The 114,614-nt window shown below is 70.5% G+C and carries 110 protein-coding genes, 1 tRNA gene, 3 rRNA genes, 2 pseudogenes, 1 riboswitch and 1 other annotated feature (2 of these 118 running past the window's edge); of the genes and pseudogenes, 95 read left to right on the plus strand and 21 right to left on the minus strand.

The genetic code is table 11. The features are described 5' to 3' along the window. Nucleotides 1-311, minus strand: partial view of a Re/Si-specific NAD(P)(+) transhydrogenase subunit alpha gene (locus M6B22_RS20670; protein ID WP_269443461.1) — the beginning only. It extends 1,222 nt beyond the left edge of the window; the window shows 311 of its 1,533 coding nt (coding positions 1-311); the start codon lies at nt 309-311; its stop codon lies beyond the left edge, outside the window. Between the two features lie 117 nt (nt 312-428). On the opposite strand from M6B22_RS20670, the gene gmk reads away from it, so the two are divergent. From gmk to gdhA, 6 genes are all read left to right on the plus strand, one after another. Further along, nucleotides 429-998: a guanylate kinase gene (gene gmk / locus M6B22_RS20675; protein WP_269443462.1), complete on the plus strand. Its 570-nt coding sequence runs from the start codon at nt 429-431 to the stop codon at nt 996-998. 45 nt (nt 999-1,043) lie between these two features. Continuing rightward, the gene (rpoZ, locus tag M6B22_RS20680; RefSeq protein ID WP_269443463.1) at nt 1,044-1,307 is read left to right on the plus strand and encodes a DNA-directed RNA polymerase subunit omega; all 264 of its coding nucleotides are present in this window, start codon (nt 1,044-1,046) and stop codon (nt 1,305-1,307) included. A 36-nt stretch (nt 1,308-1,343) separates the two neighbouring features. Beyond that, the gene (gene coaBC / locus M6B22_RS20685) at nt 1,344-2,546 is read left to right on the plus strand and encodes a bifunctional phosphopantothenoylcysteine decarboxylase/phosphopantothenate--cysteine ligase CoaBC (protein ID WP_269443464.1); all 1,203 of its coding nucleotides are present in this window, start codon (nt 1,344-1,346) and stop codon (nt 2,544-2,546) included. A gap of 35 nt (nt 2,547-2,581) precedes the next feature. Then, nucleotides 2,582-3,784: a methionine adenosyltransferase gene (gene metK, locus M6B22_RS20690; RefSeq protein ID WP_269443465.1), complete on the plus strand. Its 1,203-nt coding sequence runs from the start codon at nt 2,582-2,584 to the stop codon at nt 3,782-3,784. Nucleotides 3,785-3,948: 164 nt separating this feature from the next. Further along, complete coding sequence (locus tag M6B22_RS20695) at nt 3,949-5,838, plus strand: primosomal protein N' (protein ID WP_407935756.1); 1,890 nt, start codon at nt 3,949-3,951, stop codon at nt 5,836-5,838. 119 nt (nt 5,839-5,957) lie between these two features. Beyond that, nucleotides 5,958-7,307 carry an NADP-specific glutamate dehydrogenase gene (gdhA, locus tag M6B22_RS20700; protein WP_269443467.1) on the plus strand — a complete coding sequence of 450 codons (1,350 nt, stop codon included), beginning with the start codon at nt 5,958-5,960 and terminating at the stop codon, nt 7,305-7,307. On the opposite strand, the gene M6B22_RS20705 is transcribed toward gdhA, so the two are convergent. Beyond that, entirely contained in the window at nt 7,304-8,113 is an 810-nt protein-coding gene (locus M6B22_RS20705) for an alpha/beta fold hydrolase (RefSeq protein WP_269443468.1), read from the minus strand. The genes gdhA and M6B22_RS20705 overlap by 4 nt on opposite strands. A gap of 157 nt (nt 8,114-8,270) precedes the next feature. Beyond that, nucleotides 8,271-8,888, minus strand: a complete 618-nt coding sequence (locus tag M6B22_RS20710) for an HNH endonuclease signature motif containing protein (protein ID WP_269443469.1) — start codon at nt 8,886-8,888, stop codon at nt 8,271-8,273. Between M6B22_RS20710 and M6B22_RS20715 the strand changes: the two are divergent. Next, nucleotides 8,887-9,839: pseudogene (locus M6B22_RS20715) on the plus strand (IS3 family transposase); the annotation flags it as partial. The gene M6B22_RS20710 and the pseudogene M6B22_RS20715 overlap by 2 nt on opposite strands. Continuing rightward, nucleotides 9,156-9,290: a sequence feature (AL1L pseudoknot), on the plus strand. (Overlaps the previous pseudogene by 135 nt.) 91 nt (nt 9,840-9,930) lie before the next feature. On the opposite strand, the gene M6B22_RS20720 reads toward M6B22_RS20715, so the two are convergent. From M6B22_RS20720 to M6B22_RS20730, 3 genes are read right to left on the minus strand one after another with little or no spacing between them, the layout of a single operon-like run. Continuing rightward, entirely contained in the window at nt 9,931-10,974 is a 1,044-nt protein-coding gene (locus tag M6B22_RS20720) for a tyrosine-type recombinase/integrase (protein ID WP_269442920.1), read from the minus strand. Beyond that, nucleotides 10,961-11,947, minus strand: a complete 987-nt coding sequence (locus M6B22_RS20725; protein ID WP_269442921.1) for a tyrosine-type recombinase/integrase — start codon at nt 11,945-11,947, stop codon at nt 10,961-10,963. Before M6B22_RS20725 ends, M6B22_RS20720 begins: the two co-directional genes overlap by 14 nt. Continuing rightward, a complete protein-coding gene (locus M6B22_RS20730) occupies nt 11,944-13,149 on the minus strand; it encodes a tyrosine-type recombinase/integrase (RefSeq protein ID WP_269442922.1) in 1,206 nt (401 codons plus the stop codon). The genes M6B22_RS20725 and M6B22_RS20730 overlap by 4 nt, the downstream gene beginning before the upstream one ends. A gap of 157 nt (nt 13,150-13,306) precedes the next feature. Between M6B22_RS20730 and M6B22_RS20735 the strand changes: the two are divergent. After that, a pseudogene (locus tag M6B22_RS20735) lies at nt 13,307-13,648 on the plus strand (transposase); the annotation flags it as partial. Here the strand turns inward: M6B22_RS20735 and M6B22_RS20740 are convergent. Then, nucleotides 13,623-14,546, minus strand: a complete 924-nt coding sequence (locus tag M6B22_RS20740) for a DUF222 domain-containing protein (protein WP_269443470.1) — start codon at nt 14,544-14,546, stop codon at nt 13,623-13,625. The pseudogene M6B22_RS20735 and the gene M6B22_RS20740 overlap by 26 nt on opposite strands. A gap of 249 nt (nt 14,547-14,795) precedes the next feature. On the opposite strand from M6B22_RS20740, the gene def reads away from it, so the two are divergent. From def to acs, 21 genes are all read left to right on the plus strand, one after another. After that, nucleotides 14,796-15,347, plus strand: a complete 552-nt coding sequence (def, locus tag M6B22_RS20745; protein ID WP_269443471.1) for a peptide deformylase — start codon at nt 14,796-14,798, stop codon at nt 15,345-15,347. Continuing rightward, nucleotides 15,344-16,270: a methionyl-tRNA formyltransferase gene (locus M6B22_RS20750; RefSeq protein ID WP_269443472.1), complete on the plus strand. Its 927-nt coding sequence runs from the start codon at nt 15,344-15,346 to the stop codon at nt 16,268-16,270. The genes def and M6B22_RS20750 overlap by 4 nt, the downstream gene beginning before the upstream one ends. Continuing rightward, nucleotides 16,263-17,657, plus strand: coding sequence for an RsmB/NOP family class I SAM-dependent RNA methyltransferase (locus tag M6B22_RS20755; protein ID WP_269443473.1), 1,395 nt, complete (start codon nt 16,263-16,265; stop codon nt 17,655-17,657). Before M6B22_RS20750 ends, M6B22_RS20755 begins: the two co-directional genes overlap by 8 nt. A 31-nt stretch (nt 17,658-17,688) precedes the next feature. Then, nucleotides 17,689-18,222, plus strand: a complete 534-nt coding sequence (locus M6B22_RS20760; protein ID WP_269443474.1) for an RNA polymerase sigma factor — start codon at nt 17,689-17,691, stop codon at nt 18,220-18,222. Beyond that, on the plus strand, nt 18,219-18,860 hold the full coding sequence (locus M6B22_RS20765) for a hypothetical protein (RefSeq protein ID WP_269443475.1): 642 nt from the start codon (nt 18,219-18,221) through the stop codon (nt 18,858-18,860). The genes M6B22_RS20760 and M6B22_RS20765 overlap by 4 nt, the downstream gene beginning before the upstream one ends. Before the next feature lie 19 nt (nt 18,861-18,879). Then, nucleotides 18,880-20,088: a calcium/proton exchanger gene (locus M6B22_RS20770; protein WP_269443476.1), complete on the plus strand. Its 1,209-nt coding sequence runs from the start codon at nt 18,880-18,882 to the stop codon at nt 20,086-20,088. Nucleotides 20,089-20,135: 47 nt separating this feature from the next. Next, on the plus strand, nt 20,136-20,792 hold the full coding sequence (gene rpe, locus M6B22_RS20775) for a ribulose-phosphate 3-epimerase (RefSeq protein ID WP_407935757.1): 657 nt from the start codon (nt 20,136-20,138) through the stop codon (nt 20,790-20,792). Between the two features lie 7 nt (nt 20,793-20,799). Next, the gene (gene ribD, locus M6B22_RS20780) at nt 20,800-21,849 is read left to right on the plus strand and encodes a bifunctional diaminohydroxyphosphoribosylaminopyrimidine deaminase/5-amino-6-(5-phosphoribosylamino)uracil reductase RibD (protein ID WP_269443478.1); all 1,050 of its coding nucleotides are present in this window, start codon (nt 20,800-20,802) and stop codon (nt 21,847-21,849) included. Between the two features lie 2 nt (nt 21,850-21,851). After that, nucleotides 21,852-22,457, plus strand: coding sequence for a riboflavin synthase (locus tag M6B22_RS20785; protein ID WP_269443479.1), 606 nt, complete (start codon nt 21,852-21,854; stop codon nt 22,455-22,457). Then, nucleotides 22,454-23,683: a bifunctional 3,4-dihydroxy-2-butanone-4-phosphate synthase/GTP cyclohydrolase II gene (locus tag M6B22_RS20790; RefSeq protein ID WP_269443480.1), complete on the plus strand. Its 1,230-nt coding sequence runs from the start codon at nt 22,454-22,456 to the stop codon at nt 23,681-23,683. The genes M6B22_RS20785 and M6B22_RS20790 overlap by 4 nt, the downstream gene beginning before the upstream one ends. Next, a complete protein-coding gene (gene ribH / locus M6B22_RS20795) occupies nt 23,680-24,156 on the plus strand; it encodes a 6,7-dimethyl-8-ribityllumazine synthase (RefSeq protein ID WP_269443481.1) in 477 nt (158 codons plus the stop codon). Before M6B22_RS20790 ends, ribH begins: the two co-directional genes overlap by 4 nt. After that, nucleotides 24,153-25,241, plus strand: coding sequence for an adenylate/guanylate cyclase domain-containing protein (locus M6B22_RS20800; protein WP_269443482.1), 1,089 nt, complete (start codon nt 24,153-24,155; stop codon nt 25,239-25,241). The genes ribH and M6B22_RS20800 overlap by 4 nt, the downstream gene beginning before the upstream one ends. A 12-nt stretch (nt 25,242-25,253) precedes the next feature. Next, a complete protein-coding gene (locus tag M6B22_RS20805; protein WP_269443483.1) occupies nt 25,254-25,517 on the plus strand; it encodes a phosphoribosyl-ATP diphosphatase in 264 nt (87 codons plus the stop codon). 45 nt (nt 25,518-25,562) lie between these two features. Beyond that, the gene (gene hisG / locus M6B22_RS20810; RefSeq protein ID WP_269443484.1) at nt 25,563-26,408 is read left to right on the plus strand and encodes an ATP phosphoribosyltransferase; all 846 of its coding nucleotides are present in this window, start codon (nt 25,563-25,565) and stop codon (nt 26,406-26,408) included. Then, on the plus strand, nt 26,396-26,845 hold the full coding sequence (locus M6B22_RS20815) for a PH domain-containing protein (RefSeq protein ID WP_269443485.1): 450 nt from the start codon (nt 26,396-26,398) through the stop codon (nt 26,843-26,845). The genes hisG and M6B22_RS20815 overlap by 13 nt, the downstream gene beginning before the upstream one ends. A 3-nt stretch (nt 26,846-26,848) precedes the next feature. Then, nucleotides 26,849-28,054: a histidine kinase gene (locus M6B22_RS20820; protein WP_269443486.1), complete on the plus strand. Its 1,206-nt coding sequence runs from the start codon at nt 26,849-26,851 to the stop codon at nt 28,052-28,054. 21 nt (nt 28,055-28,075) lie between these two features. Continuing rightward, nucleotides 28,076-28,810, plus strand: coding sequence for a LytR/AlgR family response regulator transcription factor (locus M6B22_RS20825; RefSeq protein WP_269443487.1), 735 nt, complete (start codon nt 28,076-28,078; stop codon nt 28,808-28,810). A 29-nt stretch (nt 28,811-28,839) separates the two neighbouring features. Beyond that, nucleotides 28,840-29,214, plus strand: a complete 375-nt coding sequence (locus tag M6B22_RS20830) for a hypothetical protein (RefSeq protein WP_269443488.1) — start codon at nt 28,840-28,842, stop codon at nt 29,212-29,214. 58 nt (nt 29,215-29,272) lie between these two features. After that, complete coding sequence (locus M6B22_RS20835; protein WP_407935758.1) at nt 29,273-31,033, plus strand: sodium/solute symporter; 1,761 nt, start codon at nt 29,273-29,275, stop codon at nt 31,031-31,033. A 93-nt stretch (nt 31,034-31,126) separates the two neighbouring features. Beyond that, nucleotides 31,127-31,801: an acetate uptake transporter gene (locus M6B22_RS20840; RefSeq protein ID WP_269443490.1), complete on the plus strand. Its 675-nt coding sequence runs from the start codon at nt 31,127-31,129 to the stop codon at nt 31,799-31,801. Between the two features lie 114 nt (nt 31,802-31,915). Then, nucleotides 31,916-33,889, plus strand: a complete 1,974-nt coding sequence (gene acs, locus M6B22_RS20845) for an acetate--CoA ligase (RefSeq protein WP_269443491.1) — start codon at nt 31,916-31,918, stop codon at nt 33,887-33,889. Nucleotides 33,890-33,946: 57 nt separating this feature from the next. Here the strand turns inward: acs and M6B22_RS20850 are convergent, their stop codons facing one another. Both M6B22_RS20850 and M6B22_RS20855 read right to left on the minus strand, forming a co-directional pair. Further along, nucleotides 33,947-34,759: a DUF72 domain-containing protein gene (locus M6B22_RS20850; RefSeq protein WP_269443492.1), complete on the minus strand. Its 813-nt coding sequence runs from the start codon at nt 34,757-34,759 to the stop codon at nt 33,947-33,949. 8 nt (nt 34,760-34,767) lie between these two features. Further along, nucleotides 34,768-35,112: a DUF1844 domain-containing protein gene (locus M6B22_RS20855; RefSeq protein WP_407935759.1), complete on the minus strand. Its 345-nt coding sequence runs from the start codon at nt 35,110-35,112 to the stop codon at nt 34,768-34,770. A gap of 301 nt (nt 35,113-35,413) precedes the next feature. Here M6B22_RS20855 and infC point away from each other — a divergent pair, with 301 nt between their 5' ends. The 23 genes from infC to M6B22_RS20970 all read left to right on the plus strand — a co-directional run bounded on the left by infC (nt 35,414) and on the right by M6B22_RS20970 (nt 61,754). Further along, nucleotides 35,414-36,025, plus strand: coding sequence for a translation initiation factor IF-3 (gene infC / locus M6B22_RS20860; protein ID WP_407935760.1), 612 nt, complete (start codon nt 35,414-35,416; stop codon nt 36,023-36,025). Between the two features lie 33 nt (nt 36,026-36,058). Further along, nucleotides 36,059-36,253, plus strand: a complete 195-nt coding sequence (gene rpmI / locus M6B22_RS20865; protein WP_269443495.1) for a 50S ribosomal protein L35 — start codon at nt 36,059-36,061, stop codon at nt 36,251-36,253. 73 nt (nt 36,254-36,326) lie between these two features. Further along, entirely contained in the window at nt 36,327-36,719 is a 393-nt protein-coding gene (gene rplT, locus M6B22_RS20870; RefSeq protein ID WP_269443496.1) for a 50S ribosomal protein L20, read from the plus strand. After that, nucleotides 36,720-37,490 carry a TrmH family RNA methyltransferase gene (locus M6B22_RS20875; protein ID WP_269443497.1) on the plus strand — a complete coding sequence of 257 codons (771 nt, stop codon included), beginning with the start codon at nt 36,720-36,722 and terminating at the stop codon, nt 37,488-37,490. Nucleotides 37,491-37,650: 160 nt separating this feature from the next. Continuing rightward, complete coding sequence (gene pheS / locus M6B22_RS20880; RefSeq protein ID WP_269443498.1) at nt 37,651-38,754, plus strand: phenylalanine--tRNA ligase subunit alpha; 1,104 nt, start codon at nt 37,651-37,653, stop codon at nt 38,752-38,754. Then, entirely contained in the window at nt 38,754-41,213 is a 2,460-nt protein-coding gene (gene pheT, locus M6B22_RS20885; protein WP_269443499.1) for a phenylalanine--tRNA ligase subunit beta, read from the plus strand. Before pheS ends, pheT begins: the two co-directional genes overlap by 1 nt. A 9-nt stretch (nt 41,214-41,222) precedes the next feature. Beyond that, a complete protein-coding gene (locus tag M6B22_RS20890; protein ID WP_269443500.1) occupies nt 41,223-42,533 on the plus strand; it encodes a hemolysin family protein in 1,311 nt (436 codons plus the stop codon). Then, nucleotides 42,530-43,561 (plus strand): hemolysin family protein, encoded by a 1,032-nt coding sequence (locus M6B22_RS20895; protein ID WP_269443501.1) that lies wholly within the window; start codon nt 42,530-42,532, stop codon nt 43,559-43,561. The genes M6B22_RS20890 and M6B22_RS20895 overlap by 4 nt, the downstream gene beginning before the upstream one ends. A gap of 28 nt (nt 43,562-43,589) precedes the next feature. Beyond that, nucleotides 43,590-44,603 carry an N-acetyl-gamma-glutamyl-phosphate reductase gene (gene argC / locus M6B22_RS20900; protein ID WP_269443502.1) on the plus strand — a complete coding sequence of 338 codons (1,014 nt, stop codon included), beginning with the start codon at nt 43,590-43,592 and terminating at the stop codon, nt 44,601-44,603. Continuing rightward, nucleotides 44,600-45,748, plus strand: a complete 1,149-nt coding sequence (gene argJ, locus M6B22_RS20905) for a bifunctional glutamate N-acetyltransferase/amino-acid acetyltransferase ArgJ (RefSeq protein WP_269443503.1) — start codon at nt 44,600-44,602, stop codon at nt 45,746-45,748. The genes argC and argJ overlap by 4 nt, the downstream gene beginning before the upstream one ends. 26 nt (nt 45,749-45,774) lie before the next feature. After that, entirely contained in the window at nt 45,775-46,662 is an 888-nt protein-coding gene (gene argB / locus M6B22_RS20910) for an acetylglutamate kinase (RefSeq protein WP_269443504.1), read from the plus strand. Further along, nucleotides 46,659-47,837, plus strand: coding sequence for an acetylornithine transaminase (locus M6B22_RS20915; protein WP_269443505.1), 1,179 nt, complete (start codon nt 46,659-46,661; stop codon nt 47,835-47,837). Before argB ends, M6B22_RS20915 begins: the two co-directional genes overlap by 4 nt. Next, nucleotides 47,834-48,760 carry an ornithine carbamoyltransferase gene (argF, locus tag M6B22_RS20920; protein ID WP_269443506.1) on the plus strand — a complete coding sequence of 309 codons (927 nt, stop codon included), beginning with the start codon at nt 47,834-47,836 and terminating at the stop codon, nt 48,758-48,760. Before M6B22_RS20915 ends, argF begins: the two co-directional genes overlap by 4 nt. Further along, a complete protein-coding gene (locus tag M6B22_RS20925; protein ID WP_269443507.1) occupies nt 48,760-49,284 on the plus strand; it encodes an arginine repressor in 525 nt (174 codons plus the stop codon). The genes argF and M6B22_RS20925 overlap by 1 nt, the downstream gene beginning before the upstream one ends. A 30-nt stretch (nt 49,285-49,314) precedes the next feature. Beyond that, on the plus strand, nt 49,315-50,757 hold the full coding sequence (argG, locus tag M6B22_RS20930) for an argininosuccinate synthase (RefSeq protein ID WP_269443508.1): 1,443 nt from the start codon (nt 49,315-49,317) through the stop codon (nt 50,755-50,757). After that, entirely contained in the window at nt 50,750-52,210 is a 1,461-nt protein-coding gene (gene argH / locus M6B22_RS20935) for an argininosuccinate lyase (RefSeq protein WP_269443509.1), read from the plus strand. Before argG ends, argH begins: the two co-directional genes overlap by 8 nt. A gap of 2 nt (nt 52,211-52,212) precedes the next feature. After that, on the plus strand, nt 52,213-52,839 hold the full coding sequence (locus tag M6B22_RS20940; protein ID WP_269443510.1) for a DNA-3-methyladenine glycosylase: 627 nt from the start codon (nt 52,213-52,215) through the stop codon (nt 52,837-52,839). Nucleotides 52,840-52,843: 4 nt separating this feature from the next. Continuing rightward, nucleotides 52,844-54,094, plus strand: coding sequence for a tyrosine--tRNA ligase (gene tyrS / locus M6B22_RS20945; RefSeq protein ID WP_269443511.1), 1,251 nt, complete (start codon nt 52,844-52,846; stop codon nt 54,092-54,094). Between the two features lie 608 nt (nt 54,095-54,702). Beyond that, a 16S ribosomal RNA gene (locus tag M6B22_RS20950) occupies nt 54,703-56,221 on the plus strand. A 366-nt stretch (nt 56,222-56,587) separates the two neighbouring features. Next, a 23S ribosomal RNA gene (locus M6B22_RS20955) occupies nt 56,588-59,708 on the plus strand. A gap of 116 nt (nt 59,709-59,824) precedes the next feature. Next, nucleotides 59,825-59,941, plus strand: a 5S ribosomal RNA gene (gene rrf, locus M6B22_RS20960). Together the 16S, 23S and 5S rRNA genes form the textbook arrangement of a ribosomal RNA operon. Nucleotides 59,942-60,688: 747 nt before the next feature. Next, the gene (locus M6B22_RS20965) at nt 60,689-61,276 is read left to right on the plus strand and encodes a tetratricopeptide repeat protein (protein ID WP_269443512.1); all 588 of its coding nucleotides are present in this window, start codon (nt 60,689-60,691) and stop codon (nt 61,274-61,276) included. Nucleotides 61,277-61,382: 106 nt separating this feature from the next. Continuing rightward, nucleotides 61,383-61,754 carry a single-stranded DNA-binding protein gene (locus tag M6B22_RS20970; protein WP_269443513.1) on the plus strand — a complete coding sequence of 124 codons (372 nt, stop codon included), beginning with the start codon at nt 61,383-61,385 and terminating at the stop codon, nt 61,752-61,754. On the opposite strand, the gene M6B22_RS20975 is transcribed toward M6B22_RS20970, so the two are convergent. Continuing rightward, the gene (locus M6B22_RS20975) at nt 61,711-62,991 is read right to left on the minus strand and encodes a DUF1015 domain-containing protein (RefSeq protein ID WP_269443514.1); all 1,281 of its coding nucleotides are present in this window, start codon (nt 62,989-62,991) and stop codon (nt 61,711-61,713) included. The two genes, M6B22_RS20970 and M6B22_RS20975, sit on opposite strands and share 44 nt — an antisense overlap. 46 nt (nt 62,992-63,037) lie before the next feature. On the opposite strand from M6B22_RS20975, the gene M6B22_RS20980 reads away from it, so the two are divergent. Beyond that, nucleotides 63,038-64,153, plus strand: a complete 1,116-nt coding sequence (locus M6B22_RS20980) for an HAD-IIA family hydrolase (RefSeq protein WP_269443515.1) — start codon at nt 63,038-63,040, stop codon at nt 64,151-64,153. Between the two features lie 11 nt (nt 64,154-64,164). On the opposite strand, the gene M6B22_RS20985 is transcribed toward M6B22_RS20980, so the two are convergent. Next, nucleotides 64,165-64,503 (minus strand): alkyl sulfatase C-terminal domain-containing protein, encoded by a 339-nt coding sequence (locus tag M6B22_RS20985; protein WP_269443516.1) that lies wholly within the window; start codon nt 64,501-64,503, stop codon nt 64,165-64,167. A 211-nt stretch (nt 64,504-64,714) separates the two neighbouring features. Between M6B22_RS20985 and M6B22_RS20990 the strand changes: the two genes are divergently transcribed. From M6B22_RS20990 to M6B22_RS21120, 27 genes are all read left to right on the plus strand, one after another. Further along, a complete protein-coding gene (locus M6B22_RS20990) occupies nt 64,715-64,975 on the plus strand; it encodes a hypothetical protein (RefSeq protein ID WP_269443517.1) in 261 nt (86 codons plus the stop codon). 40 nt (nt 64,976-65,015) lie between these two features. Next, on the plus strand, nt 65,016-65,828 hold the full coding sequence (locus M6B22_RS20995; RefSeq protein WP_407935566.1) for a TlyA family RNA methyltransferase: 813 nt from the start codon (nt 65,016-65,018) through the stop codon (nt 65,826-65,828). Continuing rightward, the gene (locus tag M6B22_RS21000; RefSeq protein WP_269443519.1) at nt 65,825-66,727 is read left to right on the plus strand and encodes an NAD kinase; all 903 of its coding nucleotides are present in this window, start codon (nt 65,825-65,827) and stop codon (nt 66,725-66,727) included. The genes M6B22_RS20995 and M6B22_RS21000 overlap by 4 nt, the downstream gene beginning before the upstream one ends. 52 nt (nt 66,728-66,779) lie before the next feature. Beyond that, nucleotides 66,780-68,591: a DNA repair protein RecN gene (gene recN / locus M6B22_RS21005; protein ID WP_269443520.1), complete on the plus strand. Its 1,812-nt coding sequence runs from the start codon at nt 66,780-66,782 to the stop codon at nt 68,589-68,591. Between the two features lie 51 nt (nt 68,592-68,642). Further along, nucleotides 68,643-69,821, plus strand: a complete 1,179-nt coding sequence (gene steA / locus M6B22_RS21010) for a putative cytokinetic ring protein SteA (RefSeq protein ID WP_269443521.1) — start codon at nt 68,643-68,645, stop codon at nt 69,819-69,821. Continuing rightward, the gene (locus M6B22_RS21015) at nt 69,818-70,732 is read left to right on the plus strand and encodes a copper transporter (protein WP_269443522.1); all 915 of its coding nucleotides are present in this window, start codon (nt 69,818-69,820) and stop codon (nt 70,730-70,732) included. Before steA ends, M6B22_RS21015 begins: the two co-directional genes overlap by 4 nt. Nucleotides 70,733-70,836: 104 nt before the next feature. Continuing rightward, on the plus strand, nt 70,837-72,576 hold the full coding sequence (locus M6B22_RS21020; RefSeq protein ID WP_407935761.1) for a CTP synthase: 1,740 nt from the start codon (nt 70,837-70,839) through the stop codon (nt 72,574-72,576). Then, a complete protein-coding gene (locus M6B22_RS21025; RefSeq protein ID WP_269443524.1) occupies nt 72,573-73,181 on the plus strand; it encodes an NUDIX domain-containing protein in 609 nt (202 codons plus the stop codon). The genes M6B22_RS21020 and M6B22_RS21025 overlap by 4 nt, the downstream gene beginning before the upstream one ends. A gap of 2 nt (nt 73,182-73,183) precedes the next feature. After that, on the plus strand, nt 73,184-74,128 hold the full coding sequence (gene xerD, locus M6B22_RS21030; protein WP_269443525.1) for a site-specific tyrosine recombinase XerD: 945 nt from the start codon (nt 73,184-73,186) through the stop codon (nt 74,126-74,128). Between the two features lie 133 nt (nt 74,129-74,261). Then, nucleotides 74,262-75,158, plus strand: coding sequence for a ParA family protein (locus tag M6B22_RS21035; RefSeq protein ID WP_331459756.1), 897 nt, complete (start codon nt 74,262-74,264; stop codon nt 75,156-75,158). Between the two features lie 46 nt (nt 75,159-75,204). Then, entirely contained in the window at nt 75,205-75,729 is a 525-nt protein-coding gene (locus M6B22_RS21040; RefSeq protein WP_269443526.1) for a hypothetical protein, read from the plus strand. Nucleotides 75,730-75,742: 13 nt separating this feature from the next. Next, nucleotides 75,743-76,645 (plus strand): segregation and condensation protein A, encoded by a 903-nt coding sequence (locus M6B22_RS21045; RefSeq protein ID WP_269443527.1) that lies wholly within the window; start codon nt 75,743-75,745, stop codon nt 76,643-76,645. Further along, the gene (scpB, locus tag M6B22_RS21050) at nt 76,642-77,400 is read left to right on the plus strand and encodes an SMC-Scp complex subunit ScpB (protein ID WP_269443528.1); all 759 of its coding nucleotides are present in this window, start codon (nt 76,642-76,644) and stop codon (nt 77,398-77,400) included. The genes M6B22_RS21045 and scpB overlap by 4 nt, the downstream gene beginning before the upstream one ends. Then, a complete protein-coding gene (locus M6B22_RS21055; RefSeq protein ID WP_269443529.1) occupies nt 77,387-78,172 on the plus strand; it encodes a pseudouridine synthase in 786 nt (261 codons plus the stop codon). Before scpB ends, M6B22_RS21055 begins: the two co-directional genes overlap by 14 nt. A 317-nt stretch (nt 78,173-78,489) precedes the next feature. Next, on the plus strand, nt 78,490-78,852 hold the full coding sequence (gene aroH / locus M6B22_RS21060; RefSeq protein WP_269443530.1) for a chorismate mutase: 363 nt from the start codon (nt 78,490-78,492) through the stop codon (nt 78,850-78,852). A gap of 321 nt (nt 78,853-79,173) precedes the next feature. Next, nucleotides 79,174-79,851, plus strand: coding sequence for a (d)CMP kinase (cmk, locus tag M6B22_RS21065; RefSeq protein ID WP_407935762.1), 678 nt, complete (start codon nt 79,174-79,176; stop codon nt 79,849-79,851). Then, complete coding sequence (der, locus tag M6B22_RS21070) at nt 79,848-81,200, plus strand: ribosome biogenesis GTPase Der (RefSeq protein ID WP_269443532.1); 1,353 nt, start codon at nt 79,848-79,850, stop codon at nt 81,198-81,200. Before cmk ends, der begins: the two co-directional genes overlap by 4 nt. Before the next feature lie 42 nt (nt 81,201-81,242). Then, nucleotides 81,243-81,316 (plus strand) — tRNA-Pro (locus M6B22_RS21075). Between the two features lie 73 nt (nt 81,317-81,389). After that, nucleotides 81,390-81,983: a CDP-alcohol phosphatidyltransferase family protein gene (locus M6B22_RS21080; RefSeq protein ID WP_269443533.1), complete on the plus strand. Its 594-nt coding sequence runs from the start codon at nt 81,390-81,392 to the stop codon at nt 81,981-81,983. Further along, nucleotides 81,983-82,852, plus strand: coding sequence for a DUF881 domain-containing protein (locus M6B22_RS21085; protein WP_269443534.1), 870 nt, complete (start codon nt 81,983-81,985; stop codon nt 82,850-82,852). The genes M6B22_RS21080 and M6B22_RS21085 overlap by 1 nt, the downstream gene beginning before the upstream one ends. Further along, nucleotides 82,849-83,181, plus strand: coding sequence for a small basic family protein (locus M6B22_RS21090; RefSeq protein WP_269443535.1), 333 nt, complete (start codon nt 82,849-82,851; stop codon nt 83,179-83,181). The genes M6B22_RS21085 and M6B22_RS21090 overlap by 4 nt, the downstream gene beginning before the upstream one ends. A gap of 2 nt (nt 83,182-83,183) precedes the next feature. Further along, a complete protein-coding gene (locus M6B22_RS21095) occupies nt 83,184-83,927 on the plus strand; it encodes a DUF881 domain-containing protein (protein ID WP_269443536.1) in 744 nt (247 codons plus the stop codon). Nucleotides 83,928-83,988: 61 nt separating this feature from the next. Next, nucleotides 83,989-84,375, plus strand: coding sequence for a glycine cleavage system protein GcvH (gene gcvH / locus M6B22_RS21100; protein ID WP_269443537.1), 387 nt, complete (start codon nt 83,989-83,991; stop codon nt 84,373-84,375). Nucleotides 84,376-84,514: 139 nt separating this feature from the next. Beyond that, nucleotides 84,515-85,027: an oxoglutarate dehydrogenase inhibitor Odhl gene (gene odhI / locus M6B22_RS21105; protein WP_407935567.1), complete on the plus strand. Its 513-nt coding sequence runs from the start codon at nt 84,515-84,517 to the stop codon at nt 85,025-85,027. After that, a complete protein-coding gene (gene ftsR, locus M6B22_RS21110) occupies nt 85,024-85,794 on the plus strand; it encodes a transcriptional regulator FtsR (protein ID WP_269443539.1) in 771 nt (256 codons plus the stop codon). The genes odhI and ftsR overlap by 4 nt, the downstream gene beginning before the upstream one ends. 83 nt (nt 85,795-85,877) lie before the next feature. Then, nucleotides 85,878-86,348, plus strand: coding sequence for a bifunctional nuclease family protein (locus M6B22_RS21115; RefSeq protein ID WP_269443540.1), 471 nt, complete (start codon nt 85,878-85,880; stop codon nt 86,346-86,348). 225 nt (nt 86,349-86,573) lie between these two features. Next, entirely contained in the window at nt 86,574-87,092 is a 519-nt protein-coding gene (locus M6B22_RS21120) for a MerR family transcriptional regulator (protein WP_269445851.1), read from the plus strand. Here the strand turns inward: M6B22_RS21120 and galE are convergent. After that, the gene (gene galE, locus M6B22_RS21125; protein ID WP_407935568.1) at nt 87,089-88,117 is read right to left on the minus strand and encodes a UDP-glucose 4-epimerase GalE; all 1,029 of its coding nucleotides are present in this window, start codon (nt 88,115-88,117) and stop codon (nt 87,089-87,091) included. The two genes, M6B22_RS21120 and galE, sit on opposite strands and share 4 nt — an antisense overlap. A gap of 128 nt (nt 88,118-88,245) precedes the next feature. Then, a riboswitch (glycine riboswitch) is annotated at nt 88,246-88,342 on the plus strand. A 98-nt stretch (nt 88,343-88,440) separates the two neighbouring features. Here galE and gcvP point away from each other — a divergent pair. Then, nucleotides 88,441-91,371, plus strand: a complete 2,931-nt coding sequence (gcvP, locus tag M6B22_RS21130; RefSeq protein WP_269443542.1) for an aminomethyl-transferring glycine dehydrogenase — start codon at nt 88,441-88,443, stop codon at nt 91,369-91,371. A gap of 29 nt (nt 91,372-91,400) precedes the next feature. Next, nucleotides 91,401-91,808 carry a Fur family transcriptional regulator gene (locus M6B22_RS21135; RefSeq protein WP_269443543.1) on the plus strand — a complete coding sequence of 136 codons (408 nt, stop codon included), beginning with the start codon at nt 91,401-91,403 and terminating at the stop codon, nt 91,806-91,808. Between the two features lie 19 nt (nt 91,809-91,827). Here M6B22_RS21135 and M6B22_RS21140 read toward each other — a convergent pair whose 3' ends face one another. Next, entirely contained in the window at nt 91,828-92,265 is a 438-nt protein-coding gene (locus M6B22_RS21140; protein ID WP_269443544.1) for a type II toxin-antitoxin system RatA family toxin, read from the minus strand. Between the two features lie 155 nt (nt 92,266-92,420). On the opposite strand from M6B22_RS21140, the gene M6B22_RS21145 reads away from it, so the two are divergent. Then, entirely contained in the window at nt 92,421-93,665 is a 1,245-nt protein-coding gene (locus M6B22_RS21145) for a cytochrome P450 (RefSeq protein ID WP_269443545.1), read from the plus strand. 141 nt (nt 93,666-93,806) lie between these two features. Here M6B22_RS21145 and M6B22_RS21150 read toward each other — a convergent pair whose 3' ends face one another. Genes M6B22_RS21150 through M6B22_RS21170 form a run of 5 tightly spaced genes read right to left on the minus strand, consistent with a single transcriptional unit; the run spans nt 93,807 to nt 98,305 of the window. Then, nucleotides 93,807-94,250: a nuclear transport factor 2 family protein gene (locus M6B22_RS21150; RefSeq protein ID WP_269443546.1), complete on the minus strand. Its 444-nt coding sequence runs from the start codon at nt 94,248-94,250 to the stop codon at nt 93,807-93,809. Then, nucleotides 94,247-95,128 (minus strand): TIGR03619 family F420-dependent LLM class oxidoreductase, encoded by an 882-nt coding sequence (locus tag M6B22_RS21155; RefSeq protein ID WP_269443547.1) that lies wholly within the window; start codon nt 95,126-95,128, stop codon nt 94,247-94,249. Before M6B22_RS21155 ends, M6B22_RS21150 begins: the two co-directional genes overlap by 4 nt. Beyond that, nucleotides 95,125-96,282 (minus strand): thiolase domain-containing protein, encoded by a 1,158-nt coding sequence (locus M6B22_RS21160; RefSeq protein WP_269443548.1) that lies wholly within the window; start codon nt 96,280-96,282, stop codon nt 95,125-95,127. The genes M6B22_RS21155 and M6B22_RS21160 overlap by 4 nt, the downstream gene beginning before the upstream one ends. Further along, complete coding sequence (locus tag M6B22_RS21165) at nt 96,279-97,349, minus strand: thiolase domain-containing protein (protein WP_269443549.1); 1,071 nt, start codon at nt 97,347-97,349, stop codon at nt 96,279-96,281. The genes M6B22_RS21160 and M6B22_RS21165 overlap by 4 nt, the downstream gene beginning before the upstream one ends. Next, nucleotides 97,346-98,305: a Zn-ribbon domain-containing OB-fold protein gene (locus M6B22_RS21170; RefSeq protein WP_269443550.1), complete on the minus strand. Its 960-nt coding sequence runs from the start codon at nt 98,303-98,305 to the stop codon at nt 97,346-97,348. The genes M6B22_RS21165 and M6B22_RS21170 overlap by 4 nt, the downstream gene beginning before the upstream one ends. Nucleotides 98,306-98,462: 157 nt before the next feature. On the opposite strand from M6B22_RS21170, the gene M6B22_RS21175 reads away from it, so the two are divergent. From M6B22_RS21175 to M6B22_RS21185, 3 genes are read left to right on the plus strand one after another with little or no spacing between them, the layout of a single operon-like run. Further along, nucleotides 98,463-99,998 (plus strand): acyl-CoA synthetase, encoded by a 1,536-nt coding sequence (locus M6B22_RS21175; RefSeq protein WP_269443551.1) that lies wholly within the window; start codon nt 98,463-98,465, stop codon nt 99,996-99,998. Between the two features lie 42 nt (nt 99,999-100,040). After that, nucleotides 100,041-100,922, plus strand: coding sequence for an AAA family ATPase (locus M6B22_RS21180; protein WP_269443552.1), 882 nt, complete (start codon nt 100,041-100,043; stop codon nt 100,920-100,922). Further along, complete coding sequence (locus M6B22_RS21185) at nt 100,922-102,331, plus strand: VWA domain-containing protein (protein ID WP_269443553.1); 1,410 nt, start codon at nt 100,922-100,924, stop codon at nt 102,329-102,331. Before M6B22_RS21180 ends, M6B22_RS21185 begins: the two co-directional genes overlap by 1 nt. Before the next feature lie 86 nt (nt 102,332-102,417). Here M6B22_RS21185 and M6B22_RS21190 read toward each other — a convergent pair whose 3' ends face one another. Beyond that, a complete protein-coding gene (locus M6B22_RS21190; RefSeq protein ID WP_269443554.1) occupies nt 102,418-103,212 on the minus strand; it encodes a crotonase/enoyl-CoA hydratase family protein in 795 nt (264 codons plus the stop codon). Between the two features lie 64 nt (nt 103,213-103,276). Here M6B22_RS21190 and M6B22_RS21195 point away from each other — a divergent pair, with 64 nt between their 5' ends. The 3 genes from M6B22_RS21195 to M6B22_RS21205 are packed head-to-tail and all read left to right on the plus strand — an operon-like array spanning nt 103,277 to nt 106,432. Then, nucleotides 103,277-104,902 carry an acyl-CoA synthetase gene (locus tag M6B22_RS21195; RefSeq protein ID WP_269443555.1) on the plus strand — a complete coding sequence of 542 codons (1,626 nt, stop codon included), beginning with the start codon at nt 103,277-103,279 and terminating at the stop codon, nt 104,900-104,902. Beyond that, nucleotides 104,875-105,981 carry an NAD(P)H-dependent flavin oxidoreductase gene (locus M6B22_RS21200; protein WP_269443556.1) on the plus strand — a complete coding sequence of 369 codons (1,107 nt, stop codon included), beginning with the start codon at nt 104,875-104,877 and terminating at the stop codon, nt 105,979-105,981. Before M6B22_RS21195 ends, M6B22_RS21200 begins: the two co-directional genes overlap by 28 nt. A 28-nt stretch (nt 105,982-106,009) precedes the next feature. After that, nucleotides 106,010-106,432, plus strand: coding sequence for a DUF6314 family protein (locus M6B22_RS21205; RefSeq protein WP_269443557.1), 423 nt, complete (start codon nt 106,010-106,012; stop codon nt 106,430-106,432). Here M6B22_RS21205 and M6B22_RS21210 read toward each other — a convergent pair. Then, entirely contained in the window at nt 106,421-107,527 is a 1,107-nt protein-coding gene (locus M6B22_RS21210) for an acyl-CoA dehydrogenase family protein (RefSeq protein WP_269443558.1), read from the minus strand. The genes M6B22_RS21205 and M6B22_RS21210 overlap by 12 nt on opposite strands. 9 nt (nt 107,528-107,536) lie before the next feature. Beyond that, on the minus strand, nt 107,537-108,709 hold the full coding sequence (locus tag M6B22_RS21215; protein WP_269443559.1) for an acyl-CoA dehydrogenase family protein: 1,173 nt from the start codon (nt 108,707-108,709) through the stop codon (nt 107,537-107,539). A 305-nt stretch (nt 108,710-109,014) separates the two neighbouring features. On the opposite strand from M6B22_RS21215, the gene M6B22_RS21220 reads away from it, so the two are divergent. From M6B22_RS21220 to M6B22_RS21245, 6 genes are all read left to right on the plus strand, one after another. Then, a complete protein-coding gene (locus tag M6B22_RS21220; protein WP_269443560.1) occupies nt 109,015-109,215 on the plus strand; it encodes a ferredoxin in 201 nt (66 codons plus the stop codon). A 111-nt stretch (nt 109,216-109,326) separates the two neighbouring features. Further along, the gene (locus tag M6B22_RS21225; protein WP_269443561.1) at nt 109,327-110,805 is read left to right on the plus strand and encodes an ABC transporter substrate-binding protein; all 1,479 of its coding nucleotides are present in this window, start codon (nt 109,327-109,329) and stop codon (nt 110,803-110,805) included. 6 nt (nt 110,806-110,811) lie between these two features. After that, nucleotides 110,812-112,755, plus strand: a complete 1,944-nt coding sequence (locus M6B22_RS21230; RefSeq protein WP_269443562.1) for a branched-chain amino acid ABC transporter permease — start codon at nt 110,812-110,814, stop codon at nt 112,753-112,755. Next, nucleotides 112,742-113,512 (plus strand): ABC transporter ATP-binding protein, encoded by a 771-nt coding sequence (locus M6B22_RS21235; protein ID WP_269443563.1) that lies wholly within the window; start codon nt 112,742-112,744, stop codon nt 113,510-113,512. Before M6B22_RS21230 ends, M6B22_RS21235 begins: the two co-directional genes overlap by 14 nt. Continuing rightward, the gene (locus tag M6B22_RS21240; protein ID WP_269443564.1) at nt 113,509-114,222 is read left to right on the plus strand and encodes an ABC transporter ATP-binding protein; all 714 of its coding nucleotides are present in this window, start codon (nt 113,509-113,511) and stop codon (nt 114,220-114,222) included. The genes M6B22_RS21235 and M6B22_RS21240 overlap by 4 nt, the downstream gene beginning before the upstream one ends. Then, a protein-coding gene (locus M6B22_RS21245) for a choice-of-anchor P family protein (protein WP_269443565.1) crosses the window boundary here: on the plus strand, nt 114,219-114,614 show its beginning. The gene runs 1,140 nt beyond the window's last position; the window shows 396 of its 1,536 coding nt (coding positions 1-396); the start codon lies at nt 114,219-114,221; its stop codon lies beyond the right edge, outside the window. Before M6B22_RS21240 ends, M6B22_RS21245 begins: the two co-directional genes overlap by 4 nt.

Here is a 114,614-nt window from a genome sequence, read left to right on the forward strand (position 1 = left end):
GCCTCGACCAGGTCCGGGTTCAGTGCCGGGGCGAGCAGCCCGACCACCGTGGCGCCCTCAGCGAGCCGGCCGATGTTCTCGGCCGACGGTGCGTTGACGCCGAACACGATGTCGGCCTGCCAGGCCTCGCTGTCGGTCCCGATCCGGGCCCCGGCCTCGGCGTACGCGTCGTCGGAGAAGTCCGACGCCAGACCGGCACCGGACTCGACGACGACCTCGTAACCCAGGCTGATCAGTTGCTTGACGGTGGCCGGCGTGGCAGCGACACGAGTCTCGCGCGGGGCGGTCTCGCGGGTGACTCCGATGAGCAAGGCACACTCCATTTCCGGCATCCGCTCCGGTCCGCACGAATCTAGACCAGCGCTGTGAACCGCCGCGCGGCGGTGTGCCCTGCCTCACGTCGTGCGCGCCCGATAGGTTCTGCAGTCGTGCCGCCCGACCGTCCCGCCCGACTGACCGTGCTGTCCGGTCCGTCCGGTGTCGGCAAGGGCACCGTCGTGGCCCGGCTGCGTGAGCTGTACCCGCACGTGTGGGTGTCGGTGTCCTGCACGACCCGGCCACCACGACCCGGCGAACGTGACGGAGTGGAGTACCACTTCGTCTCGGTCGAGCAGTTCGCCCAGCTCGTCCGCGACGGCGAACTGCTCGAACACGCCGAGTTCGCCGGCAACTTCTACGGCACGCCGCGCGCGCCGCTCGCCGAACGGCTGGCAGCGGGGCAGCCCACGCTGCTCGAGATCGAACTGCAAGGAGCGCGGCAGGTGCGCCAGAGCCTGCCGGACGCGTTCCTGGTGTTCCTGGCGCCACCGTCGATGGCTGAACTGGAGCGCCGGCTGGCCGGACGCGGCACCGAGCCGGCGGACGTCATCGCGGCCCGGCTGGACCGCGCGCGGATCGAGATGGCCGCAGAGGGGGAGTTCGACGCCGTCGTGGTGAACGACGATATCGGGCGTGCGACCGCGGAATTGGTAGGATTGATCGAGGCCGTCTGCCCGTGACCACCGGCGGCCGGCCCACCCGTTCGCCGAACAGAGAGCGCCACTGTGTCCGCACCGATCACCACGCCCGAGGGCATCACCAACCCGCCGATCGACGAACTGCTCGATCGCACCCAGAGCAAGTACGCGCTCGTCATCATCGCCGCCAAGCGCGCGCGGCAGATCAACGCCTACTACAGCCAGCTCGGTGAGGGCCTGCTCGAGTACGTCGGGCCGCTCGTCGAGACCGCGCCGCAGGAGAAGCCGCTGTCGATCGCGCTGCGCGAGATCAACTCCGACCTGATCGAGTTCAAGCCGTCTGAAGCCTGAGAACTCGCGGCGCAGCCGCGGGAGAGGTGATCACCCGTGAGCCGGATCGTTCTTGGGGTCTCCGGCGGCATCGCGGCGTACAAGGCGGCTGACCTGCTGCGCAAGCTGGTCGAGGCCGGGCACGACGTCACCGTCGCGCCGACCGAGGCGGCGTTGCGGTTCGTGGGTACGCCGACGTGGGCCGCGCTGTCGCACCGTCCGGTCAGCTCGGACGTCTGGACGGACGCCGCCGACGTGCCGCACGTGCGACTGGGTCGCGACGCCGAACTCGTCGTGGTGGCTCCGGCGACCGCGGACCTGTTGGCCAAGGCGGCGCACGGGCTGGCCGACGACCTGCTCACGAACACGCTGCTGACAGCGCGGTGTCCGGTGCTGTTCGCACCCGCGATGCACACCGAGATGTGGGAGCACCCGGCCACCGTCGAGAACGTCAGGACGCTGCGCCGTCGCGGGGCGATCGTGCTCGAGCCGGCAACCGGCCGCCTCACCGGTGCAGACACCGGCAAGGGCCGGTTGCCCGAGCCGGCGGAGATCGCGCAGCTGTGCGAGCTGGTACTGAGCCGGCCCGGCGCGCTGTCGCAGGACCTCGCCGGCCGCCGGATCGTCGTCACGGCGGGCGGCACGCGTGAGCCCCTCGACCCGGTCCGCTTCCTCGGCAACGCCTCGTCCGGCAGGCAGGGCTACGCCGTCGCGACGGTGGCCGCGGCGCGCGGCGCCCGGGTCACGCTGATCGCCGCGAACGTGGAACTACCCGTTCCGTCCGGCGCCGACGTGATCCGGGTGGGCGACGCGCTCAGCCTCCGCGAGGCGGTGCTCAAGGCGGCCGCTGACGCAGACGTCGTCGTGATGGCCGCGGCAGTCGCCGACTTCCGGCCCGTTACCGCGGCCGAGCACAAGATCAAGAAGGCGGCGGGGGCGCCGCAGCCGGTCGCGCTCGAGGCGAACCCGGACATCCTGGCCGAACTCGTAGCCGGCCGTAGCGGCCAACTGCTGGTCGGCTTCGCCGCCGAGACGGGTGACGCCTCCGGCAGCGTGCTCGAGCACGGCCGGGCGAAGCTGGCCGCCAAGGGCTGTGACCTGCTCGTCGTCAACGCGGTCGGCGAGGGGCGCGCGTTCGGTCAGGCCGAGAACGCCGCGGTGATCCTCGATGCCGCGGGCGGCGAGGTCGACGTCCCGTTCGGCCCGAAGGCGGTGCTCGCGGCGGCGATCTGCGATGCAATAGCTGCCCGGCTAGACTGACGCCGATAATCCGCCACATCAACACGGAGCACCCGTTGAGCCGTCGCCTGTTCACGTCCGAGTCGGTCACCGAAGGACACCCTGACAAGATCGCCGACCAGATCAGCGATTCGATCCTGGACGCGCTGCTGGCACAGGACCCGTCGAGCCGGGTCGCTGTCGAGACGCTGATCACAACCGGCCAGGTGCACGTCGCAGGAGAGGTGACGACCGACGCCTACGCGGACATCCCGACCATCGTCCGCGAGCGGATCCTCGAGATCGGCTACGACAGCTCACGCAAGGGCTTCGACGGTGCCTCGTGCGGCGTGAACGTCGCGATCGGCGCGCAGTCGCCCGACATCGCCCAGGGTGTCGACACCGCGTACGAGGCGCGCGTGGGCCGCAGCGTCGAGGACCCGCTGGACCGGCAGGGTGCGGGCGATCAGGGCCTGATGTTCGGCTTCGCGTGCGACGAGACGCCCGAGCTGATGCCGCTGCCGATCGCGTTGGCGCACCGGCTCGCCGAGCGGCTGTCCGCGGTGCGCAAGGACGGCACCGTCCCGTACCTGCGCCCCGACGGCAAGACGCAGGTCACCATCGAGTACGTCGACGACAAGCCGGTCCGGCTGGACACCGTCGTCGTGTCCAGCCAGCACGCCGCCGACATCGACCTGGACACGCTGCTCAAGCCGGACGTCGAGGAGCACGTCATCCGCCCGGTGCTCGCGCAGTACGCCGCCGGGCTGGACGTCGATGACTACCGGGTGCTGGTCAACCCGACCGGGCGCTTCGAGATCGGCGGCCCGATGGGCGATGCCGGGCTCACCGGCCGCAAGATCATCGTCGACACCTACGGCGGCTACGCCAGGCACGGCGGCGGCGCCTTCTCCGGCAAGGATCCGTCCAAGGTCGACCGGTCGGCCGCCTACGCGATGCGCTGGGTCGCCAAGAACGTCGTGGCCGCGAAGCTGGCCACCAAGTGCGAGGTCCAGATCGCGTACGCGATCGGCAAGGCCGAGCCGGTGGGGCTGTTCCTGGAGACGTTCGGCACCGAGACCGTCGATGTGGAGCGAATCAGTGAGGCGGTGCTGCAGACGTTCGACCTGCGCCCGGCCGCACTCATCCGCGACCTGGACCTCAAGCGGCCGATCTACGCGCAGACCGCGGCGTACGGCCACTTCGGCCGCGAGCTGCCCGACTTCACCTGGGAGCGCACCGACCGCGCCGAGCAACTCGCCAAGCTCGCCAATTCCTGACCCGCGCGAAGCGCCGGCCCGGGCTCCTCGGGCCGGGGCACCTCCCGATTGCGGGGAAGCTCTTCGCGGCGGGAACTATCGGCGCCAGCTGGTAGGAACGCTGCGTGACGGCTAAGCGGACGGGGCGATCGCCGGCTGTCGTCGACCCGGTCGCGCGGTTGATGGTGGACGTGCCGCTGGCGCACCTGGACCGGCCGTTCGACTACGTGGTCCCGACCGAGCTGGCCGAGCAGGTCCGGGCCGGTTCGCGGGTGCGCGTCCGGTTCGCCGGCCGGCTGGTGGACGCGTTCGTGCTCGAGCGGACAGCGGCGAGCGAGCACGAGGGGCGGCTGGCCTTCGTGGAGCGGGCCGTCGGCGAGCCGGTGCTCACCCCGCAGACGGCCGCGCTGTTCCGCGCGGTCGCGGACCGGTGGGCCGGCAACTTCGTCGACGTCGTGCGGCTCGGGGTGCCGTCCCGCCACGCCGCCGCCGAGGCACGTGGGTCCGAGCCGGCCGGAGCCGTCGAACCGGGTGAGCGGGCCGGCTTCGCGCGGTACCGCGCCGGCGGGTCGTTCCTCGCCGCGGTCGCTGACGGACGGCCGGCGCGGGCCGTGTGGTCCGCGCTGGCGGGGGAGGACTGGCCGCATCGGCTGGCCGAGGCCGCCCGGGTCGCCCTCTCCGCCGGGCGTGGCGCCCTGATCGTGGTCCCGGACGCCCGTGACCTTGCCCGGCTCGACCTCGCCTTCACGGATGTCCTCGGCGATGGCCGGCACGTGGCGCTCTCGGCCGAGCTGGGGCCGTCCGAGCGGTACCGGCGCTGGCTGGCCGCGCGTCGCGGCGCCGTGCGCGCGGTGATCGGCACGCGCGCAGCGGCGTATGCGCCGGTCGCCGACCTCGGGCTGATCGCCATCTGGGACGACGGCGACGACCTGTATGACGAGCCGCGGGCACCGTACGCCCACACCCGCGACGTCCTCGTGCTGCGCTCTGCCCAGGCCCGTTGCGCCCTGCTGCTAGGCGCGTTCGCGCGCACCGCCGAGGCACAACTGCTGCTGGAGTCCGGGTGGGCGCACGAGATCGTGGCCGACCGGGCCGCCGTGCGCGCCGCGGCGCCGCGCGTGCAGGCGACCGGCGACGACGTCGAGCTGGCCCGGGACCCTGCCGCCGCGGCGGCCCGGTTGCCTTCGCTGGCCTGGCGTGCCGCCCATGACGCGCTCGCCGCCGGCCATCCGGTGCTCGTCCAGGTTCCCCGCGGCGGTTACGTGCCCGCGCTGGCGTGTGTGCGTGACCGCACGCCTGCCCGCTGCGGCACCTGCTCGGGACCGCTCGCGGCGCCGTCTCGCGACGCCCGGGCGCAGTGCCGGTGGTGTGGCCGTCCCGCGCCGGACTGGGCCTGCCCCACCTGCGGCGGCCGCCGGATGCGGGCCATGGTCGTCGGGTCCGGCCGGACCGCCGAGGAGCTGGGCCGCGCCTTCACCGGTGTCCCGGTGCGCACCAGCGGTGGCGACCGGGTGCTCGCCGAGGTGCCGGCGCAGCCGGCTTTGGTCGTCGCGACGCCGGGCGCCGAGCCGTTCGCCGCGGGCGGGTACGGTGCCGCGCTGCTGCTGGACGGCTGGGCGCTGCTCTCGCGTGCCGACCTGCGGGCGGCTGAGGAGACGCTGCGCCGCTGGCTGAACGCGGCGACGCTCGTGCGCAGCGGTGGTCAGGTGGTCGTCGGTGCGGACGCCGCGGTGTCCACCGTCCAGGCGCTCGTGCGCTGGGACCCGGCGGGCGCGGCGTCCCGCGAGCTGGCCGACCGGATCGAGCTGGGGTTCGCACCGGCCACCCGGATGGCTGCGGTCACCGGTCCGGCCGGGGCGGTGCACGAACTGCTGGACGCCGCCGCGCTGCCCACCGGGGCGCAGGTGATCGGGCCGACCCCGGCCCGCGGGGAGGACGAGCGGATGCTGATCCGGGTGCCGCGCCCCGACGGGGCCGCGCTCGCGGTCGCGCTGAAGGCTGCGGCGGCCACCCGGTCGGCGCGCAAGGCCGCTGACCCGGTCAAGATCGTGCTGGACCCGTACCAGCTGTTCTGACAGCCGCACCTGGGAGCATCCAGTGAAGCTGCCGTCGGTAAGCTGTGCGAGCGTCAGCGTTGCCGCACCCAGCCGTCCCGGTTCTCCAGCCGGGCCCGATCGTGCGGAGGACCAGCGTCGTGGCGTCACCTGAGGTTTCCAAGCTCGAGTCGATCTACGCCGACGTGCTGCGGCGCAACCCTGGCGAGGACGAGTTCCATCAGGCCGTTCGCGAGGTGTTCGACAGCATCGTCCCGGTGGTCGCCCGGCGTCCGGAGTTCGTGGAGGCGTGTGTCGTCACGCGGGTGTGCGAGCCGGAACGGCAGATCATCTTCCGTGTCCCGTGGGCGGACGATCGCGGGCGGGTGCACATCAACCGGGGCTTTCGGGTCGAGTTCAACTCCGCGCTCGGGCCGTTCAAGGGTGGCTTGCGCTTCCACCCGTCCGTGTATCTCGGGACGATCAAGTTCCTCGGCTTCGAGCAGATCTTCAAGAACGCGTTGACCGGCATGCCGATCGGCGGCGGCAAGGGCGGCTCGGACTTCGACCCGAAGGGCCGCTCGGACGCCGAGGTGATGCGGTTCTGCCAGTCGTTCATGACCGAGTTGTATCGGCACATCGGCGAGTACACCGACGTGCCGGCCGGCGACATCGGGGTGGGTGGCCGCGAGATCGGTTACCTGTTCGGCCAGTACAAGCGGATCACGAACCGCTACGAGTCCGGTGTGCTGACCGGCAAGGGGCTGACCTGGGGCGGCTCGCAGGTGCGTCCGGAGGCGACCGGGTACGGAGCCACGTTCTTCGCGCAGCGCATGTTGCAGACGCGGGGCGATTCGCTCGAGGGCAAGCGGGTGGTGGTTTCCGGGTCGGGGAACGTGGCCACCTATGCCGTGGAGAAGGTGCACCAGCTCGGCGGCACGGTGGTCGCCTGCTCGGATTCGGCGGGCTACGTCGTGGACGAGGCCGGCATCGACCTCGAACTGCTCAAGCAGATCAAGCAGGTGCAGCGGGGGCGGATGAGCGAGTACGCCGACAAGCGGGGCCGTGCCCGCTTCGTGGCCGGCGGCAGCGTCTGGGACGTGCCGTGCGATGTGGCGATGCCGTCGGCGACGCAGAACGAACTGCACGCGCACGATGCCGCGACGTTGATCGGCAATGGGTGCCTGGCGGTCGTCGAGGGCGCCAACATGCCGACGACGCCCGAGGCGACCAAGGCGTTCCTGGAGTCGGGGGTGTTGTTCGCACCGGGCAAGGCAGCCAATGCCGGCGGGGTGGCGACCAGCGCGCTGGAGATGCAGCAGAACGCCTCGCGCGACTCCTGGACGTTCGAGCACACCGAGCAGCGCCTGGCCGAGATCATGAATGCGATTCACGACCGGTGCGCCGAGACGGCCGAGGAGTACGGCGCTCCCGGCAACTACGTGGTCGGCGCCAACATCGCCGGCTTCGTGAAGGTCGCCGACGCGATGCTCGCACTCGGCCTGATCTAGCGCGAGATCCGGTGGCTCAGTGCTCGGGTGAGCGGCTCGGGATGGGTGAGCGGCATCATGTGGCCGGCGCCCTCGATCACGGTGTGTTCCGCGTCGGGCAGATGACGGCGAAGGACCGCGCAGATGGCGTGGTCGACAGCGGATGTGTGCGAGCCCTCGATGAGGTGGACCGGTGCGGTCACGTCAGCTAGCGATTCGGCTGTAAGCAGGTCGTCGAAGAGCACGTCCCACAGGTCTGCTCGGGACTGTTGCTCCTGGACGAACGCCTCGCGGCGTGCGGACGGCCAGCTGGCGAACGAGCCGGGTCCGTTGTAGAAGTCGACGAACTCCGCGTAGGCCTCGTGCCATCTGCCGGCTCGGATGTGTGCGCGGCATCGGTCGCGCAGTCCGCGGACCTGGGAGTACGCGCCGGGGTTCTCGGTGCGCAGCAACGCGTATGCCTCGGGCTCGACGAGGGTGAGCGAGGCGATCAGTCCGGGAGTCACTGCAGCGGCGCGCAAGGCGGTTGCACCGCCCCAGGAGAATCCGATCAGGTGGACGGGCCCGGCGACCTGGTCGGCGACCGCGTAGACCTGATCGGTGTAGTCGTCGAGGTCCCGGCGCCCGGCGGTGCCCGGACCGGTGCCGTCGCGATAGGCGTCGATGGCGATCAGCCGGTCGCCGTCGGGCCAGAGCGAGAAGACCTGCTTCCACTCGCCGGCGCTCCCGACGCCGCTGTGCAGGAACACCACGGGCGTCCCGGTTCCTTGCTCGATGATCTTGACGCTGCGTCCCAGCGGCGTGCGAAGCGTCGTGGACTTGGCCATTCGGCCCAACCTCCTGCTGGTAGCGCGGCGCCTCGCCGCGATGTGAACAGGCACGGAGGTGGGACGCGCCGGGTTCAGCCGAACATGCGGCTGGAGCGGCGCCGATGGAACCGCGACCAACCGATGCCGGCACCGAGGACCGCCTCCGCGGGCCACGTCAGAACGGTGGTGGTTGGTCGTTGGGGTCGGGTCCGGTCTGCTTCGGTGGTTCGGGTTCGGGGACGGGTAGTTCGGGTGGTCGGTAGTGGTAGTGGTGTCGGGTTGCCGAGGTCCAGTGGTAGGTGCCGTCGGGGGTGCGGGTGAGGGTCCAGCGGGCGTGGTGTTTGAGGTCGTGGTGCCTTTTGCAGAGGGGTTCGAGGTTGGTCACGCTGGTGGGGCCGTCGGGCCAGGGTGTGCGGTGATCCAGTTGGCAGGTGTGGGCTCTGCGTCGGCAGCCGGGCATGACGCAGTGTTGGTCGCGGGTGATGACGTGCCGGGTGATGGTGGTGGTGGGTTGGTAGCGGTGGGTGATCAGGCTGCTGTCGATCCCGGGCCGGTTCGGGGTGCCGGGTGCGTGCTGGCAGGTCTGGTCGAGGAGGTGTCCGGTCTGGTCGACGGGCCAGTAGTGGCGCTGGGCGCCGGGTTGGGTGGCGAGGCGCCGGGCGATGTCGGCGGGGACGGGTTCGCCGTTGAGGTAGCCGGGTTGGTTGTCGGTCCCGGCCAGGGTGCTGGCGGCGAGGGTGAACCGGTACGGGTTTGATGCCGCTTCCTTGTGAGTCAGGAAGGATGGCGACATGCCCAAGAAGATCGATCCCGCTGTGAAGGAGCGGGCTGTGCGTCGGGTGCTGGAGCATCGCGCTGAGTACCCGAACCTGACCGCTGCCTCAGCGGCGGTGGCCAAGCAGGAGCGGCTGGGCACCGAGACGGTGCGCCGGTGGGTGCTGCAGGCCGATGTCGATGCCGGCGCCCGGCCGGGGACCACCTCGGTCGAGCACGCGGAGATCAAGAAGCTCAAGGCCGAGAACGCCCGGCTGCGGGAAGATGTCGCGATCTTGAAAGCGGCGACGACTTTCTTCGTGGGGGAACTCGACCCCCGCAACCGATGATCATGGGGTTCATCGACCAGATGCGCGTCGAGGGCCACGCGGTCGAGTCGACCTGCCGGGTGCTGCGTGAGCAGGGCTGCCAGGTCGCCGCGCGGACCTACCGGTCGTGGCGCACCAGCGCGCCGGCGGCGCGCACGGTCAGCGACGCGCAGCTGATTGATGAGATCACGACGCTGTGCTGGGCGCGTGACGAGCACGGCGTGCTGCGCATGACCCCGGAGGGTCTGTACGGGCGGCGCAAGCTGACCGCGGCGCTGCGTCGGCGCGGTCTCGTCGTCGCCGAGTGTACGGTGGCGCGGGCGATGAAAACCTTGCAGCATCAGGGGATTCGCCGCGCCAAGGGCGTGCGCACCACGATCCGGGCCAAGGACGGCCGGCGTGCCGGTGATTTGCTCGACCGGGACTTCACCGCGACCGCGCCGAACGAGAAGTGGGTCACCGACTTCACTTACGTGCGCACCTGGGCCGGGTTCGTCTACGTGGCCTTCATCGTCGACGTCTTCGCCCAACGCATCGTCGCCTGGCACGCCGCCACGACCAAGGCCGTAGAGCTGGTCATGACGCCGCTGCGCATCGCGCTGTGGCAACGCGACCGCGAAGGTCACCAGCCCGAGCCCGGCCGGCTGATCCATCACAGCGATTATGCCGAGGTCTGCGTTATGCCGAAGGTCGGCGGGATCCCCTTTGCTGGCAGGGCTGCGTGACTGATTCCTCGGCTTAACGATCCGGCGGTTAGCGGAGGCTGTAGAGGGCCTGCAGTCGCTCCTTCGTGAGTCGGCGCGCCTGGGGTGTCGTGACGGCTGGGGTGGCGGCATCGACGGCTTTGCGCATCATGTCGACGGTGGCGAAGGCGTAGAACGCCGAGGTGGTCGACATGTTCTCGTGGCCGAGGAGTCGCATGATGATCGGCAGCGCGATGCCCTGCTGGTAGAGGTCCATCGCTTTGGTCTTGCGCAGCATGTGGCAGTGGATGTCTTCGGGAATCGAGGGACATCTTCGGCGTGCGGTTGTGGCGGCGCGTTTGAGCACTGCGGCGACGGTGTCGGTCGACAGCGCGGTCGGTGCCCCGTTGTGCAAGCTGTAGAACACCGGGCGGGTCGTTTCGGTTCGGGCGATGCCGGGGTGGAACTCGGCGAGGTAGACGTCCAGGTGTTCGATCGTCTTCGCGGTGAGCGGGACGACGCGGGTCTTGTCACCTTTGCCGGTGAGGACCACATGGCCGGGCCGGTGCAGGTGCAGGTCGGCCAGCGTCATGGCGGTGAGCTCACCGACGCGGGCGGCGGTGTCGTAGAGCAGGATCAGCAGCATCCGGTTCCGCCGCGATTTCGGGGTGCGGCCGGTGAATGCGGCGAGCACCGCGCTCGTCTCGGGTTCGGTGAGGTACTCGATCGGTTCCCTCGCCGCGGTGGGTGCGCGCAGCGTCTTGGCTTGCTGGCTGACCGTGACGAGGGTGAGGTCTTCGGCCGCGCAGTAGGCCAGGAACGCTTTGACGGCGGTGAGCCGCAGGCCGATCGTCCGTGGCGCGTAGTGCTGCTGCCCGCCCATCCAGGCGAGCCATCCTTTCAAGTGCTGCCGGTCGAGATGGTCGAAGCTGACGTGTGCGCGGGCGACGTGGTGCTGTTCGGCGAGGTAGCGCAGGAGGCATTCCAGGCTGATCCGGTAGGCCTCGACCGTGTTCGCCGAGCGGTGCGCCATCGTCGGCAGGTAGACGTGCAGGTAGTCGCGGGCGTAGCGGTAGAAGTCCGGTTCGCGGGTCGCTCGGTCATGCTTGGTCATCGAATCCGACCTCCGGCAGCAGCGACTGGCCTGCGGTGGTGAGTCCGTCGTAGGCGTGCAGGAACTCCGGCGAGGTGTGGATGTAGTAGAACGTCGACTCGATGCTGGCGTGGCCCATGTAGCGGGCCAGGTAGGGAAGCATCGCCATGACGTCCTTGCCCTGCGCCATCCAGCGATCGACGTTGGCGTAGGCGAAGTGATGCCGGAAGGCGTAGGGCGTGGGCTGCACCCCGCCGCTCGGCCGTGAAAGAGCGGCCTGGTGCCAGATACGCCGGAAGATCTCATCGATGGTCGCGCCTGTGACCTCGTTGCCGGTCCTCGAGATGAAGAAGGTGGCCCGTGACGGTCCGAAATGCGCACGCGTGATGCGGTCGCACTTGGCCAGAACCCTCGTGACGTCGGCAGTGAGCGGGAGCCTTCGCGACCGGTTGCCCTTGGAGTCGACCACGTCGAGGGTCCTGTCGCGCAGGTGCACGTGCTCGGGGCGTAGCCGCCGGGTCTCCCCGGTCCGCAGCCCGCAACAGTGCATCAACGTGAAGAACGCGACCGACTGCCACCGCCACGGCGACGCCGCCCGCACCGCCGCCGCAGTAGCGAAGAACGCCTCGATCTCCGCCTCGCCGAGCAAGTAGGGGTGCGTGGGCAGGCGTTGAGCCTTCCACCGGTCCGACAAGACGTAGGCGTCACACTGCCCGTGGGCCTGCAGCCAGCGGCCGACATCGCGGATGTAGGACATCCAGGACCGGTAGGGGCCCGTGCGGGCCAGACGCTCGCTGACCCATCCCTCGACCGTGTCGCGGTCGAACACCGTCCGGTCGTGAGAGGTGCAGTAGGCGTCGAACTGCCTCAGGTACCAGACCCTGGAGGCGCCGTAGAACCCCATCTGCTCCTTGAACGCGAGGTAGGCGGCAAGGTGCGGTGCGAACGCGCTGGTGAAGTCATGGCCGTTCGCGGCCAGCGCCTTCGTGCTCATGGCCGCGCGCCGGCGGGGACGTCGAGGACGCAGTCGAGCAGGCGCACGACATCGACGCTCAGATACAGGTCAGTCGATTTCGGCCGCGCGTGGCCGAGCACGGCCGCGATGGTCGGCAACGGCACCGACGCCCTCAGCAGCCGTGTCGCGGCGTTGTGCCGCAACAGACGCGTGCTGCCCAGCACGTCCGCGACGCCGGCCCGACGGAACACCGTGGTGATCACCCGGTGGACCGTGGCGTGGTCGGCCAGCCGCGTGTGCGGGGCCACCGAACGCACGAACAGATGCTCGTCCGGCGAGTCTGGCCGCTGGTCAAGGACGTACTCGGCAAGCCGGTCGACTACCAGATCGGTCAGCGGCACTGTCAGCGGGTTGTGGGTCTTCTGCTGCACGAGGCTCGCGGTCCGTGCCCGCCAGTCGATGTCGTCACGAAGCAGACTGATGATGTCGCATGCGCGCAGCCCCGTCGTGACCGCAAGCAGCGTGATGGCAGCATCCCGTGCCGGTATAGCCGGCGTTGCGCATGCCTGCACGATCAGGCGCTGCGCCTCGTCCGGCAGCGCCGGCACGATCCGGTGAGAGCGCTTGAGGCCAGCCAACCCGAGCGCGTCGACCAGGTCGCTGCGGCCGGTGAACTTCAAGAACGGGCGGAAGTTCGACACGACCCAGAACAGCGACGACGTCTTCCACGTAGCCGTCAACGAGTTCAGGTAGCTCAGCACGCTCGCCCCGTCGGCGTCACGGAGACGGCGGATCCCGCCTGCCTCCAGGAACACCAGGTAATCGCGAGCGACCCGGCCGTAGGCATCCCGGGTCGCGGACGCGAGAGCCCGGTCAGCCATGTCGGCCTCCCACGCGCCAACAAGCCGGACGAACTCCCGCGAGACAGGACGGGGCCCGCCCCCGCCACGGGTGCAGCAAGCCAACTCGACCCGGCCCGTGGTGACGTAGGAGTTGAACACGCGGACCAGCCGTCCGTAGTCGAACCGGCGCTGCACGCTGAACCTGCCCGTCCGCGGGCTGATCGTCATCGCCGCGAACTCCGCACCCAGCGCCGGTGTGTACTTGCCGCCCCGCCCGTCGGCGAGTTGCGTCAACGCCCTGATCGACTTCTCGTAGTTGCCGATCGTTGACTCCATATAGCCGGCCGCGCGCAGCTCCGCGACAACAACCGACCCGATCCCCGTGACCGTCATGTCCATGGCCGTCTCCTCCTCCGCATCGCGAATGGACACGGCGGACGCTGCCACCGAACAGGCCCAAACGTTAGCCCGAGGAATCAGTCACGCAGCCCTGCCAGCAAAGGGGATCCCGCCGATCCTCGGCATAACGCAGACCTCGGCATAATCGGCGCTAAGCCGAATTCGGCTTAGCAGCGATGCCGGCACGCAGTACACCTCCATCACGCTGACCGAGCACCTGGCGCTCGAAGACATCCGGCCCTCGATCGGGTCGGTCGGCGACGCCTACGACAACGCGCTGATGGAGACGATCAACGGCCTGTACAAGACCGAGTGCATCCGCACCACGATCTTCCACGACGGGCCCTACAAGACCGTCTCCGACGTGGAGTTCGCGACCGCCGGCTGGGTCGACTGGTACAACAACCGGCGCCTGCACAGCTCGCTCAACATGATCACGCCGGTCGAGTACGAGCACGCCCACTACGCTGCCCTCAACCCCGTCGGCAGCACAGCATGAAGACGGCAGAGAACCCGTGCCGGTTCAGGGTGACGTTCACGCTCGGGCGTAGTCCGTGTTCGGCGGGTAGGCCGGGCAGGGCCAGGGCGGCGGTGCAGATCTCCACGAGGGCGTCGGCGCGGCGTTGGTCGGCGGCGCGCTGGTCCTCGCGGCTGGTCTTCGTGCCCCAGGCGTTGACGGCGGTCCATACGGTTTCGATGCCGTCGGCCGGGGCGAACAGGGTCAACCAGCCCATCCCGTCCTCGACCTGCTCGCGCCGCACGTGCCGTTGCGCGGCCGCAGCGCGGTGTTTCTCGTTCTGGCTCTTGGCGTGGTGTTTGGCGACCGCGCGGCGCACGGCGGCGCGGAACTCACCGGGTGTCTGACCCGGAGCCCGGCGCAGCACCTGGGCCTGCACTTTCGCGGCCACCGGATCGGGCAGGTCGACGGTGGCGGTGGCCAGGATGCGGGCGTGTACCGCGGACAGGTGCCCCGAGCGGAGCAGGTCGAACGTGTCCCACAGCCGCGAGGTCAGTTCTGCTGCGGTGTCCAATCGGTCCTGGGTGGTGGCCGGTGCTAGGTGCAGCGCGAGCGCCGCCTCCTCACGCAGGAACTGCTCACCGTCGGGGTCGCGGTGGGCGAGTTCGGCGAGCAGTTCGCTCTGTTTGGCATCGACCAGGGCACGGAGCCGGTCACAGGCGGTGAGGGCGTCGATCAGGCCGGTGTCCGAGAGCCGGCCCGGCAGCAGCGACTCGACCGCGGTCAACACCGCACCGGACGGGTACAGCACGCTCGCCGCGCCGGCAGCCTGGTCGGGCCGGTGCAGCACGTCCGAGGCGGTGGGGAGTGGGGTGCATTGGGCGGGGTCGACCAGGTCGACGGTGATCCTGTCGACCACGATCTGATCGGATTCGCCCATGCGTCTGATTCTACAGCATCATCCCGACATGTCAACCCGTTTGGACCGACTTTCGCCTTATTTTATCGGCTGATCCCGACAGAACCACGACGTCCGGACCGGATGCACACCCCCGTCGGAAGGCGACCCAGCAGCGCAACCCGGCCGAGCGCCCAGCTCCTCGTCGCAGCGTCTTTGACGGAGCGCAGCCACGACCGCAAGGCTCGTGCGCAATCCGGGCCGCCGTCGGCCTTCCGTAGACTCGCGGCCGTGACAGTCCAGCCGATACGCCTGTTCGGTGACCCGGTCCTGCGCACCGCAGCCGACGAGGTCACCGACTTCGACAAGGAGCTGCGCACCCTCGTCGCCGACCTTGCCGAGACGATGCTCGCCGCACCTGGCTCCGGCCTTGCCGCGCCGCAGATCGGCGTCGGCCTGCGCGTGTTCACCTATCACATCGACGACGCGCAGTCCGGGCACCTGATCAACCCCGTCCTGCACTTCCCGAGTGACGAGGAGCAGGACGGCCCGGAGGGGTGCCTTTCGATCCCCGGGCTGAGCTGGGACTGCACGCGCAAGGCGAACGTGGTCGCGCACGGACAGAACATGTTCGGCGACCCGCTCACGATCGAGGGCGCCGCGATCCTGGCTCGCTGCATCCAGCACGAGACCGATCATCTGGACGGCGTGCTGTTCGTCGACCGGCTCGACGCGCAGACCCGCAAGGCGGCGATGAAGCAGATCCGCGAGGCGTCGTGGGCCGGGCTCACGCCGCCGACGGTGAAGATCAGCCCACACGCAACGCGCGGCCTGGCCTTGTGAGGCTGGTCTTCGCGGGCACTCCCGCAGCTGCGGTGCCGTCGCTGCGGGCCCTGCTCGACTCGTCCCGGCATGACGTCGTCGCGGTCGTCACCAGGCCCCCCGCGCGCGCCGGGCGGGGCCGCCGCGAGAGCATCCAACCGGTGGCCGAACTCGCCAGGGACGCGGGCCTGCCGGTCCTCACCCCGCAACGCGCCGGCGATCCGGACTTCCTTGCCCAGCTGGCAGAACTCGCGCCGGACTGCTGCCCGGTAGTCGCCTACGGAGCGCTGTTACCCCCGTCCGCCCTCGCCGTTCCGAAGCATGGCTGGGTGAACCTGCACTTCTCGCTACTGCCGGCCTGGCGCGGCGCAGCGCCGGTGCAACACGCGATCCTGCATGGTGACGACGTCACCGGCGCGACCACGTTCCTCATCGAGGCGGGGCTGGACACCGGGCCGGTGTTCGGGGTGGTCACCGAGACGATCCGCGGGGACGATACGGCCGGCGACCTGCTCGAGCGACTGGCACTGTCCGGCGCGGGGCTGCTCGCGGCGACGCTGGACGGGATCGAGGACGGCTCGCTCATCGCAGTACCGCAACTCCCCGACGGCGTCTCGGTAGCCGGCAAGATCACCGTTGCCGACGCGAAGGTCGACTGGACGGCCCCCGCGCAGCACATCGACCGGCTGGTCCGCGCATGCACGCCCGCCCCGGGCGCCTGGACGGCGTTCCGTGGCGAGCGACTCAAGCTCGGGCCGGTGCGCCCGCAGCAGGTGGACACGCTCGCCGCGGGCGCGGTTCGGGTCGAGCGCAACGCCGTGTACGCCGGGACCGCGACCGCCGACGTCGAGCTCGGCACCGTCCAACCGCCGGGCAAGCGTCCGATGGCCGCGGCCGACTGGGCCCGCGGCACGCGCCCGGCCGAGGGGGACCGGCTTGGCTAGCCGACCGCCGCGCCGTCCCGGCAGCCCGCGCCGCGCCCGCCCGGCGCAGCCGCCCCGTCCGGCACCGGTCGATCGGCCGCGGCTGACCGCCTACCAGCTGCTGCGCGCCGTCGCCGCCGAGGACGCGTACGCGAACCTCGCACTACCGACGCTGCTCCGCGAGCACGGGCTCACCGGGCGCGACGCCGCGTTCGCCACCGAGCTCGGCTACGGCACCGTGCGCGCCGCCGGCACGTTGGACGAGGTGCTCGCCGCCTGCATCGACCGCCCGCCCGCCGACGTCCAGCCGGAGGTCCGCGACCTGCTCCGCCTCGGCGCCTACCAGCTGTTGCGCACCCGCATCCCAGCCCACGCCGCGGTCGCCACGACCGTCGAACTGTCCCGCGCAACAGGCAACGGCCGCGCAGCGGGCTTCCTCAACGCGGTATTGCGCAAGGTCTCCGCGTCGGACTGGGACGGCTGGACTGCGCGACTGGCGCAGGGCGGCACCGCGCTGCGCCGGATCGCGCTGCACACGGCGCATCCGTACTGGATCGCGGCCGCGTTCGCCGCAGCCCTCGGCGAGCAGCCGGACGGGGAGTTGGACGAGACCCGGCGCGCACTCGAGGCAGACGACCTGCGCCCCCAGACCCACCTCGTCGCCTGGCCCGGTCGCGCGGACCGGGACGAGCTGGTGACCGAGTCCGGCGGCTCGCCGGGCCGCTACTCGCCTTATGCGGTAAGGATGGACGGCGGTGATCCCGCCGCGCTGTCCGCCGTGCGCGAGCGGCGCGCCGGCGTGCAGGACGAGGGCAGCCAGCTGTGTGCGCTGGCCCTGGCGAACGCGGCACTCGACGGACGCGACGAGCGCTGGCTCGACCTGTGCGCGGGACCCGGCGGCAAGACCGCGCTGCTGGCCGCGCTGGCCGGACCGCGCAACGCGCACCTCACCGCGAACGAACTGCACCCGCACCGCGCCGAGCTGGTGCGCGCCAGCACCGCGCACTGGGACGTCGAGGTGCTGACCGGCGACGCGCGCGAACTGCCCACTCCGGACGGGGGATACGACCGAGTGCTGCTCGACGCGCCGTGCACCGGACTCGGTGCGCTGCGCCGCCGCCCGGAAGCCCGGTGGCGGCGTGGCCCGCAGGACGTGCCCGAGCTCACGGCGCTGCAGCGCGACCTGCTGGCTGCCGCGCTCCGCCTCACCCGGCCCGGCGGGGTCGTTGCGTACGTGACGTGCTCGCCACACCTGGCCGAGACGTCCGAGATCGTCGCCGGCCACGACCTGCTCGACGCCCGGGCGGCCTTCCCCGGCGTCGATCACCTCGGCGACGGCCCGACCGTGCAGCTCTGGCCGCACCGCCACGGCACCGACGCCATGTTCTGCGCGCTGCTCCGCGCGTAACCGATCGTCCAGTGCCGGACAAGAATCAGTTGTGGACGCCGACCGCGAACGCTTCGAAGAGCTCTTCCGGCGTCACTACGCACCGGTCGTGCGGTATGCGGTGCGCCGCGTGGGTGTGGATGCGGCGCAGGAGGTCGTCGCCGACACCTTCCTGACCGCCTGGCGGCGTCTCGACTCGGTTCCCGAACACGCGCTGCCATGGCTGTACGCAACCGCTCGCCGGCTGATCGCGAACGAGGTGCGCCGCCAGGCCCGGGGCGCGCGGCTCGGACAGAAGATCGCAGGCGGCGCCGACGGCGCCGTGCCGGACCACGCCGAGGAGATAGCTGATCGGCTCCGAGTCGGTGCCGCGCTGCAACAACTGACCGAACGTGACCGCGAGGTGCTGCGCCTTGCCGAGTGGGAGCGCCTGGACAGCGCCGACTCCGCACGCGTCCTCGGCTGCTCGGTTGCCGCTTTCAAGGTGCGCCTGCATCGGGCCAGACGCCGGCTCGCTGCTGCGCTCGACAGTGGCGCGTGCGCGCCCACACCCGTCGAGGTTCTCAACCGAGGAGACCGCTCATGAATGACACTGCGCTGCGCAACGCCGACCCGGCTGCCGACCTGCATCCGGACGCCGGCTCCCCGGAGGCCGTCGCGCTGCTCGCCCGGATCGTCGCTGCGCCGCAGCCCCGGACGCGTGGGGCCGGCCGCCGAAGCCCAGCGCCGGCGATCGGTCGAATCGCCATCGGGGGACTGGTTGCCGGCGCTGCAGCCGCCATCGCCATTGTGGCGCCGATGCCCTGGAACCAAGGGCGCTCGGGGCTCGGATCGGCCGCGTACGCGGTGACACGGGACAGCGACGGCGCGGTGCACTTCGCCGTGCACTGGAGTCGGCTGACCGATCCCGCGGGTCTGCAGGCAGCCCTCGACCGGGCCGGTGCGCGTACCAGGATTTTCGTGCGCCCCGCATCAGAGGTCCCTGACTGCCCCTCCCCGTCGAACACGGTCGGCTACAGCGCGAAGGCCGTGCACTGGCAGCATCCTGGCACCGCCGACGGCGGGTTCACGGTGCGCCCGGCCAACTTCCCGGCCGGTGGGACGTTCGTGATCGGCGTCGATCTGGCACCTTCCGGGCAATCGACGTTCGCGCCGGGCGAACCACAGCTCGCGTCGTTCTCCGCGTTCATGGTCGTCGGCGAGGTGCCCAGCTGCGTGCCCTGAGCACGGCAGGATGAGCGCCATGACCCTGAGCTCCAAGGATCTGCGCCTGACCGGTGGCTGCGCTGTGATCGGCGTCGTCGCCGGCGTGCTGCACTTCGCCGGCGTCAATGACGTCGTCACGTTCATCGTCGCGGCACTCGCACTCGCGCTGCTCGCAACACTCGTCGGGCGCAGCGTCGAGGCGCTCGGCGACCAGCTCAGCCCGGGCGCAACCGGCGTCGTGCAGAGCGCGTTCGGCAACCTGCCGGAGCTGTTCGTCACGCTGTTCGCACTGCACGCCGGGCTCTACGAGGTGGTGCGCTCCGCGATCGTCGGCTCGATCCTGGCGAACGTGCTGGCCGTGCTCGGGCTCGCCTTCTTCATCGGCGGGCTCAAGCACGGCACGCAACGGTTCGGCACCGACGCCGCGAAACGGCTCAGCCTGATGCTCGTGCTCGCAGTGGCAGCGCTTCTCGTCCCCTCGCTGACCGCGACCCTGCACACGCCCGCCGCCGGCCACGAGCGGGTGTTGTCGATCATCGTCGCGATCGTGCTGCTGGCCCTGTTCGTCGCCTCGCTGCCGGCGTCGATCCGGCGCGAGTCGACCGCCGCGACCGCCGCGACCGGCGCGACCGGCGCGACCGGCGCGACCGCCGCGACCGCCGCGACCGGCGCGACCGGCGCGACCGGCGCGACCGCCGCGACCGGCGCGACCGCCGCGACCGGCGCGACCGGCGCGACCGCCGCGACCGGGCCGGAGGCGGCAGAGACATCGGCCGCCCACACCCCCAACTGGCCGCTCCCGCTCGCGCTGGGCATGCTCGCCGCGGCCGGTGTCGCCGCGGCGCTGGTGTCCGACTGGTTCGTCGACGCCCTGACGCCGGCGATGGACAGCCTGGGCATCAGCCAGGCTTTCGCCGGCCTGGTGATCGTCGCTATCGCGGGCAACGCGGTGGAGAACGTGGTCGGGGTGCAACTGGCGGCGCGGAACAAGCCGGACGTCGCGCTCGCGGTGATCCTGCAGAGCCCGCTGCAGATCGCGCTGGTGCTCGCGCCCGTGGTGGTGCTCGCCGCCCCGCTCGTCGGCGCCACGTTCACGCTGGTGCTCTCGCCGCTGCTGATCGCGGTGCTCGCCGTCGCGGTGCTGGTCACGGTTCTGGTCGTGCTCGACGGCGAGTCCAACTGGTTCGAGGGGCTGTCCCTGGTCGCGCTGTACGCGCTGATCGCGGCCGCGTTCTGGTGGGGCTGAGCGGTCACTAGACTCGGCGCGTGAACACGCCCGGCCGCCCCGAGCCGATGATCGCGCCCAGCATCCTGGCCGCGGACTTCGCGCGGCTCGGCGAGGAGGCCGACGCGGTCGACAACGCGGACTGGCTGCACGTGGACGTGATGGATGCCCACTTCGTCCCGAACCTGACGCTCGGCCTGCCGGTCGTGCAGAGCCTGCGCAAGGCCACCGCCCTCCCGCTCGACTGCCACCTGATGATCGACGACCCGGACCGGTGGGCCCCGGGCTACGCCGAGGCGGGCGCCGCGAACGTGACCATCCACGTCGAGGCCGCGCGCGACCCGGTCCAGGTGGCGCGTGCGATCCGCGCGGCCGGCGCCTTCGCCGGTCTGTCGGTGAAGCCGGGGACGCCGTTGGAGCCGTACCTGGAGCTCCTGCGCGAGTTCGACACGCTCCTGGTGATGACGGTCGAGCCCGGCTTCGGTGGCCAGGAGTTCATGGCCGAGGTGCTGCCCAAGGTCCGCCTGGCGCGCGAGCAGGTCAACGCCGGTCACCTACGCCTGTTCGTCGAGGTCGACGGTGGCGTCGGTGCCGACACCATCGAAGCCGCCGCCGAGGCCGGCGCCGACGTATTCGTGGCCGGCTCCGCGGTGTACGGCGCCGACGACCCGGCGCGCGCGGTGGACGCGCTGCGGGACAGGGCGCGCGCCGCCATGGCCCGGTAGCACCACCATGCAACTGACCGAGGCCGAACAGGCCGCGATGCACCGGGCACTCGCTCTCGGCGAGACCGCGCGAGGGCGCACCAGCCCGAACCCGCCGGTCGGGGCGGTCGTGCTCGACGAGGACGGGACATTGGCCGGCGAGGGCGTCACCGCGCCGGCGGGCGGCCCGCACGCGGAGGTCGTCGCGCTCGCGGCTGCCGGCGCGGCGGCCCGCGGCGGCACCGCCGTCGTCACGCTCGAACCCTGTGCCCACACCGGGCGGACCGGCCCGTGCACCGAGGCGCTGATCGCGGCGGGAATCGCGAAGGTCATCTACGCGGTCGACGACCCGAACCCGCTGGCCGCGGGAGGCTCGGACGCCCTGCGCGAGGCCGGTGTCACGGTGGTCGCCGGCGTCAATGCGATCGAGGCGGCGAGCGGCGCGCTGCGCGCCTGGCTGCACGCGGTCAGCAGCGCCCGCCCGTTCGTCACCTGGAAGTACGCCGCCACCTTGGACGGACGCGTGGCCGCGGTCGACCTGACCGCGCGCTGGATCTCCTCGGCGGTCTCGCGGGCCGACGCGCACGCGCTGCGCGCCGTCGTCGACGCGATCGTGGTGGGCAGCGGCACCGTCCTGGCCGACGACCCGCAACTGACCGTCCGCGACGGCGACGACAAGCCGGTCGAGCACCAGCCCCTGCGCGTGGTGCTCGACCGCAGGCACCGCGTCCCGCAGTCGGCGCAGGTGTTCGACAACGCCGCCGAGACGCTGGTACTCGACACGGCGGTGCCGCGCTTCGCGCTCAAGGCGCTGTTCGACCGCGGGGTCCGGCACCTGCTGCTCGAGGGCGGCCCGACCCTGGCCGGTGCGTTCATCGAGGCTCGCTGCGTCGACGAGGTCATCGCCTACCTGGCGCCCACGTTGCTGGGCGATGGTCCCAGTGCGCTCGGTCACGCGGGCGTGGGCTCGCTGGACGAAGCGGTCACACTGGATGTCGACTCGGTGAGCAGGCTGGGTGAGGACATCAAGGTCGTCGCCCGGCCGGTGTGGGCCGAGCAGACGGCAGGGGAGCGATAAGCGTGTTCACCGGCATCATCGAGGAACTCGGCGAGGTCGTCGAAGTGGCGCCGAAGGACGACTCGGCAGTGCTGACGATCGCGGCCGGCCGTGTCGCGCAGGACATCAGCGAGGGCGCCTCGATCGCGGTGAACGGCGTCTGCCTGACCGTGACCGGCTGGGTCCATTACCCGCCGCTGCACCACCTGAGCTTCGACGTCATGGCCGAGACGCTCGCGCGTTCGGTGCTCGGCACGTTGCAGCAGGGCGCGAAGGTCAACCTGGAGCGGGCGACGCGCGCCGACTCCCGGCTGGACGGGCACGTCGTGCAGGGGCACGTCGACGGAACCGGCACGGTGCTGCACCGCACCACGGGCAGCGCCTGGGAGACGGTGCGCTTCGACCTGCCGGCCGCGCTCGCCCGGTTCGTCGCGGAGAAGGGTTCGATCGCCGTCGACGGGATCTCGCTGACCGTCACCGCTGTCGGACCGGATTGGTTCGAGGTCGGGCTGATCCCGCAGACGCTGCGCGCGACCACCTTGGGCGACCGGCCGGTCGGCGCGAGCGTGAACCTCGAGGTGGACGTCCTGGCCAAGTACGTCGCACGCCTGCTGGAGACCGCCTCATGAGCGACGTCAGGCTGGACGATGTCGAGCGGGCCGTCGCGGACGTGAAGGCGGGGCGTGCGGTCATCGTGATCGACGACGCGGATCGCGAGAACGAGGGCGACCTGATCTTCGCGGCCGAACTGGCCACGCCCGAACTCCTCGCGTTCATGGTGCGCTACACCTCCGGCTACGTCTGCGTGCCCATCACCGAGCGCGAAGCCGACCGGCTCGACCTGCCCCCGATGTTCCGCGTCAACCAGGACCGCCGGGGCACCGCCTACACGGTCACCGTCGACGCGCGCGAAGGCGTCACGACCGGCATCTCGGCCACCGACCGCGCGCGCACCATCCGGCTGCTCGCCGATCCCGGGGCGACCGCCGCCGACTTCTCCCGGCCCGGGCACGTCGTTCCGTTGCGGGCCAAGGACGGAGGCGTGCTGCGCCGTCCCGGGCACACCGAGGCCGCGGTCGACCTCGCGGTGCTCGCCGGGCTGGCGCCTGCCGGTGTGCTGTGCGAGATCGTCAGCGAGCAGGACCCGGCGGGCATGGCGCGCGTCGGCGAGCTGCGCGCCTTCGCTGACGAGCACGACCTCGCGCTCATCTCGATCGCGGACCTCATCGCCTACCGCCGCAAGTCGGAGAAGCTCGTCGAGCGGGCCGCCGAGGCGCGGGTGCCGTTGCGTTACGGGGAGTTCACCGCGGTCGGCTACTCCTCCAGCTACGACCGGCGCGAGCACGTCGCGTTCGTGTTCGGCGACATCGGCGACGGCGAGGACGTGCTGGTGCGGGTGCACTCCGAGTGCCTGACCGGCGACGTGTTCGGCTCGCTGCGCTGTGACTGCGGCCCGCAACTGGACGCCGCCCTCGCGGCGGTGGCCCGTGAGGGACGCGGTGTCGTGCTCTACGTGCGCGGCCACGAGGGCCGTGGCATCGGCCTGCTGCACAAGCTGCAGGCCTACCAGTTGCAGGACGCCGGCGCGGACACGCTCGATGCCAACCTCGAGCTGGGGCTGCCCGCCGACGCCCGCGACTACGGCACCGGCGCGCAGATCCTCGTCGACCTGGGCATCCACTCGATGCGGTTGCTCAGCAACAACCCGGCCAAGCGGGCCGGGCTGGAGGGTTACGGGCTGCGCATCACCGGGCGCGAGCCGCTGCCGGTGCACGCCAACCCGGAGAACCTGCGCTACCTGCAGACCAAGCGAGACCGGATGGGCCACGACCTGAACCTGACGGAGTCCGGGTGAGGAACGGCGCGCCCGAACTCGGTGCCGTGGACGGCGCCGCCGGACTGCGGGTGGCCGTCGTCGCGAGCAGCTGGCACACCGAGGTGATGGCCGGGCTACGGGCAGGCGCGCGCCGCGCGCTCGCCGACTCGCGCGTCGCCGATGTCACCGAGGTGCAGGTGCCGGGCACGTTCGAGCTTCCGGTGGCCGCCGCCCGGCTCGCCGGCGCCGGCTTCGACGCGATCGTCGCGCTGGGTGTGGTGATCCGCGGCGGGACCCCGCACTTCGACTACGTCTGCACCGCCGCGGCCGTCGGCCTGACCGACGTCACCGTGCGCACCGGGGTGCCGGTCGGCTTCGGCGTGCTGACCTGCGACGACCAGGCCCAAGCCCTCGATCGCGCCGGACTGCCCGACTCGCGCGAGGACAAGGGCTACGAGGCGACGGCCGCCGCGCTGGCGACGGCCGTCACGCTGGCCGCCTACGCGCCATGACCGACGAGCCGGCCGAGGACGGCGAGCTGGAATCCTCCCGCGCGGCGCTCGTTGCCGGGCTGGACGTCCCCGCACTCGTCGAGCGCGCCGAGCAGTTGCTGCTCGGCGGACCGCGCCTGTTCACCCGCGCCCAGGTGGCCGAGCGGGCCGGCATGGACGCCGAACGCGCGACCGCGCTGTGGCGCGCGCTCGGCTTCGCGCAGGTCGGTGACGACGAGGTCGTGTTCACCCAGCGGGACGTCGACACCCTCGAAGCTGTCCGCGCGATCGAGCAGTCCGGCGTCGCCGATGACGAGCTGATCGCCACGATGACCCGGATCCTCGGCCAGACGTTCTCCCGGCTCGCGTCCGGCCAGGGCCAGCTGCTGGTCTCGATGCTGGCGCAGCACCCGGAGCACCTGGAGTCCGAGGAGAGCGTGCTGGCGGTGCTGGGCACCCTGCTGCCGTTGATCGAGCAGGTGCACGAGTTCGTGTGGCGCCGCCAGTTCGTCGCGTTCTTCAACCGGGTCGCCACCTACGCCACGTCCGACGCGCTCGCGTCGACCCTGGTCCCGATGGCGGTCGGCTTCGCGGACATGTCCGGCTTCACCGCGCTCACCCGGCGCGCCACCGAGGCAGAACTCGGCACGCTGCTGGAGGCGTTCGAGGCGACCACGACGGACGTGGTGTCCGCCCACCACGGGCGGATCGTGAAGACGATCGGCGACGAGGTGCTGTTCGTGGCGGACACCCCGAGCCGGGCGGCCGAGATCGCGCTCGACCTGCTCGAGCGGTCCCGGGCCGACGAGCGGCTGCCCGCATTGCGCATCGGGCTCGCCAGCGGGCCGGTGGTGAGCCGGCTGGGCGACGTGTACGGCTCGACGGTGAACATCGCCAGCAGGCTGACCTCGTTGAGCCGGCCCGGCTGGGTGCTCGTCGACCGGGTGGTGGCCGAGTCCCTCGCCGGCGACGGGCGGTACCAGCTCACGGCGCGCCGTCCCGAGTCGGTGCGCGGCTTTCACCACCTGCGGCAGTGGCGGTTGCGCCGCGCGAGTGCGAGCGAGCCGCCGGCACGCAGGCGCGGCCGCCCGCGCGGTCGCCGGTAGGCTTCGGACGCGATGAAGACCTTCGATCAGCTGTTCGCCGAGCTCGCCGAGCGGCAACGCCTCCGTCCGGACGGATCCGGCACCGTGGCCGCGCTGGATGCCGGTGTCCACGCGCAGGGCAAGAAGGTCGTCGAGGAGGCCGCCGAGGTGTGGCTGGCCGCCGAGCACGAGTCCGCCGAGCGCACCGCCGAGGAGATCAGCCAGCTGCTGTACCGCGTCCAGGTGATCATGCTGGGCAAGGGCATCGGGCTCGATGACGTGTACCGACATCTGTAGGACGACCCGCCGCGTCCCGCCCGTCCGCACAGATCGGTAGATCCCATGCTTCGCATCGCACTCCCCAACAAGGGCTCCCTCGCCGAGCCGGCCAGCCAGATGCTGACCGAGGCCGGCTATCGCCAGCGCACCGACAGCCGCGAGCTGGTGATGCTCGATGCCGACAACGACACCGAGTTCTTCTTCCTGCGCCCGCGCGACATCGCCGTGTACGTCGGTTCCGGCCGGCTGGACGTCGGCATCACCGGTGAGGACCTGCTGCTCGACTCCGGCGCGCCGGCCGAGACCGTCCTGCAGCTCGGGTTCGGCGAGTCGACGTTCCGCTTCGCCGGCCTGCCCGACACGGCCGGCTCGGTGCACGACCTGGCCGGCAAGCGGATCGCCACCGCCTACCCGGGCGTGGTCTCCTCGTACCTGGCCGCACAGGGTGTCAGCGCCGAACTGATCCGGCTGGACGGCGCCGTCGAGACCGCCGTGCGCCTGGAGGTGGCCGATGCGATCGCCGACGTCGTGTCGACGGGCACCACGTTGCGCAACGCCGGCCTGGAGATCTTCGGCGAACCGCTGCTGACCAGCCAGGCGGTGCTGGTGCGCCGCGCCGGCGCGGAGCCGACCCCGAAGGTGGAGCAGCTGGTGCGGCGGCTGCAGGGCGTGATCATCGCGCGCCGGTACGTCCTGATGGACTACGACATCCCGGACGAACTGGTGGAGAAGGCCGTCGCGATCACACCGGGCATCGAGTCGCCCACCGTGGCGCCGCTGCACGAGCGCGGCTGGTCGGCGGTGCGTTCGATGGTGCTGCGCAAGCAGACGAACCGCATCATGGACGAGTTGTGGGACGTCGGTGCCCGCGCCATCTTCGTGACCGACATCCACGCGTGCCGGCTGTGATGAGCGTGCGCGCCAAGCCGGTCGTCATGGCCCGGATCGGGTACGCCGGGGCAGTCGTGGTGCTGGCCGCGTTCGTGATCACCGCGCTGCTGCAGAAGCGTGACAACGCCGGCGCGCACTTCGCCTCGATCGACCAGGTCGGCACGGTGGTGATCGGGATCATCCTGGCCGGGCTGTGCCTGATGCCGACCCGGCCGCGGATGGAGGCCGACGAGACCGCGGTGCGGCTGCGCTCGTTCCTCGGCGGCTGGCGCGTCGTGCCGTGGGACGTGATCGTGCGCGTCGAGTTCCCGCGCAAGGTCCGCTTCGCCCGCCTGGTGCTGCCCGGCGAGGAGACGCTGGCGATCTACGCGGTCCAGCGGCTGGACAGGGAGCGAGCGGTGCAGACGATGGCCCGGCTGCGCGAGCTGTTCGCCGCCGCCCACCCCGAGCGGTAGCCGGTGAGCCCGCTCCCGGTGCTGGCCGCGGCTGCCGTGGTCGCGGGCGTGGCGGGAATCGCCTATCTCGTCTACCGGCGCCGCGACCTGGGCACATCGGCCGACCGGGCCACCTTCGACACGCTGCACACCGCCAGCCTCGCCTCACTCGGGCTGCGCGAGGGACTGACCCGGCCCGGCTCCGAACGCGCGGTGAAGCATCTGCGTGCCTTGCTCGGCACCACCGCGGTCGCGCTGACCGACAGCTCGCGGGTGCTGGCAGTCGACGGCGGCTCGCATCACCACGCCGACGCTGCGGTGACGCACGCGCGGCACGCATTGCGCGACGCGCGCACGGTCATCGTCGCTGCGCGGGAGGTGTCCTGCGGCGCCCCGGACTGCCCGGCACGCGTCGCGGTGGCCGCGCCACTCGTCGACCGGGGCACCGTGGTCGGCGCCCTGGTCGCCTACAGCCGGGACAGCTCCGCGATGCTCGTCCGCGCCGTGGAGGAGGTGGCGCGGTGGGTGTCCGGACAGCTCGAACTGGCCGGCGCCGACCAGCAGCGCACCCAGCTGATGGAGGCCGAGCTGCGTGCCTTGCGTGCCCAGATCAGCCCGCACTTCGTCTACAACTCGCTCAACGCGGTCGCCTCGTTCATGCGCACGGACGCCGAGCGAGCCCGCGAACTGCTGCTCGAGTTCGCCGACTTCACCCGCTACGCGCTGCGGCGCGGCGGCGAGTTCGCCACCCTGGCCGACGAGTTGCGCAACACCGAGCGGTACCTGGTGCTGGAGCAGGCCCGCTTCGGTGAGCGGCTGCGCGTCTCACTGCGGGTCGCGCCGGAGGTGCTGCCGATCGCGGTGCCGTTCCTCGTCGTCCAGCCGCTGGTGGAGAACGCGGTGCGGCACGGGCTGGAGGGCGCGGCCGAGGTGGTGACCGTCTCCATCGCGGCGGTCGACGCCGGCCAGGACGCGCTGATCACCGTCGAGGACGACGGCGCGGGCTCGGATCCTGGAGTGATCCGGGCAGCCCTGGAGGGCATCGACGCCGGGGCGGGTGCGCGGGGCGGCTCGGTCGGGCTGGGCAACGTCGACGCCCGGCTGCGCCAGGTGTACGGCGATCCGTACGGGCTGGTGATCGAGACCGCGCCCACGGCCGGCACCAAGGTCTCCTTCCGGGTCCCGAAGTTCTCGCCGGGCGTGCGCGCCGATCCCGCACCACGCGGCTGAGCAGGCGGTAGCCTGCCGTCCATGGCCGACGGAGCGAGCGCACCCGTGCGGCTGCAGGTGTTGGTCGTCGACGACGAGGTGCCCGCGCGCGAGGAGTTGGCGTTCCTGCTCGGCGAGGATCCCAGGGTCGAGACGGTACGCACCGCGACGAACGCCGCACATGCCCTCAAGCTGCTCAACGACCAGCTGTTCGACGTCGTCTTCTGCGACATCAAGATGCCCGGACTGGACGGCGTCGAACTGGCTCGCGTGGTAAGCCGCTTCACCCATCGGCCGCAGGTCGTGTTCGTCACCGCCTACGACGACCACGCGGTCGATGCCTTCGACCTGCAGGCCACCGACTACCTGATGAAGCCGGTGCATGCCGACCGGCTGGCCGAGGCGGTGCGCCGCGTGGTCACCGCGGGGCAGCCGGACACGTCCACGGCCGAGGACGAGACGATCGCGGTCGAACTGGCCGGCGTCACCAGGTTCGTGCGCCGTTCGCAGGTGCGTTTCGTCGAGGCGCAGGGTGACTACGCGCGGCTGCACACCGCTGAGGACAGCCACCTGCTGCGCACCCCGCTGACCGTGCTGGAGCAGCGGTGGTCGGCTGCGGGCTTCGTGCGCATCCATCGCAGCACGCTGGTCGCCCTTGCCCACATCGACGAGGTCCGGGTCGCCGACGGCCGGACGACCGTGCGCCTCGGCAAGGACGAACTGCCGGTGAGCAGGCGCCACACGCGTTCGCTGCGGGATCGGCTCACGCCGCTGTGAGCGGGCGAGCGATGGGCGGGTGAGCGAGGATGAGTGAGCCGGTCAAGCGGGTACGGATCACCCATCCGCGCACCGAGGCGGCCCGTCGGGGAGCCGCCCGCCCGCCGGTGCGCGAGATCGACGAGCAGACCGCGCTCGGCGAGGTGTACATGCGCTCGCTGATCCGCAGCCAACGCCGGCTGGCGGTCACCGTGTGCGGCGGTGTCGGCGTGCTGCTGGTGGGGATCGCGTTGGCCGGCGCCCTGGCCCCGCGCTTCGCCACGGTCCGGGTGCTGGGCCTCCCGTTGCCGTGGTTGCTGCTCGGCGTGCTGATCTATCCCGCGCTGATCGCGCTTGCCGCGTATGCCGTCCGGCAGGCAGAGCGCAACGAGCAGGCCTTCACCGACCTGGTGCGCAAGCGATGAGCGCGTGAGCGGGCACGGCGCCGCCATCGCGGCGGTCGCGATCGTCGCCGTCGCCACCATGGTGGCCGGCACCTTCGGCCTGCGCCGGGCGCGCACGACCAGCGACTTCTACGTCGCCTCGCGGGCGGTGACGCCGCGGTGGAACGCGGCCGCGATCGGCGGCGAGTACCTGTCCGCGGCGTCCTATCTCGGGATCGCCGGGCTGATCCTCGCCTACGGCTTCGACGTGCTGTGGTATCCGGTCGGGTACACCGCGGGATATCTGGTGCTGCTCGCGCTGGTGGCCGCGCCACTGCGCCGTAGCGGGGCCTACACGCTGCCCGACTTCGCCGAGATCCGGCTCGGCTCGGTCCTGGTGCGCCGGGCCGCGAGCGTGCTCGTGGTGCTGATCGGCTGGCTCTACCTGGTGCCGCAGTTGCAGGGTGCCGGGCTGACGCTGTCCACCCAGACCGGTGCGCCCACCTGGGCAGGCGGCCTGATCGTGTGCGCCGTGGTGCTGGTCGCGGTCGCCGCCGGCGGGATGCGTTCGATCACCTTCGCGCAGGCACTGCAGTTCTGGCTGAAGTTCCTCGCCATGCTGGTGCCCGCGCTCGCCCTGCTGTTCGTCTGGCAGCACCGGGACGACGCGATCGCGCACGGCTATCCCGCCGCGCACCAACGGACCGTCGTCACCCTGGACGCCGCGACCGCCGTCCGAGCGCCGATCGCCGAATCGTTGCTGATCGACGGCACGCTCGACGGCGCGGCGGTGCACGGGCGCACGGCGGTGAGCGTGGGGGAGCACCGGCTGGGTGCGCACACCGTGGTCACGCTGCAGCGCGGCGATGTCGTGCCGGTCGTCACGAGCCTGCCGTCGCAGCGCAACCAGTCCTGGCTGAGCCCGCTGGGCTCGGGCAAGGACCATCCGCTGTACGCGAGCCTGTCGCTGATCCTGGCGATCTGCCTGGGCACCATGGGGTTGCCGCACGTGCTCGTCCGGTTCTACACGAATCCGGACGGACGGGACACCCGGCGCACCACGTTCGTCGTGATCGGGCTGCTGTCGGCCTTCTACCTGCTGCCGACCGTGTTCGGCGCGCTCGGCAGGCGCTACGTGCCGGACCTGCTGCTGACCGGCAAGACCGATGCGACCGTCCTGCTGCTGCCGGAGCGGATGATCGGCGGCGAGCTGGGTGTCCTGCTGAGCGCGCTGATCACCGCCGGCGCCTTCGCCGCCTTCCTGTCCACCGCGTCCGGCCTGACCGTCTCGGTCGCCGGGGTGCTGTCGCAGGACGTACTTCGCGTACCGCGCGAACGGCGCCGCGCCCAGCGGATCCGCTCGTTCCGGCTGGGCGCCATCGCCGCGATCGGCGTGCCCTATCTGCTCAGCCTGCCGAGCCAGCACCTCGGTCTTGCCGCGGTGGTCGGTCTGGCGTTTGCCGTCGCGGCCGCCACCTTCTGCCCGCTGCTGGTTCTCGGCGTGTGGTGGCGCCGGCTCACCGACGTCGGCGCGCTGGCCGGGCTCGTCCTGGGCGGCACGTTGGCGACTGCAGCGGTGGTGTTCACGATCGTCGCCGGCACGGGTAGCGGCTGGCCCGGGGCGCTGCTCGCGCAACCTGCGGCCTGGGCCGTCCCGCTCACCTTCGCGGTGATGATCGCGGTGTCCCGGGTGACGGCGTCGCGGGTGCCGGCCGACGCCGGGCGGGTGATGGTGCGCCTGCACGCGCCGGAGGCGCTCGCCGACGAGCTGCGCGGCCCGATCCGTTCGTCGTCCGGAACCGACCGTTCGCCGCACGAGCCGGACCGCCGGACGACGACACCGGCGCATCCGGCGATCTGACGGTCCGGCGCCGCTGCGCGGTGAGCAGGGTCACTGGCAGCGTCCTGCGGTGAGCCCGGAACTGGCCGGGTGCAAGCCGAAAGGGGACAGCAGATGTCAACCGCTGCCGAAGGGGAACACAACGTGGCGCGTCCCGCCGAGCGCGACCCGATGGTCAGCCCGCCGAAGCTCTCCGGCTGGGGTGCCGGATTCGCCGATCCCGGCCCGCTCGGTCTGGCCGGCTTCGCTGCCACGACGTTCTTCCTGTCCGTGATCAACACCAACATGCTCGGCGCGTCGGTGCAGTCCATCGTCTTCGGCCTCGCGTTCTTCTACGGCGGCCTCGCCCAGCTGCTCGCCGGGATGTGGGAGTTCGCGAAGGGCAACACGTTCGGAGCGCTCGCGTTCAGCTCGTACGGCGCGTTCTGGCTCTCCTTCTGGTGGATCCTCACGCACCTGCCGGCCAACGCCAAGCCCAACGACCTGCTGCACGGCGTCGCGCTCTACCTGCTGTGCTGGACCATCTTCACGGCGTACATGACAGTCGCATCCGCCCGGACGACCGGTGCGATCTTCGCGGTGTTCGTGCTGCTGACCCTGGCGTTCCTGGCGCTGACCATCGGCTTCTTCAGCGAGAGCGTGGCCGACTTCGAGGCGAACAGCAACGCCTGGATCCACATCGGTGGCTGGATCGGCATCCTGACCGCGATCGCCGCCTGGTACGCATCGTTCGCCGGTGTCGTCAACTCGACGTTCAAGCGCGTCGTCCTGCCGACGTTCCCACGCTGAGACGTCGGAGCCTTTGCAGCAGGCAACAACCGAACTATGTTCGATGAGCAGGGGAAGCGTTCGTCGCACGGTGCGATGTGAAGTGCGCCGCTTACCCCAGAAGGTAGGGCACCTATGACACAACCACAGGACAATCAGAACATCGCCTCGCTGCTCCTCGAGCAGCGCAGGTACCCGCCGTCTCCTGACTTCGCCGCGCAGGCGAACGCCAAGGCAGACCTGTACGACGGCGACCCGGACGAGTTCTGGGAGCGCGAGGGCCGCGACCGGCTGTCGTGGTTCACGCCGTTCACCAAGCTCAAGGAGTGGGACCCGCCGTTCGCCAAGTGGTACCTCGGCGGCACGCTCAACGCGTGTTACAACTGCGTCGACCGGCACGTCGAGAACGGGTTGGGCGACAAGGTCGCCTACTACTGGGAGGGCGAGAACCCGGCCGACAAGATCACCATCAGCTACGCCGACCTGCAGCGTCGGGTGGTGAAGGCGGCCAACGCCTTCAAGGAGCTGGGTGTTTCTAAGGGCAGCCACGTCGGCATCTACATGGGCATGGTTCCCGAACTGCCGGTGACGATGCTCGCCCTGGCCCGGCTCGGGGCGCCGTTCACGGTCGTGTTCGGCGGGTTCAGTCCGGACTCGCTGTCCGGTCGCCTGAACGACATGCAGTGCCAGTACGTGGTCACGCAGGACGGGTCGTGGCGCCGGGGCAAGGTGTTCGACCTGAAGGTGAACGCCGACGCCGCCATGGACAGCGCACCCTCGGTCACCACCTGCATCGTGGTCAAGCGGGGCGGCAACGACGTCGTGATGAAGGACGGCCGCGACCACTGGTGGGCCGACGTGGTGGACCGGCAGAGCGACGATCCGGCCACCTGCCCGTGCGAGCCGATGGACAGCGAAGCGATGCTGTTCGTGATGTACTCCAGCGGCACCACGGGCAAGCCCAAGGGCGTGGTGCACACCACCGCCGGTTACCTGGCGGGCACGTCGACGACACACCACTACATCTTCGACATCAAGCCGGAGACGGTGTACTGGTGCGCCGCGGACATCGGCTGGATCACCGGGCACAGCTACATCGTGTTCGGGCCACTGGTCAACGCGACGACCTCCGTGATGTACGAGGGGACCCCGGACTATCCGGACAAGGATCGCTGGTGGGACATCATCGAGCGCTACAAGGCGACCGTCCTGTACTGCGCGCCGACGGCGATTCGCACCCACATGAAGTGGGGTCCCGAGTACGCCCAGAGGCACGACCTCAGTTCGCTCAAGGTGCTCGGCTCCGTCGGCGAGCCGATCAATCCTGAAGCGTGGGTCTGGTACCGCGACAACATCGGTGCGGGCAAGACGCCCGTCGTGGACACCTGGTGGCAGACCGAGAACGGGATGATCCTGATCAGCCCGCTGCCGGGCGTCACGACGCTCAAGCCCGGTTCGGCCACCAAGCCGTTCCCGGGGATCGAGCCGGCCGTCTACGACAACGACGGCAACGAGATCCCGCCCGGGCAAGGTGCGGGCTTCCTGGTCGTGAAGAAGCCGTGGCCGGCCATGTTGCGCGGCCTGTACAACGACAACGACCGGTTCCGCGATGTCTACTGGAGCCGGTTCCCGGGCGTGTACATGGCCGGTGACGGTGCGCGCGTCGACGAGGACGGCGACTTCTGGCTGATGGGCCGCATCGACGACGTCATGAACGTCTCGGGCCACCGCCTGTCGACGATCGAGATCGAAAGCGCGCTGGTCGACCACCCCGAAGTCGCCGAGGCCGCGGTCACCGCGCGCAGCGACGCGATCACCGGCCAGGCCGTGGTCGCGTACGTCATCCTCAAGGGCGGCAAGGACGGTTCGCCGGAGAAGGCGAAGGAACTGCGCGACCACGTGGCGAAGGTGATCGGCCCGATCGCCAAACCGGCGAACATCGTCTTCACGCCGGAGCTGCCCAAGACCCGCTCCGGGAAGATCATGCGCCGGCTGCTCAAGGACGTGGCGGAGAACCGCGCCCTCGGTGACACGACGACGCTTGCCGACGCGAGCATCGTCGACGAGATCGCCGCCCGAGCGAAGGCGGAGGCGGACAAGGAGTCCTGAGCCGCGTCGCGTGAGAACCGGCGCATCCTCGCCAGCGGGCGTGGATGCGCCGGTTCGTCACGTCAGCCGAGCCGCCAGCGCCAGCGCGTCGAACGGGGCGCGCACCTTGACGTCGTTGTCGAAGTAGACGAACACGTCGTGGCCGGTCGCTGTCCAGCCGCGCACCCTCGCCGCCCACAGGTCCAGCGCCTCGTCGGTGTACCCGCTGGTGTACAGCTCGACGTCGCCGTGCAGCCGGACGTACGCGAAGCCCGTGGTGACCTCGGCGATCAGCGGCCACTTGCCCGCGGTGTCGGCGACGACCACGGCGATCTCGTGCTCGCGCAGCAGCGCGGTGAACGCGGGCGTCAGGAAGCTGCGGTGCCGCACCTCGAGCGCGTGCCGGATGGGACGGTCGGCATCGGTGGCGAGCCAGGTCCGCCCGGCCACCCGCTCGTCGTGCCGGTGCGCGAGCGACACCGCCTCGAGCGTCGAACGCGGTAGCAGCGCGAAGAACGAGGCCAGTCGCTCGGCGTCGTAGCCGAGGCTGGGCGGCAGCTGCCACAGGATCGGGCCGAGCTTGTCGCCGAGCGCGAGCGGGCCGGAAGCGAAGAAGTTCGCCACCGGCGCCGCCACGTCCCGCAGCTTCTTCAGGTGCGTCACGAAGCGCGGTCCCTTGACCGAGAACACGAAACCGTCGGGGGTCTGCGCACGCCAGTTCGCGTACGACTCGGGGCGCTGCAGCGAGTAGAACGAGCCGTTGATCTCGATGGTGGCCAACCGGCCGGACGCGTACTCCAGCTCGCGCCGCTGCGGCAGCCCGCGCGGGTAGAACACCCCGCGCCACGGCGGATACCGCCAGCCGGAGATGCCCACCCGCGCCTGGGCCACCCGTGCGCCTAGGGCAGCAGCTTCTCGCCCGGCCCCTGGCCGGGCTCGTCCGGGTACGACGACGCCTCGCGGAACGCGCTCTGCAACGTCTTCACCCCGTCACGCAACGGCTGGCGGTGTGCGCCGAGGTACTCCTGCGACGCAGCGACCAGCCCGGCCAGCGCGGTGATCAGCCGCCGCGCCTCGTCCAGGTCCTGGTGCGGCTCGCCGTCCGGAGCCAGGCCGAGCTTCTCCGCCGACGCGCTCATCAGCATCACCGCGGCCCGGGTGATCACCTCGACGGCGGGGATGGCCGCCAGTTCGCGCACCGGGGTGTCGTCCAGTTCGTCCAGGCCGTGGCCCGGCAGCGGGATGCCGTCGCTGGGGTGCGGCTGGGAGGCGCTGCCCGGAACTCCTACGGCCGGCCGGGCGTTCGGGTCGTCGGTCGCGCGTGTTGGTTCGGTATCGGTCACCCTGATACCCTGTCATTGCGACCAGCCCCCGCAGACGCGGGGGTGTGCAAGCGGAAGCCCACCAGCCTCCCACCCGAGCCACCGACGGTGCGCCGGGTCCGGTCCGGACGATCGGCCCTCGCGGGTCGTCGCGTCGCCACCCGGCGGCGTCCCGGACCGGTCGGCTCCCGGCCCCGCGCGCATACGCGACGGGGCCGTTGTCATTCGGCCCGCAGGCACGAATCGCCAGAACGACCAAGGAGGTCCCATCAGCTCTGAACCGAGGATCAACGACCGGATCCGCGTTCCCGAGGTCAGACTCGTCGGTCCCGAGGGCGAGCAGGTCGGCATCGTGCCGATCGGCAAGGCTCTCGAATTGGCACTCGAGTCGGACCTGGATCTTGTCGAGGTCGCACCGATGGCGCGTCCGCCCGTCTGCAAGCTCATGGACTACGGCAAGTTCAAGTACGAGAGCGCGCAGAAGGCCCGCGAGGCCCGCCGCAACCAGGCCCTGACCGTCATCAAGGAGATGAAGCTCCGCCCGAAGATCGACTCGCACGACTACGAGACCAAGAAGGGTCACGTCGAGCGATTCCTCAAGCAGGGCGACAAGGTGAAGATCACCATCATGTTCCGCGGCCGCGAGCAGTCGCGTCCGGAACTGGGATTCCGCCTTCTGCAACGTCTGGCTGATGACATCTCCGAACTCGGCTTCGTGGAGTCCTCGCCGAAGCAGGACGGCCGCAACATGATCATGGTCGTCGCGCCGCACCGCAGCTCCAAGCCCACCCGGGTGCCTCGCGAGAGCACCACCGAGACCGCCGGCACCGAGTAAGTCGCCGGCGCACCAGCGAACAGGACCACCGCAATGCCCAAGAACAAGACCCACAGCGGGATCAAGAAGCGCGTCAAGGTCACCGGCACCGGAAAGCTGCTGACCCAGCACTCCGGCATGCGCCACAACCTGGAGAAGAAGCCCTCCACGTTGACTCGCCGGCTGACCGGCGTGAAGGAAGTTGCCGCAGTCGACGCGCCGCGTGTGAAGAAGCTGCTCGGCCGCTGAGCGCGGCGCCCCTGCTGTAGCTCGTCAAACCCGCCGCCCACACCGGGCGGCCCGAACACCCAAGGATCTTGTTGTGGCACGCGTCAAGCGGGCAGTGAACGCCCAGAAGAAGCGCCGGAGCACTCTCGAAGCCGCCAGCGGTTACCGCGGCCAGCGTTCGCGGCTCTACCGCAAGGCCAAGGAGCAGCTGCTCCACTCGGCGACCTACTCCTACCGTGACCGCAAGGCGCGCAAGGGTGACTTCCGGCAGCTGTGGATCACCCGCATCAACGCCGCGGCCCGCGCGAACGACATCACCTACAACCGGTTCATCCAGGGACTTCGCCTGGCCGGGGTCAGCGTCGACCGCAAGGTACTGGCCGACCTGGCCGTCACTGACGAGGCCGCGTTCGCCGCGCTCGTCGAGGTGGCGCGCGCAGCGGTCGCTGCCGAAGGCACCGGTGGCGCCCAGTCGCCGGCCGCCTGATTGCTGAGCAGCTCGAACGCCCGGCTCGTTGCGGCCCGCCGTCTCACCCGACGGCAGGGCCGCCGCGACGCCGGGCGTTTCCTTGCCGAGGGCGCGCAGGCAGTTCGCGAGGCGCTCGGTGCCGGGGCGGTGCTGGAGCTGTTCGCGACCGCTGAGGCGATCGAGCGCCACCCCGAGCTGACCGGCGGCGCGTCCGAGATCGGTGCCAAGGATGCGGCCGGACTGTCCGAGACGATCACGCCGCAGGGCCTGGTTGCGGTGTGCCGGACGATCGACGTCCCGCTCGCCACTGCGATGGAGCGCCGGCCGCGACTGGTCGCGGCGCTCGTCGACGCCAGCGATCCGGGCAACGCCGGGACGATCCTGCGCACCGCCGACGCGGCCGGCGCCACGGCCGTGGTGCTGGTCGGGGGGGTGGATCCTTACAACGGCAAGGCAGTCCGGGCGAGTGCCGGCAGCCTGTTCCATCTCGACGTCGTGATCGCTGCCGGAGCCGACGGACTGCTCGAACTCGCCAGGGCGCACGGGCTGAGCGTGCTCGCGACGACCGGCGCCGGCGCGCGCGACCTGGACGCGCTCGCCGACGACGGGACGCTCGCAGCGCCGACCGTCTGGCTGTTCGGCAACGAGGCGCGTGGGCTGCCCGCCGAGCTGGTCGCCGCCGCGGACGCGTCCGTCCGCGTCCCGCTCCACGGCCGCGCCGAGAGCCTGAACCTCGCCGCGGCGGCAGCGGTGTGCCTCTACGCCAGCGCCCGGGCGCAGCGCAGCTGACCGCTATGCTTGCAGGGTGAGTTCGACAGTCCTCGCTTGCGGCAGCCCTTCGCCATTCGGCGCGCGGCTGGCGGCCGCATCGTCGTCGCGTTGACGTCCGGCCGGGCCGCCGGCGTCCGCCCTGTCCGTGTCCGGAACGTGCTCCAGGAAAGAACTCACCATGACCGATAAGGGTTTCGACCCCGTCGAGGTCGCCGCGCTGCAACCGGAGGCGCTCGACGCGAACGTCTCCGCCGCGCTGGCCGCGTTCGCCGCGGCCGCCGACCTCGATCAGCTCAAGACCGCCCGGCTGGCGCACACGGGTGATCATTCACCGCTCGCCCTGGCCAACCGGGAGATCGGCGCGCTGCCGCCGGCAGCCCGCAAGGCGGCCGGGCAGCGCGTCGGCGCCGCGCGCACCGCGGTGAAGGACGCCCTCGAGGCCAGGCAGGTCGTCCTGGCAGCCGAGCGGGACGAGCGCATGCTGGTCGAGGAGGCCGTCGACGTCACACTGCCCACCGACGAGCGCCCGAGCGGTGCTCGCCACCCGTTGACGACGCTGCAGGAGCGGATCGCGGACATCTTCCTCGCGATGGGGTACGAGGTCGCCGAGGGACCTGAGATCGAGGCCGAGTGGTTCAACTTCGACGCACTCAACATCGGCGCCGATCATCCGGCCCGCTCGATGATGGACACGTTCTTCGTCACCTCGCCCGACTCCGGTCTGGTCCTGCGCACGCATACCTCGCCGGTGCAGGCGCGCGCGATGCTGGTTCGCCAGCCGCCGATCTACGTGATCTGTCCCGGCAAGGTGTTCCGTACCGACGAGCTGGACGCGACGCACACCCCGGTGTTCCACCAGGTTGAAGGCCTGGTCGTCGACGAGGGCATCACGATGGCGCACCTGAAGGGCACCCTCGATCACCTCGCCGAGGAGGTGTTCGGCATCGGCATCACCACCCGGCTGCGGCCCTCGTACTTCCCGTTCACCGAACCGAGCGCGGAGGTCGACCTGATCTGCTTCGTCTGCCGCGGTGAGTCGGTGGGCAATCCGGACCGCCCGTGCCGCACCTGTAGCAGCGAGGGCTGGATCGAGTGGGGCGGCTGCGGCATGGTCAATCCTCGCGTGCTCACCGCCTGCGGGATCGACCCCGACCGCTACACCGGATTCGCGTTCGGCATGGGGATCGAGCGCACCCTGATGTTCCGCAACAGCGTCCAGGACATGCGGGACGTCGTCGAGGGCGACGTCCGCTTCACCGCCGCATTCGGAATGGAGGCCTGATGCGCGCCCCGGTGAGCTGGCTGGCCGAGCACGTCGAGCTGCCCGACGGACTGTCGGCGCGGGCGCTCGGGGACGCGCTCGTCCGCGTCGGTCTGGAGGTCGAGCGCGTCGAGTCGGGCGCGGACGGCCTGTCCGGCCCGATCCTCGTCGGACGGGTGCTCTCGTTCGAGGACGAGCCGCAGAGGAACGGCAAGACGATCCGCTGGTGCCAGGTGGACGTCGGCGAGGCTGAGCCACGCGGCATCGTCTGCGGCGCCCACAACTTCGCGCCCGGTGACCTGGTGGTGGTGTCGCTTCCCGGTGCGGTGCTGCCTGGTGGGTTCGCGATCTCGGCCCGCAAGACGTACGGGCACGTGTCCGACGGGATGATCTGCTCGACCCGCGAACTCGGCATCGGCGATGAACACCTCGGGATCCTGGTGCTCGACGTCGACGCGCAGCCCGGTGCCGATGCGTTGGACGTGCTCGGCCTTCGCGACGCGGTGCTGGACATCGCGATCACCCCGGACCGCGGTTACTGCCTGTCCGTCCGGGGCCTGGCGCGCGAGGCATCGCTGGCACTTCGCGTCCCGTTCCACGACATCGATGCCGAGGCACCGGCGATCGCCGGCCTCGCCCATCCGGTCACCGTCGAGGACGCCGACGGCTGCGACCAGTTCTCCGCGCGCGCGATCACCGGGTTGAACCCGGCCGCGCCGACGCCCGACTGGATGGCGCGCCGGCTGCGGCAGAGCGGCATGCGCCCGATCTCGCTCGCTGTCGACGTCACGAACTACGTGATGCTGGAGACCGGGCAGCCGCTGCACGCGTTCGACCGCGCGAAGCTGACCGGCGCGATCACGGTGCGTCGTGCGGTCGCCGGTGAGAAGCTCACGACGCTCGACGACGTGGTGCGCGAGCTCGATCCGGACGACCTGCTCGTCACCGACGAGTCGGGCCCGATCGCCCTTGCCGGCGTGATGGGCGGCGCGTCGACCGAGATCGGCGCGGCCACCACCGACATCGTGCTGGAGGCAGCGCACTGGCACCCCGCCTCGATCTCGCGGGCGGTGCGCCGGCACAAGCTGCCCAGTGAGGCCGCCAAGCGTTTCGAGCGCGGCGTCGACCCGATGGTCGCCGGCGTTGCCCTGCAGCGGTGCGTCGACCTGCTCGCCGAGCACGGCGGCGCCACCGCGGTCGACGGCTACACGGTTGTCGGCGACGGCCCGGCGCGCTCGCTGATCGCGCTCAACGCCGGGCGTCCGGCCGCGATCGCGGGCATGCCGATCGACCGGGCCACCGTCGTCCAGCACCTGTCCGGCGTCGGCTGCGCGGTCGACGGCGGCGATGTCCTGCAGGTGCTGCCGCCGACCTGGCGTCCGGACCTGACCGACCCCGCCGACCTGGTCGAGGAGGTCGTACGGCTGGTCGGCTACGAGCGGCTGCCGGCCCGGCTGCCCACCCAGCGCGCCGGCCGTGGGCTGACCCCGTCGCAGCAGCTGCGCCGCACGCTGTCCCGGGCGCTCGCCGCGGCGGGCTACACCGAGGTGTTGAGCTATCCGTTCGTGCCGCTGGACGCGGCCGATCACCTGGGGCTACCCGCCAGTGATCGACGACGTGCCGCCCTGCGGCTGGCCAACCCGCTCTCGGACACCGAGCCACTGATGCGCACCACGCTGCTGCCCGGGCTGCTGGCGACCGTGCAACGCAACCTCGGCCGCGGCGCGCGCGACCTGGCATTGTTCGAGACGGGCCTGGTCTACTTCGCGCGCGAGGGAGCGCCACCGATGCCCCGGCCGGGCGTCGAGCACCGCCCGAGCGAGACCGAGCTCGCCGACATCTACGCGGCGATCCCGTACCAGCCGCGGCACGTCGCCGCGGTGCTGTGCGGCGAGTTCGTCGCACCGGGCTGGTGGGGCCCCGGACGTGCGGCGGGCTGGGCGGACGCGATCGAGGCGGCGCGCGTCGTCGGCGCGGCGGCCCGCGTCGAGCTCGACGTGCGTTCGGCGCGGGTCGCTCCGTGGCACCCGGGACGGTGCGCCGAGATCGTGCTGGACGGTTCGATCATCGGCCACGCCGGCGAACTGCACCCGCGGGTGGTGGCCGCCCTCGGCCTGCCGGAGCGCACCTGTGCGATGGAACTCGACGTGGACGCACTCAATCCGCCACCGCCGGCACAGGCGCCGCAGCTGTCGAGCTTCCCTCCGGTGCTGCTCGATCTCGCGCTCGTCGTGCCGGCGGGCGTGCCGTCCGCGGCGGTGCTGGCCGAGGTACGCGCCGGGGCGGGCGAGCTGCTGGAGAGCGTGCGGCTGTTCGACGTCTATGTCGACGCCGAGCGGCTCGGCGAGAGCGTGAAGTCGTTGGCGTTCGCCCTTCGGTTCCGGGCGCCGGATCGAACGCTGACCGTCGAGGAGGCGACGGCCGCGCGCGATGCCGCGACCGCCCGTGCCGCGGTCACCGGCGCACGATTGCGCGGCTGATCGCAGCAGATGCCGACCCCCCTCGGCTGGGTGGCCCTGGTCGTGCTCATCGCCGCGAACGCGCTGTTCGTGGCCGCAGAGTTCGCGCTGACGTCGGTCGACCGCGCCAAGCTGGAGCGGCTGGCCGACACCGGTGACCGGCGCGCCGGCCTCGTCCGGCGGCTGGTCGGCGAGCTGTCCTTCCAGCTGTCCGCCGCGCAGCTGGGCATCACGGTGTGCTCGCTGCTGCTCGGGTTCGTCGCCCAGCCGGTCGTGGCCGACGCGTTGCGGCCGGCCGCGCGCGGGATCGGGCTGCCGGCCGGGGCCGTCGAACCGACCGCCGTCGTGTTCGCGCTGGTGCTGGCCACCTTGGCCCAGATGCTGTTCGGCGAGCTCGTCCCGCAGAACCTGGCGATCTCCCGGCCGCTCGAGGTGGGCCGGCGCGTCGCGCCGTTCCAGCGCGCCTGGGCCAGGACCGGACGCCCGGTGGTGGCCGTCTTCGACGGGGCGGCGAACGCGATCGTGCGCGCGCTCGGCGTGACCCCGAAGCAGGAGCTGCGGGCGGCGCGGACCCCGGCCGAACTGCGCAGCGTGATCACCTCGTCCGCCGAGGAGGGCACGCTCGGCGTCGAAACCGCACTGCTGCTCGACCGGGCGCTGAGCTTCGGTGCCAAGACCGCGGCGGATGTGATGACGTCCCGGGTGCGGATGGTGGCTCTGGACTCGGACGCCACCGCGGCGGACCTGCTCGCGGCCGCCCGCGCGACCGGTCGATCGCGATTCCCGGTCCTCGGCGAGGACCTCGACGACATCGCCGGCATCGTGCACGTCAAGCTGGCCTTCGCGATCGCGCGCGAGCGGCGGGACCAGATCTCGGTGCGCGCGATGATGCAGCCGCCCGCCCGGGTGCCCGAGTCGCTGGACTGCGACGCGGTACTCAGACGCCTCTCGGTCGCCCGGATGCAGCTGGCGATCGTCGTCGACGAATACGGCGGCACGGCGGGCCTGGTCACGGTGGAGGATCTCGTCGAGGAACTCGTCGGCCAGATTCGCGACGAGCACGATGCTGCCGAGGTGCCGGAGATCGAGCCGGCGGGCGAGCATCGCTGGGTCGTCTCCGGCCAACTGCACAAGGACGGGTTGGCCGAACTGCTCGGCATCGACCCGCTTCCCGGCCCGTTCGACACGGTCGCAGGCATCCTGATGGACCGGCTCGGCCGCATCCCCGAGGCCCGCGACGCGATGGAGCTCGCCGGCTGGCAGTTGCGCGTCGTCCGGATGGACCAGCGCCGGGTCGACCGGGTGGCGGTAGCTCCCGCGCCGGATCGGGCACAGCCATGAGCCGGCACCTGCTGCTCGCCGTGCTGTTCCTTGTCGGAAACGCGTTCTTCGTCGGTGCCCAGTTCGCGTTGATCACCGCGCGGCGGGATCAGATAGAGCCGCTGGCTGCCGGTGGGGGACGCGCCGCGCGAGTGACCCTGCTGCAGCTGCGCGCCCTGCCGCGGATGCTGGCCGGTTCGCAGTTGGGGATCGCCGCCTGTTCGCTGGGCCTGGGCGCGGTGGCCGAGCCGGCGTTCGCCCGACTGCTGGAGGACGCGCTCGATCCGGTCGGCGTTCCGGGCTCGCTGTCCCACCCGATCGCGTTCGTGATCGCGCTGGCCTTCGTCTCGTTCTGCCACATGGTGCTCGGCGAGATGGTGCCCAAGAACCTCGCGCTCGCCGGCCCGGTGCGCGCGGCGCTGTGGCTGGGGCCGCCGATGTCGGTCTGGGTCCGGATGACCCGGCCGATCCTGGTGGTCGTCAACGGGCTCGCGAACACGATCGTGCGGCTGTTCGGCGTTCAGCCGAAGGACGAACTCGGTGGCGCCTACACGTCCGAGGAACTCAGTGACCTGGTCGCCGAATCGGCGTCCGAGGGGCTGCTCGACCGCGAGGAGCAGCGCCGCCTGCAGGCCGCGCTGCGGATCGAGGCGACCACGGCGGTCGATCTGCTCACGCCGCTGGCCGACATCGTCTCCGTAGGCCCGAACGCGACCGCTCGCGAGGTCGAGGCGCTGGTGGCCGAGACCGGCCTGTCCCGCTTCCCGATCCGAGACGGCGCACGGTTGACCGGGTACATCCACGCCAAGGACGTGCTGACGGTCGACGACGACCAGCTCGAGGCCGTGCTGCCGCCGAGGGTGCACCGCCGGATGGTGGCCGTCGCGCCCGATGCTCCCGTGGCCGGGGTGCTCACCGCGATGCGTCGTTCGGCCACCCACCTCGCCGTGGTGGAGCAGCACGGTGTCTCGCTCGGGATGGTGACGTTGGAGGCGGTGTTGCGCGCCGTGGTGGTGGGCACGCAACGCGGCCGACCCGCTACTGCATGAAGTTGCGCAGTGGTGCATAATCCTTCACATGGGATATCGGGTCGCGATCGCCGGCGCCAGCGGCTATGCAGGCGGTGAGGTGCTGCGACTGGTCGCCGGCCACCCGGACCTGGACCTGGTTGCCGCCACCGCCCACGGCAACGCGGGTCAGTGCATCGGGGACGTACTGCCACACCTGCGCTCCGTCGCCGGGCTGCGGTTCGTCGATACGACCGCCGAGGCGTTGCGCGACGCGGAGTTGGTGTTCCTCGCGCTGCCACACGGCGCGTCGGCGGCGCTCGCCGCGCAGCTGCCGCCGGAGCAGAAGCTCGTCGACCTCGGTTCGGACCACCGGCTGACCGACCGCGCCGCGCACGAGCGCTACTACGGCGGCGACTTCGCCGAGCCTTGGACATACGGGCTGCCCGAGCTACCCGGCCAGCGCGACTCGATCGCGGCGTCTGCACGGGTCGCGAACACCGGCTGCCACGCCGTCGCAGCGATCCTCGGCGCCGCGCCGTTGATCGCGGCCGGGCTGGCCGCGCCGGACGACGTCGTCGTGGTCTCGACGAGCGGGACGTCCGGCGCCGGACGCGCCGCGGCAGTGCACCTGCTGGCCAGTGAGGTCATGGGGGACCTGTCGGCGTACAAGGTGGGGGCACACCGCCACCTCGCCGAACTCAAGCAGGCAGCCGGGGTCACGAGCGCGACGATGACGCCCGTGCTCGCGCCGATGCCCCGCGGCATTCTCGCCGCGATCGCGTTGCGCCCGATCGGCAGCACCACCGAGGACGACGCCCGGGCGGTGCTCGCCGGCGCCTATGACGGCGAACCGTTCGTGCACCTGCTGGCTCCCGGCCAGCAGCCGCATACCGCTGCCACCGCCGGGTCCAACTCCGCACACCTGCAGGCCACTGTCGACCTCGACTCCGGCCGCATCATCGTCACCAGCGCCATCGACAACCTCGGCAAAGGGGCAGCCGGTCAGGCCGTCCAGAACGCCAACCTGATGCTCGGCCTGGCCGAAACCGCCGGCCTCTCGATCGACGGAGTCGCACCATGAGTGTCACCGCTGCCACCGGATTTCGTGCGGCGGGCGTCGTGGCGGGGATCAAGGCGAGCGGCGGCCGGGACGTCGCACTCGTCGTCAACGAGGGTCCGCTCGACGTCGCTGCTGCGGTGTTCACCTCCAACCGGGTCCAGGCGGCGCCGGTGCTGTGGTCGCGGCAGGCGGTGGCCGACGGTCGGCTGCGCGCGGTGGTACTCAACTCCGGCGGCGCGAACGCGTGCACCGGGCCGGACGGGTTCGCCGACACCCACCGCACCGCCGAGCACGTTGCCTCTGCGCTCGGCGTCGGAGCCGGCGACGTGGCGGTCTGCTCGACCGGTCTGATCGGCGAGCGGCTGCCGATGGACGCGGTTCTCGGCGGGATCGGTGCCGCCGCGGCAGCGCTCTGCGTGGACGGGGACGCCGCCGCCGACGCCATCCGGACCACTGACACGGTGGCCAAGCAAGCCGCCACCACGAACCAGGGCTGGACGATCGGCGGGATGGCCAAGGGTGCCGGCATGCTCGCCCCCGGCCTCGCGACGATGCTGTGCGTGCTGACCACCGACGCGGTGGTGGACGCGTTCACCGCCGACCAGGCTCTGCGCGCCGCCACGAGGGTCACGTTCGACCGGGTCGATGCCGACGGCTGCATGTCGACCAACGACACGGTGATCCTGATGGCCAGCGGCGCGTCCGGTGTGTCGCCGGACGTCCCGACGTTCATCGACGCGCTGCGCACGGTGTGCGCCGATCTGGCGCAGCAGTTGATCGCCGACGCCGAGGGGGCGAGCAAGCGCGTCGAGGTCTTCGTGGGCGGCGCGGCCAGCGAGGACGACGCCGTCGAGGTGGCGCGATCCATCGCCCGCAACAACCTGCTCAAGTGCGCACTGTTCGGCAACGACCCGAACTGGGGCCGGGTGCTCGCCGCCATCGGCACGACCCGCGCCGCGTTCGAGCCGGACGCGCTGGACGTCGCGATCAACGGCGTGGCGGTGTGCCGCGCGGGCGCGCCGGGGGAGGACCGCAGCACGGTGGACCTGACCGGCCGCGAGGTGCGCATCGAGGTCGACCTGCACGCCGGCACCGAGTCCGCGACGATCTGGACGACCGACCTGAGCCACGACTATGTCGAAGAGAACTCCGCGTATTCCTCATGAACGCAGTTCACGAGACTGCTCCCCACATGAGCAGGGAGCAGGCGCTCACGAAGGCAGCCGTGCTGGTCGACGCGCTGCCCTGGCTGGAGCGGTTCCACGGCAAGATCGTGGTGGTCAAGTACGGCGGCAACGCGATGAGCAGCCCGCAACTGCAGCGTGCCTTCGCCGAGGACATCGTCTTCCTGCGCTATGCCGGCCTCAAGCCTGTCGTCGTGCACGGCGGCGGGCCGCAGATCACCGAGCACCTGAACCGGCTCGGCATCGCCTCGGAGTTCCGCGGCGGTCTGCGCGTCACCACGCCCGAGGCGATGGCCGTCGTGCGGATGGTGCTGACCGGACAGGTGAACGGCGACATCGTCAACCTGGTCAACGACCACGGCCCGTTCGCCGTGGGCATGTCCGGTGAGGACGCCGGCCTGCTGACCGCCGAGCGCCGCCCGGCGATCGTCGATGGCCAACCGGTTGACATCGGCCAGGTCGGCGACATCGTCGCTGTCGACCCGGCGGCGGTGCACGCGCTGCTCGACGCCGGCCGGATACCGGTGATCGCCACGGTCGCGCGCGGCGTGGACGGCTTGAGCTACAACGTGAACGCCGACACGGCCGCGGCCGCGGTAGCGGTCGGGCTGGGTGCGGAGAAGCTGGTGGTCCTGACCGACGTCGAGGGCCTGTACGCCGACTGGCCCGCGAGCACGCAGATCATCAGCCAGATCGGGGTCGATGACCTCGCCGCCCTGCTGCCCGGCCTGTCCAGTGGCATGGTCCCGAAGATGGAGGCGTGTGTGCGCGCGGTCACCGGCGGCGTGCGGCGCGCCCATGTCCTCGACGGCCGGGTGCCGCACGCGCTGCTGCTCGAGGTCTTCACCACAGACGGAATCGGCACCATGGTCCTGCCCGCGAAGGAGCACCGATGACGGACCTGCAAGATCGTTGGAACACGGTGATGATGCCGAACTACGGCACGCCACCGCTCGCGCTCGATCACGGTCGCGGCGTCCGGGTGTGGGACACCGACGGCGTCGAGTACCTCGACTTCGTCGCCGGTATCGCGGTGTCCGCCCTGGGGCACGCGCACCCCGCGTTGATCGCCGCGGTCAGCGAACAGGTGGCCAGGCTCGCGCACACGTCGAACCTGTACCTGCACGAGCCCGGCGTTCGCCTGGCCGAACGACTGGTCGGGCTGCTCGGCCTGCCGGCGAGGGTGTTCTTCGCCAACAGTGGCGCCGAGGCAAACGAGTGCGCGATCAAGCTGTCCCGCCGCTTCGGTGCGGCCCACGGCCGCACCGAGCTTGTAGCGGCCGTCGACGGCTTCCACGGCCGCACGCTCGGTGCCCTGTCGATCACGGGCAACGCCGCCAAGCGCACGCCGTTCGAGCCGCTGCCGGGTCCGGTCACCTTCGTCGAGTACGGCGATGCTGACGCCCTGCGCGCGGCGGTGGGCGCGCACACGGCGGCGGTCTTCGTCGAGCCGACGCTCGGCGAGGGCGGCGTCGTCCCGCCTCCGGCCGGCTATCTGCGCGCGGCCCGGGAGATCTGCACCGCGGCCGGTTCGCTGCTCGTCGTCGACGAGGTGCAGAGCGGCATCGGCCGTACCGGGCACTGGTTCGCGAGCATGGCCGAGGGCGTGCGCCCGGACGTGATCACGCTGGCGAAGGGGCTCGGGGGCGGCCTTCCGATCGGGGCCTGCCTCGCGATCGGCACGGCCGGCGAACTGTTCCGGCCCGGCGATCACGGGAGCACGTTCGGCGGCAACCCGGTCGCCTGCGCGGCCGCGCTCGCCGTCATCGGCACCATCGCCGACGAACACCTGCTCGACTCGGTCAAACGGGTCGGTGAACACCTCGGGCACGGCCTGGACGCGCTGCAGAGCCCGCTGGTCGCCGGCAGCCGGGGCAGCGGCCTGTGGCGTGCGCTGACCCTCACCGGCGCGCACGCGGCCGCGGTCGAGACCGCCGCCCGCCGCAACGGGCTGCTCGTGAACGCGGTCAAGCCCGACGTCATCCGACTGGCCCCTCCGCTGGTCCTCACCGAGGAGGACGTCGACGAAGCGCTACCCCGTCTGCAATCGGCCCTGGACGAGATCTCATGAACGTTCGGCACTTCCTGCGCGACGACGACCTCGCGCCTGACGAACTGCTCGAGGTGCTCGACCTGGCCGACGCGATGAAGGCCGATCGGCACCGGCACCGGCCGTTGACCGGACCCCGGTCGGTCGCACTGATCTTCGACAAGCAGACGTTGCGCACCCAGTTGTCCTTCGCGGTGGGCGTGTCCGAGCTGGGCGGCCAGCCGGTGGTCATCGACGGGCGGCTGGCCGGCATCGGCGTGCGCGAGTCGATCGCCGACATCACCCGGGTGCTGTCCCGCCAGGTCGCGGCGATCGTCTGGCGTACCTACGCGCAGGAGCAGCTCGCCGAGATGGCCGCCCTCAGCCCGGTACCTGTCGTGAACGCGCTGACCGACAGCTTCCACCCGTGCCAGATCCTCGCCGACCTGCAGACCATCCGCGAGCACAAGAAGCGGCTCGCCGGCCTCACCCTGGCCTACCTCGGCGATGCCGCCAACAACATGTCCCACTCCTACCTGCTGGGCGGCGCCGCGGCCGGACTGCACGTGCGTGTCGCGGGCCCGGACGGTTACCGGCCCGACCCGGCGATCGTGGCCGCAGCGCGGCAGATCGCGGCACGGACCGGTGCGTCGGTCACGGTCACCGACGACCCGGCAACCGCACTGGACGGCGCCGACGTCGTGGCCACCGACACCTGGGTGTCCATGGGGCAGGAAGACCAGGCTGCCGAACGGGAGGCGCCGTTCCGCCGGTACGCGCTCGACGCGGCGGCGCTGGGCAAGGCCGCGCCGGATGCGATCGTGCTGCACTGCCTTCCCGCCTACCGCGGCAAGGAGATCTCGGCGGAGGTCATCGACGGGCCGCAGAGCGTCGTCTGGGACGAGGCGGAGAACCGGCTGCATGCGCAGAAGGCGCTGCTGACCTGGCTGCTGGAGCACGGCTGATGGCGGCCAAGCGGGCCATCGCGTCCGTCCACGAGCTCAACAACAAGGCCGCGCGGCACGCCCGCATCGTGGCCACGCTGTCTCGGCGCGAAGTACGGTCGCAGGCCGAGCTGGCCAGGGAGCTCGATGCCGCCGGCCTGCACGTCACGCAGGCGACGCTGTCGCGTGACCTGGACGAGTTGGGGGCGGTGAAACTGCGGCCCCCCGACGGCGGATTGCCGGTCTACGTCGTGCCCGAGGACGGCTCGCCGCTGGCCGCTCGCGGTGCACAGGACGGGCCGCCGCAGCGGCTGGTCCGGCTGCTCGCCGAGCTGCTCGTCTCCGCCGAGGCGAGCGCCAACCTGGTCGTGCTGCGCACCCCGCCCGGTGCGTCCAACTTCCTGGCCAGCGCGCTCGACCGCGCCGGACTGCCGCAGGTGCTCGGTACGGTCGCAGGGGACGACACGATCCTGGTGATCGCCCGCGATCCCGGCGGCGGGCGCGCGCTCGCCGATCACCTCGTCCAGCTCTCCCAGTCCGCCTGATCGCCCCGACAACGCAGGAGACACATCGCAGTGAGCAAGGTCCTCACCTCCCTACCGGCCGGCGAGCGCGTCGGCATCGCGTTCTCCGGCGGCCTCGACACCTCGGTGGCGGTCGCCTGGATGCGTGCCAAGGGCGCCGTCCCGTGCGCCTATACCGCCGACATCGGTCAGTACGACGAGGCGGACGTCTCCGGAGTCCCGGCGCGCGCGCTGCAATACGGCGCCGTGCTGGCGCGGGCGGTCGACTGCCGCCGCGAGCTGGTCGAGGAGGGCTTCGCGGCATTGGCGTGCGGCGCCTTCCACATCCGCTCCGCCGGCCGGGCCTACTTCAACACGACCCCGCTCGGACGCGCCGTCACCGGCACCATGCTGGTGCGCGCGATGGCCTCTGACGACGTGCACATCTGGGGCGACGGTTCGACGTTCAAGGGCAACGACATCGAGCGCTTCTACCGGTACGGCCTGCTGGCAAATCCCGCGCTGCGGATCTACAAGCCGTGGCTGGACGCCGACTTCGTCAGCGAGCTGGGCGGCCGCACCGAGATGAGCCAGTGGCTCGTCGAGCACGAGTTGCCGTACCGCGACAGCCAGGAGAAGGCGTACTCCACCGATGCCAACATCTGGGGCGCCACCCACGAGGCCAAGACCCTCGAACACCTGGACGTCTCGCTCGAGACCGTCGAGCCGATCATGGGCGTCAAGTTCTGGGATCCCGCGGTGACGATCGAACCCGAGCAGGTGACGCTGCGCTTCGTGAGCGGCCGGCCGGTCGCGATCAACGACGTGGCGTACGACGACCCGGTCGAGCTGGTCAGGCAGGCCAACGCCGTCGGCGGCCGGCACGGACTGGGAATGTCCGACCAGATCGAGAACCGGATCATCGAGGCGAAGTCACGCGGCATCTATGAAGCACCCGGCATGGCGTTGCTGTGGATCGGGTACGAGCGGCTGCTCAACGCGATCCACAACGAGGACACCATCGCGAACTACCACGTCGAGGGACGGCGGCTGGGGCGGCTGCTGTACGAGGGCCGCTGGCTGGACCCGCAGTCGCTGATGCTGCGCGAGTCGATCCAGCGGTGGGTCGCCTCCCTCGTCACCGGCGAGGTGACCGTCCGGCTGCGTCGCGGCGAGGACTACTCGGTCCTGGACACGCGCGGCCCGGCGTTCTCCTACCATCCGGACAAGCTGTCCATGGAGCGCACCGAGAACGCCGCGTTCGGCCCGGTCGACCGGATCGGCCAACTGACCATGCGCAACCTCGACATCGCCGACTCACGAGCCAAGCTCGAGCAGTACGCCGCGCAGGCGGGCACGCAGCTCGAACGCACTTACCTGTTCGGCGAGTTGGAGCCCGGCGTGCTCGCCGAGGGCGGAGCCGACCAGATCGCCGCGAACCCGGCTGCCGAGGGCGACCACGGGTCCGACGACACCGCCCTGGACAGCGCGGCGATGGAGCTCGGCGTTGACTGACGAACGGGTGAGCCTGTGGGGTGGGCGCTTCGCCGGCGGTCCGGCCGATGCGCTCGCCGCTCTGTCGCTGTCCACCCATTTCGACTGGCGGCTGGCCCGCTACGACCTCGCGGGCTCCCGGGCACACGCCCGGGTGCTGCACGGTGCCGGCCTGCTCACCGACGCCGAACTCACCGAGATGCTCGCCGGCCTGGCCGCGCTCGACGCCGACGTCGCGTCCGGGCAGTTCGGACCGGATCCGGCGGACGAGGATGTGCACACGGCCCTCGAGCGCGGGCTGCTGCTGCAGGTCGGTGCCGAACTCGGTGGCCGGCTGCGCGCCGGCCGATCGCGCAACGACCAGATAGCGACGCTCATCCGCATGTACCTGCGCGACGAGGCGCGTTCGCTCGCGGCCGGGACCCTGACGGTCATCGCAGCCCTGGCCGAGCAGGCGCGGCGGCACCACGGCGTGGCCATGCCCGGTCGGACGCACCTGCAGCACGCCCAGCCGGTGCTGCTGTCGCACCACCTGCTCGCGCACTGCTGGGCCCTGCTGCGCGACGTGGACCGCTTCCGCGACTGGGACGGGCGCGCCGCGCGCAGCCCGTATGGGGCCGGGGCGCTCGCCGGCTCCTCGCTCGGGCTCGACCCGCAGGCCGTGGCTGCCGAGCTCGGGTTCGACGGCGCCTGCGAGAACTCGATCGACGCGACGGCATCGCGGGACGTGGTCGCCGAGTTCGCGTTCGTGACCGCGATGCTCGCGGTCGACCTGTCGCGCATCGCCGAGGAGGTCATCCTCTGGTCGACCAAGGAGTTCTCCTTCGTCAGCCTGGACGACGCGTACTCGACCGGCTCGTCCATCATGCCGCAGAAGAAGAACCCGGACGTCGCCGAACTGGCGCGCGGCAAGGCCGGGCGGTTGATCGGGGACCTCGCCGGGTTGCTCGCGACGCTCAAGGGCCTGCCGCTCGCGTACAACCGGGACCTGCAGGAGGACAAGGAACCGGTCTTCGACGCGATCGACAACCTGCACCTACTGCTTCCCGCGATGGCCGGCATGATGCGCACGTTGACCTTCCACACCGAGCGACTCGAGCAGCTCGCTCCGCAGGGGTTCTCACTGGCGACCGACATCGCCGAGTGGCTGGTGCGCCGCCGCGTGCCGTTCCGCATCGCACACGAGGTCGCCGGCGAGTGCGTGCGCGTGTGCGAGGACAGGGGCATCGAGCTCGACCAACTCGGCGATGCCGACTTCGCTGCGATCTCCCCGCGCCTGACGCCCGGGGTGCGCGCCGTGCTGACGGTCGGCGGCTCGCTGGCCTCGCGAAGTTCGTACGGCGGCACGGCGCCCGACCGGGTGGCCGAGCAGGCGGGCCTGGTCCACGAGGCGATCGAGCGGGCCCGCAGTTGGACCGCCGCGGCTTCGGCCGGGGTCGCTCCTGCCGGTGCTGCTCAGCAGCCGCGGGGCTGACGGTGCCGGTTTCCCGGGACCGGCTGGGCCGCCCGGCGGTGCAGCTGGCGCCCCGGCTGCTCGGTGCTGTGCTGGTCTCCACGCTCGGCCAGGCCACTGTCGCGCTGCGGCTCACCGAGGTGGAGGCGTACCAGGGGCTCGACGATCCGGCCTCGCATGCCTACCGCGGACGCACGCTGCGCACCGCGGTGATGTTCGGACCGCCTGGTCACCTGTACTGCTACTTCAGCTACGGCATGCACTGGTGCGCGAACATCGTCTGCGACGTGGACGGCCGCGCCTCGGCGGTACTGCTGCGCGCCGGCGAGGTGATCGACGGTATCGAGACGGCGTTCTCGCGCCGCCCGGCGGCTCGCAGCGAACGCGACCTGGCACGCGGCCCCGCCCGGCTTGCCGGTTGCCTCGGCCTCAACGGCACCGCCAACGGGTCGGACCTGTGTGCTGCGACCTCCGCCGTGCAGTTGCAGAGCATGCCGTCACGCCGCGCACGCGGTGTCCAGCAGGGGCCGCGGGTCGGGATCAGCGCTGCGGCCGAGCGGCCGTGGCGGTTCTGGCTGTCCGGCGAGCCGTCGGTGTCGGTCTTCAAGGCAGGTGGACGTACGCGACAGCGCACCGACCGGCAGACTTAGCCAGGTGAGCGACGAGACGAACCTTCCCGGCACACTCCCGGAACACCTGCGCGAGGCCTATGAGGTACTGGCGTCCGGGGCTGCCCAGATCCTGCCCGCGGACGGACTCGCCGAGCGGCTGCGTGCGGCCGATCGGGAGGGGCGTCCGCTGCGGGTGAAGCTCGGGATCGACCCGTCCGGAAGCGACCTCACCCTGGGGCACGCGGTCGTGCTGCGCAAGCTGCGCCAGTTCCAGGACTTCGGGCACACGGCGGTTCTCGTCGTCGGCGGCTTCACCGGCCAGGTCGGCGATCCGTCCGGCCGTACCGCGACCCGGGTGGCGCAAAGTGCCGAACAGGTCGTGGCGAACGCGACCGGCTACTTTGACCAGCTCATGCAGATCCTGGACCGCGAGCATGCCGAGGTGGTCAACAACGCCGACTGGCTGGGCACGATGGACCTGGCCGAGTTGCTCGGCTACACCAGGCAGGTCACGGTCGCCCAACTGCTCGAGCGCGACGACTTCTCCCGGCGGTTCGCCGCGAACCAGCCGATCACCCTGAGCGAGTTCTTCTATCCGCTTCTGCAGGGGATCGACTCGGTCGCGATCCACGCGGACATCGAACTCGGCGGAACCGATCAGACCTTCAACAACCTGGTGGGCCGGGAACTGCAGCGCTCGCGCGGGCAGGCGCCCCAGGCCGTCCTCACCGTGCCGCTGCTGGTGGGGACCGACGGCGTGGAGAAGATGGGCAAGTCGCTCGGGAACTTCATCGGGATCCGCGAGCCCGCCGGCGAACAGTTCGGCAAGTTGATGAGCGTGCCGGACAGCGTGGTCGGCAGGTACGCGCGACTGTGCACCGCCCTGCACCCGCGGGAGGTCGACGAACTGGAGCACCAGGTCGCGGCCGGCGGCAGCGGCGCGAATCAGGCCAAGCGGCGCATGGCTCGCGCGGTCGTCGCGCTGTATCACGGCGCAGCGGCTGCACGTGTGGCCGAGGAGCAGTTCGACGCGGTCTTCAAGCGCCATGAGGTGCCCACCGACGTGCCCACCTTCGCGTTGCCCGACGGCGACCCGATCCACCTGCCCGCGTTGATGGTGTCCGCCGCCGTTGCGGCGAGCACCAGTGCGGCGCGCCGCGACATCGACGCCGGTGCGGTCCGGATCGACGGGGAGCCGTTGTCGGCGCGCCAGTACGACCATCCGCGCAGCGCCCTCGCCGGCCGTGTCCTGGCAAACGGCAAGCGCCGGGCCGTCCGGTTGCGCGAGCCGTGATCGTGCGGCCAGGGGTGCCTCAGGTCACAAGACCGAACCCTGCGCGGCCGCCGAAGAAAGCAAGCTGCCTGGCGCGGCAAACCCCGACAAACACTGGCTTGCCGGCCGGGTGGCCCCCGATTTGACTCGCCGCCTGCGGCCTGACTAATCTTCTCCTTGTTCGACGCACGGAGCCACGACGGGCCGGCCGGGAGACCGGCAGGGCACCGAGGGAGCCGGTCGAACATCCCCCAAGCGCGACGCGCCGCGGCCCGGTCTGATCCGGCAGCCGTGTGCGGCGACCAAGCGGGAAGCCGGGCGGAGCTGGGGCGGTTTGACCCAGCGGAAACGACCGGGTAGCGTGACTCGGGTTGCCCCTGAACGGCTCGAAAGGGCCGGGACGGTGTGCGTCCGCTCCTTGAGAACTCAACAGCGTGCCGAAAGTTAGTGCCATGAAATAACTCTCGTCCACGCAACTCGGCCTTGCGCCGGAGTGCGTGAAAGAGATTCCTTTGGTACATACGAGTTAAAAGAAACACCCAGCTCGGATGAACCAGTGATTGACACCGTCGCCAAGACGGTAACTTTCTGTGACGACTATCCGGGTTCGCCCGGTTGTCATACATACCTACACGGAGAGTTTGATCCTGGCTCAGGACGAACGCTGGCGGCGTGCTTAACACATGCAAGTCGAGCGACGCTCCTCCTTCGGGAGGAAGACGGAGCGGCGAACGGGTGAGTAACACGTGGGCAACCTGCCCCTAGCTCTGGGATAACCCCGGGAAATCGGGACTAATACCGGATATGAAGTCGGAGGGCATCCTCTGACTTGGAAAGTTTTTCGGCTAGGGATGGGCCCGCGGCCTATCAGCTTGTTGGTGGGGTAACGGCCTACCAAGGCGACGACGGGTAGCCGGCCTGAGAGGGCGACCGGCCACACTGGGACTGAGACACGGCCCAGACTCCTACGGGAGGCAGCAGTGGGGAATATTGCACAATGGGCGAAAGCCTGATGCAGCGACGCCGCGTGAGGGATGACTGCCTTCGGGTTGTAAACCTCTTTCAGCAGGGACGAAGCGAAAGTGACGGTACCTGCAGAAGAAGCACCGGCCAACTACGTGCCAGCAGCCGCGGTAATACGTAGGGTGCAAGCGTTGTCCGGAATTATTGGGCGTAAAGAGCTCGTAGGCGGCTAGTCGCGTCGGCTGTGAAAACCTGGGGCTCAACCCCGGGCCTGCAGCCGATACGGGCTAGCTAGAATTCGGTAGGGGAGACTGGAATTCCTGGTGTAGCGGTGAAATGCGCAGATATCAGGAGGAACACCGGTGGCGAAGGCGGGTCTCTGGGCCGACATTGACGCTGAGGAGCGAAAGCGTGGGGAGCGAACAGGATTAGATACCCTGGTAGTCCACGCCGTAAACGGTGGGCGCTAGGTGTGGGCCACATTCCACGTGGTCTGTGCCGCAGCTAACGCATTAAGCGCCCCGCCTGGGGAGTACGGCCGCAAGGCTAAAACTCAAAGGAATTGACGGGGGCCCGCACAAGCGGCGGAGCATGTGGCTTAATTCGATGCAACGCGAAGAACCTTACCTAGGCTTGACATGCAGGGAAATCTCATAGAGATATGAGGTCCGTAAGGGCCTTGCACAGGTGGTGCATGGCTGTCGTCAGCTCGTGTCGTGAGATGTTGGGTTAAGTCCCGCAACGAGCGCAACCCTCGTCCTATGTTGCCAGCGAGTAATGTCGGGGACTCATAGGAGACTGCCGGGGTCAACTCGGAGGAAGGTGGGGATGACGTCAAGTCATCATGCCCCTTATGTCTAGGGCTGCACACATGCTACAATGGCCGGTACAAAGGGCTGCGATACCGCAAGGTGGAGCGAATCCCAGAAAGCCGGTCTCAGTTCGGATTGGGGTCTGCAACTCGACCCCATGAAGTCGGAGTCGCTAGTAATCGCAGATCAGCAACGCTGCGGTGAATACGTTCCCGGGCCTTGTACACACCGCCCGTCACGTCACGAAAGTCGGTAACACCCGAAGCCGGTGGCCCAACCCTTGTGGAGGGAGCCGTCGAAGGTGGGATCGGCGATTGGGACGAAGTCGTAACAAGGTAGCCGTACCGGAAGGTGCGGCTGGATCACCTCCTTTCTAAGGAGCACTTGGCCGGCTTGATAAGAGCCTTGGCCCAGAAGGCCTCATCGTGAGCGAACGTCCCACGGAGGCTGCTCAAGGGTGGAACACTAACTAGTTCGCGTGAGCGGACGTCCGGCGAGTCAGTACAGTTGCCTTCGGGCAACAGGAACCTCGCGCCGGTCGCCGTGATCGCGTAGGCACGCTGTTGAGTCCTGAGGGAGCGGAAAGCTTCGCCCTCAGGACTTCTCGCATCTGCGGGAAGTCAGAACGTGTCCGGCCTTCTCGGTCGTCGAACGGCCTGCCTGCGGGCGGGTACGCGATGAGTCGCCGCGAGGGCCGCCCGTACCTTGAGAACTGCACAGTGGACGCGAGCATCTTTGTGGCCAAGTTAATAAGGGCGCACGGTGGATGCCTTGGCACCAGGAGCCGATGAAGGACGTAGGAGGCTGCGATAAGCCTCGGGGAGCTGCCAACCGAGCTTTGATCCGAGGATTTCCGAATGGGGAAACCCGGCAGGAGTCATGTCCTGTCACCCATACCTGAACACATAGGGTATGCGGAGGGAACGTGGGGAAGTGAAACATCTCAGTACCCACAGGAAGAGAAAGCAACCGCGATTCCGTTAGTAGTGGCGAGCGAAAGCGGAAGAGGCCAAACCACATACGCGTGATAGCCGGCAGGCGTTGCGTATCTGGGGTTGTGGGGCCGTTTGGCTGGTTCTGCCGAACCAGCAGGGAGTAAGAAAGCGTCGTAGTTAGTCGAAGGACTTGGGAAGGTCCGGCATAGAGGGTGATACCCCCGTAGACGAAAACTCGACGCCTCCCGAATGTCACCCCAAGTAGCAGCGAGCCCGTGAAATTCGCTGTGAATCTGGCGGGACCACCCGCTAAGCCTAAATACTCCCTGGTGACCGATAGCGGACAAGTACCGTGAGGGAAAGGTGAAAAGTACCCCGGGAGGGGAGTGAAATAGTACCTGAAACCGCGCGCCTACAAGCCGTTGGAGCGTCGCCATGCCTTGCGCATGGTCGTGACAGCGTGCCTTTTGAAGAATGAGCCTGCGAGTTAGCGTTACGTGGCGAGGTTAACCCGTGAGGGGTAGCCGTAGCGAAAGCGAGTCCGAATAGGGCGAATTAGTCGCGTGATCTAGACCCGAAGCGAAGTGATCTACCCATGGCCAGGTTGAAGCGCGGGTAAGACCGCGTGGAGGACCGAACCCACCAGGGTTGAAAACCTGGGGGATGAGCTGTGGGTAGGGGTGAAAGGCCAATCAAACTTCGTGATAGCTGGTTCTCCCCGAAATGCATATAGGTGCAGCGTCGCGTGTTTCTTGCCGGAGGTAGAGCTACTGGATGGTCTAGGGGGCCCACAAGCTTACCGAAATCAGCCAAACTCCGAATGCCGGTAAGTGAGAGCGCGGCAGTGAGACTGCGGGCGATAAGGTTCGTAGTCGAGAGGGAAACAACCCAGATCACCAGCTAAGGTCCCTAAGCGTGTGCTAAGTGGGAAAGGATGTGGAGTCGCATAGACAACCAGGAGGTTGGCTTAGAAGCAGCCACCCTTGAAAGAGTGCGTAATAGCTCACTGGTCAAGTGATTCTGCGCCGACAATGTAACGGGGCTCAAGCACACCACCGAAGCTGTGGCATTCGTACGTTAGCCCGCCGGTCGTCCTCGGACGGCCGGCCAGGTGTACGGATGGGTAGGGGAGCGTCGTGTGCCGGAGGAAGCGGCGGGGTGACCCAGCCGTGGACGGCACACGAGTGAGAATGCAGGCATGAGTAGCGAAAGAGGAGTGAGAAACTCCTCCGCCGAATGACCAAGGGTTCCTGGGCCAGGCTAATCCGCCCAGGGTAAGTCGGGACCTAAGGCGAGGCCGACAGGCGTAGTCGATGGACAACGGGTTGATATTCCCGTACCCGCAAAAGAGCGCCCATGCTGAATCTAGGGATGCTAAGCGCCAGAAGCCGCGGCGACCTTCGGGTCAATGTGGTGGATCGCGCGACCCTAACTAGTAGTAGGCAAGCAATGGGGTGACGCAGGAAGGTAGTCGTACCAGTCAGTGGTAATACTGGAGCAAGCGTGTAGGGCGTTGTGTAGGTAAATCCGCACAACATGTGCCTGAGACGTGACGCATAGCCGATTGCGGCGAATTCGATGATCCTATGCTGCCGAGAAAAGCCTCTAGCGAGCTCTTAGCGGCCCGTACCCCAAACCGACACAGGTGGTCAGGTAGAGAATACCGAGGCGATCGAGAGAACCATGGTTAAGGAACTCGGCAAAATACCTCCGTAACTTCGGGAGAAGGAGGGCCCGCCAGCGTGACGGAACTTGCTTCCCGAGCGTTGGCTGGCCGCAGAGACCAGCGAGAAGCGACTGTTTACTAAAAACACAGGTCCGTGCGAAGTAGTAATACGATGTATACGGACTGACGCCTGCCCGGTGCTGGAACGTTAAGGGGACGGGTTAGCACTTCGGTGCGAAGCTCAGAACTTAAGCGCCAGTAAACGGCGGTGGTAACTATAACCATCCTAAGGTAGCGAAATTCCTTGTCGGGTAAGTTCCGACCTGCACGAATGGCGTAACGACTTCTCGACTGTCTCAACCATGGACTCGGCGAAATTGCACTACGAGTAAAGATGCTCGTTACGCGCGGCAGGACGGAAAGACCCCGGGACCTTTACTATAGTTTGATATTGGTGCTCGGTTCGGCTTGTGTAGGATAGGTGGGAGACTGTGAAGCTGGCACGCCAGTGTCGGTGGAGTCAACGTTGAAATACCACTCTGGTCGAATTGGGTGTCTAACCTCGGTCCGTAATCCGGATCAGGGACAGTGTCAGATGGGTAGTTTGACTGGGGCGGTCGCCTCCCAAAAAGTAACGGAGGCGCCCAAAGGTTCCCTCAGCCTGGTTGGCAATCAGGTGTCGAGTGCAAGTGCACAAGGGAGCTTGACTGTGAGACAGACATGTCGAGCAGGAGCGAAAGCTGGGACTAGTGATCCGGCACCGGCTAGTGGAAGCGGTGTCGCTCAACGGATAAAAGGTACCCCGGGGATAACAGGCTGATCTTCCCCAAGAGTCCATATCGACGGGATGGTTTGGCACCTCGATGTCGGCTCGTCGCATCCTGGGGCTGGAGTCGGTCCCAAGGGTTGGGCTGTTCGCCCATTAAAGCGGCACGCGAGCTGGGTTTAGAACGTCGTGAGACAGTTCGGTCCCTATCCGCCGCGCGCGCAGGAGATTTGAGAAGAGCTGTCCTTAGTACGAGAGGACCGGGACGGACGAACCTCTGGTGTGCCAGTTGTTCCACCAGGAGCACTGCTGGTTGGCTACGTTCGGAAGGGATAACCGCTGAAAGCATCTAAGCGGGAAGCTCGCTTCAAGATGAGATCTCCCATCCTTTATGGAGTAAGGCCCCCGGCTAGACCACCGGGTTGATAGGCCGGAAGTGGAAGCGTGGTAACACGTGCAGCTGACCGGTACTAATAGGCCGAGGACTTGCCACATACTTCAACTCGCGGGCCTCGTGCCCGCGGGCTTGCTACGCGTCCACTGTGCGGTTCCCGAGGTACGGTCCTGCGCCGGCTGCGGCCGGCGTCGCGGACCATATCTCCATAGAGTTTCGGCGACCATAGCGAGAGGGAAACGCCCGGTCCCATCCCGAACCCGGAAGCTAAGCCTCTCAGCGCCGATGGTACTGCGCGGGCCACTGCGTGGGAGAGTAGGACGTCGCCGGACACAATTTATGACGAGGGTCGTCCGGGTTCGCCGGACGGCCCTCGTCATATTCGTCGTGATAGCTAGTTCGGGATGGTAGAGACAATGGCCCAGGGCTCGGGAAGTTCGCGCCGCAAGTATCCGGGAGCGGCGCGGGCTGCGCGGCCTGCGCGGCCCGGCCAGCCGAGACAAACGTCGTCTCGCGCCACAGCCGCAGGGGGAGCCGAAAGGCGTTCCGGCGGAGCGCCGGCTCGTGGCGAGCGGCCCGCGTACGGTGATCGCCCGGCTCGCAGTGATCGCCCGGCTCGTGGCGAGCGGCCGGCTCGTGGCGAGCGGCCCGCGTACGGTGATCGCCCGGCTCGTGGCGAGCGGCCCGCGTACGGTGATCGCCCGGCTCGTGGCGAGCGGCCCTCTTACGGTGATCGGCCCGCGTACGGTGATCGCCCGGCTCGCAGTGATCGTCCGGCTCGTGGCGAGCGGCCCTCTTACGGTGATCGGCCCGCTCGCAGCGGCCGGCCCGGCGCGGATCACGCCGGCCGGTCGAGCGGCCCGCGCGCGGGCGTCCCACGGCGGAGGCCGACGGTCGCCGGGCACGACCGGCATCCGGACCGCGACACGCACCAGCGGCGCGCACCTCGCGTCGCTGAGTTCGATCCGACGCGTGGGCGTTCCGGCGGTCCCCGTGGGACTCGCAAGGTCGAGCTGCCGATTCCTGATCACATCGATATCACGATGCTCGACCGCTCGGTACGCGCCGAACTCCGGTCTTTGAGCAAACCGAACGCCGACGCGGTCGCCGGCCATCTCGTCGCGGCCGGCCTGGCCCTGGACAGCGATCCGAAGCGTGCCCTGGAGCATGCTCACGCCGCGCGCGGGCGCGCCGCCCGTGTGGCCGCGGTGCGCGAGGCGGTCGGTGTCGCCGCGTATCACGCCGAGGAGTGGGCCGAGGCAATCACCGAGTTGCGCACCGCGCGGCGAATCTCCGGCGATCCACGCAACCTGCCGCTGCTCGCCGACTGCGAGCGCGCCCTCGGCCGGCCCCAGCAGGCGCTGCGAATGCTCAGCGATCCTGGCGTCGGCCGCCTGGACCCGGAAACGCGGGCCGAACTGTTCATCGTCGTCGCTGGCGCCCGCCGCGACCTCGGCCAGCTCGACGCGGCTCTCGCCGTGCTGGCCCGCGGCGGTCTGGACAAGGACCGACCTCGGCCCGGCGCTTTGCGGCTCTGGTACGCCTACGCCGACGCGCTCGAAGCTGCCGGACGGACGGGTGAGGCCGCCGAATGGTTCGCCGCGGCCGCGGGCCTGGACACCGACGGTGACACCGATGCGGTCGACCGGGCAGCGGCGCTGCTCTAAGCACATCGGTCCGACAAGTCCGCCACGGTATCCACACTGAGCGTGTCGTCCACAGTCGCGGGCGATCAAGCCTCCCGCGCCCGGGCTTCGGACGAGCATGATCGCCATGGACTCGAGGACATCGTCATCATTGTGGTCCCGCGACGACAATCAGGTGTTTCTGCGTGGACGGCTGGCCGCGGCACCCGTGCTGCGCACCCTCCCCAGCGGTGATGAGCTCTGCACCTTCCGGCTGACCGTCGCCCGCCCACCGGGCGATCGGGCGCGTGTCGACAGCGTGGACTGCGCGAGCACGCGGGTCCGCGTCCGGCGCAGCGTGGAGCGGGCCGAGCCGGGCGACGAGCTGGAGGTCACCGGAAGCCTGCACCGTCGCTTCTGGCGCTCGCCGGCCGGGCTGGGCAGCCGCTACGAGGTCGCGGTAGGCACGGCACGGGTCAGTGCCCGGCAGGCCCGGCTTCGTCAGCGAACAGGCGCATGACCAGCCCGGACGCCGGCTTCGGGGTGAACAGCGTGGACTTGCGGGGCATCCGTCCGCCCGCAGCCGCGACCGCCGCCACTGCCGCCACCGGTGTGGGCCGCAGCAGGACCGCTGTGCCGCCGGTTCGAGCCGCCTCGGCGAGCGCCTCGGTGACGCTATGTGCGTAACCCACGTGGTCGACGTCGTCCGGAATCGCCCACACCGTCCCCACCAGGGTGCGGTGCAGCACGGTCACGTCGAGTTCGGCCAGCGCGGGAACTCCGCCCGCCTCGACAGATGCCTCGGCCAGCTTGGCGTGGTTGTCGGCAAGCAGCACGGTGCGCTGGGCGTCGGCGAGCACTGCGGCGAATCCGCTCGTCTGCCCGGCAAGCTGCAAGCCGGCTTCCGGATCGGCAACCTCAATCGTCGCGCACCAGCCGTCAGTGCGGTCCAGAAGTGCGGGCAGCCCGATCCCGACCACGACGCGGTGAATCGCATGGACCTGCGGGCCGTAACTGGAGGAATCCACCAGCAACGCCAGGCCCCGGTCCCACGGGCCGGGGCCACGCTCGGTGTCCCAGAGCTCCTGAAGTTCGCGGTAGGTCGCGTACCGGTGATGGCCGTCCGCGATCAGCGCCCGGCGGCCGCGAAGGTCCGCGCCGATCACCGCAAGATGTTCTGGATCCGTCAAGGCCCAGAGCCGATGCGTGATGCCGTCGGGCGTCGTCGTCTGCGCGATCGCATCCTCGGGCCTGACCTGCGCGACCGCATCCGATGCGGCGCCGCCGCCGTCGTAAACCAGATAGATCGGCTCGAGATTCGACTCGGTCGCGATCATGAGGGCGAGCCGGTCAGCAACCGGTCCCGCCATCGTGTTCTCGTGCGGAAGGATCACGTTGTCCGCCGGATCGCGCAGCTCGACGGCGCCGATCAAGCCGCGCGTGGTCGCCCGGCCGTCGGTCAGCTCGTACACATACAACGCCGGATCGGCGTCTGTGGCGTAGAGGCCGCGCTGTCGGGCGGCTTGGAGTTGATGCGCGGCTACCTGATATCGATCCCGCCCTTCGGCTTCCCCCTCATCGGACGGAAGGATGAGCGCGACCGCGTTGTCCGGGTCGGCCTCGAGCAGCGCCGTGCGCTCGGCGTCGTCGATCACGTCGTAGGGCGGGCAGAGCAACTGGCCCAGCCGCGACGCATCGACCGTCGGTCGCAGCGCGCGGAACGGATGCAGCGCCAGGCCGGCGTCGGGTGTGCTCATGGAAGGCGATCGTACGCAGCGCGGGGCACATGGAATCATCCGACACATGCCGGCACCGACCCACTCAGGACTGCTCGGCTCGGCGGTAGCGCTGGCCGAACGCTACGACGTCGCTCTGCTGGATCTGGACGGCGTGGTCTATGTCGGTCAGGCGGCCGTCAAAGGAGCGCCCGCCGCGTTGGCCGAGGTCCGGCAGCGGGGTATGCGCCTCGCGTTCGTGACGAACAACGCCGCCCGTCCGCCTGCCGTAGTCGCAGCGCACTTGACCGAGCTGGGTATCCCAGCCGTGGCTGCCGAAGTCACCACCTCGGCCCAGGCCGCGGCGCACTACCTGGCCGAGCGGCTGTCCCCCGGAGCGCGCGTCCTGGTCGTAGGCACCGTAGGCCTGACGGAGGCGCTCGCCGAGCGCGGATTGGTGCCCGTCGAGCGGGACGACGAGACCGTTGCTGCCGTGGTGCAGGGCTTCTCGCCCGATCTCGACTGGGGTCAGCTCGCCCAGGGCAGCTTGGCCATCAACCGCGGTGTGCCGTGGGTGGCAACGAACGTCGATCCGACGGTTCCATCGCCCCTCGGGCGACTGCCCGGAAACGGTTCTTTGGTGGCCGCCCTGCGCCATGCCACCGGAGTGGAGCCGGTGGTCACCGGCAAACCCGACCCCACGATGCATCAGGAGTCGGTCGAGCGGTCCCGCGCGACGTCGCCGATCGTGGTGGGTGACCGGTTGGATACCGACATCGAGGGTGCCAACGCCGTGGGCTGCGCCAGCTTGCTCGTCTTCAGCGGCGTGACCACCGTGCCCGACCTGCTGGCCGCGCCGCCGCAGCTGCGGCCCGACTACCTTGCGGCGGACGTGGGCGGGCTGCTCACCCCACACCCTGCGGTGGAACGTGTGGCGGATCAGGTCAGCTGCGGCCGGTGGACGGTGCGCGCGGCACAGGGCGGCGGGTGCGTGCTGACTACCGCGGAGGGCGGCCAGAGCCTGCCCACGCCGGCCGCGGGCGATGCGGCCGGCGGCGAGTCGGTTGCGTGGGCGGACGATGATCTGGACGCAGCGCGCGCACTGTGCGTGGCATCGTGGGCCGGGCTCGGCGGCGGCGCAGCCGGATGCGGGTCCCGCGGCGTGGCGGCCGAGCGGGTGCTCGCCCGGTTCGGGCTGGCCTGACCGGCCGCACCTCAGAAGATGGTGCGCAACTTGATCAGGTCGAACACGCTGGCGTGAACCTTGACCCGGCCGCTCGCCCAAGCCGAGCCCAGGTGCAGTTCGCCGGCGACCAGGCGGATCAGGTCGTCGCTGCTCATCGACAGCCGCACCTGCGCCTCCTTGCTGTCCACCCGGCGGATGTCGGTCAGCGTGCCGTCCTGAAGGCGCCCGGCGAAGATGACGCCGAGATCGGGGAGTGCGCACGAGAGCGAGCGATCGAACGCCGCGGTGCTCCGCGTATCCGAGTCCGCACCCGCCAGGCGTTCGGCGAGCGCATGGAAGGCCCGTTCGCACTCGGCGACGCTCGCCACATCATCACCCCAGCTCGGTCGGCCGCCCACAGCGTCGCCCGGCGGGGCCGGGCGAGCCGACGCTACCGCACTCCGCGGCACGGTAGCGTTTGACTCGATCGGTGGCCGCGACCTGGCTGGACGGGCAGTTCGCCAGGCGCACCGGCCAGACGCCAGGGCGGCGCCGGGCAACGACCGTGCACCGCACGACAGTGCCTGAGGAAGGAGCACCGTGACCTCCGCAGAGTGGTCCGCGCCACCAGATCCCGACCGGCCGGCACCGGCCGCGGCACCGGCACCGGCACGCGACGCCGACCCGGCCGGACCGGCGAGCCACGAGCCGTCGCCGCGTCAGGACGAGCCCGCGCCCGCGGTGGCCGAGTTGGCCGAACTGGACAGCTTGGACGAGCGACCCTTGGCCGAGCACGCGGACGTCTTCGGCCGGGTGCATGCGCAACTGCAGGCCGCGCTCGCCGAGGTCGACGGCAGCTGAGCACGAGGATCACCCGGGGCGGAGCAGGGAGCACCAGGCAGTGGGACGACGTGTGCAACGCTTGGACGCTGAACTCGTGCGTCGCTCGCTTGCTCGCTCCCGAGAGCATGCCGCATCCCTCATCGCCGCCGGCCGCGTCCAGGTGCGTGGCGTGACCGCAAGCAAGCCGGCCACCGGGGTCGAGCAGGGCACGGCGTTGCGCGTGGTCGACGACGATGACGATCCGGGCTATGTCTCGCGCGGCGGGCACAAGCTCGCCGGGGCGCTCACCGCGTTCGGTGCCGTCCGGGTGAGCGGGAAACGCTGCCTCGACGCGGGTGCCTCGACCGGCGGGTTCACCGACGTGTTGCTCCGCGCCGGGGCCGCGGAAGTGGTCGCGGTCGACGTCGGGTACGGGCAACTGGCGTGGCGGCTCGCCTCGGACGACCGCGTCCGGGTGATCGACCGGACCAACGTCCGCCATCTCGGTCCCGACCAGATCGGCGGCCCGGCGCAGCTCACAGTCGCCGATCTGTCCTTCATCTCCCTCGAACTGGTGTTGCCGGCGCTGACTGCGTGCACCACCCCGGACGGCGATCTGCTCCCGATGGTCAAACCGCAGTTCGAGGTCGGCAAGCAGCGTCTCGGCGCCGGCGGCGTCGTGCGCGAGCCACAGTTGCGCGCCGAGGCCGTGACCGCCGTCGCGGCGGCGGCAGCAGCGCTGGGCTGGCACGCCGCGGGCGTGTGTCGCAGCCCGCTGCCCGGGCCGTCCGGCAACGTGGAATTCTTCCTATGGCTGCGGCGCGAGGTGTCCCAGCCGTTGACCGAGGCCGACATCGCGGCCGCGGTGACGATGCCGACGGAGGCGCGATGAGGTCCGTGTTGCTGATCGCGCACACCTCGCGCGAGCAGATCACCTCACTCGCGACGCGAACCGCCGACCGGCTGCTCACCGAGGGGTTTCAGGTGCGCATGCTGCCGGGTGAGGCGGCGGCCGTCGCTGCGGACGTCACGGTCGAACCGGTTGAACGCGCCGCCGCCGGTGCCGAGCTGGTGCTGGTCTTCGGCGGCGACGGCACCTTCCTGCGCGCGGCCGAACTGGCGCGTCCGGCCGCAGTGCCCATGCTCGGCGTCAACCTCGGTCACGTGGGCTTTCTCGCCGAGGCCGAGCCGCACGCCCTCTCGGACACCGTCGATGCGGTGGTGAACCACAGTTACACGGTCGAGGAGCGGGTCACGGTCGACGCCGAAGTCGTCGTCGACGGCGCGGTGCAGGCCCGGGCCTGGGCGCTGAACGAAGCGTCCCTGGAGCGCACCAACCGCGAGCGGATGCTCGAGGTGGGCGTCGCCGTCGACGGCCGGCCGCTGCTGCGCTTCGGCTGCGACGGGGTGTTGTGCTCGACACCGACGGGCTCGACGGCGTACGCATTCTCGGCGGGCGGCCCGATCATGTGGCCGAACGTCGACGCGCTGCTCGTGGTGCCCAACGCGGCGCACGCCCTGTTCTCGCGGCCGATCGTGGTCGCGCCCGACTCGACGGTGGAGATCGAGCTGCCGCGCGACGGGCACGACGGCGTCCTGAGCTGCGACGGACGCCGCTCGGTGCCGGTGCCATCCGGTGCGCAGGTCCGGTTGCGGCGCGGCGAACTCCCGGTGCGGATCGTCCGGCTCGGGCGGTGGAGCTTCGCCGACCGGCTGGTCAGCAAGTTTCAGCTGCCGGTGCGCAGTTTCCGCGACGCCGCACCGCCACCGGACGACCTGGTCGCGGAATGAGGATCTGGGCACCTGGGCGAGCGTGCCGGTCGCAGAAGGCGAAGTAGCGCTGGTGTTGGAGGAACTGCGGATCCGCGGGCTCGGCGTCATCGACGACGCGGTCCTGCCGTTGGGCAGCGGGTTGACCGTCGTCACGGGCGAGACCGGAGCCGGCAAGACGATGGTGGTCAGCGGGCTGCTGCTGCTGTTCGGCGGCCGTGCCGACTCGGCCCGGGTCCGGGCCGGAGCCGATCAGGCGTGCGTAGACGGCCGGGTCGAGGTGGCTGCGGGTTCACCGGCGGCGGACCGCGTGCTGGCCGCAGGTGGCGAGCTCGACGACGGCATCGGGCTGGCGCTGCGGCGCACGGTGACCGCGGCCGGGCGCTCGCGGGCCTACGTGGGCGGAGCCCCGGCACCGGTGTCCGTGCTCGCCGACCTGGCCGAGCAGTTGCTCGTGGTGCACGGGCAGTCCGATCAGCTGCTGCTCACCCGTCCGGCCAACCAGCGTGCGGCGCTGGACCGCTTCGCCGGCCTCTCGACCGACGCCTTCCGCGCGAGCTTCGAGCAGTGGCGGGCCGCCGAGCGCGCGCTGAGCGAACGGACCACGCGCGCCGCCGAACTGCGCCGCGAGGCCGGCCTGCTCGAGCACGGGCTATTGGAGATCGAACAGTGTGACCCGCAGCCAGGAGAGGACGCCGAACTGGCCGCGCTTGCCACGCGCCTGGCGCACGCCGACGCGTTGCGGCTGGCCGCACGCAGTGCCCATGACGCCCTGCTGGGCGACGCGGACAGCCCGATGGCCGACTCGCCGGACGTCGGCTCGCTCGTCGGCAGCGCATCCCGAGCCCTCGGTCAGGTCGCCGGGGCCGACGCCGAACTGGACGCCCTCGCCGGCAGGTTGACCGACCTGTCCGCACTCATCCTGGATCTCGGTGCCGAGTTCGGCTCCTACGCCGAGCAGTTGGACGCGGACCCGGCCAGGCTGGAGCAGGTCGAGGGGCGTCGGGCGGTGTTGGCCGAACTGGTGCGCAAGTACGGCACCGCGGCCACGGACGGGGTAGCCGGCGTGCTGGCGTGGTCCGCGCAGGCTGCGGCGCGGCTGGCCGAGATCGACGTGTCGGACGAGGCGATCGCCGCGCTCACCGCGCGCCGGGATGCGGCCGCCGCGCGGACGGCCGAGCTGGCCGCCGAGCTGCGCGCTGCGCGGCACTCGGCGGCGCGCGCGCTGGCGACTGCCGTCACCGCCGAGCTGGCCGGGCTCGCGATGGCCGGCGCACAGTTCACTGTCTCGGTGGCGCCGCGGGTGGCCACGGCCGGTACGGCGGCGCTCCCGGTCGACGGCGACCCGGCCGGCGTGGGCCCGGACGGCGCGGACGAGGTCGAGTTCTGCCTCCGGTCGCACGCCCACGCACCGGACCTGCCGCTCGCCCGCGGAGCTTCCGGCGGTGAGCTGTCCCGCGTCATGTTGGCCGTCGAGGTGTGCCTGTCCGACAGTGAACCGGTACCGACCATGGTGTTCGACGAGGTCGACGCCGGTGTCGGCGGGCGCGCTGCGGTCGAGGTCGGACGGCGACTCGCCCGGCTGGCGCGGGACCGTCAAGTGATCGTGGTCACCCACCTCGCGCAGGTCGCCGCGTTCGCCGACCGGCAGGTCGTGGTCGACAAGCCCGAACGGGCTGGGAGCAGGGTGGTCGCGAGCGATGTCCGGGTCGTGGCAGGGGACGAGCAGGTCGCGGAACTGGCGCGGATGCTGGGCGGGACGGATTCCGGAGCCGCCCGCGAGCACGCCGCCGAACTGCTGGCCGCGGCGCTCGCCGATCGGGCCGAATCACCGTCGCGCGAAGGCCGGTCGCGCGGAGGGAAGGCTGTGAAAAGCAGGCGCTGACCCGCGTGGCGCAGGAGAACAGGTCACGATTCGGGTGGCACCATGGCAGCTATGAAGCTTGCCACGCTGCGCCGCCGTACCTACGGCCTGCCCGGCATCAGCGGGGTGGCGCGCCTGGACCGCCGCACGACCCGGCTGGCCGGCCGGCTCAACCCGGGTGACATCGCGATCATCGACCACGTCGACCTGGACCGCGTCGCGGCCGGGGCACTTGTCGCCGCGAAGCCGGCCGCCGTCGTGAACGCCCAACCCAGCATCTCCGGCCGCTATCCGAACCTCGGGCCTGACCTGATCGTGGCCAGCGGCATTCCGCTGCTCGACAACGTCGGAAGCGAGATCTTCGCGGCGGTCAAGGAAGGCACCCGGATCCGGCTGGACGGCGACCTCGTGTACGTCGGCGAGGCCCCGGTGGCGAAGGGCACCGCTCAGGACACCCAGACCGTCGCGGCATTGATGAGCGAGGCGAAGTCCGGCCTGTCCGCGCAGCTCGAGGCGTTCGCCGTGAACACGTCGGAGTACATGAGTCGCGAGCGCGAGCTGCTGCTCGACGGCGTGGGCGTCCCGGACGTCCGCACCAAGTTCGCCGGCCGCCATGTGCTGGTGGTAGTCCGCGGCTACGACCACGCCGCCGACCTCAAGGCGCTCAAGCACTACATCCGTGAGTTCAAGCCGATCCTGGTCGGCGTCGACGGCGGCGCGGACGCGCTGCTGGAAGCCGGTCACAAGCCGCACATGATCGTCGGCGACATGGACGCGGTTTCCGACGCCGCGTTCGCGACCGGCGCCGAGGTCGTCGTGCACGCATATCCGGACGGTCGCGCACCCGGGCTCGCGCGCGTGCAGGACCTGGGCATCGACGCGGTCACCTTCCCGACGTCGGGTACCAGTGAGGACGTCGCGATCCTGCTCGCCGACGAGAAGGGCGCCGACCTGATCGTCGCGGTGGGAACCCACGCAACGCTCACCGAGTTCCTGGACAAGGGCCGCAGCGGGATGGCCTCGACGTTCCTGACCCGGCTGCGGGTGGGCGGCAAGCTGGTGGACGCGAAGGGTGTGACCCGGCTGTACCGCAGCCGCATCTCCTCCGCCGCCTTGCTGCTGCTGGTGATCGCGGCGCTGCTCGCGGTCGTCGCCGCACTCGCGGTCTCGGACTCCGGCCGCACCTACCTGAACAACTTCGACTCGACCTGGAACGACTTCGTCAACTGGATACAGGACCTGTTCTCGTGATCTCCTTCCGCTATCACCTGGTTTCCATCGTCGCGGTGTTCCTAGCACTTGCCGTCGGCATCGTCGTCGGGACCACGGCGCTCAACGGGCCGGTCACCACCGACCTGCGAAAGCAGGTCAACACCCTCAAGGGCGAGCGCGCCGACCTGGCCAAGCAGGTGAAGACGCTGCAGAACCAGGTCGACAACGCCGGTCAGTTCGCCACCACCTTCGGTTCGCAACTGGTCACCGGAACGCTGAAGGACAAGTCGGTGCTGCTGATCGGCCTGCCGGGCGCGACCACCGGTACCCAGGACGGCATCGCTGCTGAGCTCACCGCCGCCGGTGCCACGATCACCGGGCACCTTCAGCTGGCACACGACTACGTCGACCAGTCGGGAGCGAGCAACCTGTCCAGCCTGGTGACCGGATCGCTGCACCCGGTCGGGCTGACGCTGCCGGAGACGAGCGACGCGCGCTTACTCGGGGCCGCCACCTTGGCCTACGTGCTGCTGGGCTCCGGCCAGCCGACCGACCTCAAGTCGGTGCTGAGCGCGTTCTCCGCCTCGCACCTGATCACCTCGGACCCGAAGGGGATCGAGCCGGCGAAGATGGTCGTGGTCGTCGGCACCGGCACGATCGCCAAGGACGACTACGTCGGTGCTGCCGAGGTCGATCTGGTGAACGCGCTGCAGAGCAAGGGCGGCCAGGTCGTCGTCGCCGGCGACACGGGCTCGGCGCTCGGGGGTGGCGTGGTCGCCCTGGTGCGCAGCAGCGCGGCCAAGGCGGCGGTGTCCACTGTCGACAACGCCAACAGTGCGTTCGGGCAGGTCTCCACCACGCTCGCACTCGCCGACGCCGCGAACTCGCGGGTCGGTCACTACGGCACCGCGCCCGGCGCCGACGCGCTGTTTCCGACCCCTTCGGGCTGAGCCGACGAGACCCGCGCCGCAGTCCATGCGGCGTGGCGCGCTGTCGATTCGGGCAACCGGCCGAACGCGTGTTAGCGTGGACTTCCGTGGATCGCACGCCTGAGATGACCAAGCACCTGTTCGTCACCGGGGGCGTCGCCTCCTCGCTCGGCAAGGGCCTGACGGCCTCCAGCCTCGGTTCCCTGCTCAAGGCACGTGGCCTTCGCGTGACCATGCAGAAGCTCGATCCCTACCTCAACGTGGATCCGGGCACCATGAACCCGTTCCAGCACGGCGAGGTCTTCGTGACCGAGGACGGCACTGAGACCGATCTGGACGTCGGGCACTACGAACGCTTCCTGGACACCGACCTGGCCGGATCGGCGAACGTGACCACCGGCCAGGTGTACGCCTCGGTGATCGCGAAGGAGCGGCGCGGCGAGTACCTCGGCGACACCGTCCAGGTGATCCCGCACATCACCAACGAGATCAAGGCGCGCATCCGGGCAATGGCCGCTCCGGACGCCTCCGGTAGATCGCCGCACGTCGTGATCACCGAGATCGGCGGCACGGTCGGTGACATCGAATCGCTGCCCTTTCTCGAGGCGGCCCGCCAGGTGCGTCACGACGTGGGCCGGGAGAACTGCTTCTTCTTGCACGTCTCGCTCGTGCCCTACCTCGCGCCGTCCGGCGAGCTGAAGACCAAACCGACCCAGCACTCGGTCGCCGCCCTGCGCAGCATCGGTATCACGCCCGACGCGATCGTGTGCCGCAGCGACCGGGAACTGCCGGACAACGTCAAACGCAAGATCTCGCTGATGTGCGATGTGGACGCCGAGGCTGTCGTCGCGGCCGTCGATGCGCCGAGCATCTACGAGATCCCGAAGGTGTTGCACGCCGAAGGCCTGGACGCGTACGTGGTGCGGCGGCTGGACCTGCCGTTCCGTGACGTGGACTGGACGGTGTGGGGTGATCTGCTCGAGCGTGTGCACCATCCCAAGGCGGAGGTGACCGTCGCGCTGGTCGGCAAGTACATCGACCTGCCGGATGCGTACCTGTCGGTGTCCGAGGCGCTGCGGGCCGGGGCTTTCGCGCACCGCGCGCGGGTGAGCATCAGGTGGGTGCCCTCGGACAGTTGCCAGACCCCGGCCGGCGCCGCTGCCGCGCTCGCCGGCGTGGACGGAGTCGTGATCCCGGGCGGGTTCGGCATCCGTGGCATCGAGGGCAAGGTGGGTGCGCTCACCTATACCCGCGAACGCGGCATCCCGACGCTCGGGCTGTGCCTCGGCCTGCAGTGCATGGTGATCGAGGCGGCCCGCAACCTGGCCGGCATCGCCGAGGCGAACTCGGCCGAGTTCGAGCCGGACACTCCCGAGCCGGTGATCGCCACCATGTCCGACCAGGTGGCGATGGTGACCGGCGAGGCCGACCTGGGCGGCACCATGCGGCTCGGGGCGTACCCCGCCAGCCTGGCCCCGGGGTCGGTCGTTGCGCGCGCCTACGGCGGCACGTCGGTCTCCGAACGGCACCGGCACCGGTACGAGGTGAACAACGCCTACCGCGAGCGGCTCACCGCGGCCGGCCTGGTGATCTCCGGGACCTCGCCGGACGGGAACCTGGTCGAGTTCGTCGAGTTGCCCGCGCAGGTGCACCCGTTCTACGCCGCGACCCAGGCCCACCCCGAGCTGAAGTCCCGTCCGACCCGGGCTCATCCGCTGTTCCGCGCGTTGATCGATGCCGCCCTGGACTACAACGCCGCCGAGCGACTCCCGGTCGAGATCGCGGAGGACGCCGCGCCGGCCGGCGGCGACGATGACCCCCGCAGCGCGGTCGGGGCGCCGGTAGCGACGGCAGCCAGGACGTGAGCCAGGACTACCAGGTCGTCTCGACCGAGACGGCCTATCGCGGTGCGGTGGTCTCACTGCGCCTGGACCAGGTGCGGATGAGCGACGGATCGCTCGCCGAGCGCGAGGTGGTCGAGCATCCCGGTTCGGTCGGGGTCCTCGCGCTCGACGACGCGGACAACGTCGTGCTCGTCAACCAGTACCGCCACCCGGTGCGTGCCCGATTGGACGAGCTCCCGGCCGGCCTGTTGGACGTCGCGGGCGAGTCCGCGTTGGCCGGTGCGCGCCGCGAACTGGCCGAGGAGGCCGGGCTGAGCGCCGCGACGTGGCACGTGCTGCTCGACCTGCACGTCTCACCGGGCATCTCGACGGAGGCGATCCGCATCTACCTGGCTCGCGACCTGCAGCCGGCGCCCCCGGACGGCGATTTCGCCGCCGAACACGAAGAGCTGACGCTGACCGTGCGGCGGGTGCCGCTGGCCGAGGCGGTGCAGTCCGTACTGTCCGGCGCGATCACGAACGCGGCGGCTGTGGCCGGACTGCTAGCGGCCGACCGGGCCCGGTCGGACGGCTGGGCCCGGTTGCGCCCGTCCGACGCACCGTGGCCTGCCCGGCCGGAGGGCTGATCATGGCGGCCTCGGTGGCGCACCGCAGCGCGCCGGAGTCGGTGGCGCGCAGCTATCTCGATCATCTGGCCGTCGAGCGGGGCGCGGCCGCGAACACGCTGGCCTCGTACCGGCGCGATCTGCGCCGGTACGTCGAGTACCTGCAGCAGCATGCGGTCGCCTCGATCGCCGAGGTGGATGCCGCGGTGCTCGGCGGCTTCCTGGCCCACCTGCGTTCCGGCGACGACACGCACCCTCCGCTGTCGGCGACCTCGTCCGCCCGTGCTGTCGTCGCGGTGCGCGGGCTGCACCGGTTCGCGCTGCGCGACGGTCTGGTGGTCGTCGACGTCTCCAGGGAGGTCAAACCGCCGACACCGCCGCGGCGGCTCCCCAAGGCGATCAGCGCCGACGACGTGGAGCGACTGCTGGACGCGGCCGGCTATGCGCGCACCCCGCTGGCGATCCGCGATCGCGCATTGCTGGAGACCCTGTACGCGACCGGGGCCCGTATCTCCGAGGCGGTCGGGCTGGCCGTCGACGACCTGGATCTCGCCGAGCGGACCGTGCTGCTGGCGGGTAAGGGTGGCAAGCAGAGGCGGGTGCCACTCGGCTCGTTCGCCGCACGCGCGTTGGAGGCCTACCTGGTGCAGGTGCGGCCCGGGCTCGTGGTGCTCGGCGCCGGCACCGCGCAGCTGTTCCTGAACGCGCGCGGGGGCCCGCTGTCGCGGCAATCGGCCTGGCTCGTGCTGCGCGCGGCCGCCGAACGCGCCGGGCTGGCCAGCGGGATCTCGCCGCACACGCTGCGGCACTCGTTCGCCACCCACCTGATGGACGGCGGTGCCGACGTGCGGGTGGTGCAGGAACTGCTCGGGCACTCGTCGGTGACGACCACGCAGATCTACACGCTGGTCACCGTCGACCGGCTGCGCGAGGTGTATTCGACCGCCCATCCGCGCGCCCGCGGCTGAGGCCGGCCGCCGCCGCGCGCGGCGTGCAGCGGACGCGCCGAAGGGCCGTCGTCACGCCTGCCGCGCTGGGGTAGCCTCGCCCCGGGACGGCCGCTCTCGACCACTCGGCAGAAGGGCAAAGAGCTTCATGACTATGTCGACAAGTCACGATGGCGAGCCAGAGTCCGGTGCCCTGTTCGCCGTCGAACGGACCCGGTCGGCCGACCCCGCGGTCACTCGCAAGAAGCGCACCGTGCCCGAACCCACCCCGATCGATCGGCACGGCCCGGCCCGCATCATCGCGCTGTGCAACCAGAAGGGCGGCGTCGGCAAGACCACCTCGACCATCAACCTCGGTGCTGCACTGGCCGAGCTCGGCCGTCGGGTGCTGCTCGTCGACTTCGACCCGCAGGGCGCGCTGTCCGTCGGGCTCGGTGTGCAACCGCACCAGTTGGACCGCACCGCGTACAACCTGCTGATGGAGCGCGGCGTCGGTGTCGACGACGTGCTGCTCAAGACCAGTGTCCCGGGAATGGACCTGCTGCCCAGCAACATCGACCTGTCCGCCGCCGAGGTTCAACTGGTCGGCGAAGTCGCCCGGGAACAGACGCTGCAGCGGGCGCTCGCACCGGTCGTCGAGGATTACGACTTCATCCTGATCGACTGCCAACCCTCGCTCGGCCTGCTCACGGTCAACGCACTGACCGCGGCGCACGGGGTGATCATTCCGCTCGAGTGCGAGTTCTTCAGCCTGCGCGGCGTGGCGCTGCTGATCGACACCGTCGACAAGGTGCGCGAGCGGCTCAACCCGCAGCTGCGGTTGGACGGCATCCTGGCAACCATGTACGACGGGCGAACCCTGCACGGGCGCGAGGTGTTCTCCCGGGTCGTCGAGGCGTTCGGCGATGACGTCTTCGACACCGTCATCTCCCGCACGGTGCGCTTCCCGGAGACCACGGTCGCCGGCGAACCCATCACCACCTGGGCATCGAGCTCGAGCGGCGCGAGCGCGTACCGCCACCTCGCCCGTGAGGTGCTGGCGCGCTCATGACCAAGCCCGACCACCGACCGCGCCCGACAAACCGGGGGACCCTGAGATGACCCGCAGAGCCAGCCTGCCCGGCGCGGCCGAGCTGTTCCGAACCACGACCGCGTCCACGCTGTCCGAGCCGGACCCCGAGCCGGCGCCCGCGCCGCACCCAGGGGTCGGCGCGGTGCCGGCCGTGCCGCTGCACGAGCGCGCCCCGCACGACGCGGTCCCGCTGCATGACGCCGTCCCGGTGCGCGACGTCGTGCCGTTGCGTGATGCCACCGCGCGGCGCGACGCCGACGAGCCGACGCCGGCCGGCGGCCGAACGCGTTCGGTGCGCACGACGCGGCGGGTGCGCCGCGATGCGGACCGCAACCCCTCCGGCCGCGAACGGCACGAGGAGAAGATCACCGTCTACTGCTCGCCGGAGGAGCTGCTCGACCTGGAGACCGCCCGGCTGCACCTGCGGGCCGAGCACGGCCTGGCGATCGACCGCGGCCGGATCGTCCGCGAGGCGGTCGCGGTGATCCTGGCCGATCTGGAGGCGAAGGGCGAATCCTCGATCCTGGTCCGGAGGCTGCGCGAGTCGTGACGGTGAACCGCCCATGAGCCTGTCGGCCGAGGACGCCGTCGAGATCGAGGAGCTGGCGACACTCCCGATGCCGGCCGACGGCGCGCCCCCGGAGTCGCCGGACGGTGCCTTTCGGGTGCGGCTGGAGAACTTCGAGGGGCCGTTCGACCTGCTGCTGAGCCTGATCAGCCGCCGCCAGCTGGACATCACCGAGGTCGCGCTCTCGCAGGTCACCGACGAGTTCATCGCGCACCTGTCCTCGTCGGCGGACTGGGACCTGGGTCAGGCGACGGAGTTCCTGGTGGTGGCCGCCACCTTGCTCGACCTCAAGACCGCACGGCTGCTGCCCGCGGGAGATGTGGAGGACGAGGAGGACCTGGCGCTGCTCGAGGCACGTGATCTGTTGTTCGCCCGGCTGCTGCAGTACCGCGCCTACAAACTTGCGGCCGCGTACTTCGGCGAGCTCGAGCGCAACCAGGCGCGCCGGCACGGCCGCGCGGTCGAGCTGGAGCCGCAGTTCGCGGCGCTGCTGCCCGAGGTGTTCCTCGCGGTGAGCCCGGAGCGGTTCGCGCAGTTGGCGGCCGCGGCGATGCGTCCGCGCCCGGTTCCGGTCGTGGCGATCGACCATGTGCATGCGCCCAAGGTCAGCGTGCGCGAGCAGATGGCCATCTTGCGCGAGCGGTTGCGGCGCTCCGGAGCCGCCACGTTCCGGGTGCTCGTCGGCGACTGCACGTCGACGCTGGAGGTCGTCGGCCGGTTCCTCGGGCTGCTCGAGCTGTACCGCGACGGGTCGGTCGCCTTCGATCAGGCCGCCGCGCTGGCAGAGTTGCGGGTGCGCTGGACCGGGCCGGCCGACGACCCGGACGAGTCCGCCGCCGACTACCGTGCGGACGACGGAGCCGACCCGGCCGTCACCGTCGATGAGGAGTATTCGTGAGCCCGACCGAACCCGACGAGCCCGTCCTCGGGCCGACGGGCCAGCCGCCGGCCGAGGACGACGCCGTCGCGGCTGCCGACCACGCCGAGCCGGGTGCCGAGGGAGAAGCCGACCCCGACGCCGAGGAGCGCGCCGAGGAGCGCGACGAGGAGCGCGACGACCCGGTCGGCGCCCCGGTCGACGTGTCGGCCGATCCGCTGCCGGCCCTCGCCGATCCGGCCGAGCTCGCCGCAGCGGTCGAGGCGGTCCTGTTCGTCGTGGAGGCACCGGTCACGGTCGCGGCGCTGGCCGCCGGCCTGGCTCAGCCGACGGCGGCCGTGGAGGCGGCGCTGGCTGCGCTCCGGCAGTCCTACGACGAGCGCCGGGCAGGCATCGAGGTTCGCGAGGTGGCCGGGGGAGTGCGGGTGTTCACCCGGCCGGGCTACGCGCCGCAGGTCGAACGCTTCCTGCAGGAGGGCCAGCGCAGCAGGCTGACCCAAGCCGCGCTCGAGACGCTCGCGGTGATCGCATACCGGCAACCGGTCACCCGCTCCCGGGTATCGGCCATCCGCGGGGTGAACGTCGACGGGGTCGTCCGCACCCTGACGTCCCGCGGGTTGATCGTCGAGGTGGGGGCCGACCCGCAGACCGGCGGCGGCCTGTTCCGCACGACGGAGCTGTTCCTGGAGAAGATGGGCCTGCAGTCGCTGGCGGAGTTGCCGTCTCTTGCTCCACTGCTCCCTGATCTGGACGGCCTGGAGTATGACGAACTCTAAAGGCGAGGATGAGACTGACTCTGGCGCAAGCGCTGGCGGAGAGCGAGGAGTCCGCCTGCAGAAGGTGCTCGCCGCCGCCGGGATCGGTTCCCGCCGAGCCTGCGAGGAGCTGATCGCAGCGGGCCGGGTGCGGGTGGACGGCGCACCAGTCCTGCACATGGGGCTACGGGTCGACCCGCTGACAGCCGTGATCGAGGTCGACGGCGATCGGATCAACGTGCGTGGCGACCTGGTGTACCTGGCGCTGAACAAGCCGCGTGGCGTGCTCAGCGCGATGTCCGATGACCGCGGCAGGCGAACGGTCGCCGACCTGGTGGCTGACCGGCCGGAGCGGCTGTTCCATGTCGGGCGGCTGGATGCCGACACCGAGGGTCTGCTGTTGCTGACCAACGATGGCGAGTTGGCGCACCGGCTGATGCACCCGGGCTTCGGGGTGTCCAAGACCTACCTGGCTACTGTGCCGGCGCCGGTGCCCAAATCGCTCGCGCGCCGACTGCGCGCGGGCATCGAGCTCGAGGACGGGCCGGTCCGGGTCGACGCGTTCCGGCTGGTACAGGAACAGGGCACGCGGGCGATCGTGGAGGTCGTGCTGCACGAGGGTCGCAACCACATCGTGCGGCGCCTGCTGGCCGAGGTCGGGCACCCGGTCGAGCGGCTGGTGCGCACCGCGATCGGGCCGGTGCAACTCGGCGGGCAGCGAGCCGGCACGACGCGTGAGCTCACCCGCGTGGAGCTGGCCGCCTTGCATCGATTGGTCGACAAAGTTACCTAGCGCGCTATGGCTGAGCCGATGAGTGGATTGATCGCAACAGCGAGTTCCGTCCGCGCTCCGTCCAGGCCGCCGCGCGGGATCAGCGCACATACCCCGATGAGCGCAGGTGCTGATTCATCTACAGCCGCACAAACAAACATCACGTTTCCTGGACTGAACGATGTATTACTTTGCCGACTTGCGATGATTCGACGCAGCGCGGAGCCGGTACGCAGCGCGGAGCCGGTACGTCGAGCCGGGATCCCGGGCGGGCGAACGCAACGCCGAGCGGCAATGACAGACTCCTTCAACAGAGGATCGGCGTGCGGAGGGCTGACGTGGCGGTGCGAGCGGTGCGAGGCGCGATCCAGGTCGACGCGGACGAGCGTGACCAGATCCTGGCCGGTGCCACCGAGTTGGTGAGCGAGGTGCTACGGCGCAACGAGATCGATCCGGCCGACCTGATCAGCATCGTGTTCACCGCCACGCCGGATCTGACGGCCGAGTTCCCGGCCTACGCAGCGCGGATGTTGGGCCTCGTTGACGTGCCGCTGCTATGCACCACCGAGATTGCGGTGCCCGGCGCGCTACCGAGAGTGCTGCGGCTGCTCGCGCATGTCGAGTCGGCCAAGGAGCGCAGTGAGATCCGGCACGTATACCTGCGTGGTGCCGCCGCCCTCCGGACCGACCTGCCCCAATAGGCGCGAGTGAGGCACGCCGGGCGCGGATCGGGACTCGCGGGAATCGCCGGCGCATCAGGACCGTCTGCCGACCTCTCGCGCCTGCGGTGTCGGCGAACGTCCCGCTCTCGTGACGACATCGAGACACGCACCTCGGCCGACGGCTCCTCGCCTGGACGGGCTGAGCCCTGGCTGTCCGTATCCTGACTGGTGGCGCGGACGCGCCGACGTCGCCGGGGGGCGCCCGGGCCGGTGAGGTCCGGACGATGGGGCACGTGTGGGCGAGCTTGCGAGCTCAGCTGAGGAGAGTCAGTGAGTGAGGCCGAACCGAATCCCGTTGCCCTGCCCGACGGCGCATTCACCGGGGTGGTGGCGATGGACGGCCCGTCCGGTACTGGCAAGTCGACGGTCGCGCGCAGACTCGCCGGGCAGCTGGGGGCGCGTTACCTGGACACCGGTGCCATGTACCGCGCGGCCACGCTTGCGGTGTTGCGCGCCGGGATCGACCCGCAGGACACGCTCGCGGTCGTCGAGACCGTCGAGAGGGCCGACATCGCGATCTCGACCGATCCGCGCTCGCCCGGCGTCACCCTGGACGGAGCCGACGTCTCCGGGCCGATCCGATCCTCGGAGGTGACCGCGGCGGTCTCGGCCGTGTCCGCTGTCCCGGCGGTGCGGGTACGCCTGGTGGACCTGCAGCGCGAGCTGATCGGCGACGGCGGCGTGGTGGTGGAGGGGCGTGACATCGGGTCGGTCGTCTGGCCCGGGGCGCGGCCCAAGATCTATCTGACGGCGAGCGCCGAAACCAGGGCCAGGAGGCGGGCCGGCGAACTCGGCGCGGCGAGCGACCTCGCGACGGTGGCGGCCGACATAGCCCGCCGGGACCGGCTGGACAGCTCGCGCGCCGCCAGCCCGTTGGCGCGCGCCGAGGACGCGGTCGAGATCGACACGACCTATCTCGATATCGACCAGGTCGTTCAGCGTCTTGTCGACATAACGATGAACGGTGCGCGGCGATGACCGAAGAGCAGCACCCGGCCGAGGTGCCGACCATCCCGGTCGTCGCCGTCGTCGGCCGGCCCAACGTCGGTAAGTCGACGCTGGTCAACCGGATCCTGGGCCGGCGTGAGGCGGTCGTGCAGGACGTCCCCGGGGTAACCCGGGATCGGGTCGCGTACGACGCGGTCTGGTCCGGACGCCGTTTCACTCTGGTCGACACCGGCGGCTGGGAGCCGGACGCCCGGGGGCTGCAGGCGATGGTGTCGGCCCAGGCCGAGCGGGCGGTCGTCACCGCCGACCTGGTGCTCTTCGTGATCGACGGGCGCACCGGCGCCACCGAGACCGATCTGTCCGTCGCCCGGACCCTGCGCCGATCCGGCCGCCCGGTGATCCTGGCAGTCACCAAGGTGGACGACGAGCGAGGGGAGCCCGACACCGCCGAACTGTGGTCCCTCGGGCTCGGTGAGCCGTACCCGGTGAGTGGGCTGCACGGGCGTGGCAGCGGTGACCTGCTGGACGCCGTCCTCGCCGCGCTGCCTGAGGCACCACCCGACCGTGACGCCGAGTCCGGTCCGCGGCGCGTGGCGTTGATCGGGCGTCCGAACGTCGGCAAGTCGAGCCTGCTCAACCGGCTCACCGGCGAGCAGCGCTCGGTCGTGGACGCGGTCGCCGGAACCACGATCGACCCCGTCGACAGCCTCGTCGAACTCGGCGGTGAGGTGTGGCGCTTCGTCGACACGGCCGGCCTGCGCCGCCGGGTCCGGCAGGCCAGCGGCATGGAGTACTACGCGAGCCTGCGCACCGCTGCGGCGATCGAGGCGGCCGAGGTGGCTGTCGTGCTGCTCGATGCCTCGCAGCCACTGAGTGAGCAGGACCAGCGGGTCATCGCCGAGGTGGTTGACGCCGGCCGCGCACTGGTGATCGCATTCAACAAGTGGGACCTGCTGGACGAGGACCGGCACGACCAACTCGAGCGCGAGATCTCCCGCGAACTGGCACGCGTCGCATGGGCGCCGCGGATCAACGTCTCGGCGAAGACGGGCCGCGCCGTGGAGAAGCTGGCCGCGCAGCTGCGCACCAGCCTGCAGTCCTGGGACCGCCGGATCCCGACCGGACGGCTGAACACCTGGCTGACCGAGGTGGTCGGCCAGACGCCGCCACCGGCGCGTGGCGGCAAGGCGCCGCGCGTGCTGTTCGCGACCCAGGCCGACACCCGGCCGCCGCGGTTCGTGCTGTTCACCACCGGATTCCTCGAGTCCGGCTATCGCCGGTTCATCGAGCGACGGCTGCGTGAGGATTTCCAGTTCACCGGCACACCCATCGAGATCTCCGTACGCGTGCGCGAGAAGCGCGGCGCTGCAAGCAGGTGAGCTCGTCAGCTGCGCTAAGGTTGGCGCGTTGTTCGTAACGACCGGGACGTGGCGCAGCTTGGTAGCGCACTTGACTGGGGGTCAAGGGGTCGCAGGTTCAAATCCTGTCGTCCCGACAGGTCGCACGGCTCGGTACAGGTCGCGTCGGCGACGGTCGGCCGGAGGCAGCCGAACTCAGGCGGAGGCATCGTGACGGCAGGCTCCGGGGCCGGCGCGGTGCGCGATCGGGACCGCATCTGGACGGTCCCCAACGTGCTCAGCGTGCTGCGCCTGCTGGGCGTGCCGCTGTTCCTCTGGCTGCTGCTCGGCCCGCACGCCGACGGCTGGGCGCTGCTCGTGCTGGCAGTGTCCGGGTTCACCGACTGGGCCGACGGCGTCCTGGCCCGCAGGCTCGACCAGCAGAGCGAGCTCGGCGCGCTGCTCGACCCGCTCGCGGACCGGCTGTACATCCTGGCCACCCTGATCGGCCTGGTGCTGCGGCACATCATCCCGTGGTGGCTGGCCGCGCTGATCATCGGCCGCGACGCGGTCCTGGCGGTCGCGCTGGCCGTCCTCAAGCGGCACGGCTGGGGACCGCCTGACGTGCACTACCTGGGCAAGGCGGCCACGTTCTGCCTGCTGTACGCCTTTCCGCTGCTACTGCTCGGCGTGCGGCCGGGAACCCTCGGTGACGTGGCGCAGCCGATCGCCTGGGCGTTCACGCTCTGGGGAACCGGGCTGTATCTGTGGGCCGGAGCGGTGTACTTGCGTCAGATCGTCCAGCTGGTCAGGCAGGATCGCTGATGGCGCGCGACGATCGGCACACCGGCGCCCGGACGACGGCGCAACTGGTCGACCTGGTGCTCAATCCGCGCGACCTCGGCTACGAGCAGGCCGCCGCAAGGCGCGGGCCGGACGCCGCACCGCGCTGGTACGACAGGCCGGCCGTCGCGTTGGGGTGCCTGGTCATCGGCTTCGTTCTCGTCGTCGCGTACGTGCACACGCACCGTGGCGCACCGGACGCGGCCAAGGTGCACCAGAGCCTCGTCGAGCGCGTTCATGCGGCCGAGCGCCAGGATGCCTCGCTGGCGGCCAGCGCGCAGCGGCTCAACGGCCAGCTCAACGCGGCGCGTGGCAGCGCGCTGCCCACGTCCGGCGCGTTGCAGGGACAGCTCGCCCGCAGCCAGCAGATCGCCGGGCAGACCGCGGTCACCGGCCCGGGTCTCAAGGTCACCCTTGCCGAACCGCCCGCGCCGACGCCGACCGCCGACCCCGGGCGCGTCGGCACGGTCCCGATCACCGCCACCAATATCCTCAGCGACCGTGATGTGCGCAGCGTCGTCAACGAGCTGTGGGCCGACGGCGCCGAGGCGATCAGTGTGAACAACGTGCGGCTCACGCCGACGTCGGCCATCCGCTTCGCCGGCCAGGCGGTGCTGATCGACTTCCAGCCGATCACCTCGCCGTACACGGTGCGGGCGATAGGCGAGCCCGATGACCTGGCGACCTCGTTCGCAGCAAGCGAGGTGGCCAGCCGGTACCAGACGCTGGCCGGCGCGCAGGGCATCGGCTTCGGGTTCAGCGAGTCCAGGTCGCTGTCGTTGCCGGCGAACGCCGGTGAGCGGCCGAGCTTCGCCGTACCGCTCACCCCGACGCCGCGGAGCACCCGGTGATCGCCGCGATCGCCCTGGCGATCGGCGTGCTGGTCGGCCTGATCCTGCGGCCCACCGTGCCGACCTGGCTCGAGCCCTACCTGCCGATCGCGGTGGTGGCCGCACTGGATGCCGTGTTCGGCGGTATCCGGGCCCGCCTGGACGGCATCTTCGACGCGAAGGTGTTCGTGGTGTCGTTCGTGTCGAACGTCGTCGTGGCAGCACTGATCGTGTTCCTCGGCGACAAGCTGGGGGTCGGCGGCCAGCTGTCCACCGCGGTGGTCGTGGTTCTCGGTATCCGCATCTTCAGTAACGCCGCGGCGATCCGTCGGCACGTGTTCCGGGCCTGAGCATGAGCGACGATCACCTTACGCAGCCCGGGGCGCCCGCCGACCGCCCGCCACGTGCCCGGCGCGCCGTGCGGCTGCGTGCCGGCGCCTTGATCGGTGTCCTGACCGCGCTGCTCGGCTTCGCCATCGCCGTCCAGGTGCGGGCGAACTCGAGCTCGGACAGCCTGGCCGGCCTGCGCGAGGACGACCTGATCGGCATCCTGGACAACCAGAACGCCCGTGCCGATCGGCTGCGCCAGCAGATCGCCGAGCTGCAACGATCCCTGCGGCAGTTGCAGGACAGCGGCGACCGGTCGGCCGCGGCGCGCGAGCAGGCACAGCAGGAGGCCGACGCCCTGGGCGTGCTGCTCGGCACCCTGCCCGCGACCGGGCCCGGGGTGCTCGTGCGGATCAGCGACCCGGACCGCAAGCTGCGCGCCGAGGATCTGCTCGACGTGGTCGAGGAGTTGCGCGGCGCCGGTGCCGAGGCCATCTCGTTCGGACCGGTGCGGGTGAGCACCGGAACCGCGTTCACCGACGACGCCGGGTCGGTCGCGGTCGACGGCACGCTGCTGAGCGCTCCGTACGAGGTGCTCGCGATCGGGGACGCGAAGACTCTCGACACCGCGCTGAACATCCCCGGTGGCGCGGCGGCGACGCTGCGCGCGGCGGGCGGGGACCTGCAGGTGAGCGAACGCGTCCGGGTGGACATCACCGCCACGCGCGCGCTGCCGACACCCAAATACGCGGTCCCGTCCGGTCACTAGCCGCCGAGGGCTGGGTAGGGTCGCATCGACGCGTCACCACCCACGACGAGGAAGGCACGCCATGCCCGAGGTTCCCGACGATCTGTTGTACACGGCCGAGCACGAATGGGTGCGCGTGAGCGAGGGCAGTGCCGCCGTGCGCGTCGGCATCACCGACTACGCGCAGTCGGCGCTCGGTGACGTGGTGTACGTCTCGCTGCCCGATGTCGGCGCGCAGGTGGGCGCGGGTGCGGCGTTCGGAGAGGTGGAGTCCACCAAGAGCGTCTCGGATCTCTACGCGCCGTTGGCCGGTGTCGTCACCGCCCGCAACGAGCAGTTGCAGCAGACCCCGGAGCTGATCAACTCGGACCCGTACGGTGCCGGGTGGATCGTCGAGCTCGAGCCGTCCGACGCGGCCGACCTCGACGCACTGCTCGACCCGGGTGCGTACGGCACTCTGTCCGGTTGAGCGTGGGTAACCTCGATCTCGACCTTCGATTGACCCTCCGAACTCGCCGGGCCTAGGCTCGGCGAACCGATCGCAACGATGAGAACCTGGAGCGATATCTCCGGTTTCCCCCACCACCCGAGCGAAGGGCGCGAACGCAGTGTTCTGCACCGCATGTGGCACTGAAAACCCCCCCGGCAGCCACTTCTGCGCGAGCTGCGGCGCCGCGCTCCCCGCCACCGTCTCCGGGGCCGACGTGACCAGCACGATCGGTACGACCGGGGCGGTCCCGGACCTCGACACCGAGTTCTCGACCGAGGCGCACCAGGGTGCCGTCGACGCGTTGACCCCTGGGTCGGCGCTGCTCGTGGTCAAGCGGGGCCCCAACGCAGGCAGCCGATTCCTGCTCGATCAGGAGGTCACCACGGCGGGTCGCCACCCGGACAGCGACATCTTCCTCGACGATGTGACCGTGTCGCGCCGTCACGCCGAGTTCCGCCGCGAAGGCAGTGGCTACGCGGTGCACGACGTCGGCTCGCTCAACGGGACGTACGTGAACCGCGAACGCATCGAGGCCACGCCACTGTCGGGAGGTGACGAGGTGCAGATCGGTAAGTTCCGCCTGGTGTACCTGACCGCCGCCGTCCGGGCCGGCGCAGGCGCCGGCGCATGACGTCCGTCGGCGCCGCCTCGCGAGCCCACGGGGGACGGTCCGCGGCCACGTTGACCATCGGAGATGTCCTGACCCAGCTCAAGGGCGAGTTCGGCGACCTCACGATCAGCAAGATCCGGTTCCTGGAGGATCAAGGTCTGGTACACCCCGAGCGGACGCCGTCCGGGTACCGGAAGTACACGACGGGTGACGTCGCGCGGCTCAAATACGTCTTGTCGCAGCAGAAGTACCACTACCTGCCGCTGAAGGTGATCAAGGATCAGCTGGACGCGATCGACCGCGGGCTGGTGCCACCGGGTGGCGCGGCCGCAAGCCCGCGGGCTGCGCATGTCGCGATCGCCAGCATCGAGGACAACGCTCCTACCGCCGAGCACTTCCGGCCGGCGCAGGCGGCGATGCGGCTCACCCGCGAGGAGTTGCTGAACGCGGCCGGGCTGCGTGCGGCGCAGCTGAGCGAGCTCGAGCAGTTCGGGCTGATCGCCGCGCGGCCGGGCGGCCACTACGACGACGACGCGCTGGCCGTCGGCAAGATCGTCGCCGAACTGGCCCACTTCGGTCTCGAGGGGCGGCACCTGCGGGCGTTCCGCACCGCGGCCGAGCGCGAGGTCGGGCTGTTCTCGCAGGTCGTCGGACCGCTGTCGCGGCACAAGAGCAGCGAGGCGCGTGCCAAGGCGGAGGAGACCGTCCGCGAGCTCGCCGCGCTGTCCGTCCGGTTGCACGCGGCCCTCGTCCAGATCGGGCTGCGTGAGGTCGTCGGCGGCAGCTGACCGGCCCGCTCGCGCCGACCGCCTATCGCCACATGGGCGTGTAGCGTCGAAGGCGAGCGCTGTCGAGCAGGAGAGGTCAGGTCGTGCATCCGCTACGCGTCGTCGGGGTCCGCGTCGAGCTGCCCGCGAACCAACCGGTCGTTCTGCTTCGCGAAGAGGACGGGGTCCGCTATCTGCCGATCTGGATCGGCGCGGTGGAGGCGTCGGCGATCGCCTTCCAACAGCAGGGCGTGCACACCGCCCGCCCGCTCACCCACGACCTGATGCGGGACATGATCAAGGCACTCGGCGTGCGCCTGGAAGCCGTGCACATCACCGAGATGCGCGAGGACATCTACTACGCCGAGCTTCGCTTCAGCGGTGGGATCGCGGTCAGCGCGCGGCCCTCGGACGCGATCGCGCTGGCGCTGCGCTGCGAGGTCGAGATCCTCGGTTCGGACGCCGTCCTGGACGTTGCCGGGATCGAGATCCCGGACGAGCAGGAGGACGAGGTGGAGCGGTTCCGCGAGTTCCTGGACAACATCTCGCCGGAGGATTTCGCCGCCGGCGGCTGAGCGGAGCGCGCGAACTCGCGGGCCGACATCGTTCAAGCTTTAGTTGAGGGTTACAGTTGCCCGGCGCGTCGCGTTGACCGGCCCACCGCCGCGGCTCTACCGTCGAGGAGCCGCGAATCACCAGCGTGGCATTCTCGTTCCAGCGCACGCGTGCGCAGCAGCAGGAGGTGGGCAGTGGACGAGGTCCAGCAGCCGGAGCAGGGCACCCTGTTCGCCGACCCGGGAATGCCGACCGGGGACGAGCTGATCGGGTACCGCGGCCCCACCGCGTGCGCCGCCGCGGGCATCACCTACCGGCAGCTGGACTACTGGGCCCGCACCGAACTGGTCGCGCCGACCGTGCGCTCGGCGTCCGGATCCGGGACGCAGCGGCTCTACTCGTTCAAGGACATCCTGGTTCTCAAGGTCGTCAAGCGGCTGCTGGACACCGGCGTCTCGCTGCAGAACATCCGCGTGGCCGTCGAGGCGTTGCGCCAGCGCGGCGTCGACGACCTGGCCGGGATCACGCTGCTCTCGGACGGCTCGTCGGTGTACGAGTGCACCTCGTCCGAGGAAGTCGTCGACCTGCTGCGCGGGGGACAGGGCGTGTTCGGGATCGCGGTCAGCGGTGCGCTGCGCGAACTGCGCGGCTCGCTCGCGCACCTGCAGGGCGAACGCGCGGACGCGGTCGCCGAGCCGGTGGCCGGCCAGTCCGCCGGCGACGAGCTCGCCGCGCGCCGGCAGCGGCGCACCGCATCGGCCTAGGCTCCCTTCGCCGCGCCGGCGCCACCGCGCCGCGCGCCGTTGAGCACAGCGTCGCGGACCCGCCGCCACGACAGCGTGTCGCGGATCCCGTCGCTCACGCTCAGCTGGGCGTGCCAGTGCAGCAACCGGTCGGCTCGATCGACGCGCGCATAGGCTCCGGCGACGTCGCCTGGCCGGCGTGGTCCCTCGCGTACCGGCAGCGGTTCGCCGGTCACCGCCTCGAAGGCGCGTATCAGTTCGCGCACCGTGGTACCCGCCCCGGTCCCGATGTTGACGGCCACGAACCCGTTCCGGCTCGGCACGTCGTCGAAGCGCTCCAGTGCCCGCACGTGCGCACGCGCCACGTCCCAGACATGGACGTAGTCGCGCAGCCCGGTGCCGTCGCGCGTGGGCCAGTCGGTCCCGGCGATGATGAACGGGCCGGCACCGCGCTGCGCCGCGAGCAGGCGCCCGAGCACGGCGCCGGGCTCGCGCGCCTGCTGGCCGGTGCGCAGCTTCGGGTCGGCGCCGATCGGGTTGAAGTAGCGCAGCGCGATCGCGCGCAGCACGCCCGCCGCCGCGGCGTCGGCCAGCACCTGCTCCACCATCACCTTGCTGCGCGCGTAAGGGCTGGCCGGCGCGAGCGGGGACGACTCGCTCACCGCGGGACCGGCGGCCGGTCCGTAGACGGCGGCCGAGGAACTGACCAGGACCCGGCGGCAGCCGTGCCGGGCCACCTGCTCGACCAGCTCGACCGTCTTGGCGACATTGCTGTGGTAGTACTCCAGCGGGTGCGCGACCGACTCCGGGACCACCGCCTGTGCCGCGCAGTGGACCACGGCGGCGATGTCCGGGTGCGCGGCGAAGACCTCTGCGAGCACGGCACCGTCGGCCACGTCCCCGGCGAAGAACTGGCGACCGGAGGTGAACGCGTGGACGCCCGCCGACAGGTCGTCCAGGATGATCGGCGTATGTCCGGCGTCCAGACAGGCTGACGCGACCGAGGCACCGATATACCCGGCGCCTCCCGTGACCAACACCTTCACTCGTGGCCTCGATTCGAACTCGCCGACCTCGCCCGTGTCCAGTACTACCCGCTGGACGGCCAGGCGGATCAGCGCGCGCCGCGAGCACGCCTGGCGCCGGCCGGACTGATACCGTCGACGCTGGCCGTCCATCCCGCGCGGGAGAGTCCGGCTGCCCGTCCGGGCAGCGGCGCCGAAGGGGCAACCTCCCCGGAACCTCTCAGGCAAACGGACCGCGTGGGCAGGCCGCTCTGAAGGGCGATCCCGACAGACGGGGAGACCGGTACCGCTGGTTCCGGTCCTCGTCCGGTCGTCCGTCCAGAAGTCCTGCGGGAGCAACGCACATGAGCCGAGCCAGCACCAGCCAGAACCGCCTCGCCGACCTGGAACAGGCCGGCCCGTTCAGCGCGCGCCACATCGGCACGCTCGATCCGGCGGACCGGCGCCGCATGCTCGACCTGGTCGGCTATGCCTCGATGGACGACCTGCTGGCCGACGCGGTGCCCGCCGCGATCCGCGAGAAGTTGGCGCTTGCCCTGCCACGGGCGGCGAGCGAGGCGGAGGCTGCGGCTGAACTGCGGGCGCTCGCGGCGCGCAACACCGTCGTGACCTCGATGATCGGCCTGGGCTACTACGACACGATCACCCCGGCGGTCATCCGGCGCTGCGTGCTGGAGAACCCGGCCTGGTACACCGCGTACACGCCGTACCAGCCCGAGATCAGCCAGGGACGGCTGGAGGCACTGCTCAACTTCCAGACGGTGATCGAGGATCTCACCGGGCTGGCCGTCGCCGGCGCGTCGGTCCTGGACGAGGGGACCGCCGCCGCCGAGGCGATGACGCTCGCGCACCGGGCCGTGCGGCGCGGCGACACCTTCCTCGTCGATGCCGACGTGCTGCCGCAGACCCTGGACGTGCTGCGCACCCGAGCCACCCCGCTGGGCCTTCAGGTCGTGGTCCACGACCTGTCGCAGCCGCTGCCGGACGGTGCGGGCGAGGTCTTCGGCGTGCTCGCGCAGTACCCCGGTGCATCCGGCGCGGTGCGCGACCTGGCGCCGCTCGTCGCGGCGGCGCACGAGCGGGGGGCGCTCGTGGTGGTGGCCGCGGACCTGCTCGCGCTGACCCTGCTGCGCTCGCCGGGCGAGTTCGGCGCGGACATCGCCGTCGGCACGACCCAGCGGTTCGGTGTGCCGCTCGGCTTCGGCGGCCCGCACGCCGGCTACCTGGCGACGCGCTCGGGCCTGGAGCGGCAGCTGCCCGGCCGGCTGGTCGGCGTCTCGGTCGACGCCGACGGCGCTCCGGCCTACCGGCTCGCGCTGCAGACCAGGGAGCAGCACATCCGCCGCGAAAAGGCGACGTCGAACATCTGCACCGCCCAGGTGCTGCTGGCGGTCATGGCGTCCATGTACGCCGTCTACCACGGCCCGGACGGCCTGCGCGCGATCGCCAGCCGGGTGCGCCGGTTCACGACGATCCTGGCCGCCGGGCTGCGCGAGAGCGGGGTCGAGGTGGCCGACGGGCCGGTGTTCGACACGCTCACCGCGAGGGTGCCCGGCGGTGCCGCGGCCGCCGTCGCCGCCGCGCGCGCGGCCGGGGTCAACCTGCGGCTGGTGGACGCGGACACGGTGGGGATCTCCTGCGACGAGGTGACCCGGCGCGAACACCTGGTCACCGTCTGGGCGGCGTTCGGCGCCTCGCTCGGGCTGCCGGATGTCGAGCGGCTCGATGCCGAGGTGCCGTTGCCGGCCGCGTTGACCCGCCAGAGCGAGTACCTGCAGCACCCGGTGTTCTCGGCGCATCACTCCGAGACCGCGATGCTGCGCTACCTGCGGACGCTCGCGGATCGTGACTACGCGCTGGACCGCGGCATGATCCCGCTCGGCTCGTGCACCATGAAGCTCAACGCGGCGACCGAGATGGAACCGGTCACCAACCCGGGGTTCGCGAACATCCACCCGTTCGCACCGGCCGACCAGTTCGCCGGCTACACCCAGCTGTTCACCGACCTGCAGCACTGGCTGGCCGAGATCACCGGCTACGACGCGATCTCGCTGCAGCCCAACGCCGGCTCACAGGGCGAGTTCGCCGGGCTGCTGGCGATCGGCAACTATCACCGTGCGCGCGGCGACGCGCACCGTGACGTGTGCCTGATCCCGGCGTCCGCACACGGCACCAACGCCGCATCCGCGGTCATGGCCGGGATGCGGGTGGTCGTGGTGAGAACCAGTGAGGGTCCCGCCGCCGGTGAGGGCGCAGCCGGCGGGGGAGGGCAGGGCGAGATCGACCTGGACGACCTGCGTGCCAAGATCGCAGCCAACGCCGACTCGCTGGCCGCGGTGATGGTCACCTACCCGTCGACGCACGGCGTGTTCGAAGAGCACATCGGCGAAGTGTGCGCGCTGGTGCACGAGGCCGGCGGGCAGGTCTACGTCGACGGGGCGAACCTGAACGCGATGGTCGGCCTGGCCCGTCCCGGCAAGTTCGGCGCCGACGTCTCGCACCTGAACCTGCACAAGACGTTCTGCATCCCGCACGGCGGCGGCGGCCCCGGCGTCGGGCCGATCGGGGTGCGCGCGCACCTGATGCCGTACCTGCCGAACCACCCACTCCAGCCCGCGGCCGGTCCCGCCACCGGATCCGGGGCGATCGCCGCGGCGCCGTGGGGGTCGGCGTCGATCCTGCCGATCACCTGGGCCTACATCCGGATGATGGGCGGCGACGGGCTGACCGAGGCGACCGGTGCGGCGATCCTGGCCGCGAACTACGTGGCCCGAAGGCTTGCCGGGCACTACCCGGTCCTCTACAGCGGCGCGCACGGTCTGGTCGCGCACGAGTGCATCCTGGACCTGCGCGAGATCACCAAGCGCACCGGCGTCACGGTCGACGACGTCGCCAAGCGGCTGATCGACTACGGGTTCCATGCACCCACGATGTCCTTCCCGGTGGCCGGCACGTTGATGGTCGAGCCGACCGAGTCCGAGGACCTGCGCGAACTGGACCGCTTCGCGGACGCGATGATCGCGATCGCGGGGGAGATCGAGCAGGTCGCGGCGGGGGACTGGCCGGCCGAGGACAACCCGCTGCGCAACGCGCCGCACACCGCGGCGTCGGTCACCGGCGAGTGGACGCACCCGTACCCCCGCGCGCTCGCGGCCTTCCCGGCCGGTGTCGACCCGAGGTCGAAGTACTGGCCGCCGGTACGCCGGATCGACGGCGCGTTCGGGGACCGGAACCTGGTGTGCGCCTGCCCGCCCGTCGAGGCGTTCGCCCACTAACTGGTAATCGTTACCGGTAAGCTGGGCCCATGGCGACGGCACGGCAGCGCAACACCCGCCAAGGCGGCGCGGTCAAGGACGCGCTCTGCGCGGCGCCCGGGTTCTGCAGCGCACAGGACGTCTACGCGCGGCTGCGCGGGCAGGGCGACGCGGTCGGTCTGTCGACCGTCTACCGGCACCTGCAGGCCCTGGTGGACGACGGTCTGGTCGACATGATCCACACGCCCGAGGGCGAGACCACCTACCGCTACTGCGGCGCGGCCGGTGGGCAGCGGCACCATCACCATCTGGTGTGCCGCGGCTGCGGGCGCACCGAGGAGATCGAGGGACGGGTCGTGGAGCGGTGGGCGGCCTCGGTCGCGGCCGAAGCCGGCTACACCGCGGTCGATCACACGGTCGAACTGTTCGGCCTGTGCGCCGACTGCGCACCGGCCTGACTCGCCGGCTCTCGACGCGCTAGCTCTCGACGCGCTTCTTCAGATCGCGCATCGAGTTCTTCAGCGACTGGTCGCGGATCAGCTTCTTCATCGGCCCGGGGACGAAGAACCCGGTCTCGGTCACGATGTCGATCGCGACCTCTGTGGCGCCGTCCTCCGTCGGGGTGAACTGGTACCGGCCGGTGCACTCCTTGAGGTCCCCGTCGACGTAGTCCCAGCCCATCGCGCCCTCGTCCAGCTGGTAGAAGTAGCGGACGGTGTAGCGGATCTTCTTGATCTTCGCGTCGACGTAGAACTCGACCACGCTGCCCCGGCCCTGCTCGTCGCGCTCCTTCACGGTGCACTCGAGCATGCCGGACTGCCACTCGGTGTAGCGCTCGAAGTCGGTCAGCGTGCTGACGATGTCCGCCTGCGAGGCCTGGACGACGTCCTTGTACACATCGGTGTCCGCACTCACTGCGTAGCCGCCTCTCGTTGCCGGGTCTCAAAAGTAGAACACGTTCCTATGAAGGCGCAACCGGATGGCTGTCAACGCTTCGCGTCATCGCCCGGGCTGTGCTTCAATGCAACTAGAACGTGTTACATATCCGGAGCAGGAGGCGCAGCATAACGATGGCCAGCGTTCCCAACCTTCCCGACGGCTTCGACGTGAACGACCCGAACCTGTACGTGCAGCGCATCCCGCTCGAGGAGTTCGCCGAGCTGCGCCGTACCGCGCCGATCTGGTGGCAGGCCCAGCCCAAGCACCGCGACGGGTTCGACGACGACGGACACTGGGTGGTCACCCGGCACGCCGACGTGAAGGAGGTCTCGCGCGACAGCGAGACGTACTCCTCGTACGAGAACACCGCCATCGTGCGCTTCTCGCCGGAGATCACCCGTGAACAGATCGAGATGCAGCGGGTGATCCTGCTCAACATGGATGCGCCGCAGCACACCCGGATGCGCGCGATCGTGTCCAAGGGCTTCACGCCGCGCGCGGTGAACGCGTTGCGTCCCGCGCTCGCCGAGCGGGCCCGGCAGATCGTCACCGACGCTGCGTTGTTGGGCGCCGGTGATTTCGTGCGGGACGTGGCGTGCGAACTGCCGCTACAGGCGATTGCCGAACTGCTCGGCGTGCCTCAGGAAGACCGCGGCAAGATCTTCCAGTGGTCGAACCAGATGATCAGCTATGACGATCCCGAGGTCGAGGGCGACGGTGAGCAGGCCTCCTTCGAACTGCTCAGCTACTTCATGCAGGTGGCCGAGGAGCGCAAGGAGTGCCCGCGCGAGGACATCGTCACCAAGCTGGTCACTGCCGATATCGACGGCAACGAACTGACATCGGACGAGTTCGGTTTCTTCACGCTCGTCCTGGCGGTCGCGGGCAACGAGACGACCCGCAACGCGATCACCCACGGGATCATGGCGTTCATGGCGCACCCCGAGCAGTGGGAGCTGTACAAGCGCGAACGGCCCGAGTCGGCGGCCGACGAGATCGTGCGCTGGGCGACGCCGGTCGTGTCCTTCCAGCGGACCGCGACGAAGGACACCGGGCTGGGCGGGCAGGCGATCAACAAGGGCGACCGGGTCGGCATGTACTACGCCGCCGCGAACTTCGACGAGGCGGTGTTCGAGAACCCGTACACCTTCGACATCATGCGCGACCCGAACCCGCACCTGGGCTTCGGCGGGACCGGCGCGCATTACTGCATCGGCGCGAACCTCGCGCGGATGGAGATCAACCTGATGTTCAACGCGATCGCCGACCATCTGCCCGACCTGCAACTGGCCGGCGAACCGGCCCGGCTCAAGTCGGCGTGGCTCAACGGCATCAAGGCGTTGCCGGCGCAGTACAAGTGCCCGGTGCCGCACTGAGCCGCACGCTCGGCTGAGCGGAACGGCTGCACCTGCCGGACCGCGGTGTGCCTCCCAACTCGCACCTGAGCGCCACGTTCTCGGCGACGCTGGCCCCGTACCTGGTCCCGCACCCGGTCCGGGCGATGACCTCGAGCTGACTCAGCTCGGCCGGGCGGTGGCCATCGCCCGATCCCAGTCCCAGATCGCGCGCAGCGACACCAGCTTGCCGGTGTCGTCGACGCGGTAGACGAACACGCCCTCGGTGTCGATCCGGTACCCGTTCAGCGTGGTGCGGATGACGCCGACGTTCGCGCACTCGTTCCCGGCGGCGAACGAGTCGGTGATCTCGAAGACGAACCGGTCGACGGTGCCGATCGTCTTGTCCCAGAAGGCCGATCGCCCGTCGCGACCGTGGTGCCCGGCCCCGTCCGGGTCGAACACGGAAACGCCGACCGGGTCCTCGATCCAGCCGTCGTCGGCGAACAAGGCGAGCCAAGCATGCTTGTCCTTGCGGCACACCGCATCGTACGAGCGCAGCGCGGCATCGCGGGCCGGGTGCGCCGCCGTGGTCGGCGCGCGCCAGTCGACGACGGACTCGCTCATGGCGCGCCGTCCAGCTTGGTGATGACGTCGTCGGCGAAGCGCCGGATGCCGTCCTTCTTCGCCTGCAGGTCACCGTCGACCGCTGTGCCGTAGAACACCCAGGGCATGACGATCGCGTCGGTGACGCCGGCGTCGCGCTGCTGCCGGTAGCCGTCCAGTCCGAACCGGTCGATGCACACCGCCTGGATCTCGAACGGGACGTCGGCCCGCCCCGCGTCGTCGAGCAGTTCGGCGAGCCGGGAGCGGATCGCGACGAGATCGTCCAGCTTGATCATCGCCGAGGTCCAGCCGTCGCCGACGCGTGCGGCACGCCTGAGCGCTACGTCGCTGTGGCCACCGACGTAGATCGGGATGCGTTCGGCCGGCGCGGGCGACATCTGCAGCTTGTCGAAGTCGAAGAACCGTCCGTGATACTCGACCATTCCGCCGCCGAGTACGAGGTTGATGACCTCGATCATCTCGTCCGCCCGCCGACCTCGGCCGGCGTACGGCGCGCCGCACCACTCGGTCTCCTCGGGCGACCAGCCGATACCCAGCCCGAGCCCGAACCGGTCCTGCGTCAGCGCCGCGACGGTGAGAAGTTGCCGCGCGAGCAGCAGCGGGTTGCGCGAGGCGAGCTTGAGCACCTGGGTGTAGAAGCGGATCGTCGAGGTCGCGGTTCCTATCGCGGCTGCCGCGATCAGCGGGTCGGGCCAGGGCGTGTCGCCGGTCCAGAAGCGGCTGCCGTCCGGCGTGTACGGATACTTCTCCGCCGCCGTCTGCATGTAGAACAGCGAGTCCGGCAGCGCGACGGAGGCGAAGCCGCACTGTTCGGCCGTCTGCGCCAGTTCGACGAGTTGCTCGAGCGGGCTCATCGCGACCGCCATGGAGAACTTCATCCCGGGCGCTCCGATCCGACCACCCACATGGAGAAGAACTGCGAGCCGCCGCCATAGGCGTGACCGAGCGCGGTGCGCGCACCCTCGACCTGGTGGTCGTCGGCGCGGCCCATCACCTGCCTGGCCGCCTCGAGGAAGCGCAGCATCCCGGACGCGCCGATCGGGTTGCTGCTGAGCACGCCGCCGGACGCGTTCACCGGCAGCGTCCCGCCGAGCTCGGTCGCGCCGGACTCGGTCAGCCTCCAGCCCTCGCCCTCGGCGGCGAAGCCCAGGTTCTCCAACCACATCGGCTCGAACCACGAGAACGGGACGTAGATCTCGGCGGCATCGACCTGCGCCAGTGGATCGGTGATGCCGGCCTGCCTCCACAGCGCGGCGGCCGCGTCGCGGCCGGCCTGCGGGTTGACCTGGTCGCGGCCGGCGAACGTGGTCGGCTCGCTGCGCATCGCGGTCGCGTGGATCCAGGCGGGGCGCTCGACGGCGGCAGCGGCGCGCTCGCTGCCGATGACGATCGCCGCCGCGCCGTCGGAGGACGGGCAGGTCTCGTCGTAGCGGATCGGGTCCCACAGCATCTGGGACGCCTGCACCTGCTCGAGGGTGATGTCCGGCTGGTGCAGGTGTGCGTACGGGTTCCGCGCACCGTTGCGCCGGTCCTTCACCGCGACCATCGAGCCGACGTGCTCCGGCGCGCCCGAGCGGCGGATGTAGGAGCGCACGTGCGGGGCGAAGTACCCGCCCGCGCCCGCGCCGACCGGCATGGTGAACGGCACCGGGATCGACAGCGCCCACATCGCATTGGACTCGGACTGCTTCTCCCACGCGACGGCCAGCACCCGCTCGTGCACCCCGGCCTGCACCAGGCCGGACGCGACGATGGCGGTTGCCCCGCCGACCGAGCCCGCAGTGTGCACGCGCAGCAGCGGCTTGCCGACCGCGCCGAGCGCGTCCGCGAGGAACAGCTCGGGCATCATCACACCCTCGAACAGGTCGGGTGCCTTGCCGATCACGACCGCGTCGATCTCGTCCCAGCCGACCTTCGCGTCGAGCATCGCGCGGTCGATAGCCTCGCGGCACAGGCCGGCCATCGAGACGTCCTGCCGCTTCGCCCTGTGGTGCGTCTGGCCGGTCCCGAGGACGGCCGCCCGGTACCTCATCGGCCGGCCTCCATCACGCAGACCAGGTTCTGTTGCAGCGCCGGGCCGCTGGTGGCGTGGCCCAGTGTGCGTCCGGCCGAGCCGTCCAGGATCCGGGCTGCCGCCTCGCCGATGCGGGTGAGGCCGCCGGCGAACATCGGGTTGCCGGCCAGGGCCCCGCCGGACGGGTTGACCTCCACGCCGTCGGGCAGCGCCAGGGCACGGCGAAGGATCAGCTCCTGGTGGCTGAACGGCGCGTGCAGTTCGGCCACCTCGATTCCGGTGCCACTCGCGGCGCCGGCCGAGGCCGCGGCCGCCTGGGTCGACGGCGACGAGGTGAGCTCGCGCGAGCCCAGGTGCGCGGACTCGATGCGGTGCGCGAAGCCGGTGATCAACGCCGGTCGTCCGGTCAGTTCGCGGGCCCGGTCGGCGCCGGCCAGCACGATCGCCGCGGCGCCGTCGGTGACCGGCGCGCAGTCGTGTCTGCGCAGCGGGTCGGCGAGGTACGGCTGGGCGAGCAACTCGTCGGCGTCCTTGCTGCCGCGCAGTTGCGCCTTCGGGTTCGTCTCGGCCGCGCGCCTGCACCGCACCGCCACCTCGGCCATCTCACGCTCGGACCACAGCCCGGCGTCGATGCCCAGGCGCGCCTGCAGCCCGGCGATGCTGAGCGTGTCCGGCCACAGCGGGCCGACCGTGTACGGGTCCAGTTGCAGCGCGAGCGTGCGCCGCAGGTTGCCGGCCGAGGACTTGCCGAAGCCGTACACCAGCGCGGTGTCGGCCTCGCCCATGCGGATCTTCAGCCACGCCTCGTACAGCGCCCAGGCGGCGTCGGCCTCCACGTGCGACTCGGCCACCGGCGGGAAGGTGCCGACCGCGTCGAGCGCCGAGATGAACGAGAAGGCCCGGCCGGACAGGTAGTCCGAGGAGCCCGAGCACCAGAACCCGATGTCCCGGTTGGTCAGCCCCGTTTCGGCGTAGAGCTGCTCGAACACCGGTACCAACTGCTCGACGCCGTTCGTGGTGCCGCTGCTGTGCCGTTCCTGGGGCGCCTGGGCGAAGGCGACGATCGCTACCTCTGCGCCTGTCACAGGTGCTCCCGGTAGGTCTCGTAGGGGGCGTCCGGCTCGCCGGTGGGTCGGAAGTACTCGATGTTCTGCAAGGTCGGTCCCCACTCCTCGCGCGGGCGCCAGGCCGCCTCGACCCGCAAGCCCATCCGGACCTCGCCGGCCTCACAGCCCAGGATCAGGTGCAGGAACGGGATGTCCGCGCCGTCCAGCAGGACGTACGCCGCCACGTACGGCGGGCTGATCCTCTGCCCGAGGAACGGCACGTTCACGATGCAGAAGGTGGTGACCACGCCGCGATCGGGCAGTTCCACGAGTTCGCCCGGTGGCACGCCGTCGGTGGGGCAGGCGCTGCGGGGCGGGATGTACACCTTGCGGCACACCGGACAGCGCTGGCCGACGAGGCGTCCCTGCTCCAGGGCCTGCAGGTACACCGTCTCCTCGATCGACGCACTGTGCTCGATGCTCAGCCGTACCGGCGTCGTGATCATCGTGACGTCCGGGTGCGTCTCGGTCGCGGGCTGTTCGACGCGCGGCCGGTCGGCCGGTTCGAAGCACGCGATGTCGTGGATGGAACCGGACGGGACGGCCGCCCAGCGTGCCCGCACTCGCAGACCGGTGCGCAACTCGGCGGGGGAGGCGACGTCGAGCGCATGCAGCATCGGCGTGTCCGCCCCGTCGAGGCGGATCAGCGCGAACGCGAACGGCCGGTCGAACGGCTGCCCCGGCAGCGGATCGGCCACCCAGGTCCAGCTGACGACCTCGCCCGCGTCGGCTACCGGCACCAGTTCGGTGAGCGGTGCCGCCGTGATCGGGTCGTATTCGGCGGGGGGCACCAGCACCCGGCCGTCCGACCCTCGCGTGCCGACGATGCGGCGGTGCGCCAGCGCGGTCATGAACGAGCCGAGCGTGGAACCCAGTGACCGGGTGTAGTCGAAGCTCAGCTCGATGGGGGCCACCAACGGTTCCACAGAGCTCACCACCGCAGTGAAACACGTTCTTGAAATTCCGACAAGACGGCTGCCGGTTCGTAGCGGGTACCGGTGAGAACCATGGGATCGCGCCATGCATCGTGGTGTTGTGAGAGAACTAGTACACGTTCTAGATTGAAGCTCTGTTACAGACGAGGAGAGCGCCGTGCCCGAGATCGGACTGTGGAACATCGCGCGCGAGGAACCCGACCGCGTGGCGCTGGTGGATCCCGACGAGCGCACCATCGGTTATGCCGAGCTCGCGGGCGCGGCCGACCGCTACGGAGCCGGTCTGCAGCAGCTCGGCCTGCGCCCCGGCGACTGCCTCGTGGTCATGTTGCCGAACGGCGCCGAACTCGTCGAGCTGTTCTTCGCCGCGATCGAGTGCGGCCTCTACATCGTCCCGATCAACTGGCACCTGACCGGACCCGAGGTCGCCTACATCGTGCAGGACAGCGAGGCCAAGGCGTTCGTCGGCCACGCCCTGTTCGCGGACGCCGCCCGCGTCGCCGCCGCCGAGCTGCCCGCGCGGAGCCGGTTCGCGGTCGGCGAGATCGACGGCTTCCGCCCGCTGGCCGAGCTCGCCGTCGACGGCGTCCCCACCGAACGCACCCAGGGCGCGCCGATGGTCTACACGTCCGGGACGACCGGCCGGCCGAAGGGGGTGAAGCGGCCGCTTCCCGGAACCGATCCGTACGACGTCCCGCTCGCCTCGCGCGGTTTCTTCGCCGGATTCGGCATCGCGGCGTTCGATGACAACGTGCACCTGTGCGGCTCGCCGCTGTATCACACCGCCGTGCTCAACTTCGTCACCATCTCCGTGCAACTCGGACACACCGTCGTGCTGATGGGCCGGTTCGACGCCGAGCAGATGCTGCGCCTGATCGACAGGTACCGGGTCACGCACAGCCACATGGTTCCGACGCAGTTCACCCGGCTGCTCGCGCTACCCGAAGCGGTGCGCGCCAAGTACGACGTGACCTCCCTGCGCACGATGATCCACGGCGCCGCCCCGTGCCCGAACGAGGTGAAGCACGCGATGCTCGACTGGTGGGGGCCGGTGGTCGTCGAGTACTACGCCGCAACCGAGGGTGGTGGCGCGACCATCTTCGCCGACGAGTGGTTGCGCAAGCCCGGGTCGGTCGGCAAGGCCTGGTCCTACTCGGTGATCAAGATCCTGGACGAGTCCGGCGCGGAACTGGCCCCGAACCAGCCCGGGCTGGTGTACCTGCAGATGGGCGGCTCGAGCTTCGCGTACCACAACAGCGAGGAGAAGACCCGCGAGTCACGGGTGGGGGAGCTGTTCACGGTCGGCGACATCGGCTACCTGGACGAGGACGGCTACCTGTTCCTCTGCGACCGCAAGAGCGACATGATCATCTCCGGCGGGGTGAACATCTACCCGGCCGAGATCGAGGGCGAGCTGGTGATGCACCCCGCGGTCGCCGACGTGGCCGTCTTCGGCGTTCCGGACGAGGAGTGGGGTGAGGCGATCAAGGCGGTCGTGCAGCCCGCCGAGGGAGCCGTCCCGTCCGACGAGCTGACCGGGCAGATCATGGCGTTCGCGGCCGAGCGGCTGGCCAGGTACAAGCTGCCCAAGATCGTCGAGTACGCCGACGAACTGCCCCGCGACGACAACGGCAAGCTGTACAAGCGCAAGCTGCGCGATGCCAGCTGGTCCGGGCGCGCGAGGGCCATCTGACACGGACGAACGCCGCGCCGCGCGATCTGGCATCGTGAGGGCGTGTTCAGCTCACCGGACGATGTCGCAGCACAGCTGGGCGCGGTCGGCTACCTCGCCGACACCGCCACCGCGACCACCGTGTTCCTCGCCGCCGCCCTGGAACGCCCCGTCCTCGTCGAGGGGCCGGCCGGGGTCGGCAAGACCGAGCTGGCCAAGGCCGTCGCGCAGGCCAGCGGTGCCGAGCTGATCCGGCTGCAGTGCTACGAGGGCCTGGACGAGGCGCGCGCGTTGTACGAGTGGAACTACCGCAAGCAGTTGCTCCGCATCCAGGCCAGCGCGGCCGACGCGGGCGCCGACGGCGTGAGCTGGGAGCGGACCCACGAGGACATCTTCACCGAGGAGTTCCTGCTCACCCGCCCGCTCCTGTCGGCGATCCGCCGCGACGGGCCCACCGTGCTGCTCATCGACGAGGCCGACAAGACCGACATCGAGGTCGAGGCCCTGCTGCTCGAAGTGCTGTCGGACTTCCAGGTGACGATCCCGGAGCTGGGCACGGTGGCGGCCACGCGGCGTCCGTTCGTGGTCGTGACGTCCAACGCCACCCGGGAGCTGTCCGAGGCGCTCAAGCGGCGCTGCCTGTACCTGCACATCGGCTACCCGACGCCGCGGCGCGAGCGGGACATCGTCCTTGCCAGAGTGCCCGGAATCGCGGCACAACTCGCCGAGCAGCTCGTGCGCACCGCGGCCGCACTGCGCGGGCTGGAGCTGAAGAAGGCGCCGTCGGTCGCAGAGTCGATCGACTGGGCACGCACCCTGATCGCGCTCGGTGCGGACGACCTGGACGACGCGATGACCGCGCGCACCCTTGGCGTGGTGCTCAAGCACGTCAGCGACCACGAGCGCGCGGTGAAGGAACTCGGGCTGCCCGCGCTGCCGGACTGATGGGCCTGATCGAGCACCACACCACGTTCCTGGCCGCACTGCGCGAGGCGGGCCTGGCGGTGTCGGTCGCCGAGGGGCTGGACGCGGTCACCGCCGTGCGCGCGGTCTCGCTCGCCGAGCGCGAGCAGGTGCGTGCCGCGTACGCCGCGACTGTCGTCAAACGCGAGGTCCACCGGCCGGTCTTCGACACCATCTTTGACGCGTACTTCCCCGCCCTGCGCGGGTTGGGGGAGGCGGTGCGCCGCAGTGACGGCAGCTCGGCCGAGCCGGAGCCGGTACGCGCCGTGCCCGCCCCGTGGCAGGTCGACGACCCGGTCCGGTTGCGGCTTCGCGAGGAGCTGCGCGACTACCTCGCCAGCGGTGACGAGCGGCTCGCGGCAAGCATCGCGCGGGACGCGGTGAGCGCGTTCGGCGCGATGGCCGGACCGGTGGCCGGGCAGCCGTCGTGGTCGCGGCTGTCGGTGCTGAGCCGGCTCTCGCCGCAGACGCTGCTCGCCGGGCTGCTGGCGCAACTGCTCGGCGGTCGTCCGGACGAGGAGTTCTCCGGGCGAGTGGTGCGCTCGATGATCGATGCGCGCATGCAGCGCTTCGAGCACCTGGTCGACGCCGACGTGCGGCGCCGGATCGCCGAGCAGCGCGGGCCGGATCACGTGGCGCGCTCGGCACGTCCGAGCATTGATCGGGTGTCCTTCGGTAGCGCCACCGCGGCGGAACTCGCGGCCTTGCGCCGGGAGGTGGCGCCGCTGGCCCGCCGGCTCGCGGCGCGGCTCGCGGTCGAGCAGCGCGCCGGCCGTCGCGGGCAACTGGACTTCCGGCGCACCATCCGCGGTTCGCTGTCGACCGGGGGCGTGCCGCTGACCACCGTGCACCGTCCCCGGCGGCCGGCCAAGGCGGACCTGGTGATCCTGGTGGACGTGAGCGAGTCGGTCCTCGCGTCGGCACGGTTCACGCTGATGCTGGTGCACGCGCTGCGCGAGCAGTTCTCCCGCGTGCGCACGTTCGCCTTCGTGGACGAGGTCGACGAGGTCACCCGCTACTTCGCGCCCGGCACCGACGTCACCGACGCGGTCGCGCGGCTGACCGAGCAGGCCCGGGTGACGTGGCTGCTCGGCCGCTCCGACTACGGCCGCGCGCTGCACCGGTTCGAGCAGAACTACGCCGACGCCGTCGGGCACCGCACCTCGTTGCTGATCCTCGGCGATGCACGGTCCAACTACGGCGACCTGGCCCTGCCGGTACTCACCCGCCTGGCGGACCGCGCCCACGCGGCGCACTGGCTGAACCCCGAGCGGCGCACCGCCTGGGACACCGGCGACTCCGCGGCCTCGCGTTACGACGCGGTGGTGCCGATGGTCGAGTGCCGCAACCTCGCCCAGCTCGCGGACTTCGTCAAGGACCTGCGGCTGTAAACCCTTGCCGAGTGGCGAGTCAACCCGCCGAGTGGCGACATTTTGGCCGCCACTCGGCACCCCAGGTCGCCACTCGCGGGGGCAGTTCAGCGGCCCTTGAACTGGGGCGTGCGCTTCTCGGCGAACGCGCGTGGCCCCTCCCGCGCGTCCTCGCTGCCGAACACGGCCATGCCGATCTTCGCTTCGAGCGTGAACGCGTCGTTCTCCGGTAGCGCCTCGGTCTCGCGGATCGTGCGCAGGATCGCCTGCACCGCGATCGGCCCGTTCGCTGCGATCAGTCCCGCCAGCTCCAGCGCCAGCTCCAGCGCCGTCCCGTCCGGCACGACATGACCGATCAGGCCGATCTGCTTCGCCTCGGCAGCCCGGATGTGCCGGCCGGTCAGCAGCAGGTCGGCGGCGACGGTGTACGGGATCTGGCGCACGAGCCGCACCGCCGAACCGCCCATCGGGAACAGCCCCCAGCGTGGCTCGCTCACGCCGAAGCGCGCGCCCTCGCCGGCCACCCGGATGTCGGTCGCCTGCAAGATCTCGGTGCCGCCGGCGATCGCGGCGCCCTCGACGGCGGCGATGAGCGGCTTGCTCAGCCGCCGGCCCTTGAGCAGCGACTCGATCCGCGACAGGTCGAGTCCGACGCTGTCACCGGGGTGCGCGGCGGTCATCGCCTTGAGGTCCGCGCCGGCGCAGAACGAGCCGCCCGCGCCGGTGAGGACAGCGGCGCGCAGCTGCGGGTCGGCGTCGACCTCGTCCCACGCCTGCGCCATCCGGGCGAGCATCGGGCCGGACAGCGCGTTCTTGACCTCGGGCCGGTTCATCGTGACCACCAGGACATGGCCGCGGCGTTCGACCAGACAGTGCTGGTCCTCGGGGGTGACTGTCGGCATCGGCGGCGACCTCCTGCGGCATCGGGGCTTGCACCGAACGATAACAGGTTCTAGTTTTTCCACCATGGCGTACAACATCGCGGACCTGTTCGAGCACGCGGTCGACCTGTTCCCGGAACGGCTGGCGGTCGCGTGCGGTGACGGCGAGCGGACGTACGCGGAGCTGGACCAGCGGGCGAACCGGCTCGCGCACCACCTGGCCGCGCACGGCGTGGTGGCCGGTTCGCACGTGGGCATGTGCATGCGGAACCGGATCGAGGCCGTCGAGACGATGCTCGCGGTGTACAAGCTGCGCGCCGTGCTGATCAACATCAACTTCCGGTACACGGCGAGCGAGGTCCGCTACGTGCTGGACAACGCCGACGTGGTCGCCGTCCTGCACGAGCGGCAGTTCGCGCCGCAGGTCGACGTGGCCGTCGCCGGGACCCAGGTCGGCCACGTGGTCGCGGTCGCCGACGAATCGGACGCCCCTGCCGCCGGATGCGACTACGAGACGGCGCTCGCCGAGGGCGGCGCCGAACGGGACTTCTGCGAGCGCAGTGGCGATGACCTGTACATCCTCTACACCGGCGGAACCACCGGCATGCCCAAGGGCGTCATGTGGCGGCACGAGGACGTCTGGCGCACGCTCGGCGGAGGCATCAACTTCGTCACCGGCGAGGCGCTGGACAGCGAATGGGCGCAGGCCGAGTCCGGCAACCTGACCGGCGGGCTGCGCCGCATCTGCCTGGCCCCGCTCATCCACGGCAACGCTCAGTGGGCGGCGCTGATGGCGCTGTTCGCGGGCGACACCGTGATCCTGCTGCCGCAGTTCGACGCAGCCGAGGTGTGGGCGACGGTGGAACGGCGCCAGGCAAACCTGATCGTCCTGATCGGCGACGCCATGGCGCGGCCGATGATCGAGGCGTTCACGGCGGGACGTTACGACGTGTCCAGCCTGTTCGCCGTCAGCAGCAGCGCTGCGCTGTTCTCGCAGAGCGTCAAGAGCCAGTACCTCGAGGCACTGCCGAACGTCGTCATCACCGACGCGATCGGCTCGTCCGAAACCGGCTTCATGGGGCTCGGCCTGATCACCAAGGACAGCGAGCAGGGCGGGGGAGGCCCGCGGGTGAGCGCCGGCCGCGACACCATCGTGATCGGACTGGACGGCAAGCCGTTGCCGCCCGGGTCGGACGAGATCGGCCGGCTCGCCCGCGGCGGCCACATCCCGCTCGGCTACTACAAGGACCCGGCCAAGACAGCCGAGTTGTTCATCGAGGTCGACGGCACGCGCTACTCGGTGCCGGGCGACTTCGCCCGGCACGAGGCCGACGGCTCGATCACCCTGCTGGGCCGCGGCAACACCTGCGTGAACACCGGCGGCGAGAAGGTCTTCCCGGAGGAGGTGGAGGCAACCCTGATGGCCCACCCGGACGTCTTCGACGTGCTCGTGGTCGGGGTGCCGGACGAGCGCCTGGGCCAGCGCGTCGCGGCGGTGATCGAACCGAGACCCGGCACCGCACCGAGCGCCGAGGAGCTGATCACCCATGCGCGCAAGGAGATCGCGGGCTACAAGGTGCCGCGCAGCATCTGGCTCGTGGACCGCGTGCACCGGCTGGCGACCGGCAAGGCCGACTACCGCTGGGCGGCCGAGTACGCCACGGCGCACCCGGAGGAGGACGCATGCGCACAGCCGTCTGCGACCAGCTAGGCATCCAGTACCCGATCTTCGGGTTCACCCCGTCCGAGCACGTCGCGGCAGCGATCAGCCGAGTCGGCGGCCTCGGCGTGCTGGGCTGCGTGCGCTTCAACGATGCCTCGGAGCTGGACGCGGCGCTGGACTATCTCGACGCGAACACCGAGGGTAGGCCGTACGGCGTGGACATCGTGATGCCGGCGAAGGTGCCCGACGAGGGCACCGCCGTCGACCTGTCGGCGCTGATCCCGCAGACGCATCGCGACTTCGTCCAGCAGACACTGCACAAGCTGGGGGTTCCGCCGCTGCCCGCCGACGGCGATCCCGGCCGTGAGGGTGTACTCGGCTGGCTGCACTCGGTCGCGCGCTCACACGTCGACGTGGCCCTCAAGCACCCGATCAAACTGATCGCGAACGCGCTCGGGTCGCCGCCCGAGGACGTCATCGACCTCGCGCACGCTGCCGGGGTGCCGGTGGCCGCGCTCGCCGGGAAGGCCGAGCACGCCCTGCGGCACGTGGAGAACGGGGTCGACGTCATCGTCGCCCAGGGGACCGAGGCCGGCGGGCACACCGGCGAGATCTCGACGATCGTGCTCACCCCGGAGATCGTCGACGCGGTGGGCGAGCGCGCGCACGTGCTCGCCGCCGGCGGCATCGGTTCCGGCCGGCAGATCGCGGCCGCCCTGTCACTCGGCGCGGCCGGGGTGTGGATGGGCTCGTACTGGCTGACCACGTCGGAGTACCAGCTCGCCGGCCCGGCCGACGCGGTCAAGCAGGCGCTGGTCGCGGCCCATTCGGACCAGACCGTTCGCTCGCGGGTGTACAGCGGCAAGCCGGCGCGACTGTTGCGGACGAGGTGGACCGACGCATGGGACGAGCCGGGCGCGCCGGCGCCACTGCCGATGCCGCTGCAGAACCTGCTGGTGAACGAGGCGCACCAGCGGATCATGGCCTCGGGCGACCCGGAGGTGGTCGCGATGCCGGTCGGGCAGATCGTGGGCCGGATGAACGCGGTCCGTCCGGTCGCCGAGCTGGTCGCCGAACTGGTGGCCGAGTTCGACGAGACCCTCGCGCGGCTGGACAAGCTCAGATGAGCTGACCCACGGGTCTAGCGTGGGCGGCGTGATCAGCACGTGCGATCCCGCGCTGGTGAGCGGCGAGTGGTCGATAGACCGGGACCTCGCCGATCTGCGCGCCGGCCGGACCGGGCGGTTCGTCGGCACGCTCCATGTGGACGCCGACGGCGCCGGGTACTCCTGGCGCGAGCAGGGCGAGCTGACCTGGGGCGAGTACACCGGGACGGCCGGGCGGCTGCTGCGGTTGGCCAGGCACGAGGGCCAGTGGTGGATGTGCTTCGCCGATGGCGGGCTGTTCCACCCGTGGCGGCCGGGCGCCGAGGTCGTCCATCCGTGCGCTGCGGATCTCTACCGTGGGACGGTCGTGATCGAGGGACCCGACCCGGCTCGCTTCGAGATCACCTGGGACGTCACCGGGCCGGCCAAGCGCCAGCGCATCGTCAGCCGGATGCGCCGTTCAGGCCGGTGAGTCGGCCAGCAGGCGACCCAGCCGCCGCAGCTGCTCGGTGGCCCCGCCGAGGGCGAACTCGTTGCGCTTGGCCGCGACGAAGTAGCGGTGCAGCGGGGCATCGGTATCGATTCCCGTGCCACCGTGCACGTGCACCGCGGTGTGCGCCACCCGGTGCCCGGCATCTGCCGCCCAGAACTTCGCGGTCGCGATCGGGCCGGATCCGGGCAGCGCGTTCGCGATGCGCCACGCGGCCTCCCACATCGTGAGCCGTACACCCTGGACGTCGATGTACGCGTCGGCCAGCCGCTGCGCCACCGCCTGGAAGCTGCCGATCGGCCGGCCGAACTGCTCGCGCTCGCGGGCGTAGGCCGCGGTCAGTTCCAGCGCCCGCTCCAGCACGCCGAGTTGCAGGGCGCAGTACCCGACCGTCATCCGCGCGTGCAGCCAGTGCACGACGTCCGCGCCCGGGACCAACCGGTCGACCGGCAGCCGCACGTCGCGTAGGTCCAGTGCTCCCTCCTGGTCGCCGTCCACGATCTGCTGCCCTTCGATCGCCACGCCCGCGTCGCCGGGGAGGACGAGGAACAGCTGAACGCCCTCGGCGGTGCGCGCCGGCACCAGGAACCCTGCGGCCACGCCGGCGAACGGCACCACCGCCTTCGCACCGCTGATCCGCCAGCCGGCGCCGTCGCGTTCGGCCCGGGTCGTCGGATCCTCCGGGAAGTCGACGAGGTCCTCGGTCAGCGCCACGGTGAGAACCAGTTCGCCCGCCGCGGCCGGCGCCGCCCATCGGGCCCGTTGCTCGTCGGTTCCGAAGTAGCTGAGCGCGGCTGCGCCCATCGTGTTCACCAGGTAGGGGACCGGGGCGACGGCGCGGCCGAGTTCGACCAACACGCCACACTGTTCCAGCAAGTCCAGACCACCCCCGCCCACCGTGTCCGGCAGCGCGGCGGCCAGCACCCCGGCGTCGGCGAGCGCGGACCACAGTTCGCGATCGAAGTGCACCGGCTGTTCCTCGACCTGCTTGAGGCGCGCCTGGCTCACGTGGTCGGTCGCGATTCGCCGGACCAGCGCCGCGAGCTCGTCCTGCTCCTGGGAGAAGGTGAAGTCCATGCCCGCTCCTCAGCGCCCGCTCGCCGGCAGGTGCAGCCCCGCGCCTGCGATGATGTCGCGCTGCACCTCGTTGGTGCCGCCGCCGAACGTCAGGATGAGTGACGAGCGGGCCATCCGCTCGACACGACCGTGCAGCACCGCGGCGGGCGAGCCGGAACGCACATAGCCGTTCGCGCCGAGCACCTCGGTCAGTAGCCGGTACGCCTCGGTGGCGAACTCGGTGCCGAAGACCTTGGTGGCCGAGGCGTCGGCCGGGCCGAGGGAGTCTGCCGAGGCGATCTGCCAGTTCATCAACCGCAGGAACTGCACCTTCGCGTGCACCCGGGCCAATGCCAGCTGCACCCACTCCTGGTCGATCACCCGCCTGCCGTCCGGTCGCTTGGTCTGTTGCGCCCAGTCACGCACTTCGCGCAGCGCGGTCATGATCGGCGCCGCCGAGGTCAGCGCGACCCGTTCGTGGTTGAGCTGGTTGGTGATCAGCGGCCAGCCCTTGTTCTCCTCGCCGACCAGCGCACTGGCCGGCACGCGCACGTCCGAGTAGTAGGTGGCGCTGGTGGTCGGTCCCGACACGGTGTGCACCGGCGTGTACGAGAAGCCCTGGGCAGAGGTCGGGACGATCAGGATGGACAGCCCCTTGTGCCGGGGCGCGTCCGGATCCGTGCGGCAGGCCAGCCACACATAGTCGGCGTACTGGATCAGGCTGGTCCACATCTTCTGCCCGTTGATCACGTACTCCTCCCCGTCGCGCGCGGCCCGGGTCCGCAGTGCGGCCAGGTCGGTGCCCGCGCCGGGTTCGGAGTAGCCGATGGCGAAGTGCAGTTCGCCCGCGGCGATCTTCGGCAGGTACTGCGCGCGTTGCTCGGCGGTTCCGAACCGCATGATCGTGGGGCCGATGGTGTTGATGGTCAGGAACGGCACCGGAGCGCCGGCGGCGGCGGCCTCGTCGGTGAAGATCAGCTGATCGAGGGCGCTGCCGCCGCGGCCGCCGAACTCCTGCGGCCAGCCGAGGGCGAGCCAGCCGTCGTGACCCATCCGGCGCACGACGTCCTTGTAGACGGTGCCGTCGCCGTAGTCGCCGCTCGCGGCCAGCGCCTCGCGGCGCTCCGGGGTCATCAGCGCGGCGAAGTACGCGCGCAACTCGCGACGCAGTCGTTCGTGCTCCGGGGAGTAGCCGAGGTACATGCCGCACCCTCACATCCGCCAAGAGAAATCAAATGAAACGCGTTCTAGTGAACATACCGTCATCTGCCGACTTCTCGATAGTCCGCTTGGGACACCGGGGCGAAGTGCCGCCCGTGAGCCGTTGCGCTGCACTAGAACACGTTCTATCATCGGTCAGCGTTGCGGCATTTCGGACATGGCCGAGAACCGCAGTCGTGACCGGCGCGAGGTTGGCTCGTTGTGAGCGGTAGATCTGCATCGTCGACCACCCGAAGTAGTGATCGACACACGGCTTGGCGGCGAATACGGCGGCAGGAGGCAGGGCGATGGAGATCCGGGTCGACACCGAACTGTGCGAGGCGAACGCGGTGTGTTGCGGCCTTGCCCCGGCCGTGTTCCAGCTGGACGACGAGGACAACCTGCACATCCTCACCCAGTCGCCCACCGAGGAGCAGTGGCCGCGGGTGCGGCTGGCGATCGAGCGGTGCCCGCGAACGGCGCTGAGCATCGTGGGTGACGATGCCTGAGCCCCGTCGGGACGAGCTCGCGACCGGGCCGGCCTGATGACGCGCCGCAACTCGGTGCGGGTCGGGGTCGCAGCTGCGTGCTGCCTCGTGCTCGCCGGGTGCGGATCGCAGGTGCCCCCTCGCGAGTTCGTCAACGCGCAGGTCGGCGCCGCCGGCGGCGCAGTAGCCGGCGCCGGGGCGGGCGGCGGCGCAGGCGCAGCCGGGGGGACGGGCACCGGCTCGGCGACCGGAAACGGGGCGGCGGCAGGTGGTGACGCCGCCGGCTCGGGCAGTGGGGGTACCGCAGCGGGTGGCGGCGCGGCAGGCGGCGGCGCCGCGGGAGGCGCGGCCGGCGGCGGGTCCGGAGGTGGCGGGTCCGGGGGCGGCGCGAAGGCCGGGACCGGCTCCGGGGGCGGTGCGCGATCCGGCGGCGGCGCGGCCGGCTCCGGCTCCGGCGGCGCCGAGGCGGCGAGCTGTACCGGGTTCAAGAACAGCCAGGGCATCAGCAACTCGAGCATCAAGATCGCGAACGCGTCGGACGTCAGCGGCCCGGTGCCGGGACTGTTCCAGAGCGCGCAGCAGGCGATGAAGGCCTACGTCGCGTACTTCAACGCCACCGCGAGCATCTGCGGCCGCACGCTGTCGCTGGAGAACCTGGACAGCCAGACCAGCTCGGGCGGCGACGGGCAGGCGGCCACCACGGCGTGTGCCGACGCGTTCGCGATGGTGGGCTCGATGGGCGCCTTCGACGACGGCGGCGCCAACACCGTGAAGAACTGCGGCATCCCCGACCTACGAGCAGCGTCGACGACCGGTGCACGGGCGAACGTTCCGAACGTCTACGGGGTGTACTCGCTGCGCGCCAACCTCGTCGAGACCGCGCCGGCCGACTTCTACAAGAAGGCCTACCCGGGCGTGGATAAGAAGGCGGCGTTCCTGTACCTGAACGCCGGGGCGTCGTCCATCAACGCCAAGAGCGAGATGAAGGGCTGGGAACACGAAGGCTACGACTTCGTCTACAGCGCGGGCATCCCGGTCACCGAGTTCAACTACACCAGCTACGTGAGCGCCATGCAGAGCAAGGGCGTCAAGTACGTGCAGTACGTCGGCGCCTACCAGAACGCGGTGCGGCTCAAGCAGGCGATGGCGCAGCAGGGCTTCAACCCGCTGTTCGTGATGGACCCGACCGCGTACGACCAGGGCTACGTCAGCTCCGGCGGCTCGGCGGTCGAGGGAACCCACGTGTTCATCGGCAGCGAGACGTTCGAGGACTCGAACAAGATCCCGGAGATGAAGCTCTACCTGCAGTGGCTGCAGCGCGTCGCGCCGGGAGCCAAGCCGTCGTTCTTCGGGCTGTTCGCCTGGTCGGCCGGCCGGCTGTTCACCGACACCGCGCTCAAGCTGGGCGGCAAGCTGACCCGCGCCAGCCTGCTCGCCGCGCTGGCCGGGATCGACAACTACACCGGCTACGGAATGCTCAGCCCGCAGCACGTCGGGAAGAAGATCACCGGCGGCTGCTACGGCTTCATCGTCCTCAAGGGCGGCAAGTGGGTGCGCGAGGGGCCGACGCCGTTCGCCTGCGGGCCCGTCGTCGATACCGGGATCAGCTAGCGCGCGATGAACGCCTTCCTCGCCTACACCTTCACCGGGCTGTTCACCGGTGCGGCCTACGCGATCGCGGCGTCCGGCCTGGTGCTGACCTACACCACCACCCGGGTGTTCAACCTGGCGCACGGCGCGATCAGCATGGTGATGGCGTACCTCTACTGGCAGCTCACCCACCAGGCGCACCTGCCCAGCCTGGCGGCTGTCGCGCTGATCCTGCTGGTGATCGCACCCGCGTCCGGCATCGTGATCGAGCGGGTGATGATGCGCGACCTGGGCGACGCGCCGGTCAGCGTGAGCCTGGTCGTCACGGTCGGACTGTTCGTGCTGCTGATCGGGCTGGCCCAGCAGTTCTGGCCGTCGGACGTGGGCCGCAACGTCCCCCAGTTCTTCGGTTTCGACGCCGTGTCGATCGGGACGTTCCGGCTCAGCTACCACTACATCCTGACCATCGTCGTCTCGGCCGCGGTGGCCGCCGCGCTGTACGTGCTGCTCAACCGGACCCGGACGGGGACGGCGATGCGGGCATCGGTCGACAACAAGGAACTGCTGCAACTGTTCGGCTCCAGCGCCGACCGCGTGTCGATGGCCAGCTGGGCGATCGGCTCGTCGCTCGCCGCACTCGCCGGCATCCTGCTCGTCTCGGTCGTGCAGCTGAACTATTACGACCTCACCTTCTTGGTGATCAACGCGTTCGCGGCGGCTATGTTCGGACGGCTGCAGCACCTCCCGTTGACCTACCTGGGCGCGATCGTGCTCGGGCTCGGGCAGACCTACGTCCAGGGGTACCTGCCCAGCGGGGAGCTGCTGCTGGGGTTCCGCGACGCGCTACCGACCATCGTGCTGTTCGCGGTGCTGATCTTCGTGCCGCAGGTGCGGCTGCGCGTCGGTCAGATCAGGGGCATCCTCGCGGCTCCCGTGCCGACCCGGCGGCGCACCGCGGAGGTCGCCGTCGGTCTGGTGATCGCGGTGACCGTGGTCGGACAGTTCCTCGGCGCGACGAACCAGTTGCGCCTCGGCGACGCGCTGGCGTTCGGGATCGTCATGCTGTCGCTGGTGCTGCTCACCGGCTACGGCGGCTACGTCTCGCTGGCGCAGTTGAGCTTCATGGGCATCGGTGCGGCGGTCGTGTGCAAGCTGGACACGAGCTCGCCGCTTGCGGTGCTCGCGGCGGCGCTGATCGCGGCGGCCGTGGGTGCACTCGTGGCGCTGCCCGTGCTGCGCCTCACCGGTCTGTACCTCGCGCTCGCGACTTTCGCGTTCGCGCAGCTGATGGACAAGCTGGTGTTCCAGGCCTCGTTCATGTTCGGCTTCAACGGCAGCCTCAACGCCAAACCCGTCTCGCTGTTCGGCTATCGCTTCGACAACGCGAACCGGTACGTGTTCTTGCTGGTCGTGGTGTTCACGCTGATCGCGATCGGCCTGCTCGCCCTGCGGCGCGGTCCGGTCGGCCGGGTGCTGATCGCGATGCGCGACAGTCCCGCCGCGTGCGGCACGCTCGGGCTGAACCAGCGCTGGTTCCGCGTCGGGCTGTTCAGCCTCGCGGCAGCCATCGCCGGAGTCGGTGGCGGCCTGGTCGCCGGGCTGCGCGGCACCGTGTCCCAGCAGGACTTCCAGGCACTGTCCGGCCTGCTGCTGCTGCTGCTCGCGGTGGTGTGCGGCGCGACCTCGATGACCGGCGCGTTCCTCGGCGGCCTGCTGCTGATGCTGCTGCCGGTGCTGCAGTCGCAGTTCCCGGCGCTCGGGGGCCTGGAATTCCTGATCATCGGCGTGGGCGCGGTGAGCCTCGGGCGTGACCCGAACGGCTTGGCGAACCTGCTGTTCACGGCCGGCCGGGCGATCCGCAGGCGGATCCCGCGGCTGTCCGGATCCGGGCCCGCCGGCTCACCCGCCGACGCTCCCGTCCACAGCACGGCGAGGGAGCAGGAACGGGTGATCAGCCATGGCCTTGCTTGACGTGGAGCGGGTCAGCATGCGGTTCGGCGGCATCGTCGCGGTGAACGAGGCGTCGCTGTCGGTCGAGTCCGGCAGCATCACCGGACTCATCGGCCCGAACGGTGCCGGCAAGACCACCCTGTTCAACGTCGTCACCGGCCTGCAGCCGGTGGCCAGCGGCCGGATCCGCTTCCGCGGCCGCGACGTCACGCACGCCAGCCCGAACAGCCGCGCGAAGGCGGGCATGGCTCGCACCTTCCAGCGGCTCGAGGCGTTCGGCTCGTTGACGGTCCGCGAGAACGTGCTGGTCGCCAGCGAGATCCACGCGGGCGTGCCCAGCTGGTTCCGGCGTCGCAGCAACGGCGTCGACGAGTTGCTCGAGCGGGTCGGGCTGACGCGCTACGCCGGTCAGCGCGCCGACTCGGTGCCGACGGGCGTCGCGCGACTGCTCGAGCTGGCCCGGGCGCTCGCGATCCAACCGCGGCTGCTGCTGCTGGACGAGCCGTCGTCCGGGCTGGACGAGACCGAGACCGGGCACTTCGGCGCACTGCTGCGTGAGGTCGCGGCCGACGGCTGCGCGGTGCTGATGGTCGAGCACGACATGCAGCTGGTGATGGGGGTTTGCGAGTACATCCACGTGCTCGAGTTCGGCAAGGTCATCGCGCGCGGTGACCCGGCTCAGATCCGATCCGACCGCACCGTCCAGGTCGCCTACCTCGGCTTCGGCGACACGCCGGACGAGCACACGCTGCAGCTGCCGCCGGTGGGCGCGACGTGAGCCGGCCGGCACCGATCCTGGAGCTCATCGACGTCCACGCGGCCTACGGGCGGATCGAGGTGCTGCGCGGTGTCGACCTGGTGGTGGCGCGCGGCGCGGTCGTCGCCCTGCTCGGGCCGAATGGCGCGGGGAAGACGACCCTGCTGCGCGTGCTCAGCGGGCTGATGAGACCGACGGCGGGCGACATCCACCTCGCCGGCGTGCACGTGTCCGGTGCCTCGCCGGACAGGCTGACCCGGGCGGGACTGTGCCTGGTGCCGGAGGGGCGCGGCGTCTTCCCGAACCTGACCGTCGAGGAGAACCTGTGGCTCGCCTCGTCGGCAGGCGTCGCGGTCGAGCAGATCCTGACCCAGGCCTACGCGCGCTTCCCGCGGCTCAAGCAGCGGCGTCGGCAGCTCGCAGGCAGCCTGTCCGGCGGCGAGCAGCAGATGCTTTCGCTGGCCCGCGCGCTCGCGTCCGACCCGGCCTTGCTGCTGCTCGACGAGCTGTCGATGGGGCTCGCCCCGCTGATCGTCGAGGGGCTGTACGACACGGTCGCCGAGATCGCCGAGCGCGGCGTGTCGATCCTGGTCGTCGAGCAGTTCGCGAGCAGCGCCCTGCGGGTGGCGGACTACGCCGCGGTGATGCAGGGCGGGCGGATCGTCGCAACCGGTGAGCCCGCGGAGATCGAGAACCGACTGACCGACCTCTACTTCGGAGGTGCAGCGTGAAGCGCGCAGTCAAGTGGTACGCCGCTGGCGCGGCCGCCGCGATCGGCACGCTGCTCTGGCCCGGGCCCGGCGCCGCGGCCGCCGGTGGCTTGGGTGGGTACACGGCCACCGCCCGCGCCGAGGTCGTGCACGTCGAGCTGTACGAACCGGTCGTGCCGATACCGGGCAGCCCGCAGGGGGACGGCAGCATCGCCTACACCAAGGTGAGCACCGAGAGCGGGCCGACCTCACGCGCGACGGCGAGCTACCTGTGGCCGGGCGACGTCATCGGCGACGGCTTCGACCAACTGCTCCAGCAGCCGGGCGCCACGTACCCGGTGCAGGTGAACTCGCGAAACCCGGCCACTGTCGCCGCGCCGGCGAAGAACGCAGCGCAGATCTCCGACGGCAAC

This window comes from Jatrophihabitans cynanchi (genome assembly GCF_027247405.1).
GTDB lineage: Bacteria > Actinomycetota > Actinomycetes > Mycobacteriales > Jatrophihabitantaceae > Jatrophihabitans_B > Jatrophihabitans_B cynanchi.

Coding starts and splice junctions, on each gene's coding strand:
- M6B22_RS20890 (WP_269443500.1), top strand. CDS start 41,223: ATGCCGACCCCCCTCGGCTGGGTGGCCCTGGTCGTGCTCATCGCCGCG.
- argC (WP_269443502.1), top strand. CDS start 43,590: ATGGGATATCGGGTCGCGATCGCCGGCGCCAGCGGCTATGCAGGCGGT.
- M6B22_RS20770 (WP_269443476.1), top strand. CDS start 18,880: ATGACCCTGAGCTCCAAGGATCTGCGCCTGACCGGTGGCTGCGCTGTG.
- M6B22_RS20830 (WP_269443488.1), top strand. CDS start 28,840: ATGAGTGAGCCGGTCAAGCGGGTACGGATCACCCATCCGCGCACCGAG.
- M6B22_RS21085 (WP_269443534.1), top strand. CDS start 81,983: ATGGCGCGCGACGATCGGCACACCGGCGCCCGGACGACGGCGCAACTG.
- M6B22_RS20710 (WP_269443469.1), bottom strand. CDS start 8,888: ATGTCGCCATCCTTCCTGACTCACAAGGAAGCGGCATCAAACCCGTAC.
- M6B22_RS20730 (WP_269442922.1), bottom strand. CDS start 13,149: ATGGACATGACGGTCACGGGGATCGGGTCGGTTGTTGTCGCGGAGCTG.
- M6B22_RS21230 (WP_269443562.1), top strand. CDS start 110,812: ATGAACGCCTTCCTCGCCTACACCTTCACCGGGCTGTTCACCGGTGCG.
- M6B22_RS20805 (WP_269443483.1), top strand. CDS start 25,254: ATGAAGACCTTCGATCAGCTGTTCGCCGAGCTCGCCGAGCGGCAACGC.
- argB (WP_269443504.1), top strand. CDS start 45,775: ATGAGCAGGGAGCAGGCGCTCACGAAGGCAGCCGTGCTGGTCGACGCG.
- der (WP_269443532.1), top strand. CDS start 79,848: ATGACCGAAGAGCAGCACCCGGCCGAGGTGCCGACCATCCCGGTCGTC.
- xerD (WP_269443525.1), top strand. CDS start 73,184: ATGGCGGCCTCGGTGGCGCACCGCAGCGCGCCGGAGTCGGTGGCGCGC.
- M6B22_RS21120 (WP_269445851.1), top strand. CDS start 86,574: ATGCCGACCGGGGACGAGCTGATCGGGTACCGCGGCCCCACCGCGTGC.
- M6B22_RS20720 (WP_269442920.1), bottom strand. CDS start 10,974: ATGACCAAGCATGACCGAGCGACCCGCGAACCGGACTTCTACCGCTAC.
- M6B22_RS21210 (WP_269443558.1), bottom strand. CDS start 107,527: ATGGACTTCACCTTCTCCCAGGAGCAGGACGAGCTCGCGGCGCTGGTC.
- M6B22_RS21160 (WP_269443548.1), bottom strand. CDS start 96,282: ATGAGGTACCGGGCGGCCGTCCTCGGGACCGGCCAGACGCACCACAGG.
- gcvH (WP_269443537.1), top strand. CDS start 83,989: ATGCCCGAGGTTCCCGACGATCTGTTGTACACGGCCGAGCACGAATGG.
- M6B22_RS21145 (WP_269443545.1), top strand. CDS start 92,421: ATGGCCAGCGTTCCCAACCTTCCCGACGGCTTCGACGTGAACGACCCG.
- M6B22_RS21040 (WP_269443526.1), top strand. CDS start 75,205: ATGACCCGCAGAGCCAGCCTGCCCGGCGCGGCCGAGCTGTTCCGAACC.
- ftsR (WP_269443539.1), top strand. CDS start 85,024: ATGACGTCCGTCGGCGCCGCCTCGCGAGCCCACGGGGGACGGTCCGCG.
- M6B22_RS20975 (WP_269443514.1), bottom strand. CDS start 62,991: ATGAGCACACCCGACGCCGGCCTGGCGCTGCATCCGTTCCGCGCGCTG.
- M6B22_RS20825 (WP_269443487.1), top strand. CDS start 28,076: ATGGCCGACGGAGCGAGCGCACCCGTGCGGCTGCAGGTGTTGGTCGTC.
- M6B22_RS21045 (WP_269443527.1), top strand. CDS start 75,743: ATGAGCCTGTCGGCCGAGGACGCCGTCGAGATCGAGGAGCTGGCGACA.
- M6B22_RS20895 (WP_269443501.1), top strand. CDS start 42,530: ATGAGCCGGCACCTGCTGCTCGCCGTGCTGTTCCTTGTCGGAAACGCG.
- M6B22_RS20925 (WP_269443507.1), top strand. CDS start 48,760: ATGGCGGCCAAGCGGGCCATCGCGTCCGTCCACGAGCTCAACAACAAG.
- M6B22_RS21195 (WP_269443555.1), top strand. CDS start 103,277: ATGGCGTACAACATCGCGGACCTGTTCGAGCACGCGGTCGACCTGTTC.
- M6B22_RS20725 (WP_269442921.1), bottom strand. CDS start 11,947: ATGAGCACGAAGGCGCTGGCCGCGAACGGCCATGACTTCACCAGCGCG.
- M6B22_RS20765 (WP_269443475.1), top strand. CDS start 18,219: ATGAATGACACTGCGCTGCGCAACGCCGACCCGGCTGCCGACCTGCAT.
- M6B22_RS21185 (WP_269443553.1), top strand. CDS start 100,922: ATGGGCCTGATCGAGCACCACACCACGTTCCTGGCCGCACTGCGCGAG.
- M6B22_RS21135 (WP_269443543.1), top strand. CDS start 91,401: ATGGCGACGGCACGGCAGCGCAACACCCGCCAAGGCGGCGCGGTCAAG.
- M6B22_RS21220 (WP_269443560.1), top strand. CDS start 109,015: ATGGAGATCCGGGTCGACACCGAACTGTGCGAGGCGAACGCGGTGTGT.
- M6B22_RS21020 (WP_407935761.1), top strand. CDS start 70,837: ATGACCAAGCACCTGTTCGTCACCGGGGGCGTCGCCTCCTCGCTCGGC.
- M6B22_RS20970 (WP_269443513.1), top strand. CDS start 61,383: ATGGACTCGAGGACATCGTCATCATTGTGGTCCCGCGACGACAATCAG.
- ribD (WP_269443478.1), top strand. CDS start 20,800: ATGCAACTGACCGAGGCCGAACAGGCCGCGATGCACCGGGCACTCGCT.
- steA (WP_269443521.1), top strand. CDS start 68,643: ATGAAGCTTGCCACGCTGCGCCGCCGTACCTACGGCCTGCCCGGCATC.
- argF (WP_269443506.1), top strand. CDS start 47,834: ATGAACGTTCGGCACTTCCTGCGCGACGACGACCTCGCGCCTGACGAA.
- M6B22_RS20705 (WP_269443468.1), bottom strand. CDS start 8,113: ATGGCCAAGTCCACGACGCTTCGCACGCCGCTGGGACGCAGCGTCAAG.
- M6B22_RS20800 (WP_269443482.1), top strand. CDS start 24,153: ATGACCGACGAGCCGGCCGAGGACGGCGAGCTGGAATCCTCCCGCGCG.
- M6B22_RS20790 (WP_269443480.1), top strand. CDS start 22,454: ATGAGCGACGTCAGGCTGGACGATGTCGAGCGGGCCGTCGCGGACGTG.
- M6B22_RS20915 (WP_269443505.1), top strand. CDS start 46,659: ATGACGGACCTGCAAGATCGTTGGAACACGGTGATGATGCCGAACTAC.
- M6B22_RS21055 (WP_269443529.1), top strand. CDS start 77,387: ATGACGAACTCTAAAGGCGAGGATGAGACTGACTCTGGCGCAAGCGCT.
- M6B22_RS21095 (WP_269443536.1), top strand. CDS start 83,184: ATGAGCGACGATCACCTTACGCAGCCCGGGGCGCCCGCCGACCGCCCG.
- M6B22_RS21200 (WP_269443556.1), top strand. CDS start 104,875: ATGCGCACAGCCGTCTGCGACCAGCTAGGCATCCAGTACCCGATCTTC.
- rpmI (WP_269443495.1), top strand. CDS start 36,059: ATGCCCAAGAACAAGACCCACAGCGGGATCAAGAAGCGCGTCAAGGTC.
- M6B22_RS20840 (WP_269443490.1), top strand. CDS start 31,127: ATGTCAACCGCTGCCGAAGGGGAACACAACGTGGCGCGTCCCGCCGAG.
- argJ (WP_269443503.1), top strand. CDS start 44,600: ATGAGTGTCACCGCTGCCACCGGATTTCGTGCGGCGGGCGTCGTGGCG.
- acs (WP_269443491.1), top strand. CDS start 31,916: ATGACACAACCACAGGACAATCAGAACATCGCCTCGCTGCTCCTCGAG.
- gcvP (WP_269443542.1), top strand. CDS start 88,441: ATGAGCCGAGCCAGCACCAGCCAGAACCGCCTCGCCGACCTGGAACAG.
- M6B22_RS20740 (WP_269443470.1), bottom strand. CDS start 14,546: ATGGGCGAATCCGATCAGATCGTGGTCGACAGGATCACCGTCGACCTG.
- M6B22_RS21215 (WP_269443559.1), bottom strand. CDS start 108,709: ATGTACCTCGGCTACTCCCCGGAGCACGAACGACTGCGTCGCGAGTTG.
- M6B22_RS21155 (WP_269443547.1), bottom strand. CDS start 95,128: ATGAAGTTCTCCATGGCGGTCGCGATGAGCCCGCTCGAGCAACTCGTC.
- M6B22_RS20835 (WP_407935758.1), top strand. CDS start 29,273: ATGGTGGCCGGCACCTTCGGCCTGCGCCGGGCGCGCACGACCAGCGAC.
- M6B22_RS20980 (WP_269443515.1), top strand. CDS start 63,038: ATGCCGGCACCGACCCACTCAGGACTGCTCGGCTCGGCGGTAGCGCTG.
- M6B22_RS21000 (WP_269443519.1), top strand. CDS start 65,825: ATGAGGTCCGTGTTGCTGATCGCGCACACCTCGCGCGAGCAGATCACC.
- M6B22_RS21035 (WP_331459756.1), top strand. CDS start 74,262: ATGTCGACAAGTCACGATGGCGAGCCAGAGTCCGGTGCCCTGTTCGCC.
- M6B22_RS21150 (WP_269443546.1), bottom strand. CDS start 94,250: ATGAGCGAGTCCGTCGTCGACTGGCGCGCGCCGACCACGGCGGCGCAC.
- pheS (WP_269443498.1), top strand. CDS start 37,651: ATGACCGATAAGGGTTTCGACCCCGTCGAGGTCGCCGCGCTGCAACCG.
- M6B22_RS21235 (WP_269443563.1), top strand. CDS start 112,742: ATGGCCTTGCTTGACGTGGAGCGGGTCAGCATGCGGTTCGGCGGCATC.
- rpe (WP_407935757.1), top strand. CDS start 20,136: ATGATCGCGCCCAGCATCCTGGCCGCGGACTTCGCGCGGCTCGGCGAG.
- hisG (WP_269443484.1), top strand. CDS start 25,563: ATGCTTCGCATCGCACTCCCCAACAAGGGCTCCCTCGCCGAGCCGGCC.
- M6B22_RS21190 (WP_269443554.1), bottom strand. CDS start 103,212: ATGCCGACAGTCACCCCCGAGGACCAGCACTGTCTGGTCGAACGCCGC.
- pheT (WP_269443499.1), top strand. CDS start 38,754: ATGCGCGCCCCGGTGAGCTGGCTGGCCGAGCACGTCGAGCTGCCCGAC.